Raw genomic sequence first — 112,848 nt, 5'->3', positions numbered from 1 at the left:
GCACTCCTGGCTCGGCTTGATGGTGTTCGACTACGTCACGATGACCGAGGCGCTCGGCGGCGACGCCGGCGCGCTGAGGGCCCTCGACATTCGCAACGTCGCTCCCGACGAGGCCGACTACCCGCAGTGAGCGGGCGCGGCAACTCGGCAGCGGCGCCGGCGGCGATGCCGCTGATCCGGCTCGACGCCGTGACGTGCTCCTACGGAGCGGCGCCGGTGCTCCGCGATGTCGACCTCGTCATCGGCGCCGATCAGTTCTCCGGGATCGTCGGACCGTCGGGCGCCGGCAAGACCACGTTGCTGCGCGTCGTGCTCGGCACGGTTCGGCCAAGCGCCGGCACCGTGCGCCGCCGTGACGGCCTACGGCTCGGCTACGTGCCCCAGGTGGACACGGTCGACTGGAGCTTCCCCGTCACCGTCGCCGAGTGTGTGCTCATGGCGCGGACCCGGGGCCGCCTGCTGCCATGGCCGAACCGACGGGAGCGGGCGGAGGTGGACGACGTGCTCGAGCGTCTGTCGATCGGCCATCTCGCCGATCGACACATCCGCAGCCTGTCGGGTGGCCAACAGCAGCGGGTGTTCATCGCCCGGGCGTTCCTCGGCCGCCCTCACCTCCTCGTGATGGACGAGCCGACGTCCGGTGTCGACGTCGCGACGCGGCACGAGGTGTTGCATCTGCTCGCCGACCTCCATCGCGACGGCCTCGCCGTGGTCCTCACGACGCACGATCTCAACGGGATCGCCGCCCACCTGCCGCACCTCATCTGTCTCAACGCCACGATCGTGGGCGTCGGAGCGCCGGGGGACGTCCTCGTCCCGGACGTGCTCGAGCGGACCTTCGGTGCGCGCATGGAGATCCTCGAGCACCTCGGCATGCGCGTCGTCGTCGACCGTCATCAGATCGGCTTCGGTCACGAGCCCGGCGACGCGCACCAGTCGGCGGCGACGGCACGACATGGGTGAGCTCCTCCGCCCGTACGAGTTCGAGTTCTTCCGCAACGGTGTGATCGTGGCCACGCTGGCCGGTTGGCTGTGTGGGCTCGTCGGCGTGTACGTGGTGCTCAAGGGGATGAGCTACATCGGTCACGGACTCTCGCACGCGATGTTCGGCGGCTACGCGGCGAGCGCCCTGCTCGGTGTGAACTTCGCGCTCGGCGCCGGCGTGTGGGGAGTCGTCTCGGCGTTGATGATCAACGGCGTGACGAGACGGCGGACGATCCGCGCCGACGCCGCGATCGGCGTGATCACGACCGCGTCGTTCGCGCTCGGCCTGGCGCTGTTCGCCATGTTCGGTCGGCGAGGTCAGAACTTCGAGTCGGCCCTGTTCGGCAGCATCCTCGGCGTCGGCACCGAGGACGTCTGGGCGATCGCCGCCGTGACCGTGGTGGTGTGCGCCGTGCTCCTCGTCGGGTACCGACCGCTGCTCTTCACCACGTTCGATCCCGAGGTCGCGGCGGCGTCGGGCGTGCCGACGGCGCGGGTGGAAGCCCTGTTGATGCTCGTGCTCGCGGCGACGATCCTCGCCACGATGCAGGTACTGGGCGTGACGCTCATCGCCGCGACGATCGTCATCCCGGCGACGACCGCCAGGATGCTCACCGACTCGTTCCGCCGCCTGCTCCCACTGTCCGGAGCGATCGGCGCGTCCACGGGGTTCATCGGGATGAACGTCAGCTACCACCTCGACATCCAGTCCGGGCCGGCGATCGTGCTCGTCGGGGCCATCGGGTTCGCCGTCGCGTTCGTCGCCCGAGGTGAGCGTCTCGCCCGTCGCCGCGCTCGTCCGTGAGGCATTGACCGACCGGTTCTCTGGGTACCGATGGAAGAATGGTCCGCTTCACTGCTGAGACGCTGCTGCCTGTGGACGCCGAGACCGCCTTCGATCTCTCGCTGTCGATCGACGTGCACGCGGCGTCCTTCCGGTCGTCCGGGGAGCAGGCGATCGGTGGTGTGCGAGCCGGCACGATCGGGCTCGGTGAGTTCGTCACCTGGCGGGCCCGGCACTTCGGCGTGATGTGGACGATGACGAACGCCATCACGTCGTGGGAACGCCCGACGCGGTTCGTCGACGAGCAGCGGCGAGGGCCGTTCAAGTCGTTCCGCCACGAACACCGCTTCGAACCGGCCGAACACGGCACGACGCTCATCGATCACGTCGAGTTCGAGGCGCCGTTCGGGCCGATCGGCCGGCTCGTCGAGCGGCTCGTCCTCGGTCGCTATCTCCGCCACCTGATCGAGGTCCGCAACGCCTTCCTCGTCACCGAAGCGACCCGCGTGGGCCGGGCGACCGAATCGACGCCGTGATGACCGACGCCGTCCCGGCCACGTCCTACCCGTTCGCCTTCGAGCCGACGCTCGATCGATGGGCCCGGCTCTTCGCGGTCGTTCCGACGCGATCGTTCGTGCACGTCGACGACGATGGATTCGAAGCCGTCTACGGCTCGTGGCGCGTCGGCACGGTGTGGTCGAACGTCGTGGAGGTCACCCGCACCGGACCGTACGAGAAGTGGAAGATCGCCGGACCGGCCCACCTCTCGGTCGCCGATCGCGGCATCACGATGGCGGCGACGACGGCGGGCGGCGTGTGTCTCCGTCTCCGTGAGCCGATCCCCGGGATCGAACCGTTGGGCCTGATCCGGCATCCGGGCGTGACGCTCGGCGTGGCCGATCCGGACTCGTTCGTACGCGACGTGAGCGATCGCCTGCGACGGTCGCGGGAATCGTCGGACGAGCCGAACACCGATCCGCGCCACCCGAAGGGCCGACCGCTCGCGACGTTGGCCGCGATGTGGCGGTGGAAAAAGCGATCGGTGACCCACCACGAGCAGGACGTGGAGCGGATCGCCCTCCCGGCGAACCATCGCTCCGGGTGTGACGACGACCAGCCGCCCGAACAGGGCACCGGTCCGACCATCCACCGCCGGTATCGCGTCGGCGTGCGCAACGCATCGTGCTCGGCCGACGAGGCGATGGCCAGGATCCAGGCGGAGCCCGACGTCCTCACCGACTCCAGCTTCGCACCGTTCACCAAGACGGTCGGCAGCACCGGGGCGATGAACACCGGCGACCGCTACGTCATCCAGGTGTTCGGCCCATGGAAGGGTGCCGTCGAGGTGATCGACGTGACGCCGCAGTCGTTCCGGTTGTCGACGTTGGAAGGTCACATGGAATCGGGAGTGATCGAGATGCGCGCCCAGGACGGCGACGGCGAGCTCTGGTTCACCATCGAGTCGTGGGCCCGCAGTCACGACCGCGTCCTCCGCGTGCTCTACGACCGGCTCAAGCTTGCGTACGCACTGCAGAGCGAGATGTGGGCCACAGCGCTGGATCGCTTCGTCGAGCTCACCGGCGGCGAGCCGGTGGGACCGTTCGAGATCGTCACCGAACGGGCGAGGACATCGCGAGGGGTCGGGCGTGCCGCCGCCGCAGTCGGTTCAGGCCGGGATCGCTGACATGTCGACGTGCACCACCTCGAAGTGGTGTCCATCAGGGTCGGCGAACCCGCGGTTGTAGAGCCAGCCGAGGTCGGTGGCTTCCTTCGTCGGCGAGCCGCCCGACAGCAGGGCCGTGTCGGCGATCCGATCGACCTCGTCGCGGGAGTCGACGCCGAGTGCGTTGATCACGCCACTGCTCCGTGGCAGCGGCCGGTCGGTGTAGGTCTGGAACTGCTCGAGCGTCGACAGCTGGAGGGCGGCGGTCTCGGACAGGACCACGTATGCCGACGACTCGTCCGAGAACTGCGGGTTGAGCGAGAACCCCAGCGCCTCGTAGAACGCCTTGCTGGCGGCGATGTCGGCGACGGGGAGGTTGACGAAGAGGTGGGTGACGGACATGTTCAGCTCCTGAGGGTGGTGTCGTCGTTCGGACACCGCCCAGTCAAGTGACGTCCCAGCGTGGTGTCTTGTACAGGAGCGACAACGGCACGTCGCTCGCCGCGCGCTGGATCTCCGTCGCCGTTCTTCCGATGTACCGGACGAGGGAGCGCGCCATATGGGGTTGGTCGTAGTACCCCGCCTGATGCACGACGTCGGTCGCCCTCGCTCCCGACGCGAGCAGCGTCGCCGCGTGGCGAGCTCGCTCGATCTGACGGATCGCACCGAGCGTGAGCCCGGTTGCGCCGACCACCCGGCGCTGCACCGATCGCGCCGACAGGCCGTGGTCGTCGGCCCCGGCCGCAGCTTCCGAGACGAGCTGGTCACGCCTCAGCAGTCCGGCGCGGGCGAGTTGGCGGACGAAGTCCTCCGCCGACTCGTAGCCCGGCAGCTCCCACGCGTCCCCGGCGAGCGAGACGCGTCCTGCCGCCGTGTCCGCGCCGACCGCCGAGTCGACCAGTCGCGGGACCGGCAGGTGCGGCATCTCCGTGCCGTGCGAGAACACGATGCCGAGCGCCCAGTCCACCTCGGGGATCGGCACGAGCGTGGTGCGCGTCTCGGGTCCACGGATCGCTACGTCGACCCGGCCGCGAACGCGCGAGATCACCAGCTCCCAGTTGGAGTTGGCGACCGACAGCATGTGACTCGGCTCGGCGCCGTCGGAACGCCACACGCGCTCGACGTAGACCGAGTCCGACGCCCGGTCGATCGCGTTGAGGCCGGCCATGGCCGACATTGTCCCTCACCGGACCGGGCGAGGTGCGCCGTCACGCGTTCACCCGATCAGGGTGGTGCCGTCGGCCTCGGCGACACTGTTGTGTATCGGTAGCGCACCGACGTCCACACGTGCGCCTGGGTAGGAGAGCCGCATGATTCGGATGCTGATCAACGTCGGATTGTCGATACTCGCCAACGCGGTCGGGTTGATCGTCGCCGCCGCCCTGCTCGACGACATGGCGCTCGGAGCGAGCGGCTTCATCATCGCCGTCCTCGTCTTCACCGGCGTCCTGATCCTCGTCCGCCCGATGATCACGAAACTGGCGATCAAGCACGCCAGCGCCCTCGGAGGCAGCTCGGCGCTGCTCGCCACCGTCGTGGGTCTGGTGGTGACGGTGATCGTCTCCGACAGCCTCTCGATCCGCGGCGCGCTCACGTGGGTGCTGGCCACCGTCATCGTCTGGGCGGCGTCACTGGTCGGCGGGCTGTTCCTTCCCTGGCTGCTCCTGCGCAAGACGAAGTACGCCAGGAAGCCACCACCTCCGAACGCCGCGTCGAACGTGCGGACCTGGGGCTGATCGCCGATGTTGTTGCTCGGGATCCTTCTCTTCGGCCTCGTCATCGGCGCCGGCGCCCAGATCATCCTCGCCCGCGGTTCGACGAACATCGATTGGGCCACGGCCCTGATCGCCGGCCTCGGCGGATCGCTCGTCGGCGGCCTCCTCATCAGCCTCATCGCCGGCGACGGCATCCGCTTCCGCCCGAGCGGGGTCATCGGGTCGATCGTCGGCGCCCTCATCGTGACGGCGGCGATGTCGGCGTTCCGCTCGCGCCAGCGCTGAGTCGAGGTGCCGGGACGCTTCCCTATCGGTCGTTCGTCTTCAGTGACGCAAGTTTTGCGAGCACAAATGCAGCGTAATCACCCAAAAGGGTGATCAAGACCTAACGACTGTTCGCTTGTCGATGCCTGTCGGTGATGGTACGGTGACCGTACGAGTGAATCGTCGGCGCGCCCACACCGACGATTCCTGGCACCGTGACGGCGGACACGGGACTCGACTGCATCGTGTCGGTTGTGGCATCGGCGGAGGCCGCAACCGACACGGGCGGTCCGACCGTCCCGATGGACGATCCGGGGGGTTCAGGCGAACGCTGCGGCGGCCACGTCGGCGTAGGTCTCGGCCAGGTGGAAGGTCATCTCGTCGCGCACCCGCTCGGGCACGTCGTCGAGGTCGGGACCGTTGCGCTTGGGCAGGACCACCTCGGTGAGCCCGGCCCGGTGCGCGGCGAGCACCTTCTGCTTCACCCCGCCGATGGGCAGCACCGCGCCCTGCAACGTGATCTCGCCGGTCATCCCCACGGTCGGCTTCACCGGCCGACCGCGAAGCAGACTGACGAGGGCCGTGGTCATCGTGACACCCGCGGACGGTCCGTCCTTGGGCACCGCACCGGCGGGCACGTGCACGTGGAAACGGCGCCGGATCGTGTCGGGATCGATACCGAGTTCGTCAGCGTGTGATCGCACGTAGTTGAGGGCGATCTGCGCCGACTCCTTCATCACGTCGCCGAGTTGGCCGGTGAGGGTGAGCCCGGGCTCGGCGTCGGCGCCGGTGGGGAACGCCGTGGTCTCGATGAACAGCACGTCGCCACCCGCTCCCGTGACGGCGAGACCGGTGGCCACGCCGGGCAACTCGGTGCGCTGGGGGACCTCGTCGTCCACCTTGGCCCGCCCGAGCCACGTCGACAGAGAGGGCGCACTGACATCGCCGACGGGATCGCCGGTGGCGATGCGGGCCGCAACCTTGCGGGCCAGCTTGCCGAGCTCACGCTCCAGCGACCGCACGCCGGCCTCCCGGGTGTAGTTGCGGATGACGGCCCGGATGGTGTCGTCGTCGACGGTCAGCTCCTCGGCCCGCACGCCGGCCCGGTCGAGCTGCCGCGGCAGCAGGTAGCGGCGGGCGATGAACACCTTCTCGTCGTCGGTGTACCCGTCCAGGCGCACGACGTCCATGCGGTCGAGCAACGGGGCGGGAACGGTGTCGAGGACGTTCGCCGTGGCGATGAACACGACGTCTGACAGGTCGAGATCGAGCTCGAGGTAGTGGTCGCGGAACGTGTGGTTCTGCGCCGGATCGAGCACCTCGAGGAGGGCCGCCGTCGGATCACCCGACCAGCCGCCCGCCGACAGCTTGTCGACCTCGTCGAGCAGGATCACCGGATTGGACGTGCCGGCCTCGGTCATCGCCTTGGCGATGCGGCCCGGCTGGGAGCCGACGTACGTACGCCGGTGCCCGCGGATCTCCGCCTCGTCGCGGACGCCGCCGAGGGCCACGCGGACGAACGACCGTCCCATCGCCCTGGCGATCGACTCGCCGAGGCTGGTCTTGCCCACCCCGGGCGGGCCGACGAGCGTGATGATCGCGCCTTGCTGATTGTTGCGGCTCTTCTGCTTGTTGCGGCTCCTCGCCGCAACGGTCGGCTGATCATCGCGGCTCTCTGGCGCGACGGTCGGCTGGCCATCGCGACTCTCTGGCGCGACGGTCGGCTGATCGTCACTGGTGTCGGTGTCGGCGTCGTCGCGCTCGGCGCGGAGCTTGCGCACCGCCATGTACTCGACGATCCGGTCCTTCACGTCGCCGAGTCCGTAGTGATCGGCGTCGAGGACCTCGCGCACGGCGGCGAGATCGAGGTTGTCCTCGCTGCGCTGGCCCCACGGCAGCTCGAAGACCCGGTCGAGCCAGGTGCGGATCCAGCCGTGCTCGGGCGACTGGGAGCTGGTGCGCTCGAGGCGGTCGATCTCCTTGGCGATGGCGTTGTACGCCGTTTCGGGCGCGCCGAGCTCGGCGAGTCGATCGCGGTACTCCGACACGACGTTGTCGTCGCCCTCACCGAGCTCCTTGCGAATCGCCTCCAGCTGCTGGCGTAGCAGGTACTCCCGCTGCTGCTTGTCGACGCCCTCGCTGACGTCGTTGCGGATCGACTGCGCCACCTGCAGCTCGGCCAGGTGGTTGCGGGCCCAGTCGAGGAGGATCTGCACGCGGTCGGCCACGTCGACGGCGGCGAGTACGGCGGCCCGGTCAGCCTCGCCGAACTCGGCCCAGGTGGCCACGGCGTCGGCGAGCGCGCCGGGGTCGGCGACCGTCCGCATCAGCTCGGGGAGGCGACGGGAACGCCGCAACTCGGCGACCACGTTCAACACGCCGCGCAGTTCCCGGCCGAGTGCCTCGACCCGGGGCGTCGGGCGGGGGTCGATGACCAGCTCGGCCTCGGCCCAGTCGCCGCCCCGCTCGCTCGGGTGGACCGCCACGATGCGGGCCCGGCCGTCGACGCTGACCACTGCGGCCGGATCGCCCGTGGGGAGCGATCCGACGTCGGGGACCTGGGCGATGACGGCCAGCTCGCCGGCGCCGGCCGACCCCTCGGTGGCGACGCGGAGCAGGATCCGCCGCTCGGATTCGGCCCGGGCGGCGGCGACGGAGGCGCGCAGCTCGTCGCTGCCGAGCATCAGCGTGACGACGGCGCCGGGCAGGACGGCGGCGGGGATGGTGGCGACAGGAAGGCGAACGGTGGAGACGGTCACGTCACTCATAGGTGGACATGGTACGGCGTTACTTGGAAAACTTGATCGACGACGACTCAAGCTTTCTTCCGCGACCGGGTGTCGGAACGCGTCCGCCGGCCCCTCTCTCATCGGGCACGGCCGCATTCGTCCGCACAGCGGTCCGCTGCGGACCGCAGCGCGGACGGAATCAGGTCCCAAGCAGGCGTGCCGGGACATGCCGCCCGCGTCAGGTGAGGTAGGACTCGATCAGCTCGTCGCCGAGCTCGTCGCTGCGCCCCGTCCGCACGACCTCGCCGTTGAGCAGGACATATGCCCGGTCCGCGACGTCCAGGGCGAGCCGGGCGTTCTGCTCGGCGAGCAAGAGCGATGTCCCCGACTCGACCACGCGGCGCAGGGCGTCGAGCACCGAGTCGACCACGACCGGAGCGAGCCCCATCGACGGTTCGTCGATCGCCAGGACGACCGGACGGGCCATCAGCGCCCTCGCGATGGCGACCATCTGTTGCTCGCCGCCCGACAGCAGGCCGGACTTCGTCGTGATGCGGCGACCGAGCGACGGGAACAGATCGACCATGCGCTCGATGTCCGCGGCGACCTCGGCCCGTGGCCGGCCCCGGCCACCGAGACGGAGGTTCTCACCCACGGTCAGGGGAGCGATCATCGAGCGCCCTTCGGGAGCGTGGACGAAGCCGGCGCGGGCGATGCGGTACGCCGGCCGGCCGGTGATGTCCCGGCCCGACAGCGTGATCGAGCCGGCGGCCGGTCGCAGCAGCCCCGAGATCGTTCGGAGCAGCGTGGTCTTGCCCGCGCCGTTCGGACCGAGCACGGCGACGGCTTCGCCGGCGGCGACCTCGAGGTGGACGTCGCGCACCGCGGTCACCGCGCCGTAGCGCACGGTCAGGTCGCGGACGTCGAGGCTGCCCGTCACGATCCGCCCTGCCGGGTGCCGAGGTAGGCGTCGCGCACCCGCTCGTCCGACCACACCGCATCGGGAGCGTCGATCGTCACGAGCCGCCCCCAGTCGAGCACGGCGACGCGGTCACACACCTCCGACACGAGCCGCACGTTGTGGTCGACGAGCAGCACCGTCATCCCGTCGTCGCGGAGCTCGCCGACCAGGCGCCCGATCTCGTCGGACTCGGTGCGGGTCATGCCGGCCGTCGGCTCGTCAAGCAGGAGCAACGACGGCTCGATGGCCAGCGCCCTGGCGATCTCGACCCGACGACGGACCCCGTAGGACAGCTCCGACACGCGCTCGCCGGCGAGATCGCCCAGGCCGAGCCGCTCGATCAACGCCGCGGCCGCCGCCCGCTCGCGCCGTTGCGCCCCGGGCCAGAGCACCGAGCGCCGCGGCTGCTTGCCGAACGCGAGATGGCGGCCGATCAGCACGTTGTCGAGCACCGTGGACTCGTCGAACAGGCGCAGGTTCTGATACGTGCGGGCGATGCCGCGTGCCGCCAACTGATGGGGCCGCAGCCCGTCGACGGATGCGCCGGCGAACGTGATCCGGCCCTCCGACGGCGAGAAGTAGGCGGAGATGAGATTGACCACCGTCGTCTTGCCGGCCCCGTTCGGTCCGATCAGTCCCAGCACCTCCTGCCGCTCGGCCGACAGCGTGACGCCGTCGACGGCACGCACGGCGCCGAACGCCTTGCCGACGCCCTCGAGCTGCAGCAACGCACCCCCGGCCCGCGCCGCTCCGGCGCCGAACGGCCCTTCGAGTTGGGCATTCACGGTGTCGCCGCCGTGCTCGGGGCGGCGGCATCCCGACGCGTGCGAAGCGGGCCGAGCCGGCGTTGCAGCGGGCGCCAGGTCGCCCGGCTCGCCAGTCCACCGGGGGCCAGGATCATCGTCACCACGAGGATCCCGCCGTAGATGAACGACTCCCAGTCCGAGCCGGCGAACTCGAGGTTCTCCTCGATCACCCGGAAGGCGACCGTGGCGACGACGGCGCCGATCCAGTGGCCGACCCCGCCGACGAGGGCGTAGGTGAAGACCATCACGAGGAGCGGGAAGTTGTACTGGTCGGGACTGATCACCGTGGTGCGATGGGCCTCGAGCGCCCCGGCGAGCCCGGCCAGGGCGCCGCTCGCGGCGAACACCCCGGTGCGGTAGGCGAAGATGTTCACGCCCAGCCCCGACGCCGTTCGCTCGTCGAGACGGATCGCCTGCATCGCCCGGCCCACGTGGGACCGGTGGACGATCTCGAGCACGATCAGCACCACCAGCACGATGGCGACGAGCCATTCCGTGCCGATGTCCTGGGGGATGTTGGAGATGCCGAACACGCCGTTGGTGAAGTCGACGTTGGCGATGCCGAGCACGATCACCTGAGCGAGGGCGAGGCTGCCGAGGGCGAGGTAGATGCCCCGCAGGCGCAGCACCGGCAGCCCGAACAGGGTGGCCAGCACGGCGCCCGACACGGCCGCGGCCGGGATCCCCAGCGCGGTCGGCCACCCCGCGTCGGTGACGAGGAGTGCCGACGTGTACGCCCCGATGGCGGCGAACCCCGCGGTCGCCATCGAGAACAGGCCGCACTGGAACAGGATCACCACCGACAACACGAGGAGGATGTCGATCAGCGTGACGTCGACCAGGAACTGGTGGTACGACGAGAGCCAGTCAAACACGGACGGCCTCCTTGGCCCCGAACAGCCCCGACGGCCGCACGAGGAGGACCACGAGGATCACGAGATAGGCACAGGCCTCGCTGAACTTCGACGACACGTGCACCGTGGCGTACGTCTCGATCACGCCGAGGGCGAGCCCGCCGACCACCGCCCCGGCCACCGAGCCCATGCCGCCGAGCACGATGACGGCGAAGGCGACGAGCAGCAGCCGGTCACCCGACGAGTACGACACCTGGGCCGTGTTGACCGAGACGAACACACCGGCGAGGGCAGCGAGCGCTCCCGAGACGAAGTAGGCGGTCGCCGACGCCAACCGGGCGTTGACCCCGAGCAGCTCGGCGGTCTCTCGGGAGTAGGCGACGGCCCGCAATCCTCGCCCGAAGCTCGTGTACCGGAGCCAGGCGGCGAGGAGCACCATGGCGACGAGCGACACGGCGAGCACGAGGATCTGAAGCTTCGGGATGTTCTGCCCGAACAGCTCGACGGGGCCCTTCGGGAAGCCGTCACGGGGGTAGGGCTCGAACCGCGACCCGGTGCGCTTCTTGAGCAACGCCTGCATCATCGCCGCCACGCCGATCGTGGCGACGACGAAGGCGTGCTCGGAGGCGCCGCGGCGACGCAGCGCCTCGAGCACGCCGGCGTCGATGGCTGCCGAGATCGCCCCCGCGGCGAGCATGCCGACGAGGATCGCCACGGGCACCGGCCAGTCGGCGTTGAGCGCGGCGAGGGTTGCGAACGCTCCCCACGTGAGCACCTGGGCGTGCGTGAACGTGAGCACGTGCAGCACACCCCAGATCAGCGTCACACCCAGGCCGAGCAGGGCGTAGATGCTGCCGACGGCGAGGCCGTTGATGGTCTGCTGCACGTGTCTCCGTGTGGATCGAGATGGAGGACGGTCGGCTCAGGCGGTCACGGCCGCCCGAGCCCCGAACGCGGTCGCGCTCGTCACTCGCACGTCGTCTCTGGTGTCCACAGGACCGCTTCGCCGTCCTGGATCTGCAGGTTCACACCGGGGATCGACGGGTTGCGGGTCTCGTCGAAGTCGTACACCCCGAAGGCTCCCTCGAAGTCCTCGAGGTCGTGCAGCGCGGCGATGATCGCCTCGGACTCGGCCGAGCCGGCGGCGGCGAGCGCCTCGGCGTACACCCACATGGCGTCGAATCCGGCCGCTGCGTAGAGGTCGGCGTCCTCGCCCATCGCCTCGATGAACTGCGGATTGCGGCCGGTGTCGTTCTGCGCCGCCCACACCGAGTTGAACGTCGTGCACTGCATCGCGCCCCCGGCCTGCCCGAGCACGTCGTCACGTGCCGAGCCGTCGCTGGAGATGATCGGCGTCTCGATGCCGAGCTCCTCGGCCTGCAGGAAGATCGGTGCGATCTGGCCGGGGAACGTCGTCAGCACGATGACGTCGGCGCCGGCATTGTCGGCTTCGGTCAGCTGGGCGCGGAAGTCCGTGTCGGTGGTCGTGAAGGCCTGGACCTCGAGCGTCTCCAGCCCGGCCTCCTCCAAGGCGCCGATCCGAGCCTCGTGGATGGCCACGGTCGTCTCGGAGTCGTTGACGTAGAGGTAGGCGGCCGACGTCGCACCGAGCGATTCGGCGATGACCGGGTCGCTGGCGGCGTACAGGCCGGTCACGTTGGGGATGATGCGGAAGACGTTCTCGCCGACATCGGTGACGCCGGGAGCGGCGAGCCCGAGAGCGATCACCGGGATACCGGCCTCGACGGCCTTGGGCACGGCCGCCATGAACGACGGCGTGAGGGTGAACCCGACGATGGCGTCCACCTGCTCGCTGTCCACCAGTTCGAGGACGGCGGCCACGGCCTCCTGCTTGTCGCCCTTGGTGTCGACGGGGAGCAGTTCGATCGTGACGTCGCCGAGAAATCCCTCCTCGTTGATCTGCTCGAGGGCCAGTTCCACACCGTTCAGCTCGCTCTCACCGATGTCGGCGATCGCCGCCGAGCCCGACATGTCGAGCGGGACACCGATGCGCACGGTGGTCGCCTCGGCGGACGTGGCGGCCACCGAGCCGATCGATGCCGTGCTCGCCGCGATGGCAGCAGCCGCCGCGGCCAAGGCGCCGAAGGCGCCCGTCGTTTGCTTGACTCGCATGATTGATTCCCCCTTGCAGAACTGACCTTCTGGGTCGGTGAGCGCATCGAACCACGAAAGTGGACAGGTGTCAATTTGAGATCACCCATGACGGGGAGAAGTTGACACATGTCAACTTCGATGGCTACCCTCGCCTCGATGGGGGACACGTCGACGACCACTCGCAGCTACGAACGCGTGCCGCTCCTGGTGGCGTTCCGGGACGACTCCGCCGTGCGGGACACCTACGGCGGAACGGGCGAGTACGTCACGCTGGAGGCCCACCTGCTGCGACCACCCGACCCATCCGACACGGTGCTCGTGTTCATGCACCCCATCGGCGGCGGCAGCTACCTCCCGATGACGATGGCCCTCGCCAAGGCCGGCCACCACGTCATCTACTGCAACAGCCGGTACCGCGGCACCGACGCCGCGCTGGTGATGGAGAAGGTGGTCCAGGACCTCGGCGCGTGCGTCGCCGACGCTCGCGGCCGGCTCGGCTACCGCAAGGTCGTGCTCGCGGGGTGGAGCGGCGGCGGCGCCCTGTCGATGTACTACCAACAGCAGGCCGAGCGGCCGACGGTGACGTCCACGCCGGCAGGCGACCCGCCCGACCTCACGGCGCTCGGGCTCGAGCCCGCCGACGCCGTTCTCCTGCTCGCCGCTCACATCAGCCGCCACGGGACGTTGAGCGAGTGGATGGACGCGTCGATCCTCGACGAGCGTGACCCGACGGTCCGCGACGTCGAGCTCGACCTCTACGACGCCCGCAACCCCAACCAGCCGCCCTACACGCCCGAGTTCCTCGAGCGTTACCGAGAGGCACAGGTCGCCCGCAACCGGCGCATCACGGCGTGGGTCAAGGCGCAGCTCGGCAAGCTCAAGGCGGCCGGCCGCGAGCACGACGAGCTGGCGTTCGTGGTCCACGGCACGATGGCCGACCCCCGCTGGCTCGATCCGACCGTCGACCCCAACGACCGCCGCCCGAACTGGTGCTACCAAGGCGACCCGCAGGTCGTGAACATGAGTCCCACCGGTCTCGCCCGCTTCACCACGTTGCGGAGCTGGCTGTCACAGTGGAGCTACGACGATGCCCGCGGCGACGCTCTCACCGCGGCACGGGACATCACCGTGCCGGTCCTCGTGATCGGCAACACGGCCGACGACGCGTGCACCCCGAGCCACACCCGGCGGCTCTTCGAAGCCGTCGGCCACGACGACAAGGAACTGCACGAGATCGCCGGCGCCACGCACTACTACGCCGGCCCCGACCAGGCCGACAAACTGGCCCAGGCGGTCGGGGTCGTCACCGACTGGCTGGCCCGGCACGGGTTCTCCGAACAGACCATCCGCCCCGGAGAGAGGAGCAGCACATGAGCACCACCGCTGAACGACCGGCGCCAGCGCCGACCGAGGCCGCCGACCCGGAGCCACGTCTCCAGCCGCGCGGCGTCCATCACCTCGCCATCAGCACGGGCGACATCAAGGCCCAGATCGAGTTCTTCAGTGACGTCCTCGGTCTCGAGCTCGTCGCCCTCTACTGGATGCACGGCGTCGAGGGGGCGTGGCACGGGTTCTTGAAGCTCGACGACCACTCGTACCTCGCCTTCGTGCAGATCGACGGGATCGCCGACATCCCCGCCGAGCTCGGCGTCACCCACGCCGGCAACGGCGGCGGCAAGTGCGCGGGCGGCACGATGCAGCACGTCGCGTTCGACGTGGCCACCAAGGACGAACTGCTCGCCATGCGGGACCGGCTCCGCGATCGCGGCGTCCACGTGATGGGCCCGCTCGAGCACGGCATGTGCACCTCGATCTACTTCGCCGGCCCCGAGCAACTGTCCTTGGAGATCTCCACCTCGGAGGTGGCGATCGACGGCAACCACTGGATCGACCCCGAGGTCGTCGCCCTCGCCGGCATCTCCGAGGAGGAGCTCGCCCGCTACCGCTCGCCGCGGACGTACGAGCGGCCGGCCGAGCCGGTGCCCCAACCGCCGCTGGACTCGCCGATGCCGCAGATGGCGTATCCCCCGAAGGTGTACGCCGCACTGATGACGATGCCCGACGCCGAGGTGACCGCCCGGCTCAGTGTGACCGACCCGCCGGTCCCGTGAGCCTCCCGTCCACATGACCACGACCGATTCACCCGCCCGAACCCACGATGACGCCGTCGCCGCGGCGACGGCGCTCGTGCCGACCCTGGCCGAGCACGCCCGATCCTCCGAGATCGCCCGGCAACCCGCCGACGAGGTGATCGACGCGGTCCGCAGGGCCGGGCTCTTCGACATACTCACGCCGACCCACTGGGGAGGGGCCGGACTCGACCTCGACTCGCTGTTCGAGGTCGGCGTCATCCTCGGCGAAGCCGACGCCTCGGCGGCGTGGATCACCACGTTCTACATCGAGCACAACTGGATGTTCTGCCAGTTCCCGGAGTCGTTCCAGCAGGAGTTGTACGGCGACCGCAGCTACGTGCTGGCGCCGGGGATGATCTCACCAGCCGGATCGGCGACCCCCGTGGATGGTGGGTATCGCCTCGACGGGCGTTGGCAGTGGGGCACCGGCATCGTGCACGCCGAGTGGGTGATCGCCGGTGCGATCGACCGGGCCAGCGGCAAGCCGCGTGCGGCGTTCTTCGCCCTGCCGATCGACGACGTCGAGGTGCTCGACACGTGGCACACCGACGGCATGGCGGGGACCGGCAGCCACGACGTGGTCATCCGTGACGCCTTCGTCCCCGAGGACCGCTTCGTCGACATCCCGGCGATGATGATGGCGACCACCCCGGGCTCGGCCATCCACCACGAGCCGCTGTACTCCACGCCGATGGCGCCGATCCTGTCGTTCACGGCGGGCGCCCCGGCGCTCGGCCAGGCCCGGTTCGCCGTGCGCGAATACGCCGCCCAGCTGCAGCGGCGCTACGACCAGATCACCCTCGAACGGCAGGCCGACAACTCGTCCCGGCAGGTGCGCCTCGCCCGCGCCGACATGATCGTGCGCAGCGCGGAGGCGCTGATGCGTTCCGTGCTCGCCGATGTGATGGAGCGCCGCAAGAACGCGGACGAGCATCGCCGCGTCGGCTGGACGGCATCGATCGCCCATGCCGTCGGCATGTGCCGTGACGCCGTCAGTGAGATCTGCGAGGCGGCCGGCGCCAGCTCGCACTTCCTCGACAACCCGCTCCAACGCGTGCGCCGCGACCTCAACACGATCTCGTGCCACACCGTGTTCGACCTCGACCAGCGCTATCGCTCGCTCGGCCGGTCCCTTGTCGGCCTGAGGAGCGAGAGCATCTGGCACTGACCGCGTTACGGATGGTGCCTGGCACCTTCCGTAACGCGGGATGGCGGTGGGCCTCTCACCGCGCGACGACGGTCAGCCGGTGCTGTCGCGGTCGGGCGTGCCCCAGGGCAGTACGGCGAGCCAGAGGTCGGCGTCACCGGTGATCGCCGCGCGCACCTGCCGCTCGCTCCGGCGACTCCCGAGCAGCCGCATCAGCTCCCAGGGCGTCGGTGCCGAGAGCGTCGCCGTCGCCTCGCCGGTGCCGACCTCCCAGCTGCGCTCGCCGGCGGTGATCCGCAGCACACCGGCGCCGGCGGCCGTGGCTTTGGCGTCCACTTGCGCCAGCGCCCGGTCGACGGCGTAGTCGATGGCCGCGCCATCACGGCCGCCGGGCAGGTCGAGGGCCTCACGCAGATCGTGCTCGTGGGCGATGGCGTCGTAGAGCAGTGACCCCCACGCCTCCTCGTTCTTGCCGAGCAACCGGTCGTAGCCGGGCCCGACCTCGTCCCACTCGGCGAGGTTGTCGGTGGCCGATCGGCCCCGACGGGCCGCGACGTGACCGGCGACCCAGCTCACGGCGTCGTCGCCGGGATAGCTCCGTTCCAGGAGGGCAGCCGGCGTTCCGGCGAGGTGGGCGGTCAACTCGGCGACCGTCCACGCCGGGCAGGCCGGAACGGCGACGCCGTCGGGGTCGCCGTCGAACGCTCCGATCACACCGGCGATCGTGTCCCGTTGCGCCCGGTACAGCTCGGCCGCATCGGGCCATGTCGAACGTTGGTACACCGGTGTCCCCCTCGGTGGAAGCTGCCGATCGGTTTGGATCGACGGTAATTCGGCAGGTGTCAACTTTATGGTACCGTGCCCCTCGATGGCGACGAAATCGGGGACGGCGGGCCGCTCCGCCGGGGGCGAGTCGGTGCCCCCTCGCCGGCGCGGCCGCCCCAAGGCCACCGACGCGCAACTGTCCGAGGAGGAGGTGCTCGACCTGGCCCTCGACGCCTTCGCCGCCAAGGGCTACGACGGCATGTCGGTCCGCGATCTCAACAAGGACCTCGGCGTCAGCCACAACCTCGTCCATCGCCGGTTCGGCAGCAAGCTCGATCTTTGGAAGGCCACGGTCGACCGGGCCTTCACCCAGTTCAGTGACCGGCTCAACGCCGTGCTCGACTCCATCGAGCCCGGACAGCCCCTCGATGCGTTCCGCGAGTTCATCGTGACGTTCATCGAGGTCAGCGCCGAGCGTCCGGAGCTCTGGCGGGTGATGATGATGGAAGGGGCGATCGAGGGGCCGCGCCTCGACTGGTTGTGGGAACGGCACGTGCGGCCGTTCGGTCGCAGGATGCGCTCCGTCGTCGGCGCGCTCGAGGGCGGTGAGCGCTACACGCGCACGCCGCAGTCGACGATGTTCTTCCTCCTCGCCCACGGGGCGACCGCCGGAGCCTCGCACCGGCCGACGGCGATGCGTCTCGACCACGAGGACCCCACCGATCCCGACGTGCTGCGCCGCCACGCCAACGTGGTCGCCGACCTCCTGCTCGGTGTCGACCCGCTGATCCGTCTCGGCCACGCGCCGCGCCCATCCCGCCGCCCGGCCCCTTCCACCAAGACGATGCGATGAGCCTGCACCGTTCCGAACACGACACCGATCCGACCACCGAGACGAGCACCGATCCGAGCATCGATCCCGTCACCGATCAGGACATCGACGCCTGCGGGGCGCCGCGATCGTTGTCCGACATCGCCCGGCGGCGCGCCGCCGCCCATCCCGATCGGGTGGCCTTCATCGCCGACGGCGAGACGCTCACCTTTGCGGAACTGGACCACGCCGCCGACCGGGTCGCTGCTGCGTTCGCCAGCGTCGGCGCGGCGGCCGGTCACCGGATCGGCTACCTCGGCCGCAACCACAACGGCTACCCCGTCGTCACGGTCGCCGCGTCACGGCTCCGGACGACGAGCCTCGGGCTCAACTGGCGCCTCCCGGCCGGCGAACTGTCCCTCGTGCTCCGCGATGCCGAACCCACGATCGTCGTCGCCGACCACGAGTTCGCGGCCACCGCCGCCGAGGCCATCGCCGCCATGGAGCGCGGCGGCTCGGCGGTCCCCACCCTCGTCGACGCCGGTACCGGAAGCGCCGGCCTCCTCGCCTGGGCGGACGGCGTGGACGGTGGGAACGGCACCGTCCCCGCCACAACGTCGTCGGTGTCCGACATCGCCTACCTCATCTACACGTCCGGCACCACCGGCAGCCCGAAGGGGGTGATGACGTCGAACCGGGCGCTGCTCGAGCACCTGCACACGCCGCCGCCGTGGACGCTCGGCGAACGCTCCACGGTGCTGATCGTGTCACCGGTGTTCCACGCCGTCGGCGTCGTGTGGACGGCGTTCGTGCTCGACAGCGGCGCGACCGGCGTACTCCTCGCCGACCCACAGCCCGCCACCGTGCTCGCCGAGGTCGAATCGCGTCGGGTCACCCACACCGTGTGGGTTCCTGCCCTCCTCCAGGCGCTGCTCGACCATCCCGATCGCGCCAAGCGCGACCTCTCCAGCCTCGAGGCGGTGATCTACGGCGCCTCGCCGATCTCCGAGCAACTGCTGGAACGCGCCTTCGCGCATCTTCCCGGCTGCGCCTTCGTGCAGGGCTACGGCATGACCGAGACGACGGGACCGGTCACCTACCTCCTGGCCGACGAGCACGTGCCCGGCTCGCCGAAGCTCCGCACGGCCGGGCGACCGGCGCCCAACGCCGACGTGCGCGTGGTGTCCATCGACACGGGCGAAGAGCTGCGCCCGGGCATGCCGGGAGAAGTCCAGACGCGGAGCACCCAGGTGGCGTCGGGCTACTGGCGCAACGAGGACGAGACGGCGCGGCTGTTCACCGACGACGGCTGGCTGCGTACCGGCGACGTCGGCATGCTCGACGAGGACGGCTACCTCATCCTCACGGACCGCGTGAAGGACGTGATCATCTCGGGTGGGGAGAACGTCTACTGCGGCGAGGTCGAGCGGGTGCTGCTCACCATTCCTGGTCTCGCCGAGGCGTGCGTCGTCGGACGACCCACCGAGCGATGGGGTGAGGCGGTCACGGCGATCGTCGTGCGGCGAGACGACGCCGACGGCGCAGCGCTCACGGCCGACGCCGTCATCGACCATTGCCGGAAGCACCTCGCCCACTACAAGGCCCCGAGCGAGGTGCACTTCGCCGGTCCGCTTCCGCGGAACCCGTCGGGCAAGGTCCTGCGCCGGCTCCTGCGCGAGCCGTTCTGGCCGGCGCCGTCCTGAGCCGCCGATGCCGGGCGAAGCCCGTCAGGCGTCGGGGACGTAGGTCCCGGTCATGACCACCGGGTCGACGTCGGTGGAATCACCCGCGTGCCGCCGCACCGTGAGCAACGGGAAATCGGCCACCGGCACCCCGGACCAGAGGACGACCGTGCCGTCGCCTCCTCGCATGTGGAAGGTGCCGACGCTGACCGCCACGTCGTCGTGGGAGCTCAGCCAGCCTTCGTAGTACCCACCGTCCGGCGCCGGCTCCAGTCCTGACGTCTGGAGGATGAGCGCGTATCCGGCGCCTCGATCGAACACGTCGACCGCCGCCGAGGCCGCTGGCGCGAGGTCGGTGCCGGCCAGCGCCAGCTGGGCGACCAGCACGTCCTCGCCTGCCGACGGCGGCGCCTCGTCGTCGCCGGCGATCCCGACGAGCACCCCGGCGCCGAAGACGGCCGCGGTGGCTGCGGCGACCGCGGCGATCGTGCGCGTCCAGGAGCGGCGGCGGATCGGGACGACCGGAGGGACCGGAGCAACTGGTGCGACTGGAGCGACGGGCGCGATCGGTGCGGGCGACGCTTCGGCGATGATGCGGTCGAGGAGGAACGCAGGCGGCTCAGCCCAGGTGGCCTCGTCGCGCAGAACGGCAGCGAACGAATCGACGGACGCCGCGCCGTCCGTGTCCCCGCCCCAGTTCGATTCGTCAACTGTCATGCGGCTCACCTCGAGCCGGGTGGACCTGCGGTGCCACCCCGTCTGCTTGCGTCGTCCACCCGTCGTCCTCTACGCCGGGCCCGTCCGGCCGGTTCTCGTCGCGGACATGGGAGAGGGCTGCCGCCAACCGCCGATGAGCGCGATGTGATCTCGATTTTACGGTGCCGACGGGCACTGCGAGCCGTTCGGCGATCTCGGGGTGGCTGAGGCCCTCGAACCAGGACAGGCGGACCACTTCCCTCTCGTCGGGCGGCAACGCATCGACGGCCATGCGCACCTGCCATGCCTCCCATGTGCTCACGAGCAGTCCCGGCTCGGCGTCCAGGTCGGCGACCGCGTCCAGGGTGCTGGGATCGGTGGGCTCCATCCGCCGTTCGCGCCGGTAGGCGTCGATCGCCGTGCGTCGGGCGATCGTGTAGAGCCACGGCGCGAGCGCGTGCGCCGGGTCGAACCGCGCCGACGCCCGCCAGGCGTTCACGAAGGCCGCCTGTGTGGCGTCCGCCGCCCGATCGGGGTCACGAAGGATCGAGAACGTCACCGTGTAGACGGCGCGCCCGTACCGCTCGTACACGTCGCGGAGAGCGCTCTCGTCGCCCGACGGGAAGCGACGAGCCAGCTCGCGGTCCTCCGTCGACACGTCGCCCATTCAGCCGATGTTGTCACACTGCCCGTGATCGTCGGCGTGTAGATCGCGAACCGCACCCGGGGCGGCGGACGTAGTGACAGGAGCAACCTGCACGAAAGGACCCACCTATGCACTCGCACCGCCAACGTCACGGAGGCCTGAGCCGCTGGCTGGCCACCGGAGCCGCCGTCTTCGCCGCCGTCTTCGCCGTCGCCATCCCCGTCGCCGCCTCGGCATCCGCATCCGCCCCTCCCACCGAGCCGGCCGGTTCGGAAGCCGCAGGTACGACAACCGAGGGCACCGACTGCTCCACGGTCTTCCCGCTCGACGCGCCCGCGACCAGCGACGCCGCCGCACCGGCCGGCGACACTGCGACCGCCGAAACGATGGCGGCACCCGACACCGCCGCCGCCGAGACCGCTGCTGCTGTCGAGACCGCTGCTGCAGCGGAGACGGCCGCTGCGGGCTCAGCCGCCGACTCGGCCGCGCCGGCCGATGCCTTCATCCCCGGACCGATCCAGACGGCCGAGACCTCGCTCGGCACGATCCTCGTCGACGGCAACTGCCGCGCTCTGTACCTCTTCACGGCTGACGTCGACGGCGAGAGCACCTGCTTCGACGGCTGCGCCACCGCCTGGCCGCCGGCGCTCGTGGAGAACGGTGAGGTTCCCGAGCTCGCCGCCGATCTCGACCCGGCGCTGTTCTCGGTGGTCGACCACCCGCTCGGCCCGATGCTGAAGGTCGGCGACTTCCCGCTGTACTACTTCGCGTCGGATACGGCCCCCGGCGACCTCAACGGCCAGGCCGTCAACGAGGTCTGGTGGGTCGTCGCACCCGACGGCACGGGTGTCGGCATGGACGCCGGCATGGACGCCGGCACCGCCGAGTCCATGCCGGCCGGCACCGAGGGCGCCGCTGCTGCCCCTGCCGACAGCGAGCCCAAGGCCACGGACTCCGGGTACTGAGCCCACCAGACCCCTGTCCGAGGCGTCCGGGGTGCCGGCGCGACGCGTCGCGCTCGCGTCGGCCCCCGGGCTGTTTCGGCCTCCCCTGCCCCCTGCGAACGGGAGGGTATTTACCCACCTCCGGAACCGGAGGGTATTTGCCGGACGCTTCGGTCAGGTACATACCCTCCGGTCCCACGCGCGCGGTGGGTGAATACCCTCCGGACGCCGCGGTGGGTAAATACCCTCCCGTTCCGGGCCCGGCCTCCGGCACGAGAGTCCGGGGTCCGGGGTCGGTCGATCCCGCGATCCGGGCGGATCGACGCTGACCACGTACCGTCGCGACGATGAAGTTCGGCATCGCCTTCGCCAACACCGGTCCCTTCGCCGACGCCAAGGGCGCGACCGCTTTCGTCCAGGCCGCTGAGGCCGCCGGCTTCGAGTCGGTGTGGACCGTCGAGCACGTGATCGTGCCGTCGGGCTACCAGTCGGCCTACCCGTACAGCCCGACGGGCAAGATGCCCGGACCCGAGGACTCGCCGATCCCCGACCCGCTGGTGTGGCTGTCGTTCGTGGCCGCGGCCACCGAGCGCATCCGCCTGGCGACCGGCATCCTCATCCTCCCGCAGCGCAACCCGGTCGTGCTGGCCAAGGAGCTGGCCACGCTCGACGCGATGTCCGGTGGCCGCCTCGACCTCGGCATCGGCGTCGGGTGGCTGGAAGAGGAGTTCGACGCCATCGGCGTGCCGTTCTCCGAGCGTGGCGCCCGCACCGACGACCACGTCGCCGCCCTGCGGGCGCTGTGGACGCAGGACAAGGCGACGCATCAGAGCCCGTTCACGAACTTCGCCGACTGCATCCTGCGGCCCCGCCCGGCCCAGGGATCCATCCCCATCCACGTCGGCGGCCACAGCGTCGCCGCGGCTCGACGCGCCGGCCGCCTCGGCGACGGGTTCTTTCCTGGCCGCGGGGACCACGACGAGCTGCGCAGCCTGTTCGACGTCGTCCGGGCCAGCGCCACCGACGCCGGCCGCGATCCCGACGCCATCGAGCTCACCGCGGCCGGACGCGGCGCCGTCGGCGAGCGGGCGCTCGACGAGGTGGCCGCGCTCGCCGACCTCGGCGTCGACAGGGTGATCGTGCCGGCCTTCCTCTTCTGGAAGGACCCGGCCGCCGACCTGGCCCGCTACGGCGACGACGTCATCGCCCAGGTCGGCTGACCCGGCTGGCGACGACCGCCACCGCCCGCCACGCTCAGCCGGAGAGGTCGTCGACGATGGTCTGGAGCTCGGCGATCGGGTCGACGCCGCTCGTCGGCCCGTCGTCGCCGGTCGCGTGCATCACCATCACCATCGACCGATCGGACTGGGCGAAGAGCATCGTCAGATCCATGTCGATCTGGACGATGAACGTCATCGAGAACGACATGTCGATGCGCGCGCTGCGGTCGCCGACACCGATGTCGGCGGAGTTCGACATCTCGATCTCCGGCGGCGGGATGTCCATGTCGAGCTCGTCGTCCCCCTCCGTCTCGAGCATGTCGCCGACGAGCGATTCTTCGAAGCAGGCGGCCGCATCCTTCGAGCCCATCCAGTCGACCAGCTGCGACATCAGCTCCACACCGGTCTCGTCGACCGTCGTCACCCTCGCCACGATCGACTCGGGGATGGTCGGCGAGAAGTCGAACATCTCGGTCGGCTCCGGCTCCCCGCCGGGCGTGAAATCCAGTTCGGGGGACTCGGCCTCGGCGGTGGTCCCGGGCATCGGGGCATCGGGGTCGTCGGGGACGACGATGCCGGAACCGGCGAGACAGTCCTCGAACGGGTCCGACGCGTCGTCGCCGTCCGGGTCGTCGATGTCCGTATCGTCGATGTCCGCATCGTCATCGTCATCGTCATCGTCATCGTCATCGGGCGTGGCGACGAAGCCGAGATCGGTCATGCGTTGCGTGAAGGCATCGATCGCCGCGTCGGCGCTCGACTGATCGGCCGCCGCGGCGGGCGCCACCGCACTCCCGGCCATCACGGCCATCCCGATCACCATGCCGGCCAGCTGGATCATCACGCCTCCCCGGGCTCACACCGCCCGCGCCGGACACGCCGGACGGTCTCCCCACGGTCTAGCACGGGCGTCACGACCCCGCGACCGCACCCGCGACCGCACCCGCGTCAGCCGCCGCGGCCCGGCCGACCGGCCGAGTTGTTCACAAGCGAACGAGGATGATTGACACCAGCTATTGATCTGATCAGATCAATTGATGTTCGCTATCGTCCCTGCGTCCGTACGATGTTTGCATGTCCTTGATCAACACCGACGTCAAGCCCTTCACCGCAACCGCCTACCACAACGGCGAGTTCGTCACCGTGAGCGAAGTCGACCTCCACGGCAAGTGGTCGGTCTTCTTCTTCTACCCGGCGGACTTCACGTTCGTCTGCCCCACGGAGCTCGGTGACCTCGCCGACAACTACGCCGAGTTCCAGAAGCTCGGGGTGGAGATCTACGGCGTGTCGACCGACACCCACTTCACGCACAAGGCGTGGCACGACTCGTCGGAGACCATCGGCAAGGTTCAGTACCCGCTCGTCGGTGACCCGACCGGCACGATCACCCGCAACTTCGAGGTGATGATCGAGGCCGACGGCCTCGCCGACCGTGGCACGTTCGTCATCGACCCCGACGGCAAGATCCAGATCGTCGAGATCAACGCCGGCGGCATCGGCCGCAACGCCACCGAGCTGCTCCGCAAGGTCAAGGCCGCCCAGTACGTGCGCAGCCACCCGAACGAGGTCTGCCCGGCGAAGTGGGAAGAGGGCGCCGAGACGCTCGCACCGAGCCTGGACCTCGTCGGCAAGATCTGACGCCTGGCGTCGATCCAGCCCACGGTCTGCCGGCTGGCCGCCCCCCGACTCGCCGGCTCCCCAACGACTCACCAAGACCCCCTCAACCCCCCGTTCCTCGTACCGGTCTCGCCCCGTCTGGCGAGCGAGACCGGTGCAGGAATCCGTGACTCCCGGAGATCGTCGTGCTCGATGCCACGCTTGCCGCGCAACTGAAGACCTACCTCGACAACATCACCAAGCCGATCGAGCTCATCGCATCGCTCGATGATGCCGTCGCCCCGACCGGCAAGTCGGCGGAGCTGATCGAGCTCCTCGACGAGATCGCCGCGATGTCCCCGAACATCACGGTTCGCCGCGATGGCGACGACGGACGCCGGCCGTCGTTCGCCATCATGCGCGCCGACGCTCCCTCCGACGTCTCCCCCTCCGACGTCTCCCCCTCCGACGTCTCGGTGCGCTTCGCCGGCATCCCGCTCGGTCACGAGTTCACGTCGCTGGTCCTCGCCCTGCTGCAGGTGGGCGGCCACCCCTCGAAGGCGGCCGCCGAGACCATCGAGCAGGTCCAAGCGCTCGAGGGCGACCTGCACTTCGAGACGTACTTCTCGCTGTCGTGCCAGAACTGCCCCGACGTCGTGCAGGCGCTCAACCTGATGAGCGTGCTCAATCCCAACGTGCACCACGTCGCCATCGACGGCGCCCTGTTCCCCGACGAGGTCGAGGCTCGCCAGGTACTGGCGGTACCGACCGTGTTCCTCAACGGCGAGCCGTTCGACTCGGGGCGGATGAGCCTCGAGCAGATCGTCGCCAAGCTCGACACCGGCGCGGCGGCCAAGGAAGCCGCCCGCCTCGACGCCAAGGAATCGTTCGACGTGCTGGTCGTCGGCGGCGGCCCAGCGGGTGCTGCAGCCGCGGTGTACGCGGCCCGCAAGGGCATTCGCACCGGCGTCGCGGCCGAGCGTCTCGGCGGGCAGGTGCTCGACACGATGAGCATCGAGAACCTCATTTCCGTGCCCCACACCGACGGCCCCAAGCTCGCCGCCGCGCTCGAGCAGCACGTGCGTGAGTACGACGTCGACGTGATGAACCTGCAGCGAGCGACCCGCCTCGTGCCGGCCGCCGAGCCCGGTGGGCTCATCTCGGTCGAGCTGGAGAACGGCGCCACGCTCCACTCGCGCACCGTCATCCTGTCCACCGGCGCCCGGTGGCGTCAGATGAACGTGCCCGGCGAAGCTGAGTACCGCAACAAGGGCGTCACCTACTGCCCGCACTGTGACGGCCCGCTCTTCAAGGGCAAGCGGGTCGCCGTGATCGGTGGTGGCAACTCCGGTGTCGAGGCGGCGATCGACCTCGCCGGCGTCGTCAGCCACGTCACGCTCATCGAGTTCGACGCTCGTCTGCGCGCCGACGACGTCCTGCTGCGCAAGCTCCACAGCCTCCCGAACGTCGACGTGATCGTCAGCGCGCTGACCACCGAGGTGATCGGCGATGGCTCGGTGGTCACCGGACTCCGCTACGACGACCGCACGACCGGCGCAGCCCAGCAGCTCGACGTGGACGGCATCTTCGTGCAGATCGGCCTGCTGCCCAACACCGAGTGGCTGAGCGGCACCGTCGATCTCTCACCCCGCGGTGAGATCGTCATCGACGACCGCGGCCAGACCTCCGTTCCCGGCGTCTTCGCCGCCGGCGACTGCACGACCGTGCCGTACAAGCAGATCGTCATCGCCCTCGGCGCCGGCTCCACCGCCGCGCTGAGCGCCTTCGACCACCTCATCCGCACCCCGCTCCCTGTCGACGACCCGCAGGCGGAACCGGCGCTCGCGTAGCGCCCGAGCGTGACCGTTGGTGCGTGGCGCCGACCGTCACGCTCACCTGTTCGCGCTCGTTCGGACGGCCGCCGGCCCTGTCTCCTCGGGCGGCCGGACGTCGCGGAACTGGCGCAGCAACAGCAGGTCGTACGTGGCCTTGACGGCCCCGCCGATCACGAGCGGCCAGCCGAACGTCGAGTGGCTCAGCATCCAGCCGGCGAGGATGGGAGGAAGGGCGGCGGCCAGGCTGCGCGGCACGTTCGTCACGCTGGCTGCCGCCGGTCGCTCGGCGGGCGACACCACCGCCATCACGTAGGACGTGCGCGCGGGCACGTCCATCTGCGACAGCGCCGAGCGGGCGAGCAAGGCGGCGATGGCGAGCGGTGCCGACGGCATGAACGCGGCGAGGATCAACAGGGCGTTGGCGGGTAGGTGGGTGAACACCATCGTCCGCACGAGCCCGATGCGGCGGGCGAGGCGCACGGCGACGAGCGACGAGAACGCCGACAGCACACCGGCCCAGAAGAACACGAGACCGCCGACGGCGACGGAGAGGTCGAAGCGCCGCTGCAGCCACAACACGACGAGGGCCGTGATGACGAACCCGCCGCCCAGGGCGTCGAGGCTGAACAGCGCGGCGAGCCGGTAGACCACTCCGCGCGAGGCACCGAGGGGTGTTGTCGGGGCCTCGCCCTGTGGCTCGACGGCGGGCGACAGCTGCCGGTACTGCACGAGCACGACCACACCCAGCGCGGCGTAGCCGACGAACGTCCAGCGTAGTGCGGTCTCGGGGGCGACACCGGCGCGCTCGCCGATCCACTCGGGCACACCGGCGCACAGCGCCCCGGCCGCTGCGACGAGCGCGCCGATGAGCGCGTACCGGGCGAACAACGCCGTGCGTTGATCGTCGGGAACGGTCGACGGCAGGACCGCCTGCTCGGTGGGAAGGAAGACGCTGACGTCGCCGCTCGTCGGGTTGAGCGTGCCCACGAAGGCCACCACGAGCAGTGGCCAGAACGACGTGACCGCGGCGAAGCCGACGCCCGTGGCGATCATGAGCGCGGAGACGAGCTGCAGCAGGCGGCGCCGGTCGAACGAGTGCGCCCGCAACCCGACCGACAGCGTCAGAGCCGCCGATCCGAGCATCGTCGCCGTGAGCACGATGCCGATGCGTACGTCGGACAGTCCGATGGCGGCGAGGTAGGCGGACAGGACCACACTGACCAGTCCGTCGGCCAGCGCTCGCACGCCTCGTGTGCGCAACAGCACGGCGGCATCGGGGCCGGCGCCGGGCGGGAGGATCTGCACGGCGGCCATCCTCCCAGCCGGTGGGCGGGCCGGGAAGCTATGTTCGGCCCTGATCGCTCGATCGCCGATCGTCTGCTGGAGCGGCGGCCGGCGGGCCCGTCCGCGTCAGTGGGGACCGCAGGAGCCGCCGAGGCGCAGCGTCACCGGCAGGACGAGCGAGTCGGGCTGGTCGCTGGCGAGCAGGCCGACCGCCCGCCGACCGACCTCCACCACGGGCTGCACCACGGTGGTGAGCACGGGGTCGAGGACAGCACCGCGGGGCAGCCCGTCGAAGCCGACCACGGCGATGTCGTCGGGGATGCGCAAGCCTCGCTCGGCGATGGCGCGATACGCGCCCTCGGCCATCGTGTCGGTCGCCGCGAAGATCGCCTCGGGCTCGTGGTCGAGCAACGACGCGGCGGCGCGGTATCCACCCTCCACCGACGGATCGTCGAACTGCACCAGCCCGTCGTCGGACAGCCCGGTGGCGGTGAGCGCGTCGAGGTAGCCGGCGTGACGATCGACGCCGAAGGGGTACTCGGCCGGCGGGCCGACGTAGGCGATCCGGCGCTTGCCGTGACCGGCCAGGTGCTCGACCGCCTGGGCGCTGCCGGGACGGTTCTCGACGTCGATGCGGGTCACCCTGGCGTCGTCGGCCGGATGGCCGATGACGACCATCCGCTTGCCGCGGGCGATGAGCGCTTCGATCATCGGACCGCTCTGCGGGACCGCCGTGATGATCACGCCATCGACGAACCGCTGGCCGATCTGCGGCGTGAGCGCCTCGGACTGCGAGCCGGGGCCCGGAGCCGCCGGGAAGATCGCCGAGATCAGGTCGTGCTCCGAGCACCCCTGCTGGATGCCGTTGACGAGAGCCGAGTAGTACGGATCGCCGAACAGCTCGTCGACCTCGGTGAGCATCACCAGACCGATCAGGCCGCTGCGTCTCGAGACCAGCGCACGCGCCGCCGGGTTGGGGTGGTAGCCGGTCTCGGCGATGACCGCCTCGACCCGGGCACGCACCTCGGGCCGGACGTCGCGCTGGCCGTTGAGGACGCGTGACACCGTCGACCTCGACACGCCGGCGCGCTGGCCGATCTGCTCGAGCGTCAGGTGGGCGCCGTCGCCCGGCCCGCTCATGCCCCTGCCTCCGCCCCCGCCCGCGGAACCGGATCGGTGAGCGAGGTGACCCGCACCCAATCGACGAGCATGCGCACCTCGCCGGCGCGGACGGCCTCGACCGTGGCCTCGTCGACGCCGTAGTACGGGGTGCGGATGCCGTTGATCTTGAACGGATAGGTGCCGCCGACGGCGACGTTGAGCAGCAGGTGCATCTCGTTGTCGAACGCCCACGGCCCGTGGAACTCGACCATCGGCCGGGTGACCCGGTACGACACCGCGCCGTCGACCCGGAACACGATCTCGTCGGGTCCCCAGTCGGCCGAGAAGACGTGCCAATCCGTCGGCGCCGACCCGGCAGGGTGATGCAGCTGGTTGACGAGCCCCGACTCGCCCGAGTAGCCGGGCCCGTGCACGGCCGATCCCGTCCAGTCGGCCTCACCGACGTACTCCATGACGTCGATCTCGCCGGTGTCGGGCCACGGGCCGGGCCCGAGTGCCCAGAACGCCGGCCACACCCCCCGACCTCCGGGAACCTGGATGCGCGCCGCCAGCGAGCCGTACCGGACGGTGAAGCGATCGCGCGTGTCCACGCGTCCGGACACGAAGTCGAACGTCGCCCCCTCCGCCGTGGTGGTGCCGGGACGGAAGCGCGGTTGGAGTACGAGGCAGCCTCGGCCGGTGGCGCCGTCGAGCCCGGCGGTGGCGGTCACGAACACGGTGTCGGGCGAGTCGATGTACGCCTGCTGCTCGTCGTTGTGGGCCGGGCCGGACACGATCACGTTCCACAGTGACCGATCGAGGTCGCCCGCGCCGAAATCGTCGTACAACAGCACGTCGCCGGTCACGTCGGCTCCTGAAAGACCCGCACGTAGTCGACCTCGTACCGAAGCGGGAACTCGAGGTCGAGGGCGATGTTGCCGCCGAACGTCCCGCCGAGGGCGAGGTTGAGGATGAGGAAGAACGGATGGTCGAACACCCAATCTCGCCCACCCAGGTCATCGGGACCGATCTCGTAGAACGATTCCCCGTCGTAGAACCACTCGATCCCGTCGGCGTCCCACTCGACGGCGAACGTGTGGAAGTCGTCGGCGATGTCGTGATCCCGCCGGTTCCAGCGCGAGAGTCCACCGGCACCCGAGTAGCCGGGGCCGTGGATCGTGCCGAACGTGAGGTCGGGCTCGCGTCCGACGTGTTCCATGATGTCGATCTCCCCGACGTGTGGCCACTGGCGGGCGGGGTCGGAACTGGTCGGGTCGAAGTCGGCGCCGAGTGCCCAGAACGCCGGCCAGGTGCCGGCACCGCGAGGCACCAACACCCGGGCCTCGATCCGGCCGTACTGGAACTCGCGCAGTCCGAGCGTCTTGAGCCGGGCCGACGTGTAGTACGACCCCTCGAACTGCTCCTGACGCAGTTCGATGACGAGCGCCCCGTTCTCGATCCGGGCGTTCTCCGGGCGGTCTGTGTAGTACTGCGCCTCGCCGTTGCCCCAGCCGCCGGCGCCGATGTCGAACGTCCAGTTGGTCGGGTCGATCGTGTCGCCGTCGAACTCGTCGCTCCACACCAGTCCCATGCCGTCGGGGGCGACGATCTGCGGAGGCGCCGACTCACCGGTCGCGGTCGACGCTCCCGTCGCCGTGGCCGCCGCGGCAGCCAGCGCCGCTGACGCTGCGATGAGAGCCGGTCGTGACGACTTCATCCCTTCACCGCCCCTGCCGTGAGTCCGGAGATGATGTAGCGCTGGAGGAACATGAAGAGCACGAGCATCGGCAGCATCAGCATCAGCACGGCGGCCGCCAGGCCCGGCCAGTCGCTCCCGTAGACGCCTTCGAACACGATCAGCCCGCGCGTGATCGGGTAGAGGTCGTCGTTGGTGAGGTAGATCGTGGCGAGGATCAGCTCGTTCCAGATGCCGATCGCGTGGAGCACGGTCACCGTGGCGACCGCCGGGCGGATCAGCGGGAACAGCACCGTGAACACGTAGCGGAAGTACCCGCACCCGTCGACCGCCGCCTGCTGGTCGAGCTCGACGGGGACCGACTTGATGTAGTTGACGAGGATGATCAGGCCGATCGGGTTGACGAGGAACAGCAGGATGTAGCCCGGCCGTGTGTTGTACAGACCGAGCGACAAGATGAGCTGGAACTGCGGGATCAGCGCCGGGGGCAGGAACAGGGCCACGACGTAGAGCGTGAGCAGGGCGCCACTGCCCCGCACGTAGCCGCGGGCGATCGGGAACGCCACGAGCACGCCCATCACGACGAACAGCGTGGTGGCGACCACCGTGTAGATCACCGAGTTGAGGGCGTAGCCGGGGAAGTTGGCGAGGTCCCACGCGCTCTTGAAGTTGTCGAGCGTCGGGTCGGGCGGCCGGCCGGTGGGGTCCTTGAAGAACTCCGGGAGCCGCTTCAGCGCCGTGCTCACGAGCATGAGGATCGGCCCCACGTAGAAGGCGGCGAAGGCGGCCAGCACGGCGTACGAGATGGCCTTGGCGCCGCCCCGGCCGATCCGTCGCGTCCCGACGCTCACGAGAGGTACTTCCGTTCGCGACGCGCCACGGCGAAGTTGGCGGTGAGGCCGAGCACGAGGACGAGGAGGAACAGCACGATCGAGGCGGCCGCCGCATAGCCCTGGCGGAACGCCGAGGTGACCGAGCCGGACGTGCGACCGAAGCCCTCGGCGTACACCAGGTAGCCGAGCACCTGGGTGCCGGGCCGGTATCCGATGAGCACGAGGAAGAGCTGCCAGGCCTGCAGCGAACCGATGACGTTGAGCAGGAAGTTGGTGTTGACCGCCGGCGTGAGCTGCGGCCAGGTGACGTTGCGGAACTGCTGCCATGCACTGGCGCCGTCCACCTGGGCGGCGTCGTAGAGCTCCTGGGGGATCGCCTGCATCCCGGCGAGGAAGATCACCATCGTGATGCCGACGTTGGCCCAGATCTGCACGACCATCACCCAGGTGAAGGCCTGCGGGCCGCCGAGGAACTCGGACTCCTGACCGAACCATCCGAAGATCGTCGCCATCGGCCCGTTGCGGGGCAGGAGGAACAGCTTCCACATCAGGCCTTGCACGACCACGCCGAGGATCACCGGCATGAAGAACAGCGTGCGGAAGATCGTCCGGCCCGGCAGCCGCTGGTTGAGCAGCACGGCGAGCAACAGACCGAGGAGGAACTGCACGGTCGTCACGACGACGCAGAACGTGAGCGTCCGGCGCAGCGCGGCGAGGTTGTCGCGCGACACGGTGCCGGCGAACAGGAAGTCGTGGAAGTTGTCGAAGCCGACCCAGTGGATCGGTACGCCACGGATTCCCGTCGCGTCCGTGAAGGCGTAGATCGCCGTGGCGAGCGACGGGCCGACGGCGATGACGAGATACAGGATCAGGCCGGGGAGCAGCAGCAGGGCCGGCAGGGGCCGGCTGCTGGTGCGGCCGAAGGGATGCCTAGTGGGGGCGGCGAGCATGCGCGCAGGGTCCAGGTGAGGTCAGCACTCGAGTGACGGTGGGGAGTGAGCCGCCGCGCACGGCGCTCGGCGGCTCACTCCCGTTCGGTCATCCGCCGAGGGCGGCGGCCAGATCGGACTGGGCCTGGGCGGCCAGCTCGGCAGGATCGCTCCACTCGTTGAACGGCTCGAACCACGACGCCGCCTGCGACGCGTTGGCCCACTGGCCGGCGCCGGTCGGCTGCACCCAGTACTGCTCGAAGCCCACCCGGTAGTTCTCGAGATACGGGGCGACGGCCTCGCCGAGCTGCGAGTCGAGCGTGGCGGTCGGCTGGGTCGGGATGAAGCCGACGGCATTGACGAACGCCTGGTAGTTGTCGGGCTCGGAGAACGCTGTGAGGTAGGCGATGGCCGCTTCCTGGTTCGGCGAGTTGGCGGCGATGGCCCATCCTTGGTCGTACTTGCCGAACAGGTACTGGTTGTCCTCGGGCACGTCGCTGCCCGGGAACGGCACGTACGTCCACTCGAAGCCCGGCTCGGCCTCCTCGAGCGCCGGCGCCTGCCAGACACCAGTGGGCATGAACGCCACGTCGCCGGCGGCGTACCGGGCCGGTGCGGCGTCATGGCCGAGGCCGGTGACGCCTTCCTCGAGCATCTCGGTGGCGTAGATCTGCATCTTCGTGAGCAGTTCGATGTTCTCCGGGCTGTCCCACGTGGCCTCTCCGGTCCAGAGCGCCTCGACGAGGGCCGCCTGGTCGGGATAGGCCGCGCCGAGCAGGCCGTAGGAGCCGACGAAGATCGGCCAGCCGTCGGCCCCACCGGCGGTCATGCACTCGTTGCCGGCCTCCTTCACCGCCTCGCAGGCGGCGACCAGCTCGCTCCACGTGGTGGGCGTCTCGATGCCGACCTCGGCGAGCAGGTCGAGGTTGACGAACATGCCGCTGTACGAGACGCGGCCGAGGTTGATCGAGTACACCGCGTCGTTCCACGTGCCGGCGTCGGCGATCGACACCGGGTCGTAGTTGGCGACGAACGGCTGATCGGTGATGTCGAGCAGCAGGCCGGCCTCGATGAGCGTCTGCCAGTTGGGCGGTACGACATCCTCGCCCATGTAGGGCTGGACGGCGTTGGAGAAGCCGAAGATGTCGATGACGTCCACGTCGTTGGCCGTCAACCGGGTCTGCGTGACGGTCGACAGCTCGTCAGCGTTGACCACGGCGAGGTCGATCGAGATGTTCGGGTTGGCTTCCTCGAAGGCGTCGTTGAACTCCTCGAGGAAGGCCATCATCGGCGGGTTCTGGTGCACCAGCACCCGCAGCGTGACCTCCTCGCGCCCGATGCGGGTGCCCGACCGGCGCCGGCTGCGCCCGCGACGACCGACACGGCGGCGCCGGTGGCGGCGAGTGCCGCCAGCAGCGTCTTGTGCGTAGACCTCATGAGTGTGTTTCCCCTTGTCGAGAGGCGCGGTGCGCCGAGATGCGAAGTGGAGCGTGACGACGAATCGCCATCACTGATCGAGACGAGCGATCGCAACGATGGTTCCCCTGGGAGCGCTCCCGGGAGCGCTCCCAGTCACCATACGACGGGACCTGCCGACCGTCAAGGGCCTGGCGACCGGGCAGACTCGACTCGTGAACCTGCGCGAGCTCGACTACCTCGTGGCCGTCGCCGACCACCAGCACTTCGGCCGCGCCGCCGACGCCTGTCACGTCAGCCAACCGACGCTGTCGACCCAGCTGAAGAAGCTCGAGCGCGAGCTCGGCGTGCAGTTGGTGGAGCGCAACGCCCGCGGTGTCATGCTCACCGACGCCGGCGTCCAGGTCGTCGAGCGCGCCCGCATCGTGCAGCGCGAGACCGACAACATCCGCGACATCGCCCGGCGGACCAAGGACCCGGCATCGGGGCGCATCCGCCTCGGCCTGTTCCCAACGCTGGGCCCGTATCTCCTCCCCCACGTCGTGCCCGAACTGCGGCGCCGCTACCCGCGGCTCGAGCTGCTCCTCGTCGAGGAGAAGACCGAGGTGGTGCTGCATCAGCTGCGCGACGGCGCCCTCGACGTCGCCGTCCTCGCCCGACCGGTCGACGACGACCACCTCCACGAGGAGGTGCTCTTCGAGGAGGACTTCATCCTCGCCGTCCCCACCGGCCATCACCTCGCCCGCGTCCCTCCGCCCGCCCCGCTCGACGTGCTCTCGGGCGAGACGGTGCTCCTTCTCGAGGACGGCCACTGCCTGCGCGCCCAGGCCCTCTCGGTGTGTGAGCTCGCCGGGGCCGACGAGCGCCGCGGCTTCCGCGCCACGAGCCTCGAGACGCTGCGCCAGATGGTCGCGGCCGGCGTGGGCGTCACGTTGCTGCCCAACATGGCCGTCCAGCCGCCGGTCGCCTCGTCCGACGACATCACGCTGATCCCCTTCGCCGAGCCCGTGCCGAGACGTCAGATCGCCATGTACTGGCGGCGGACCAGCGCCCTCGGCGACTTCCTGCCGTCGTTCGCCGAGGTCTTCCGCGAGCTCCCGCCCAACCTCGTCCGGACGCTGAACAGCGCCGCCTGACGGCACCCGGCCCGCCCGGGCACCGGTACGTTGGCGGCGTGCCACGCATCTCGCTCGTCCGGGCGATCGACGAGGTCGCCGGGCGCGACCCGGTGCTCGCCAACCTCGTCCGGTTGGCCGGGCCGATCGGCCACCGCCCCGGCGATCCGCACGGACACTTCGGCGCGCTGGTCCGAGCGATCGTCTTCCAGCAACTGGCCGGCGCGGCGGCCAACGCGATCCACACACGCGTGCTCGCCACCATCGACGGCGAACTGTCGGCGGAGACCCTCGCAGCCGTGCCCGACGACGTCCTCCGCGGCGCCGGCCTCTCGGCCGGCAAGCTGGCGTCGCTGCGTGACCTGTCGGCCAAGGTGCTCGATGGCACCGTCGTCTTCGACGGCGCCGGCCGCCTCAGCGACGGCGAGATCGTCGATCGCCTCGTCGCCGTGCGCGGTGTGGGCAGGTGGACGGCGGAGATGTACTTGATGTTCGAGCTGCGCCGGCTCGACGTGTGGCCGGTCGGCGACCTCGGCGTGCGGCAGGGCTACGGGTTGGCATGGGACCTCGCGGCGCCACCGACCGCCAAGGAACTCGATCCGTTGGGGGAACGGTTCCGTCCGTACCGCTCGATCGTCGCTCGCTACTGCTGGGAAGCCGTGCACCTCTTCCGCGGCGGCACCGACCCGGCCCTCCGCTAGTGGTCTGTCGGGGTTGCCGGGGCACCCTGCTCGGGGGTGGGTGTGTCGAGCAGGGTGCCCTCCGGCGGCGTGTGTGGGCGGAACACACACGATGTGTCGCCTGGCACCAGGCCGCTGCTCCCGGTGCCAGGCGAAGATGGGCGGCTAGGGGGAATCGAGCCGACCGGCGAGTTGCGTGAGGGCGCGCAGTTGCGCAGCCTTGACGGCACCGGGGCTGCGGCGGACGATGCGGGCGACGTCGTCGATGGACAGGTCGCCCACGAAGCGCAGGATGACGACGTCGCGCTGTAGCGGCGTGAGCTGCGCCAAGGCGTCGACGAGGTCGACGTCGAGCACCCGGTGGGCGTCGACGACGGCTTGTTCGGGAGGCTCGCCCGACGACGTGTGCTGGCGGACGCGGTGCCAGCGATGGTGGTCGATCATGCGACGGCGGGCGATGGCGAACACCCAGCGGCGCAGATCGAGTTGGTCGCCGCGGAAGCGTCGCAGGCCGCGGGCGACGCTCACGAAGACGTCGCTGACAAGGTCCTCGGCATGATCGACCCGGTGCGATCGGTAGTACCCGAGCACGGCCGGCGCGAGTGTGCGGTAGGCGTCCTCGAGGGACGGCTCCCACTCAAGCGTTGCGTTCACCGGCTCGCGGAGACGTCGCCCGAACCGTCGCGGCACGTCGATGGCGTCCGCGGCGACGGCGGTCACCGTGATCCACCCCGCCCGGACGGCGGCCCGCCGCCCTGTCCTCCGTTGCCTCCGTTGCCTCCGTTGCCACCGTTGCTCGCCGGCCCCGGCCGGTCGTCGCCGCCTGGGCCGTCACCGCTGGGCGGGCCGTTCCCTTCGGCGCCGTTCCCCGACCCGGAGCCGGCTCCGTTGCCGGCTCCGCCGCCATTGGCATTGGCATTGGCGTTCGCATTCGCATTGGCACCGGGGACTCCCGGAGCTGCGTCGTCGTCGCTGGCATCGCCGTCGTCACCATCGTCGGTCTCACCATCACCGGTGTCGCCGTCGTGGCAGGCCTGACGCTCGGCGGCGTGCTCGTGAGCCTCCTCGGCACGGGGCGACGGCACGATGCCAGCGTCGGGATCGGCCGGCTCGGCCGGGACACCGGCGAACGGCGGCGGTCCGGTGCACGCATCGTCGTCGACCAACGTGGTCGTCGGCGCGGCGGTCGTCGGTGCGGCGGTGGTCGTCGACGTCGTGGAGGTCGTCGTCGAGCTCGTCGTCGAGGTGGTGGTCGTCGTCGAGCTCGTCGTGGACGTGGTGGTCGACGTCGAGGTGGTCGAGGTGGATGTGTCGGGCGGGCAGTTCTCAGCCCGCCACTCGGCGAACTCCCGCGCCTCGTCGCCGCGCCCGGGTGACGCGTCCGCAGCCTCGGCGACGCTGGACTCGGCGACGCTGGACTCGGCAGGCAGCGACGTCTCGGGCAGCGTGTCGGACGCCGCCGTCTCGGCGACCCAGGGCGGAGGGCCGGTGCACTCGAACTCGGCAGCAGGACGGATGGCTCCCACGGCATCGGCCGAGCCCGTCCCGCCCCCGTTGGCGCCCACCGCCAAGACGGTGCCGACCGTGGCCAGGGCCACGACGAGTCCGGTGCCGGCAACGATCGACACCCGACGACGCACCGTGGCGGCGCTCGCGGTGGCGGCCGCCACGCTGGCAGCACCGGCCGCATCGACCGGCTGGTCGCCCAGGGCCCGCAACCGGGCGATCACGTCGGAGTGTTCCATGCTTGAGTACATCGTCCGAGCCCGCATCGGGGATACGGCCGATTCGAGAAAGGTTCGTTCGTCAGGAGCCCGAGCCGTACGGACGGGTGATGATCTCCAGGTAGTGGCCATCGTTGCTCAGGAAGTACACGCCGCGACCCCCGTCGTTGTGATTGATCTCACCGGGATGACGCTGCCCCGGGTCGGCCCAGTGCTCGAGGCCTCGGTCGACGATGGCGCCGTACATCCGGTCGAAGTCGTCCTCGCCCACCAGGAAGGCGTAGTGCTGCGGAACGACCTCGGCGTCGGCGCGCACGGTGGCGAAGTCGAGACCGACACCGTTGGCCGTGACGACCTGCCAGAACGGCGCCCAGTGCTCGGGCTCGGCGCCGCCGAACAGGTCGGCGAACCACCGGGCGGACGCCTCGGCGTCGCGCGCGGCGACGATCGTGTGGTTCAGCTCGAAGGGCATGAGGTCCAGTGTGCCCCGCCCCGGACCGACGCACGGGTCGGGACGGTGTCTGGGTCCGTAGGCTCGGCCGGATGCTGCCGGTTCCCATCGTGCGCCTCGATCGCGATCTCCCGTTGCCCGCGTACGCCCATCCCGGTGATGCCGGGCTCGATCTGCTCGCTCGGGAGGATGCCCTCATCCCGGCGGCGGGCGGACGGGCCCTGATGCCGACGGGAATCTCAATCGCCATCCCGCGCGGATACGCCGGGTTCATCGCGCCCCGCAGCGGGCTCGCCCTCAAGCACGGCATCGGTGGCATCAACACGCCAGGCGTCATCGACGCCGCGTACCGGGGCGAGCTCAAGGTCGTGATGCTCAACACCGACCCGACGAACGACTACCAGGTGCATCGCGGGGACCGCATCGCCCAGCTGCTCATCCAGAAGGTGGAAGAGGTGCAGTGGGTCGAGGTCGACGCCTTGGACGGCGACGACCGCGGCGGCGGGTTCGGCCACAGCGGCCGCTGAGATCTGGCGTCGGGAGGGCGGCGACCCGCCGCTACTTCCAGGCGAAGACGGGCTGTTCGAACTCGTCGACCGGCGAACCGTCGCCCTCGAGCCCGAGCCACCGGAACTGGAGGAGCACGGCACCGGTCGGCGCGTGGATGAGATCGTTGCCGAGTGGCAACTGCACCACCGGACGGTCGCTCTCTGGGATGGACACGAAGCGCGGCGAGTCCCGCCGGCAGAGCTGGTGGAGACCGATCCGGTACACCGCGGCGACCTCGTCCGGCGACGGATGAAGCTCGAGGCCGGCTGCCCCCCAGAGCACCACGGGGGTGATCACGTAGCCCGAGCGGGTCGGGTAGTCGTCGAGGAGTCCGAGGACCGCCGACTCCGGCAGCTCGACACCCAGCTCCTCGTGGAGCTCTCGCCGGGCGGCCTGCTCGACGGTCTCGCCGGCGTCGACACGCCCACCAGGCAACGCCCACTGCGACGCGTGGGCGTTCAACCGGGAGGCACGGCGGCAGAGCAGGAACGCCGCACCGCCCGCCACGCCGACCATCCGGCCGTCGAGACCGGCCTCGGCGAGGCCCGACCACTCGATCTCGTCGAGCGAGGGCGCCAGCGGGTCGACACGATCCTCGCCGACCACCGAGTCGACGACGACCACCGCCACCGCGGCGCGACGCCTGGTGTCGTCCTCCACGACGCGGCGCGCGTGTCCGGCCAGGTTGGCGGCGATGCGCGCACGCAACCGGTCGCCGAACTCCACGAGCGGGGGGACGGTCATGCGGCCCTCATCAGGGCTCCGCCGTCACGTCGAGCGCGGCGATCACCTTGGTGGGCCGGAGGCGGATCGCCCACTCCCCGGGGACGCCGTTGCGCTCGCCGAACTCCTCGGCCCGCTCGGCACCCATGTAGCGGCCCCCAGCGAGGGTGGCGACCCGGCGCACCTCGGGCAGATCGTCGATGATCTCGGCCACGCCCTGCACCTGCACGAACCCGTACGGCGGTCGCTCGAGGTCGACCGTGAGCACGAGGCGGGGGTCGCGGGCGATCGCCCGGCCCTTGGCCGTTCCGGCACCGGTGTTGAACAGCAGGTCGTCACCCTCGACGACGAACCAGATCGGCGCCACGAGCGGGCGGCCGTCGGGCGCGACCCAGCCGAGCTTGCCCGTGCGGGTGCCCTCGCTGAGGAACGTGCGGACGGCGTCGGTCAGGTCGGCCATGGTGACCATCATGACGTGCCGCCGGACCCCGATCGGTGCCGGCCGGGCATCCGTCAGTCGATCCAGGCGTCGCGGACGAAGTCGGTGGGGTCCACGTCGAGGTCCCACATCAACTGCTCGAAGGCCTGCCACCCCTCGTCCTCGACGAACTCGGCCTCGATGTCGTAGATCGGGATCAGCCACAGGAAGTGCACCCGTTCGAAGCCGTTGTCGAACGGCGAGAACTCGGGCTTCTGGAACAGCGGTCGGCCGACGTAGAGGGTGTCCATGGGCGACACCTCCCGCAGCCCGCCGACGGCGCTGAACGTGTCGCCGAGCTGCGGCACGTCGTCGGCGTCGAGCGGCATCACCCCGGCGTGATGGAGGATCGGCGGCACGGTGCCGGCGGTCAACCGCAACGGAGCGATCATCAGCATCTCGATCCGCACGCCGTGCTCGCCGAGCGGGTAGTCACTGAGGCCGAGCGTCGTGAAGATCTCCGTGCCGACCGGACCCTTGCCCGGCTCGTAGTGGACGATCTGGAACGGCAGCTCGTTGCCGTCGGGGTCGGTGTCCCACGTGCCGGCGATCGGCCCGAGATGCCGCTCGACGTGTTCACCCAACCCCTCGACCATCGGCCGGAAAATACCCCACGGTGTGACGGCGACACGGCGTCTCCAGCGGCCGACCCACTCGGATGTACTCCGATGGTGCCTCGAGCGACGATGATCGGGCCCGTGGTGCTCGGACGCGCTCTGGACGACTCGTTCGCTGCCACCGTGCGGCACAACGTCACGGCCCTGACCGTCACCCGGATCGGCGCCAACGCCCTGTATCGCTTCGCCCCGCCGTTCCTCGCCGTGATCGCACGCGGCCTCGATGTGTCCATCGGCGAGCTGGGTGTGGCGCTCACCGTCGCCGAGCTGTGCGGCCTCATGTCGCCGCTGATCGGCCGCTTCGTCGATCGAGTCCCCCGACGGCTGGCGATGACCGTCGGGCTGGCGGGTCTCGCCGCCGGCGCGCTCATCGTGGCCGCCAGTCGCCACGTCGTCGCCTTCGCCGCCGGACTGTTCGTGCTGAGCCTCGCCAAGATCGTCTACGACGTCGGGCAAGGAGCGTGGATCGCCGACCACGTCCCGTTCGAGCGGCGTGGGCGGGTCGTCGGGCTGACCGAGACATCGTGGGCGCTCGGCTTGCTGCTCGGCGTCAGCTCGATGGGCCTGATCGCCGCGTGGACGTCATGGCCGTGGGCGTACGTCGCGGGGGCCCTGTTCGTCACGGGCATGGCCGCGATCCTCTGGCCTCGCATCGGCCCTGATCCGCCCGGCCGCCGCGCCGTCGCGGCGGGCGCCACGGGCGCCGTCGGCCTGGGGCGCGGCGGCTGGATGGCCGTCGGCGCGATGGCGGCGATGGCGGCCGCAAGCCAGTCGATGTTCGTCACGTTCGGAACCTGGCTCGAAGATTCCCACGGGTTCACCACCACCGCCCTGGCCGCGGTGACGTTCTCGATCGGCGGTCTCGAGCTCGTCGCATCGAGCACGTCGACGGCGCGGACCGACCAGTGGGGAAAGGAGCGCAGCGTGATCTCCGGCGCCATCGTCATGGTCACGGCGGCGGTCGGGTTCATCGCCTTGGTCGACGTCCTTCCCGTGGCGCTGGTGCTGCTCGGTGTGTTCATCGCCAGTTTCGAGTTCGCCATCGTGAGCATGATCCCGATCGGCGGGGAGCTGGTCCGCTCGCGGCCGGCCGCAGGCATCAGCCGGTTCCTCGCCGCCTCCGCCGTCGGTCGCTCGATCGCGACGGTCCCCGCCACGACCCTGTACGACCGCATCGGCATGCGCGCGTCGGCGGCCCTGGGCGGCGTCCTCGCGGTCACCTTCGGCGTGTTGATGTCATTGCGCGAGCGAACGCCGTCCGGTACCGGGGCCGTGGGGGCCGATCGGTAGGTTCCGACGCATGCGTCATGTCGTCGTCTCCGAGTGGACCGCGGTCGAGGACCTCCCGAACATGCCGGTGCTCGACGCACCGGATCCCGAACCGAACGAGGGCCAGGTCGTCGTGGCGGTCGAGGCGGCGAGCGTGAGCTACGTCAACGCCCTCGCCTGCACGGGGAACTACCAGTTCAAGCCGACGCTGCCGTTCACGCCGGGCGGGTCCTGCGCCGGCGTCGTGTCCGCGGTCGGCGCCGGCGTCGACGCCTCGCTCGTGGGCCGCCGCGTGCTCACGGGTGGCGGCGGTTGCGCCACCCATGTCACCGCTCCGGCGGCGGGGGTCATCGAACTGCCCGATGACGTCGACGCGGCGACAGCGGCGTCGATCCCCGAGTCGTACGGGACGATGCACTTCACGTACTGGCAGCGGGCTCCCCTGGAGCCAGGCCAGCAGGTGGTGGTGCTGGGAGCGGGCGGGGCCATCGGGCTCGCCGCCATCGACCTCGCCAAGGCCGCCGGTGCCCGCGTCATCGCCTGTGCGTCGAGCGCCGAGAAGCTGGCCGCCGCGACCGCGGTCGGCGCCGACGCGACCATCGACTACGGCGAGCCGGGCGTCGACCTCAAGACGGCGATCCGCGAGGCGACGGGGGGCGGTGCCGACGTCGTGGTCGACCCGATCGGCGGCGACCTCGCCGAGCCGGCGATGCGGGCGCTCGGCTTCGATGGCCGCTACCTCGTGCTCGGGTTCGCCGCCGGATCGATCCCCCGCTTCCCCCTCAACCTCGCCCTGCTGAACAACCGGGCCATCATCGGCGTGGAGTTCGGCGGCTGGGCGATGCGGCAGCCGTCGCGGTTCAACGAGGTCACACGGGCGGTCATCGAGATGGCGGGCGACGGCAGGATCCATCCGCTCGAGCCGACGCCCTTCTCGCTCGAGGACACCGGTCGCCTCTGCCATGCCCTCATGACCCGCGGCATCGCCGGCCGAGCCGTCGTCACGCCGTAGACCCGGTTGGGACCAAACGGTTGGTGCCTGGCACCAACCGTCAGACCGGCCCCGACCGCACCCCGATTCGACGGGGCCGGCATTCCACCCATCCGCCCGCGTCGGCCTACGGTTCATCCGTGCTCTCCCCGTCGTTGGCCACGTGGCGGCTGGCGATCCACGTGCTCGCCGCGGCGATCTGGGTCGGCGGCCAGTTCGTCCTCGCCGGGCTCGTGCCGGCGCTCCGCAAGGTCTCTCCCGACGCCACCCGCGCGGCGGCCCGGGCGTTCGCCCGCATCGGATGGCCGGCGTTCGCCGTCGCCGTGGCGACCGGCATCTGGAACCTCTCCGAGGTCAACTTCTCGCAGCGCTCGCCGAGCTACCAGGTCACGCTGTTCATCAAGGTCGCCGTCGTCGCCGTGAGCGGCAGCGGGGCGGCCGTGCACCAGCTCGTCCGCACGAAGGTGGCTCTCGCCGCAGGCGGCGCGCTCGCCCTCGTCGGTGCCGTGACCGCCTTGTTCCTCGGCCTGCTCCTGCTCACCGGCACGGGCTGACGGCCGGGGCGAGCACCCGACGGGTCAGCTGTAGCCGTTGGTGATGGGGAGCCGCCGGTCGCGGCCGAAGCCCTTGGTGGTCACCTTGACGCCGGGTGGGCACTGCCGGCGCTTGTACTCCGCGACGTCGACGAGGCGCGTGATGCGCCGCACCACCGACTCGTCGTAGCCCAGCTCGACGATCTCGGCGGCCGTCCGATCCTCCTCCACGTAGAGGCGCAGGATCGGGTCGAGCTCCTCGTACGGCGGCAGGCTCTGGTCGTCGCGCTGGTCGGGACGCAGCTCGGCCGACGGCGGCTTGGTGATGACCGACTCGGGGATCAACTCCCGGCCCGCCCGTTCGTTGACGTAACGGCAGAGGTCGTAGACCCGCGTCTTCAGCACGTCCTGGATCACCGCATAGCCGCCGACCGAGTCCCCGTAGATCGTGAAGTAACCGACGGCCATCTCACTCTTGTTCCCGGTGGTGACGACCATCCATCCGAACTCGTTGGACAGCGCCATCAACACCTGGCCGCGGCAGCGGCTCTGGACGTTCTCCTGGGTCAGGCCGGGCGGACGGGGCGTGCCGTCGGGCTCGACGAAGCTCTGCGCGAGCATGTCGAGGTAGGCGGAGAAGGCCGGCTCGATGGGGATCGTGCGATAGTCGATGCCGAGGTTGGCGGCCAGCTTCTCGGCGTCGGTCTGGCTGTGGTCCGACGAGTACCGCGACGGCATCGACACGCCGTGCACGTGGTCGGCTCCGAGGGCGTCGGCGGCGAGCACGGCGGCGATCGTCGAGTCGATCCCGCCCGACAGCCCGATGACGACGTCGCTGAATCCGTTCTTCTGGCAGTAGTCCCGCAGCCCGAGGGCCAGCGCCTGGTAGAGCTCGGCGATGTCGGGCAGGGGCTCGGCGATCGGATTGGCGGCGGGGTGCGACGGGACATCGCCGTTGTCGTCGATGCGCTCCACGGGCTCGGACGACACCAGCACGGTCGGCAGGGCGACCTGCGACACGCGACCACGCGGATCGAGCAATCGCTGGCGGTAGCTGGCGGCGATGGGGACGTCGACGATCATCAGCTCCTCGTGGAACTGCCGGCCGCGGGCGATCAGCTCGCCGTTCGCATCGAAGGCCAGCGAGCAACCGTCGAAGACGAGCTCGTCCTGACCGCCCACCTGGTTGACGTAGACGAGGGCCGAATGGGAATCGGCGGCCCTCGTGGCCAGCATCCGCTCGCGGTAGGCGGCCTTGCCGAAGTGGTACGGCGACGCGTTGATGTTGACGGCCAACTCGGCCCCGCCGTCGGCCTGCAGGGCAAGGGGTCCGTCGGGGCTCCACACGTCCTCGCAGATGCTCACGCCGACCTTCACACCGCCGATGACGTACAGCTCGAGCGGATCGGTCTCGTTGCCGGGTGTGAAATAGCGGGCCTCGTCGAACACGCCGTAGTTGGGGAGAAGGCGTTTGCGGTAGGTGCCGAGCACCCGGCCGTCGGCGCACACGGCCGCGGCGTTGAAGAGGTCGTGGTCGACATCGACGAACCCGACCACCGCGGCGCACCGACCGGTGTGGGCGGCCACCCGGGCGAGGGCCGCTTCGTTGTCGGCCACGAAGGCCGGCTTCAGCACGAGGTCCTCGGGCGGGTAGCCGGTGATGGACAGCTCGGGAAAGGCGACGATGTCGCAGCCGGCCTGCTCGGCGTCGTCGTAGGCCAGCAGGATCTTGGCCACGTTGCCGTCGAGGTCGCCGACGGTCGGATTGAGCTGGGCCAGCGCGATGCGCAGCACGGTCATGTCCGCGACGCTACCCATCACCCGCATTCCGAGACGTCCACGATCGCGATCGACGCGAGTCGCGGGGACGATCCCGCCCGGGCGGACGTCAGGGAGCGTAGGGATCGGTGCCGTAGGCGCCGATCACCACGAGGCCGCTGCCGGCCGGGACGAGCAGGTTGACGAAGGCGATGTCGGCCACGTACTCGGCGGTCATGACGTCGACGAAGATCGGCGTGCCGTCGGGTGCCCTGAAGTCGACGCCTGCCCAGCCGACGTCGTAGTCGTAGGTGCCGAGATCGGCGAAGCCGGCGGCGACGAGCGCCGACTTGTAGGCGGCGAACACCGCCTCGGGGTCACCGGTCAACACACGGACGTCGGCGTAGGCCTGCCACGGCCCGTAGGCATCGGGCAGGGCGTAGTCCACCGCCGCGTCGACCGGGTCACCCACCCCGGCGACGATCGGCATGGTGTCCCAGAATGCCGGCCGGGCGACGGGCGGATCGGCGTCACAGACGGTGCCCGCCGGCGGCAGCACGCCGTCGCGGAGCACGCCGGAGATGTGGCCGGTGACGCACGACGATGATCCGAGAAAGGCGTGGCCCTCGCCGGTGTACGTGAGCAGCGCCGTGTTGGGACCGAGCCGCGCCGACATCTCGGCGGCGTACCGGAACGGTGTCGCCGGGTCGTTCTGGCCGCCGATGACCACGATGGGCCCGGCGCCGGCGTAGACGGGCACGATCGGGACGACGTCGGCGCCGATGATCGCGTCGCAGACGTCCGGCTCGGAGAACATCGACAACCCCTCGCCGCGAGACATGCGCGGGGCGGCAGCCTGGACGGCGGCGAGCGTCGCCGCCGGATCGTCGGGACGGGGCAGGTCGATCCCGCTCGCGCAGCGGATCGCCATCATCGCCGCACCCTCCGGATCGTCGGTCGCGCGATGGACGAGCGAGTCGGTGGCGTCGCCCTCGCCGAGGATCTCCTCCAACACGTCGCCGTCGCCGAACGCCGCGTCGGCGAGGCCGCGGGCGAGGATCGGCCACATCCAGTTGGCGTACATCGCGTTGTACGACGCCGTCTGGACGGCCGAGCCGTCGATGATCGTTCCGGCGGCGGTGCGGATCGGCTGCTCGTCGAGCAGATCGTAGATGGCGTCCCACTGGGCGCCGACGTCGGGCCCGTGGAGGTCGCACGTCGTGTCGGCCTGACACCAGGCGATCCAACGGTTCAAGGCGTGCTCGAAGCCGCCGAACTCGGTGGTCCAGGCCTCGATCGCGGTGTCCTCGACCGGGTCCCACGCGGCGTCGAGGGCCATCGCCCGAACCCGCTCGGGGAAGAGTGCGGCGTACACCGCTCCGAGGTACGTGCCGTACGACGCCCCGTAGAACGTGATCTGTCCGTCGCCCATCGCGGCCCGCAGGAGATCCATGTCGCGGGCGGTGTTCTCCGTGGAGTACAGCCGGTACGTGTCGCCGTACTCGGCCGCGCACGACGACTCGGTGTCGCAGGTGATCTGGGCCGACCGCCCCACCCCGCGAGGGTCGAACCCGACGATGTCGAACGTGCCGTTCAGTTCGAGCAATGAGTCGATCCCGTCGGCCGAGTCGATGGCCATGTCCACACCCGATGCTCCGGGACCTCCGGGGTTGACGAGCAGAGCACCCTGGCGCGTGGAGGTGGCGGGGAGCCGGATCACGCCCATGGGGATGGTGGGTCCCGTCGGGTTGGCGTGGTCCAGCGGCACGTTCAGCGTCGCGCACTGGAACGCCGGGTCGATCCCGGCTTCCGCCGTGCACGGACCCCACGACAGCGGGGTTGGCGACGCGGCCGCAGGGGCTGTCGGTGAAGGAGCGGTCGGAGGAGCGGTCGGTGGGGCTGTCGGTGGAGCAGCGGTCGGCGGGACGGTCGGCGGCGCGGCCGCGCCGACCCCGCCGAAGGTGAGGGCGGCCGCGATGGCGGCGCCGGCCGTGACGGCGACGAGCCGCCTGTGTTCCGTCCGCATTCGGCGGCGAGTGTACGCACGCGTCCCCGCCCGCGGGCCGCGGTTCGGGGCACGGCCGGCCCGGTATCGGAGGCCGTGGACCCAGCCCGTACCGTGTTGGCGTGACGAACGCCACCGACGCCCCGCCCACGGCCACGATCCGGCTCACCGAGTGGACGTCGTGCGGCGGCTGCGCGGCGAAGTGGGGCGCGTCACTGCTGCGCGAACTGGTCGACGAGCTGCCGTCCACGGCGGCGCCGGGCCTACTCGTCGGCCTCGCCCCGTTCGACGACGCCGCCATCTACCAGGTGTCCGACGACCTGGCCCTCGTGTCGACCACCGACTTCTTTCCTCCCCTCGTCGACGACCCGGCGGACTTCGGGGCGATCGCCGCTGCCAACGCGTGCAGCGACGTGTACGCCATGGGCGGTCGGGTCGCCGTGGCGCTGAACATCGCCGCCTTCCCCGAGGAGATGCCGCGCCAGGTGATCACCACGATCTTCGCCGCCGCGTCCGAGGTCGTGCGCGACGCCGGCGGCTCCATCGGTGGCGGCCACACGATCCGCAACCCCGAACCGATCTTCGGTCTCGCCGTCCAAGGCCTCGTCGACCCCCGCCGAGTGTTCCGCAAGGGCGGCGCCCTCGCCGGCGACGTGCTCGTGCTGTCCAAGCCGATCGGCACGGCGCTGGCCTTGGCGGGGGGATCGGAAGCAGCCAAAGCGGCGGCGATCGGCGGCATGCGCACGCTGAACCGCGACGCCGCCGAGCAGCTCGTCGCGGCCGGCCCGGCCGTCCACGCCGTCACCGATGTGACGGGATACGGACTCGCCGGTCACGCATGGGAGATGGCCGAGCGATCGGGCGTCCGGGTGCGCATCGACGCCGCCGGCCTGATCGCCTACGCGGGAGCGCGCGAGGCAGCCGAGGACGGCGTCCGGACCGGCGGCGATCCCCGCAACCGGGCCTACGTCGACGGGCGGTTCACGTCGTCGGGCGGCGAGGCCGACGACGCCCTCTGCTTCGATCCGCAGACGTCCGGTGGGCTGCTGGCCGCAGTGGCTCCCGAGGTGGCTGACGATCTCGTCGGCCGTCCCGTCGGCGGTTCCGGACTCACGTGGTGGCGGGTCGGCGACGTCGCGTCGGCCAGTGACCCCGGCGTCGACGTGACGAAATGACCACGAGCGAACCCGTCGCCGACCGCCCTCCGTCGGTCGATGCGCTGGCGCGCCGTCTGCAGGGCCTTCCCCACCCCCTGCTGGTCGATGCCGCCCGGCAGGCGATCGCCGACGGTCGGCCCGACTCCGCGCAGGCGGTCGCCGACTCGCGACGTCGCCGCCTGCTCAGCCCGGTCATCAACGCCACCGGTGTGCTGCTCCACACCAACCTCGGCCGAGCGCCCGTCGCCCACCGGCAGCCGGCGGCTGCCCAGACCGTCGAGTTCGACCTCGAGTCGGGCGAGCGGGGCTCCCGACAAGCGGCCGTCGGTGGATTGTTCGCCCGACTGTGCGCCACCGAGTCGGCGATGGTCGTGAACAACAACGCCGGCGCCGTCCTCCTCGTGCTCGCCGCCCTCGCCAACGGCCGGTCGGTCGCCGTCTCCCGCGGGGAGAGCGTCGAGATCGGCGGGGGCTTCCGGGTCCCCGACGTCCTCGAACAGTCCGGCGCCCGCCTCGTCGACGTCGGCACGACCAATCGGACCCGGTTGGGCGACTACCAGCACGCCGCCGAACGCCACCCCGACCTCGCCCTGCTCCTCAAGGTGCACCCGAGCAACTTCCGTGTCGAGGGCTTCACCGAGACGGTCGGCGTGGCCGAGCTGGCGACGATCGGACCGCCGGTCGTGGTCGACCTCGGGGGCGGGCTGCTCGACAGCCGCTGTCCGTGGCTCCCCGACGGTCCGCCGCGCTGGCTGGCCGACGAACCGGCCGCCGTGCAGACCGTGGCCGCCGGCGCCGACATCGTCACGTTCAGCGGCGACAAGCTGCTTGGTGGCCCACAGGCCGGGATCATCGCCGGGCGGGCCGACCTCGTCGAACGCTGCGCCCGCCACCCCCTGGCTCGCGCCCTCCGGCCGGGCGGTCTGGTGTTGGGCGCCCTGCAGGACCTGGCGCTGACCTACCTGCGCCGTGACGGCCGGGCGATCCCGTTCTGGCGCATGGCGACGACGCCGGTCGCCGACCTCGAGGCGAGGGCGGCCGCCCTGGCGACGGCGGACCACCTCGTGCCGACAGCAACCGACGCGGTCCCCGGCGCCGGCGCCGCGCCCGGCGCGACGATTCCCTCGTTCGGCCTGGCGATCGACGGCGATCACCTCGTATCGCTACGGGCCGCCGACCGCCCGGTCATCGCCCGGATCCACGAGGGGCGGACGGTCCTCGACCTCCGCGCCGTCGACCCCCACCACGATCCTGCGGTGACCGCCGCCCTCACCTCCATCGCGCGGTGAGCCGTTCGGGCGAGGTCAGCGCGTGAGCGTCATCGCCACCGCCGGACACGTCGATCACGGCAAGTCGGCCTTGATCGAGGCCCTCACCGGTACCGACCCCGACCGCTTTGCCGAGGAGAAGCGACGCGGTCTGACGATCGACCTCGGCTTCGCCCACACCGCGCTGCCGTCGGGCCGGCCCGTGAGCTTCGTCGACGTACCGGGTCACAGCCGCTTCCTCGGCAACATGCTCGCCGGCGTCGGCGGGGCCGACGTGTGCCTGTTCGTCGTCGACGCCAGCGAGGGGTGGCGGGCCCAGTCCGAGGAGCACCTGCGCATCGTCGAGCTGCTCGGCATCGACCGGGGCGTCGTCGCGGTGACCAAGTGCGACCTCGTCGACGACGAGGACCTCGGGCTGGTCCTCGACGAGCTCGGCGAGCGGCTTGCCGGCAGCCCGCTCGAGACGGTGCCGAGGGTCGCCGTGTCGGCGCGCACGGGCGTCGGGCTCGACGTCCTCCTCACAGAGCTCGACCGTCTCGTCGACCCACCGCCGCCCCCCGGGCCGGGACGCTCACGCCTGTGGGTGGACCGCGCCTTCACGGTGGCCGGCAGCGGCACGATCGTCACCGGCGTGACCGAGGGCGCCGGATTCACGATCGACCAGGCCGTCGCCGTCATGCCGCACGATGTCGCCTCGTCGCTGCGCGGTATTCACGTCCGCGGCGAAGCGGTGGGGGCGGTCGGGGCACGCGAGCGGGCGGCGCTCAACCTGCGCGGCGTCTCCGCCGACACGGTCCGGCGCGGCGATGTCGTCGTCACGCCCGCGGACTGGTGGACGACGTCGCAATTCGATGCCCAGCTCACCGTGCTGGCGGGGATCGCCCACGACGTCGGGCGGCGCGGCTCCTATTCCGTGCACATCGGATCGGGCGAGTACCGCTCCGAGCTGCAGGTGATCGGCGCCCGCTCGGTGGCGCCGGGGGCGACGGGCGCCGTCCGTCTGCGTCTCGGTGTCGGGCTGCCGCTGCTGCCGGGGGATCGCTTCATCCTGCGCGAGTCGGGCCGGGACGAGACCGTCGGCGGCGGCGAGGTGCTCGACATCGACCCGCGGCTCCCGCTGTCCAAGGCGGCACCCGATCGCCGATGGCAACGGGTCGTTGCCGAGCGCGGGTGGGTGACCAGCGCCGATCTCGCCCGGCTCACGGGGGTGATGGTCGAGCCGACGATCGGGACATGGGTCGCCGACCCCGTCGCCCTCGCCGCTCTCACCGAGTCGCTCCGGGCACGCGTCACCGCCAGCCCGGCGCCCGGTCTCGCCGCGAGCCTTCTCGACGATCGTGAGCGAGCCCTCGTCGATCATCTCGACGACCTCACGCTGAGCGGCGAGTGGGTGACCCTCGGGACCACCGGTCAGGGGGAGCACCCGGTCGTCGAGCAGCTCCGCCTCGGGGGCCTCCAACCCCCCGAACCCGACGCGCCTCGCGACGTGCTCCGCGACCTCCGGACCCGACGGGTCCTCGTCGAGCGGGATGGCGTGTGGTTCCATCCGGACGCGATCGACGAGGCGGCTGCTGTGGCCGCCTCGCTGCTCGCCACATCGCCCGATGGGTTCACCGTCGCCCAGTTCCGCGACGCCGCGGCGACCACCCGCAAGTACGCCCTCGCCCTGCTCGGCGAGCTGGCCGCCCGCGGCGTGACGCGACGACGCGACCCGCTCCACATCGGCGGCCCGCTCCTCCCGGCGCTCTGACCCGCCCCGACCCACCCGAGTGTCGAGCGCCCAGGGGCCGGACATCCGGCACTCGGGCGCGCTTGAACACTCGGATGGGTTGGGCGTGTGTGGCGGAGGTGGACGGGAATCGAACCCGCCGGACGAGGTGCTCTCGTCCCGACCGCTTTGAAGGCGGCGGAGTCCACCAGGCACTCGGACACCTCCGCCGGCGAGCGTACCCAACGGCTTGCTGACGGGAGGTGCCAGGCCCATCCCGTCAGGCGAGGTCGCGCTCGGCACGGCGGGGACGACATCGCCGCAGTACGGTTGACGATCGGGGACATCAGGATGACCACGACAGCGACGACCGCCGTGACGGACTCGACCGCTGCGCCGACGCTGCCCGACGGGCTCGTCGTCGTGGTGAAGCAGGAGTGCGCCACCTGCCGGCTCGTCGCTCCGCTGCTCCCCCGCCTCGCCGACGCCGGACCGCTCACGGTGTACTCGCAGGACGACCCGGCCTTCCCCAGCGAGGTCGCCGGCGTCGACGACACCGAGCTCGCCGTCAGCTGGCACCACGACATCGAGACCGTGCCGACGCTCATCCGCGTCGTCGACGGGAGGGAGCAGGAACGCACCGTCGGGTGGTCCCGCGAGGACTGGCAGCGGATCACCGGCATCGCCGATCTCGGCGACGACCTGCCCGTGATGCGTCCCGGCTGCGGCTCGCTGAGCGTCGACCCCGACCTCGTCGACCGGCTGCGGGTGCGCTTCGAGGGCGGCATCCTGCACTCGCGCCGCGTCGAGTTGGCCCGCCAGGAGGACGACATCGAGGCGATGTTCACGCGCGGCTGGACCGACGGGCTTCCCGTCGTCCCGCCCACCGAGGAGCGGGTGATGCGCATGCTCGCCGGCACCACCCGGTCGCCGCGAGACGTCGTCGCCGTCGTCCCGCCCGACCTCGTCGAGGTCTCGGTCGAGAAGGTCGCCATCGCCGCCGTCATGGCCGGCTGCCTGCCCGAGTACCTCCCCTGGGTCCTCACCGTCATCGAGGCGATCTGCAACGACGAGTTCAACATCCACGGCGTCCTCGCCACCACGATGCCCGTCGGACCGGTCATCGTCGCCAGCGGTCCGGGCACCCAGGCGATCGGCATGAACAGCGGCGTGAACGTCTTCGGCCAGGGCAACCGGGCCAACATGACGATCGGCCGGGCGGTTCAGCTGGTGGTCCGCAACGTCGGCGGCGGCCGTCCCGGTGGCGTCGATCGAGCCACCCACGGCAACCCCGGCAAGCTGTCGTTCTGCTTCCCGGAGCTCGCCGATTCGCCGCTCGGCACACTGGCCGCCCAGCGCGGCATCCCGCCCGGCACCGACGCCGTCACCGTGTTCGCCGGCGAGGGGCCGCGCTGCGTCGTCGACCAGATCTCGCGCACACCAGACAGCCTCGCCAACACGCTGGCGTCGTGCCTGCGCACCCTTCATCACCCCAAGCTCGTCATCGCCTTCGACGCCATCTTGGTGCTCGGCCCCGAGCACATCCGCGTGTTCGCCGAGGCCGGCTGGGATCGCGACCGCGTCCTCGCCGAGTTGCACAGCCGCTTGACCATCCCGATGGACGAGCTCGTGCGCGGCGCCGGCGGCATCGAGGAGGGCGTGAAGCCCGGCATCCCCGCCGAGACCCTGCCCAAGTTCCGGCCCGATGGCATCCTGCTGGCCTCGGCGGGAGGCGGCGCCGGCCTCTTCTCGGCGATCATCGGCGGCTGGGCCAACGGCACCACCGGCAGCCAGCCCGTCACGAGGGCGGTCAGCCCGTGAACATGTTCTACGCTGGTTCACGATGAGCGACACGACCGCGGCGCGCTACGTCCTCGACCCGACGGGCGAGCGCGAGGTCGCCGAACGCCGGCGTCTCGCCCGCCCGGCGTCGATCGCCGGCCAGCACGTCGCCCTGCTCGACATCTCCAAGCCCCGCGGCGACGTGTTCCTCGACCGGCTCGAGTCCCGGCTCACCGACGCCGGAGCAACCGTCCACCGCTACGCCAAGCCGACGTTCACCAAACCGGCGCCCGTCGATCTGCGCCACGAGATCTCGGTGCAGTGCACCCTGGTCATCGAGGCGCTCGCCGATTGAGGCAGTTGCACGTCGTGCAGTGTGCACGACATCAGTGACCTCGAGCTCCGAGGGGTTCCGGGTGTGTTCGTCGCGTCTGCCGAGTTCGTCGACGCGGCCGCGACCCAAGCGGCCGCGCTCGGGTTCTCCGAGATCGCCAGGGTGTTCACACCGCACCCGATCCAAGACCGCACCGACGACGAGATGCGGGCCTACGCCGACGCCGCCTTCGACGAGATCGTCGCCGCCGTCACCAGCGGCGGCGGCTGAACCGATTTACACAGCGTTCACAATTGCGCAACGGTTCGGCAACGGATCGACTCCAGGATGAGCGAGCCGCGTTGGGCCAAATCCCTCCGACCCCGCGACGAATCGACCATCCACAAACGAGCGACGAACGAGGAGCCCCGTGGTCTACAAGGCTGAATACATCTGGATCGACGGCACCGAACCGACCGGCAAGCTGCGGTCGAAGACGAAGATCCTCGCGGACGGCGCCGAGCTGCCCGAGTGGGGCTTCGACGGCTCCAGCACGAACCAGGCCACCGGCGACCGCAGCGACTGCGTCCTGGTCCCCGTCTTCTCCTGCCCCGACCCGATCCGCGGCGGCGACGACGTGCTCGTCATGACCGAGGTGTACACCGCCGACGGCAAGCCGCACCCCACCAACACCCGCGCCGCCCTCGTCAAGACGGCCAAGAAGTACGCCAAGCACGAGTCGCTCTTCGGCATCGAGCAGGAGTACACGTTCTTCAAGGACGGGCGCCCCTACGGCTTCCCGGTCGGTGGCTTCCCCGCACCGCAGGGTGGCTACTACTGCGGCGTCGGCTCCGACGAGATCTTCGGCCGCGAGATCGTCGAGGAGCACCTCGAGAACTGTCTCGAGGCCGGCCTCTCCATCAGCGGCGTCAACGCCGAAGTGATGATCGGCCAGTGGGAGTTCCAGGTCGGCCCGCTCGGCCCACTCGAGGTCGCCGACCAGCTGTGGGTCGCCCGCTGGTTGCTGTACCGCACCGCCGAGGACTTCGACGTGTCGGCCACGCTCGACCCCAAGCCCATGAAGGGCGACTGGAACGGCGCCGGCGCCCACACCAACTTCTCCACCAAGGAGATGCGTGAGGACGGCGGCTACAAGTACATCGAGGAGGCGTGCAAGGCCCTCGGCAAGAAGGTCGAGCTCCACGTCAACAACTACGGCCACGGCATCCAGGACCGCCTCACCGGTCACCACGAGACGGCCCCGTGGAACAAGTTCAGCTACGGCGTCTCCGACCGCGGTGCGTCCATCCGCATCCCGCTGCAGGTGTCGCGTGACGGCAAGGGCTACCTCGAGGACCGGCGCCCCAATGCCAACATGGACCCGTACGTGGTCGCCCGCCTGATGGTGGACACGGTCTGCTCGGCAATGTGACGATGCGTCACGATCGGCAATGTGACGATGCGTCACGAGCAGCTGCGGTGATCGCCGGCTGAGCGAGTCTTAGCGAGGCCGCCACGGCCTCGACGTTCGGTACGGGAAGGAGCGGGTCGGCGGACCGCTCCTTCCCGTTTCCGCTCTGGGATGCGAGGATCAGGGAATGCTGGAACAACAGCACGAGTACATCATGAGAGGCGTCGAGGAACGCGGCGTCCGCCTCGTTCGGATGTGGTTCACCGACATCCTCGGGAATCTCAAGAGCTTCGCCATCTCACCGGCCGAGCTGGAGAACGCGCTCGACGGGGGCATGACGTTCGACGGCTCGTCGATCGACGGCTTCTCACGCATCCAGGAGGCCGACGTGCTGGCCATCCCCGATGCCAACACGTTCGAGCTGCTCCCGTGGGGAGACCCCAAGACGCCCGAGGCCCGCATCTTCTGCGACATCCATGACCTCGACGGCTCGCCGTTCATCGGCGACTCCCGCCAGGTGCTCAAGCGTCTCGTCCAGGACGCCCACGGGCGGGGCCTCACGTTCTACGTCGCCCCCGACATCGAGTTCTTCTACTTCGCCGCTCCCGGCCCCGGCGAGCGTCCCGTGCCGCTCGATCAGGCGAGCTTCTTCGACCTCGCCGCCAACGACGTCACGGAGTCACTCCGCAAGCAGACGATCCGCACGCTCGAGTCGATGGGGATCCCGGTCGAGTACAGCTTCCACGAGGACGCGCCGAGCCAGCAGGAGATCGACCTGCGGCACACCGACGCCGTGTCGATGGCCGACAGCGTGATGACGTTCCGGCTCATCGTCCGCGAGCTGGCGGTGTCCCAGGGACTCCACGCGACGTTCATGCCCAAGCCGCTGCAGGGGGTGCAGGGATCGGGGATGCACACGCACATGTCGCTGTTCCGCGGCGACGAGAACGCCTTCTTCGACAGCGACGACGACTACAACCTGTCGCCAACCGCCAAGGCCTTCGTCGCCGGCCTGCTGCACCATGCGGCCGAGATCACGGCGATCACCAACCAGACGGTGAACAGCTACAAGCGCCTCGTGCCCGGGTTCGAGGCGCCCGTCCACGTCTCGTGGGCCCGCAACAACCGCAGCGGCCTGATCCGCATCCCGATCGCCAAGCGCGGCAACCCGCTGGCGACCCGCCTCGAGTACCGCTCGCCCGATCCGGCCTGCAACCCGTACCTCGCCTTCGCCGTCATCCTCGCCGCCGGCATGAAGGGGGTTGACGAGGGCTACGAGCTGCCCGCCGAGGCGGACGCCAACCTGTTCGAGATCGACGACGACGTCCTCGACAAGATGAACATCAGCCGGTTGCCGCAGTCGCTCGCTGAGGCGCTGAACGCCATGGAGGGCTCCGATCTCGTGCGCGAGACGCTCGGTGAGCACATCTTCGAATGGTTCCTGCGCAACAAATGGCGAGAGTGGCAGGACTACAAGACCCACGTGTCGGACTTCGAGATCGACCGCTACCTGCGAGCGTTGTGACCATGTCCGCCGCCAGCAGCCCCGACCTCCTGGCCGTCTACGCGACGACGGTGGCGCCGGAGCTGGCGCGGACACTCGACCTCGGCGGATACCGATGGAAATCCGTCGCCACGGCCGCCGAGGCGGCCGAGCACGAACCGCCCGAAGGGTGGGCGGGGATGGTGGTCGACGCCACCGCCGACTCGGTGACGGCGTGGGCGTTCATCCGCTCGTTCCGCAAGAGCAGCTCGGCGTCGGCATCGACGCGCCTGCTCGTGCTGATCAGCGGGGCGCAGATCTCCGACCTGGAGCTGCGCGACGAGTTGTTCGACGACTTCTGCCTCCTGCCGGTGCACCCGGCCGAGTTGGAGGCCAGAGTGCGCCATCTCCTGTGGCGGACCGGGGCCGAACCGCAGGCCGACCTCGTCGAGTACCGCGAGCTGATGCTCAACGTGGCGACGTACCAGGCCTCGATCGCCGGTCGCCCCCTGGACCTGACGTACATGGAGTACGAGCTGCTCAAGTTCCTGTCGCAGAACCCCGGCAAGGTGTTCACCCGTGAGGTGCTGCTGAACCGGGTGTGGGGTTACGAGTACTACGGCGGCGCCCGCACCGTTGACGTTCACGTGCGCCGTCTGCGGGCCAAGCTCGGCGAGGAGTACGCCTCGATGATCGAGACCGTGCGGTCGGTGGGCTACCGCTTCGGCCAGACCCGCTGGTCGTAGCGCCGACCAGATCATCACGTCGTAGCGCCGACCAGATCATCACGTCGTAGCGCCGACGACGGCGCGATCGTCATTCGGTCCGCGCCATGGTCCGCTCCGGACCGCTGCGCTGACGAAATCACCGCTGCCCGCATCCGGAGGGTGAGCCGGGTCAGCCGCTGGCCATCCAGGTCTGGATGCGCGAGGTGACGACGGTGACGAACTGCGCGCTCCCCTCGTCCGACGGATGCACCCCGTCGCCACTGAGCATGCCGTCGTCGGGGGCGACCGACGACCACGACCCGATGGTGGCGTTGCCGCGCTCGGTCAGGATCTCGGTGAGGACCTGATCGAACATCTCGGAGGCCTCCTCGCGCACCGACAGGTAGACGTCGATCCACACGAGGGGCGCGTCGGCAGGGATGAGGGAGAGGAGGGCGCGGATCTGCTCGGCGTACTCCTCGGGCGTCGAGTACTGACCGACGTCGTTCGTGCCCAGGGCCACGACCCACAGGTCGGGGGTGCCGTACTGATCGAGCATCTCGGTGATGGCGTCGACGCCTGAGTCAGGATCGGACCCGGACGTGAGGCGGCGACCGATCTCGGCGTCGATCCTGAGATCGATGTCGAGCGTCTGGGCGGCCGCCTCGAGGCTCTGTGTCGCCCCGACGGTGAGGGAGTCGCCCACCATGGCGACGAACCGGCCGGATCGGGGCACGGCGCCGTCGGGCCCGCCGAGCACGATGCCGGGACCGTCGGGCGGGATCGTGTCCGACGACAGCTCGATGACGCCACCGGCGTCTCCGGCGCCGTCGTCTCCCCCGCATGCGCCGAGACCGACGGCGGAGCCGGCGATCAGCAGGGCAGCGAGCAGGGCGGAACGCCGGCGTACGGCAGGGAACGGCACCGCCGTAGTTTGCCCGCCCGCGGCGCCCGCCGCCCGTCAATCCGTCACGAAACCGTCACATCACGTCGTCAGGACCGCACCGACGCGTACTCGATGACCCTCGTCATCACGACGTCGTCAGCCTTGTCCTGCGAGCCGCAGTCGAAGGGTGGCTGCGGGTCGTACTCGATGAACAGCTGCGCCGCCTTGGCTGCGGTCTCGTCCACGAGGAGCTCGACGAGCCGGAGGGCCATGTCGATGCCCGACGACACGCCGGCCGATGTGATGAGGCGCCGGTCGAGGTGCTCGACCACCCGTCGTGAGGTCGGCACGGCGCCGAGCTTGTCGAGATCGGCGTAGGCCGACCAGTGCGTGGTAGCCTCCAGGCCGTCGAGCAGTCCGGCCGCGGCCAGCACCAACGACCCGGTGCACACCGACGTGGTCATCGTCGTCGTCTCATGGGCCGTCCGGACCCAGTCGAGCACGCGCTCGTCACGAACCAGGGGGCGGGTGCCGATGCCGCCGGGGAAGACGAGCACGTCGGGCCGCGGGACCTCTTCGAACGTGGCGTCGGCGATGATGCCGAGCATGCCATTCTCGCTGCGGACCTCGCCTCGCTCGTGGCCGACGAAGATCACGTCGAACTCGGGGATCCGCTGCAGTACCTCGTAGGGGCCGACGCCGTCCAGCGCCGTGAACTTGGGAAACGTGGCGATGGCGATCTGTGTCATGACTGGGGTGACCTTTCTGGGATGCCCGGCGTGCCGGGCTGGGAAGGATGGGCGCCGAAGCGCTTGCGGTAGTCGTCGGGCGCGACGCCGAGATGGCGATGGAACGCCCGGCGCAGGGTCTCGCCGGTGCCGAACCCACAGCGCCGGGCGACCGCCTCGGTCGTCGCCGGTTCGGCCTCGAGCAGGCGCCGGGCGGCGTCGATGCGGACCCGCTCGACGTAGCGAGCGGGCGACATGCCGACCTGACGAGCGAACACGCGGGTGAAATGCCGCTCGCTCATCCCGACCCGGGCGGCGAGGACGGGCACCCGGTGGTCGTCGCCGGGGGCCGCGTCGATCAGGTGCTGGGCCTCGCGTACCGGCTCGGAGGCGGCCCGCTCGATCCACGTCGGCGCGGCGAACTGACTCTGTCCCCCGGGCCGGCGGAGGAACATCACGAGCGAGCGGGCGATGTTCTGGGCCACCTCGACCCCGCAGTCGTCCTCGACGAGGGCGAGGGCCAGGTCGATGCCCGCCGTGACGCCGGCCGACGTCCACACGTCGCCGTCGCGGACGAAGATCGGGTCGGAGTCGACGGTCAGCTCGGGGTGCTCTCGCTGCAGCCGGTCGGCGTAGAGCCAATGCGTGGCGACCCGCCGGCCGTCGAGGAGACCGGCGCGGGCGGCGATGAAGGCTCCGGTGCACACGGTGGCGAGGCGGCGGGTGCGACCGGCGGCCGCCGACAGCCAGGCGACCTCGGGAGCTTCCGCCGGCAGCCGTCTCGTCGCCGAGCCGCCCGGCACGATCACCGTGTCGAACGAGGACCGCTGGTCGGGCCACTCCGTCGCCACGATGGCGAGCGAACTGTCGCTCACCACGGGGCCGGCGTTGCGGGCGACGACCCTGACGTCGTAGGCGTCGGCGCCCATCACCGCGTTGGCCGTGGAGAACACCTCGTGGGGACCGACGATGTCGAGGGCCTGAACGCCGTCGAAGGCGAGTACGGCGATAGTCCGGGCGGTCATGGTGCCATCGTGCGCCGCGGCACCAACGGCGTCAACGACATGGTCCCCACGATTTCCGCCACCCGACGCGTGGCTCCTCTCGGCACGACGGGAGCGGGCGAGTACGCTGGGGTGCCGTGATTGCGGCAGTCGGCGAACGCTGAGCACGACACCCTGCGAGATGGCCAGAGTCACGTTGCAGACGATCGCCGACCGTGTCGGCGTGAGCCGGATGACGGTCTCCAACGCCTTCTCGCAGCCCGATCAGCTCTCCGGACAGCTCCGTGAACGGATCCTCGCCACCGCCGACGAACTCGGCTACGCCGGGCCCGACCCGGCCGGCCGTGCCCTCGCCCGGGGGACCACCGGCGCCGTGGGCGTCCTGCTCACGGATTCGCTCCACGAAGCGTTCTCCGACGAGGTCGCCGCTCGCTTCCTCGGTGCCATCGCCGACGAGCTGGCCCCGACCGGCTTCGCGATCACGCTGCTCACGTCGAGCGAGCGCGCCGATGTCGTGCCGGCTCGCGACGTCGCCATCGATGGCGCCCTGATCTACTCCTGCGTCACCCGCTCGACGGCCAAGGACTGGCTCGTGCGACGCCGTCTACCGATCGTCGTCGTCGACGGCGACTCGAGCGACGGGATGGGCGCCGTCAACATCGACGACCGCGGCGGGGCTCGCGCCGCCGCCCAGCATCTCGTCGAGCTCGGACACCGCCGCATCGGCATCGCCACGCGATCGCTCGACGGGACGGTCGGTGTCATCGACGCGGCGACCTACACCGCCGAGATCTCCGGCCACCCCCAGCGAGAGCGCATGCTGGGCTGGACCGATGCCCTGCACGCGGCGGGCATCACGCCGGCCGTCACGGTCGCTCCGGACAACACCGACGCCACCGCCCGCATCGCCGCCCGTCAGCTGCTCACCGGCCCCGAGCGGCCCACGGCCGTGCTCTGTTACTCCGACCTGATGGCGCTCAACGTCGTCGGTGTGGCCAACGAGCTCGGCATCTCGGTCCCGGCCGAACTGTCGGTGGTCGGCTTCGACGACGCCGCCGCCGCCGACCGGGCCTCTCCCGGCCTGACCACCGTGCGGCAGGACGTCATCGCCAAGGGCCGGGCCGCGGCCGCCGCCCTCGTCGGCGCCATCAGCGCGCGCCGCGCCGGCAGCATCGAACCGGCCGCCAAGTTCGTGCTACCGACCGAGCTGGTCGTGCGGGCGAGCACCGCGCCCGTCTAGTGGTCTGTCGCCGGATTGTTAAGGGTGTCTCGCTTGCTGGATCTCGCCGCTGGCTGCGTTGCTCGTCCTCGAAAGACTGGGCGTATGCCTTCGTCCTCGCGCCTTGCCAGCGACGAGCCCAGCGGCGCGATCCACCTCACCAACTCGACGACAGACCACTAGAACGACGGCCGAGCCGGGACGGGAGCCGTTCAGTCGACGCGCTGGATCGCCGCGGCGACGCGACGGTGGGCGCGGAGGCGGTCGTCGACGTCCGGGTGGACGAGTCGTCCGTCACGCACGACCGGGCGCCCGTGCACCACCGTGTGGCGGGCGAAGACCGGCCCGCTGCGCAGCCATGCCTCCACCGGGTCGGCGATGGCGCCCGCGAACACCGGTCCCGTCAGGGGCCAGACGGCGACGTCGCCGACCGCACCGGCGGTGAGCTCGCCCAGCTCACCCGTGCGGCCGAGGCAGGCGGCCCCGCCGCGCGTCGCCATCTCCAATGCCATCCGGGCGGTCGCCGCGTCGGCGCCGTTGCGCAGCTTGGCGAGCAGCATCGCCTGACGGGCCTCGAGCCACAGGCTCGCCGAGTCCGCCGACGACGAGCCGTCCACGCCGAGGCCGACGTGCACCCCGGCGGCCCGAAGGGCGACGACGGGCGAGATCCCCGAGGCGAGGATGAGGTTGCTCGACGGGCAGTGGGCGACGCCGACTCCGGCGGCACCGAGACGGCCGACCTCCTCCGGGTTGGGCATCACGCAGTGGGCGAGCCACGCCCGGTCGGTGAGCCATCCGGTGCGGTCGAGGTAGTCGGTCGGCCGGCACCCGAACGTGGCGATCGAGAACTCGTCGTCCTCGGCGTTCTCGGCGAAGTGGGTGTGCAGCCGGACGTCCAGCCGTTCGGCCAACTCGGCCGAGCGCACCATCAACGACTCGGTCACGCTGAACGGTGAACACGGCGCCAAGGCGATGCGGACCATCGCCCCGTGCGCGCGGTCGTGATGCCGCGACACCGCCTCCTCGCTGGCGGCGAGGATCGAGTCGTCGTCGGACACCACGTCGTCGGGCGGAAGACCACCGTCCTTCTCGGACAACGACATCGAGCCGCGCGTCGGGTGGAACCGCATGCCGAGGTCGCGGGCGGCGTCGATCTCGGCGGTGAGCAGGTCACCAGCGCGCTGCGGGTGCAGGTAGAGGTGATCGGTCGACGTGGTGCAGCCCGACAGGGCGAGCTCGGCGAGGCCCACCCACGCCGACAGGTAGGCGGCCTCCGTGTCCAGTGCGCTCCACAGCGGGTACAGCGACTGCAACCATCCGAACAGCGGCTTGTCCGTCATCGGCGGGTAGGCCCGCGTGAGGTTCTGGTACAGGTGGTGGTGGGTGTTGATCAGCCCGGGCGTGACGAGGCAGTCCGTGGCATCGAGCGTGGTGGCGGCGACGGGCGCCGGGCCGGTACCGACCGCGGCCACCAGACCGTTTGTGACCGCCACCCAGCCGCCTTCCAACTCGGTCCCGGCGTCGTCCATCGTGGCGACGCAGCGGGCGTTGGCGATGACCAGGTCGAAGGTCTCGTCGGGCATGCCCCGATCCTGCCAGGCCCGCAGCGCTCACGCCCGCCGACCTGACGGGATGTGCCTGGCACATGCCTCAGAGGTTTGTGCTGATCGTTGCGGTTCTCGCAATCGTCGACGCACGCCTCGACGTCCAGGCGGTGAGATAGTGCCAGGCACTATCCGGGACGGGGCCCGGAGGTTTGCAGGATGAACTTCGGGCCGCCTGACGCGGCCGGAAACTCACGATCGATTCGGCAATCGCTTCTGACGGGGTGTGATTGGCACATCCCGTCAGACGACCACTAGCGGAGGGAGTCGATGATGGCGGCGAGGTCGTCGGGTGTGGTCTCCGGGTTGACGATGCACCAGCGCAGGACGGTCTCGTCGCCCCACGCCGACGGGGTCACGAAGGACTCGCCGTCGCGCAGCTGGGCATCGCTCCAGCGCTGGTAGTCGGCCGCCGTCCAGCCGAGGCGGCGGAACATCACGATCGTCAGCTCGGGCTCGACCACCAGTTCCAGGTGCTCGGCAGCCCGGACGAGCTCGGCGCCGGCGTGGGTGGTGCGCAGCGTCGCCTCGACCGCCTCGCCGTAGGCCTCGGTGCCGTAGGTGGCCAGGCTGAACCAGAACGGCAGGCCGCGGGCGCGCCGTGACAGATGGTGGGCGTAGTCCGACGGGTTCCAGTCGAAGGCATTCTGACTGGCGTGCTCGTGCTCGGTGTGCAGCACATCGAGGTACTCGGCGTGCTGCGTGTGGGCCCGCCGGGCCACGGCGGGGTCCCGGTAGACGAGGGCGCACGAGTCGTACGGCGCGAACAGCCACTTGTGCGGATCGACGATGAAGCTGTCGGCCCGCTCGATCCCGTCGTACAGATGGCGAATGCTCGACGCGGTCAGCCCCGCCCCGCCGTACGCCCCGTCCACGTGGAGCCACACGCCGAGGTCGGCGGCAGCGTCGGCCGCCGCCGCCAGATCGTCCACCACCCCGGCGTTCGTGGTGCCCGACGTGGCGATGACGGCGAACAGTCGCTCGCGCTCGTCGTCGTCGAGACGCGCGACCGTGGCATCGAGCGCTGATCGCGTGAGCTTGCCGCGGGGGTCGGCCGGGACGCTGACGACGTCGGCGTCCATCGCCCGCGCTGCTTGGGCCACCGAGGAGTGGGCGCCGCCCGACGTGAGCATCAGGCCTCGTGTGCGATCGTGCCGGCCGCCTGCCCGTTCCCGCCAGCGCCATCTCGCGGCGAGCAAGGCGCTGAGGTTGCCGGCCGTGCCGCCGCTGACGAACACGCCACCGGCCGCCGGCGGGAACCCGGCGAGATCGGCCAACCAGCGCAGGGCCTCGTTCTCGGCGTAGACGGCTCCGGACGCCTCGAGCCACGATCCGCCGTAGATGCTGGACGCTCCGACGACGAGATCGAACAGGATCGAGGCCTCCGTCGGCGCCGCCGGCACGAACGACAGGTACCGCGGGTGGTCGACCGAGAGACAAGCGGGCGCGAGGACGTCGCCGAAGACACGCAACGCCTCGAGGCCCCCCAGCCCTTCCGGCGTGATGGTGCGCCCGGCGCGTTCGCGCAGCTCGTCGGGGCTCAGCGGGTGATCGAGGGGCGGAGGCATCATGCGGACGCGGTCGACCGCGTAGCGGACGACGGCGTCGGTGAGCGCTTCACTCGCCGCGTCGGGACGATGCATGGTCACCCGGGCGATCGTACGCATCCCCGGCGCCGGCGCCGGCCGCGCCTCCGTGCCGTCAGCCGGGAGCGATGCAGAACTCGTTGCCGTCGGGATCGGTGAGGGTGACCCAGCGGAAGTCGCCGGCAGTGCGCGAACCGAGGCTGGTCGCCCCGGCCTCGACCCAACGGCCGACCTCCTCGTCGAGATCACCGTCGGTGTGGACGTCCAGGTGGAGCTTGTTCTTGCCCGGTGTCGGATCGTCGACCTTCTGGAAGGCCAGCTGCGCGGGCAGGGAGCCGCCGGCGACGAGCACGAAGAACCCCTCGTTCTCGGCGATGATCTCGGCGCCGAAGCGCTCCGCCCACCAGCGAGCCAGCGGCACGGGGTCGACGGAGTCGAACGTGATCGAAGCGATGTGGACGGCCATCGCCGGACGCTAGCCCAGCAGCCTGCGTGCGACGCGAGTCGCTCTACGATCGGGCCTGCGAGGGTAACTCCGTCCGGATCCGCCCATGACCCGACTCAGCCGGCACCACGACAAGCTTCTCCGCGAGCTCGCCACGATCAAGCGCGAGCGGGCCGAGCTCCAGCGGTCAGGCGGTTCGGAGAAGCGTCTCGATCGGCTCAGAGTGCGCGAGCGAGCGGTCACCGGCGCCATCCGCCGCGTCCGGTGGCACCTCGGGCTGCCGCTCGATCTCGAGAGCCAGGGAGCGGATCGCGACCCGGACGATCGCAATGACCGGATCGCGCGACCCAGGCCGACCAAGAGATGGGGCCGTGCTGAGGAGGCCCAACAGGTTGCCGAGCGTCAGCGGGTCAGGCCGGTGCCCGTGACCACCGCGGACCCCGCCGATGGCGAGTCCGACGGCGCCCTGTCGGATCTGATCGGCTTCGCCGCCCGGTATTGCGGTCGTCATGCTGCTGAGGAGGCTCTGGCGTCGCGGCCGCAGCCCACCGATGAGGCGAGAGTGATCGGCCGCCTCGCGGCACGCGGGTATTCATCGGCCGACTCGTTCGACGTGGCGCGTGCCACCGTGCGCTGTTTCGTCGAGGAGTACCGAGATCACACGCTGGAGGCCGACGAGTCCGGTGAGGCCGACGCTGACCAGTTGGAGCGCGACGCCTGCGCGGCGATCGCCGCGGCCATCCGCACGGTCGTGTCCACACGCGGCTTGACGATCGACGAGGTCGCGGCCCTCGGCGGGCTGCACCTCGCTCGCCCCCGGCCTCGACCTGCACAACCGGTCGTCGACGACCCGCCGCCGGTTGACGCGCCGCCCTCGGTCTGATCCAGCGATCCCGTGGACACGCTCGAGACGTGAGCATCATCTGCGCACATCCGCTCGGCAAGCCGGATCGCCGGAGAGGTCGGGGGCTGGCGGCGACGGACGTCGCGTGACCCTAGTCCTCGAGCTCGAGGAGCTCGGATCCCTCGTTGCGTCGATCGGCGTCCCGACCGAGGAAGAACCCGATGATGCCCGAGGCCACGCCGCCGCTCATCAACACGACGACGGGGAGGAGGGCGAGCACAACGAGGATGGCGATCACACCCGGCACGCCGACGACGTTAGCGCCCCACCCGCCCGGGTATAGAACCGCATCCCATCCCCGCCGAGGACTCGTCCGGCACAGCACCCCCACCGGACGCGCGATCAATAGGGGTGGAGCTCGGTACCGTCGGGCCGGCGGATGTGGAGGTTGCCGTCAGCACCGCGCCGCACGGTGTAGCCGTGCTTCGACTTCCACAAGTTGTGATGAACGCACGGCAGGGTTGAGTTGGCGACATTAATGCGCCGGCGTCGACCGAGGCCCATTCCGTCGCGTGGTCGACGTGTCGTGGAGTGGCCCGGCAACCCGGGATCGGACTGCGGTGCCCGTCGGCGTGATGCACGCCGCGTTCCTCGACAGCGTTCAACGCCACTGCGGACGCTACTTCCACCGTCCGGCGGACCCGCTCGAGTGCTGCGAAGAGTTTTTCGAAACCTCGCTCATTCGCATGTTTGACGAGCTCCTCGGCGTGTTCGACGAACCCGTCGGCGAATCGCTCGGCGTCCTCGAACAGTTCGCTGCCCGTCACGCATCCGAACGGAACCACCTCGATCGCCTGAGCCATCCGCGCCGGCGCGCGCAGACCCTCCTGGATCGCTTCGAGGACGGTGGCTCCCAGAGCTGCACGCTACATGACTGATGTAACAACACCAACATATGTTCGAGTTTTTTCGACATTCGCCACGTGCACGCCGAGCGGAGGGACGGCGATCGAGCGAGCGGCCGACGAACCGGCAGACCCACGGAGGGTTCAGGCCAGGCGGGCGACCTCGTCGTAGCGGAAGCACGACACGACGTGGTCGTTGACCATGCCGCACGCCTGCATCAGGGCGTAGCAGATCGTCGGGCCCACGAACCGGAAGCCACGCTTCTTGAGGTCCTTGCTCATCGCCGTGGAGCGCGCCTCGCTGGCCGGGATCTGGCCCATTGCGGTGAAGCGGTTCTGGATCGGCGTGCCGTCGACGAACGACCACAGGTGAGCAACCGGGTCGTCGAGCTCGAGCCACGCCCTCGCGTTGCCGATCGTGGAGAGGATCTTGGCCCGGTTGCGCACGATGCCGGAATCGGCCATGCACCGCTCGACGTCGTCGTCACCGAAGCCGGCGACGACCTCGGGATCGAACCCGGCGAAGGCGGCGCGGTACCCGTCACGCTTGGCGAGGATCGTGCTCCACGACAGTCCCGCCTGGGCGCCCTCGAGCGTGAGGAACTCGAAGAGCGTGGTCGGGTCGTACTGGGGGACGCCCCAGACCGTGTCGTGGTACTCGATGTACTGCGGTGTCGAGCCGCCCCATTCGCAACGCGGCAGTTCGCGCCGTGAGTCGGCGCTCACGGCTTGTGGATGATGAGCTCGATCTCGACGTTCGCTCCCGCCGGGAGAGCGGCGACCGCCACGGTGGAGCGGGCCGGCCGATGGTCGCCGAAGCCAGCGATGTAGGCCTCGTTGAACTCGGCGAAGTCGCCCATGTCGGTGAGGAAGCACGTGGTCTTCACCACGTCGGTCAGCTCGGCGCCGACTTCGGCGATGCGCTCGCCGATGTTGGCGAACACCTGCTGGGTCTGCGCAGTGACGCCACCGTCGACGACGACACCGTCTCGTGCGCCGACCTGCCCGGAGACGAACACGAAGTCGCCCGCACGGTACGTCGGCGAATAGGGACCCAGCGGCTTGCTCATGCCGGGATCCTACGGCAGCACCGCGGCGGACGGGTTGGCTGAATCCGCCGCCGAGGGCACCGTCCGTTACATCCGGACCCGGCGCACGATGACGAGGCTGGCGGCGCCGGCGGCGACGAGGAGGAGGGCGGCCAACGTGATCACGCGGGATGCGTCGGAACCGGTCTCGGGCAGGTCGCCGGCAGCCGCAGCTGCGACCGTCGTGGACGGCCCTGCGGGCGGCGGCACCGACGTCGACCCACCGGCAACGATCGTCGTGGGGACGGTCGTCGTGGGGGCGGCCGTCGTGGTCGCCGCCGTGTCGACGGTGGTGGTCGGCTCGATGACGGTCGTGGACGTCGGAGGAACGGGCACGAGCAACGGCGAAACACCGACCTTGATCGGCTCGATCGGCGGGAGGATCCGCTCACCCCCCTGGGCCGTCTCGGTCGCCTCGGCGTGAGCGAACGAGTTCCAGGCGATGACGACGTCGGCGTCCTGGGCGATCTCGCTGGGAACGTTCATCACGAAGTGGATCTCGATGCCAGCGCCCGGTTCGAGGGGGTCGTCGGTGAAGTCGGCGAGCAGGCGCAGCGCCGTGGTCGACGCACCGGCGCCGTCGTCCCATCCGCTGGCACAGCCGGAGCCGGAGAGGTCGAGGTCAGCCGTGCACCAGGCGCCCTGGGCCGCCGAGGAGTAGCCGATCGTCGCCGTTCCCGGCCCGCTGTAGGTGGCCGGACCGGCCAGTGTCGGCCGGTTGTTCCATTCGGTCAACCGGGCCTCACCGCGCGTCAGGCCGCTGTCGCCCTGCTGGGGGAAGTTGTCGATCAGCGCCATGCGCGTTGCCGATTCGGTGCCGGCGTTGACGACGCGCAGCACGTAGTCGAACTGGCCGCCCCGCTCGACGAGAGCGACGCACGGCGTCGCCGTGTAGAGGCGACCGCCGATGTCGGCCGACGGGCAGTTGCCGTCGCCGGTCGCCACGAAGCCGAGGGTGGGATGCCACCAGCCGAGTGCGGCGTCACCGGCGACCCACTTGCGGGCCTGGAACCCGGCGCCGGCGATGACGTTGGTGTCGGCGGTGTCGGTGCAGTAGACGCCGTCGCCGAAGCGCTCGTCACCGTCGACGGCCGTGTCGGGCGGCGTGCAGGCGAGCGGTCGGTCCGGGTCGCCGGTGGTCCCGGTCGCCCCCATCGTGTTGGTGATCGTCTGGCCGGTCATGACTCCCGGCTCCAAGCCCACCTGGAACGTGATGGTGATCGTGGCGTTGGGCGGCAGCGTCCACCCGCCGAACGTCCAGCGCACCGACTCCACGCGCTCGCCGTCGCGGACGAGCTCGAACGTCGGTGCCGGTGCCGGGTCGGAACCGTCGGGCAGGTCACCGACGACCACGGTGTACGGGCCGCCATCGCCCTCGAGCGTCTCGTCGAACGCCAGCCCGGCAGGCAGGGCGTCGACGATCGACACGTCGGCGAGCGGCGTCGTGCCGTTGTTGGTCACGGTCAGCGTCTGCGTGGCGAACGATCCTGGCCCGAGCACCGTGCCGGCGGGACCCTTGTCGACGTCGAGTTGGGGGTCGCCGGGCACCAACTCGAGCGTGTCGGTGTCGGGATCGATCGGCTGCGCGGTGCCGGCGTCGACGTTGGTCTCGAACTCGCCGCGGATCGTGTTGGACAGCATCGCCGGGGGCGCCGACGTGGGATCGCTCACCAGCGTCGGTCGCGGGCTGACGACGAGTCCGACCGTTCCGGCGCAGCCGGCGGTGACCGCAGCGCAGGGCGCGAGGACGAAACCGTCGTTGGTCGTCGCGTCGGTGCTGGTGAACGTGAACCGCAGCCCTCGGACATCCTCGGGCGCGACCCCTGCGGGCAGCGTCGGCGATCCCACCGTGGTCGGGGTCCCGGCGATCCACGTCCCGCCGGCGAAGGCGTCGACCTGCACGCGATTGGCGCCGGCGGGAGCGGTGATCGTGCCGAAGCCGGCGAAGTCGACGGCATCGAAGAAGTCGGCGTCGTCCTCGATGATGCGCAGATAGCGAGCGCTCAGGTTGCCGGTGTTGGCCACCCGCAACGTGATGCCGGTCTGTTGGCGTTCGAGACCCGGCGTCCACTGCGGCAACGAGGTAGCGACGATGTCCTTGTCGAGGGTCGCCGCGCTGTCGCCCTCGGCCGCGGTGATCGTGGCGCAGGCGGCGCTGCCGAGGTCGAGCGCCGAGCCCCCGTCGACCGTCGCCCCGAAACAGTTGTCGATCTCGGCCGCGTCCACGCCGGGGCGGCGCTCGACGGTGATGTTGAGCTGCACCCAGCCCGACGGCGGGACGTCACCGTCGACGCGGACCCGGACGCCATCGACGGCTGCTGGAACCGGCGTGGAGTAGGCGCTCCACGTGAGACCCCCGTCGGTGGTCACCTCGATGAGGCGCGAGAGGCTTGCCGGGCTGCTCGTCGACGTCGCCGACACGAGCACGACCGAGTCGAACGGGTTGGGCGATGCGGCGGGATCAGCGGGATCGGTGAGGACGGGGTCGGTCCACGACAGGTTGCCGTTGTTGGTGAGCCTCATCGTGAACGTGACGGGCTGGTCGGCAGGAATCGTGGTCTGCGACGCACCCTTGATGCCCGCGCCGCTGACACGAGGCGCTTCGACCGGCAGGTCGTCGCACGCGCTGTCGGTGGCCGGCGTCGTGCCGGCTGGGCCGTTGGCTGTGACGTCGGCGCAGTTGTCGAGCGTGGTCGGTTCGTCGACGGCAGCCGTGAGGTGGCCGTGGAGCGCCAGGCCGGCCGTGGCGCCGGCGCCGATCACCGGCTCCAGGGCCGTCCCGCCGGAGTACGTGACGACGATGCCGGTGACCTGGCTGGCTGAGACGTCGAGGGAGATCGTCTGCGCCGTGCCGTAGGTCTCGTCGCTCGTCGTGCCGTCGGCGTAGGACACCTGCACGCGAGCGTCGGTCGCGCCGCTCGGGAACTCGAGCGCGACCTCGTCGACGTCGAACGTCTCGAAGTCGCTGTTCGGGCCGGGCTCGGCGATGACGAGTTGATGCACCGGGAACGCCGAGGCGTTGGTGGCGGTGATCTCCGCGCTCACGGCCGACTCGGCGCCGGCGACAGCGAACGTGTCGGCAGTCCACGACTTGGCGGCGGTCACCCGAACCGTGGAGGACAGGATTTGCTTTCCAGCGCAGCTGGGGCTGCTGTCCACCGGGGCACCACCGTCGCTCGCCGTTGCCGTCGCGCAGTTGTCGACCGTGATCGGCGAGTCCGGGGCGATGGGCTCGCCGGACGAGCGGAGCGTGTCACGAAGCTGCAGGCCGAGTTGCACGCTGCCGCCGGCCTGCGGGGCGCGCGGGAGCGGCTCGCCGCCGGCGGTGAACTCGACGCGCACCCCGGTGACCGTGGCCGGGTCGATGCCGCCGAGGCCGAGCGGTCCGGGCGCCGATGCAGTTCCCGCGGCCAGCCAGTCGCCGTCGGCACACGCCGAGGCCGGCTGGGTGCACAGGAACAGCTGGGCCTGTGTCGCACCCTCGGGAAGGCTGCCGAGAGCCACGGTGGTGAGGTCGAAGTGCTCCCATGTGGCGGTCGACAGGTCGGTCACCGCGAGCGACGTGACCTCTGAGGACGCGGACGAGCCGTTGGCCACCGCGATGGTGGCGGTCGTCGCCGCGTCGCTGCCGGCGACCACTCCGCCGCCTGGCCATTGCTTCGACGCGATCGGGGTGATGGTCACGGGAACCTCGACGTCGACCACGGCGTTGTCGGTGACGTCGACGGCGCCGTCGATCGTCACGACCGCCACGTTGTCGATCGTGTCGCCGGTAGCCAGCGGCGTGTCGTCCGGCAGGGCGACGACGAGGTCGAACGCCTCGTTGCCCCCGGAGTCGAGTCCGACCTCCCCTGCGGGGTTGTCCAGCGTCTCGTGGTACGTCATCGTCAACGTGCGAGTGGTGGGGTCGTAGCTCACCGTGCGGCGGGAGTTCGACACTGGTAGCTGCACGATGTCGAGGCCCTCGGGAATCACATCGGTGAACACGAAGTCGACGCAGCCGACGTTGATGGTGGTGCATGCGACGTAGATCTGGTAGGCGAACTGCATCCCGGGCTGCACCGCGCCGCCGCCCGGCACGGCCGCCGTCTTCACGAGCTCCGACCGCGGACCAACGGCCAGCGGACCGATCACCGGATCGTCGGCACGGTCGGGATCGCTGGCGGGCGGAACGGTCGGCGCCTCGGACGACACGGCCGAGTCGTCGGGATCGGATCCCTCCGGGACCGAGCCGGATTCGGGGACCGAGCCGGTCTCAGGGGCGGAGTCGAAGGGCTGCGACTCGACCGGCTCCGGTTCCGTGACGGTCGCGACCGGATCGCTCGCGGCGGGCGGTTCAGTGTCGGCCGCCGGCTCGCTCGCCACGGCGGGCGGCTCGGTCGGCGGCGGATCGGCGGCGGCGTTCGCCAGCGTCGCCGAGCCGAGCGGGAGCACGAGGGTGAGCAACGCACCCAGCAGGCGTCCGGCGCGGGGCAAGCAGGTGCGAGTCGCAATCGTGTCCATGGAGTGGTGAACCTCTTGTGTTGGCTTCGTGCGGTCACGGCGCGTGTCCCCCGGGTGGGGCCCGCAACGCAGCGCCGGATCGTGACGACGTCCTCGAGAGCGCGAGGTCGCCGGGGCAGGCATCACAGAAATCGGTGAAACCGTGCGTCGTCACGCGATCCGGCGGCTTTCACCTCCGATTTCGCCCTCCGCATCCGGCCTCGTCGCCAGCGTCCACTTTCCGATGGGGTGGTGCGCCGGGCAGGGTGAAACGCGGGGTGATCCTCGGCTGCCACGCCGCGTGCGCTGCCGGCGCAGCGAGAGTACGGTCCGACTGTTGGCCGGATCGCGTGAGCGATCCGACGATCGAGCGGGCGGAGCGTGATCGCACAGATGACACCTGAGGGCCTGGTGCAGCGCCGGCGCCTGTTCGACCTCCTGTCCGGCGGGCCGCGGCTGAGGGTCGTCGCTGCGCCGAGTGGCTTCGGCAAGACCACCCTGCTGCGCAGCTGGGCCGATGCCCGCCCGCCCGCGTCGCGGCGTGTCGTGTGGGTGGCCCTCGGCGGCGAGGTCGGAACACGGCGGGAGTTCTGGCAACTGGTGGCGACGAGCACCGTCCGCAGCGACGTCGGGCACCCCGGGGTGGCGACGACGTCGGCCACGATCGATGTCGGCGACGACCCGCTCACGGTGATCGCCGACGTGCTCGGCGCCAAGGGTCCGACCACGCTGGTGATCGACGCCTACGAGAACCTGCGAGGACTCACCGGCGAGATCGACGATGATCTCCTCCGGCTCCTCGCCGCTGTGCCGGGACTCGACATCGTCGTGACGACCAGGGCGAGCACGAAGCTAACCGACGACGTTCTCGCGATCCGCGGCGTCGTTCGGATGATCGGCGAATCCGACCTGCGATTCACGTCCGACGAGGTCGAGCAGCTGCTCGCCATGCACGCCCCGCACGCGCTCGGCGCGGCGGAGCGCATCGTCCGCGACACCCACGGCTACCCGCTCGCCGTTCGCGCCGCGGCGTTTGCCCTCGAGCGGTCGGGGAGCGTGCCGTCGTTCGCCAGCACCGCATGGCGACGGCTCGTCGGTGAGGATCTGCAGTCACAGATCGTCGATCCGAAGCTCATCGACTTCGTGCTCGACACCAGCGTCCCGCCGTACTTCGACCGTGAGCTGGCGGAACAGCTCGCCGGCGTCGAAGACGCCGATGCCGCGCTCGCCGAGCTCGCATGGAACGGGTTCGGGCGCTGGATCCCCTACGCCCGCGACCGACCGGCCTTCCAGTACGTCGAGTCGGTCCGCGACGTGTTCCGTGGCCGGCTCCGAGCCGATCACCCCGACCGCTACGAGCGAGACGCAGGGCTCGCCGCATCCTGGTTGTATCGACACGACGAGCACGACCTCGCCCTCGACCTGGCCATCGACGGACGGCGGTTCGGGCTGGCCTCGCGGATCTGCGATCGCATGTCCGGCACCAACCCCGACATCTTCACCACCGACCTGTTCGAGCGCCACCTGCGCCGGGTTCCCCGGGCGTCGCTGCAGCGCTATCCCATGCTGGCGTTCGCCCGCGCGTTCGCCTACACGACGAACCCGGCAACCCGGGACTCGGCCGCCGAGTACTTCCGCCTCGCCGCCGCCCACGCGCTCGACGGCGTCGACGAGATGTCGCCAGGCGAGGAGTTCACGCGACGAGTCGGGCTGGTCGTCGCCCTGCGTCACCTCGGCCGCGCCAAGGAGTCGGCCGCCGCGGCGACCGACGCCCTGGAGTGCTTCGAGTCGCTGCCGCCCGGCGACCGCGACGGACTGACCGAACGCCTGCCGATGGCGCTCAGCACGTTGGCGTATTCGCTGTTTCAGTACGGCGATCTCGACCGGGCGAGCACGCTGGTCGATCGAGCGGCGACGGCCGCCGTCGTCCCGTGGTGGAAGAACTACGCCCTCGGGTTCGCCGTCGGCATCCATGCCCTCGACGGGCGGCGACCCGAGGCACGAGACGCCCTGGCGATGATCGATCCCGATGCCTGGTCGTCGGGCTACCGGCGCCGTGTCCCCCACGTCCTGGGCGTGACCGGCGACGCCGCCCTGCGGCTGGACGAGTTCGACTTCACCGGCGCCCTCCACGCCTTCGAGGGAGCCGAGTGGCTGCTCGACGTGGCCGAGAGCTGGCCGTTCATCACGTGGGTGACGATGCACGCACAGCTCGGTCTCGGCCGGTCGGGAAGCGAGGCACACCGCGTGGCCGCGGCGCTGGCGACGAAGCCGCCGCGCCCTGGATTGGGGCCGAACCTCGCCACAGCGGCCTTGTCCAACGCCCTGGCGATCCTCTGGCTCGCCAGCGGCCAGGCCTCGAAGGGTCGACCATTGCTGCGGATGGCCACGCCGTGCCCCGGGCAGCTGGCGCCCGCCCGCTTGCTGTACCAGCTCGTCTCCGGCGACCCGGCGCTGGCCGTTCGTGAGCTCGCCGAACTGCAGGTCGCGGCGGGCCACACCGTGCGGTCGGCGGCCGCCGTGGAGACGCTGGGTGCCGCCGCGGCATTGCGCGCTGGCAATGACCTCACGGCACGGGAGCTGCTCGAGCGAGCTGCCGCCCGGTACCAGGTGTTCGGCGTGCGGGTGCAGCTGATGTACCTCCCCGGCAGCGACCTGCGCGCCTTGCGCGACCTGGCGTCGGGGTTCGACCTCGCCGCCTGCGAGGACTATCTCTCCGAACCGGTGGCGACGCCGATCACCGACGCGGGCCATGCACCAGTGCAGCTGACGCGGCGGGAACTCGACGTCTTGCGCGCCTGGGCGCGGCATCGCACGCGTGTCGAGGTCGCCAACGCCTTGTTCGTGTCGCCGAACACCGTGAAGACACAGCTCAGCAGCGCCTACCGGAAGCTGGGTGTCACCACGAAGGACGCGGCGATCCAGCGGGCGATCGAGCTCGATCTGCTGCGTCCCCCCGACGCGCCGTGAGGGCGCCGGCGACGCAGCTTGGGGTCAGCTGAAGCTCTGGCCGCAGCCGCAGGTGCGCGTGGCGTTGGGGTTGGTGATGGCGAACCCGCTCTGGTCGAGGCCGTCCTTGTAGTCGAGCGTGGCGCCGGCGAGGAGCTGGGCCGACTGGGCGTCGACGATGACGCGGACGGCGTCGTCGGGACCGAAGCGGGCCTGCTCGTCGTCGGCGGCGACGTCACCGTCGAAGAACATCTCGTAGGAGAACCCGCTGCAGCCACCGGGCCGGACGGCCACGCGCAGGGCGAGGTCCTCGGCGCCCTCGGCCGCGAGGAGCTCTTTCACCTTGGACGCCGCATTGTCGGTGAGTGTGATCAACGGATCCCCTCCTGTGCTTTCGGGGGTCACGCAAGGGCGGAGCCCCCGCGTGATGGGTTCTACAGAGAAATCTAGCTGGGCAGACATCGTCCTGCGACGCCGACCGCGAGAGTGCAACGCCCACGAAGGCCGGCACATTCCCCGACTCAGGACAATGTGACCTGGCACGGGGTGCGATGGGCGATGTCGCAGAACTCGACGACTGCGCTGTCGCCCATGGCGTCGACGAAGCCCGTGACGAGCCCGCGATGGAGGCTGCAGACCAGGTCAGGGTGGGTGGCGGCGTATTCGGCGAACGGGCAGTGGGCGAAGGCCACGACCGCCGAGTCCCCGTCGTCCCCGGCGGCGACGACCGGGTCGAATCCCAGACGGTCGAGGTCGGACACGATCGCTTCGAGGGCCGAGGGCGCATCGGCGTAGCGGCGGGCCCGCTCGCTGCCCTCGGACTCGCCCACCGCGAGGGCGTCGGCCGGACCGGCGCCGACCCGCCGTGCCATCGCCAGCACCATGCGGGCCAGCACGGGGATCGTCGGCGGCTCGAGCCCGAGCGACGGGGCGTCGGGCGCGAGCGCGTAGCGGTGCTGCGGGCGACCGACCTCACCGCGGGCGTCCGTCGTCACCTCGACGATGCCGACATCCCGCATACGATCGAGGTGTGGCCGCACCGTGTTCGGATGGAGGCCGAGCGTCTCGGCGATCTCGGCCGTCACGAGGGGCCGGGCCGCGCGGGCGAGCTCGAGGTAGATCGCGTAGCGGGTGTTGTCGCCCAGCACCTGCAGCACCTGGCGCGACGGCAGAGCGTCGGGCCGAGCACGCCGGGTCTCGGGCGACACGCCTTCGGACGGCGACGTCATCGACCGTCGAGATTACACGGGATTCGCCGGTAAAATCTGGGCAGTGGACATGACTGCGCAGCCGCCCACTCGGGAGGACGTGCTCACCGTGCTGCGCTCGGTGATCGATCCCGAGCTCGGCGCCGACATCGTCACGCTCGGGATGGTGCCGGGCGTGGTGGTCGACGAGTTCGGCGCGGTCGACGTCGAGGTCAAGCTGACGATCGGCGGCTGCCCGATGCGCGCCGACATCAAGCGGGAGATCGAGTCACGCGTCGGCGTCCATCCCGGTGTCAGCCGCGTGCACATCACGTGGGGCGAGATGACCCCCGACGAGCGCAGCGAGGTGATGAGCAAGGCCCGGTGGAACGCCCGCCAGAACGCCGGCGACACCCAGGTCCCGCCGTCCACCCGCGTGATCGCCGTCGCCAGTGGCAAGGGCGGGGTCGGCAAGAGCTCGGTCACCGTCAACCTCGCCGTCGCCCTGGCCAGCACGGGCCGGACCGTCGGCGTGCTCGACGCCGACATCTGGGGCTTCTCGGTCCCGCGGCTGCTCGGCATCACCGACCGCATGGAGGCGATCAAGCAGGACGACTCGACGCGGCCACTCATCCAGCCCAACGAGTTGGCCGTCGGCGAGGGTCTGCTGAAGGTCGTGTCCACCGGCTTCCTCGTCGGCGAGGACACCGCGCTGATGTGGCGTGGCCTGATGCTCACCAAGGCGGTCGAGCAGTTCTTGCGCGACGTCGCCTGGGGCGACCTCGACGACCTCCTCATCGATCTCCCACCCGGCACCGGCGACGTGCAGATGGGTCTGGCGCGCCTCCTCCCCCGCGCCGACCTGCTCGTCGTCACGACGCCGGCCCTGGCGGCCCAGAAGGTGGCCCAGCGGGCGGCCGACATGGCGCGTCGCAGCTTCATGCGCGTGGTCGGGGTCGTCGAGAACATGAGCGCGTTCACCGATCACCACGGCGACACACACGCCCTGTTCGGCACCGGTGGGGGCCGGGCGCTGGCCGATGCCATCGGCGTCCCCTTGCTCGGTCAGGTCCCGATCGAGCCGGCGGTCGCTGCCGGCGGTGACACCGGCCGCCCGGTCGCCCTCGAGGGTGACGGTCCGGCGGCCCTGGCGTTCCGATCGATTGCCGAGCGACTCGACGAGGTCGTCCCGCGGGCGGCGCCGGGCGCGGTCGACATGGCGGGCTGCTCGGCGCGCATGCTCGCCGCCGTCGAGGCGGCGTTCGACGCGCCGGGCGACGGCGGCGACGCGCAGCCGGTGGCCCTCACCCGGCGGCGCTGACTCAGCGGTTGGGCCGGAGACCGACGGAGAACTCGCCGGCGGGCCCGGCCGAGACGCCGACCACGTTGCCCGCCTCGTCGTACTGCAGCGTGGGCAGGATCCTCGGTGGTGGTCCGGCGGCGGCGGCCTGGGCGAACGCTTCCTTCACCGTCGAGCAGCCGGCGAGGAACCGCAGCGTCGAGATCGTCGGCGGGAGCAGCATGAGGTCGCCCGCCTCGGCCTCGTCGAGCGCCTCGGCCGGCCGGACCCAGCGACTGTCCACCGTCTCGCCGTCGTCGTGGCGACCGTCCTGGTCCGCCGGTGCGGCGGCGAGGAAGAACCGCGTGTCGAAGCGGCGCGGCCGCTCCTCGACCGGAGTGACCCAATGGGCGACATACCGGATCGCCGCCGTGTCCAGCACGAGATCGTCGCGCCGGCACAGATCGACGAGAGCCAGCTCACCGGAGTGCACCTTCTCCCGATCGGCGTGACGGGGTGCTGGTGGCGAGCCGTCGCGCCCGCGCGCCAGCAGCACGCCGGCCTCCTCGAAGCACTCCCGGATGGCCGCGACCCAGTAGGCGAGGCCACCTCGCTCGATGCCGAGCGCCGCCGACGCTGCCTCGTCGTCGAGACCGGCGCTGAGGGGTTCGATCGCCTCTCCGCCGTCGGCGGGGTCGACCTTGCCGCCGGGGAAGACGTAGAAGCCACCGGCGAAGGCGGCGGCGGCCGCGCGCCGGAGGACGAAGACCTCCAGCCCTGGCCCACGCGCATCACCAGCCCCGGCGTCGGCGTCGCGGATCAGCATCACGGTCGCGGCCGGCCTGGCCGGCGGCACGTCCGTGTCAGTCGAGGTGGCGATCATCGCCGGCCGACGCTACCCCGGCGAGCGAACGGGGTTCGGACCCGGCGGGCGGCTCCGGCGAGTCGGTCCGCCGGCCGCCCCGGTTGCCCGGAGATCTGCGGACGGCGTACACGATGGCGAGCGCCACCACGGCGACGAGCACGGCGGCGATCACCTGCCAGTTGTCGTTGAGGCGGACGCGGACCCGCTCCTCCCAACGACGCATCGCCCCGGTGATCGACTCCGACGAGTCCTCCTGCACGTCGACGACGAAGAAGTACCAGACGAGGTACAGGCCCGACAGCACCATGAACGCCGCGGCGAGGAGGTCGACGTACTGCATCACGCGCCGCATGGCGCGCAGCATCAGCTGGTTGGCGAGCGCCAGGCTCACCGTGAGGGCGACGACGACGAGACCCATGCCGGCCGAGAACATGACGACGTTGGCGACGTTGCGGGCGAAGCCGCCCCGCGGCGACGCGATCACGGGGAGGAACACGACGATCGTGCATCCGAGCGAGGCGATCGCGTAGGCGGCTCCGTACGAGAACATCGTGCGGATGTCGCGCCGTGACAGGTCGACCGACAGGTGCGGGGTGGCGAACCGCGGGCGATACCCGGCGAGAATGACCGTGCCGAGCACCACGAACCCGCCGCCGAGCACGAGGGTGACGTACTTCGAATTGTCGACCACCCATTCGTGGACGGTGCCGGTGACGAGGCCCACGACGATGAACACGGCCATGAACCCGGCCGACACGGCCGTCCCGACCAACAGAGCCCGCCGCACCGAGGCCCGCTGCCCGCCGGTCGCGCCCGCGGCCCCCGCCATCGCCTCGTTGCCGAGGAAGTACACGAGGTAGGTGGGCAGCAGGACGAAGCCACACGGGTTGACGGTGGCGAACATGCCACGCAGGAAGCTGAGGCCGTAGTCGGCCTGGAGCGCCAGCATCACGTGACCGCGATGGCGGCGACCTGTTCGCGCAGCTCGGACTCGGACACCTCGCCCGTCTGGGCGACGATGCGACCGTCGGCGGACACGAACAGCGTCATCGGGAAGTAGACGAGCCCGGTCGCGTCGAGGAGCTCGTAGCCCTCGTCGAGGTACAGCTCGTAGCCGACGCCGCGATTGGCGGCGAACTCGAGCATCTTCTCGGCGTCGTCGTGGGGGTTGACGCCCACGAACCGCACGTCGCCGGCGTATTCGGCATCGACGTCGCTGAACGCCTGCAGCTCGCGGGCACATGGGCCGCACCCGCTCCACCAGAGGTTCACCACCATCGGCCGGCCGTCGGACTCGAGGGAGATCATGTCCCCGTCGGCGGACGCCACCTGCACGACCGGGAACGCCTCGCCATCGTTCGGCGGGTTGGAGGAGTCGGGGTCGACGACCGCGTCGGGGTCGAACAACCGCACGTCGTCCTCCTCGGCCACCGGATCCTCGTCGGCGGCGATCGTCCGGCTCCACACGACGGCACCCACCCCGGCGACGAGCGCGGCGACGATCAGGATGACGATCTGTGCGCGCAGCGGTGGACGTGCGGTTCCGGCCACGTGGAGAGCCTACCGACGGGTCGATCGACGATCTCAGGCGCCGGCGCGAGACTGTCGTCATGCGTACCAGCGGGGTTCACCACGTGTCGATCAACGTGCACGACGTCGCGGCGGCGTTGCAGTTCTACGTCGATGTGCTCGGCCTCACGGTACGGCCCGACCGTCCGGCCTTCTCGTTCGACGGTGCCTGGCTGGATGCCGGAGATCAGCAGGTGCACCTGATCGCGGCGACCGTACCGAGCCAGCATGGTCAGCACTTCGCGTTGCGAACCGACGACATCGATGCCGACGTCGCCGAGCTGCGGGCTCGCGACATCGAGGTGACCGATCCGGTTGCGGTCGGGTCCGGTCGGCAGTGTTTCCTGCGCGACCCGTCGGGCAACCGTGTCGAATTGAACCAGCCCGGAGCCTGACCACCGGAGGAGGGGGTCAGCCCGATCGACCTCGCGGTCGATCGGGCTGACGTCGCGAGTGCCGCGCGGCCAAGGTGAGGGAGGAGCTTGCTCCGACCGAGCCGTCCACGCGGCCTGCGTGGCCGGGGAACGCAGCCGAGCAGGTCACGCGACGCTCTCGGAGGGGACGATGCCCATCTCGTCGATGACCATCGGCGGGCGGGGACGCTTGGGCGGGCGACCGCACGCCCGCTTGGACGTGACGATGCGGCCGTTCAGGAGCAGCTCGCCGCCCCAGACGCCCCACGGCTCCTCGCGGTCCATGGCGTCGCTGAGGCAGTTGGCCTGCAGCGGGCACTTGGCGCAGATCGCCTTGGCCCGGCCGATGTCGACCAGGTCGTCGCTGAAGAACAGCGGCGTCAGGGTGCCGTTGCCGTCGGCGCAGCGGGGGCCGGCCGTGCGGATCACGGCCTCGTCGAGTTCGTCGTCGACGTCCGGGAGCAAGGCGATGGCCGCCAGGCTCGGTCTGGGGATCATGGTGATCATGGGGGTGGCTTCCTGTGGTTCGAGTCGTTCGCTTGTCGGTGTCGTGCTGGTCGTTGGGGTGAGAGTCGGTGTCATGTCGTTTCCGGCCGGTTGTGGTGGGGTGGGTGATGTCTGCGTCGAATGCGGGGCGGTCAGGAGGCGGAAAACCAGAAAGGCCGCCGGGGGAACCCGGCGGCCTCAGAAGCGAGTCTCGAACTCTGTCAGGTTCGAGGACTTCGGAGGTGCCGGGAGGAACGGAGGGTGATGCCGACCTGGCGGTCACGGGTCCACTCGTGGCAAACGTTCGGCTTCACGCCGTCGACGGCGTACGTTGCCGGGGACGACGCGATGCCGGAGCCGTTGGCCATGCCCGAAAACCCACCGGTGGCGTGCGCGAACACGCCGGTGAGCCGGGTGGAGCCGATCGGGCCGGGCAGACCGGTGGCCATCTCGACCGGCGGGAGGGCTGCCAGCGCAGCACCCACCGGCGCGGCCATCGGCGGCATCGCCGGGCGCTCCATGGTGAAGGTGCTGATCATTGCCGGGCTCTCCTCAATCGGTCGGGGCGGTCCGCACTCCCAGTGCGGACGGCGCGAGTTGCACAGAACGTTGCCCAGGAAATCAGGTTCGGTGGCGCCCCGTCAAGGAGGTTTCCGAAACGAGCAATTTTTCTTGCATCAAACCGGGCGCTGGCGACTCAACAAGAGACATGGACGCGGTGAACCTCATCAAGCGCTACGCCCGCTGCACCGACCAGCGAGGGACGTACAGCGCACTCTTCTTCTCCGAGGACCCCTACGACATGGCCCGCGCCAAGGCCATCTGCCTGCAATGCGTCGCCCGCCCGCATTGCCTCTCGGGTGCGATCGAGCGCCAGGAGCCGTGTGGCGTGTGGGGTGGCGAGATCTTCGTCGACGGGGTTCCCGTCGTCGAGAAGCGCGGCCGCGGTCGTCCACCACGGGTGCCTCGCCCGGCGATCGTCGTGCCCGAGATCCCGGACTACCCCGAGCTCCCGGGTTTCCCCGACGTCGCGTAGCTCACGCGAGTCGGACCATCGACTCGGCCCGGCCGGCCACCACCCATACCCACCACCGCGCGTCCGGCCGGGCCGTGTCGACTTCCAGCGGCGCCCTCAGGCGGGCTCGTACAGGTAGCCCTCGTCGGTGTCCGTGCGGCGGTATGCGCCGAGCAACCGGAGGTGTTCGAGGTGGGCGAACGTCTCGCTGTCGGCCATCGGACCCTGGGCGCGGGGCGAGAACAGGTGCGTCGACATCTCGCTCACGGTCAACGGCCGGCCGGCCTCCTCCGACGCCGCCCGCGCGATGTCGAGGCGACCGAGGTGATGCTCCTGGATGCTCTTGGCTCGTCCCGCCAGGTCGGCGAACGGCTGGCCGTGGGCCGGGAGGGCCACGGTGACCTGCGAGCCGTAGGCCGCCACCTTGTCGAGCGAGTTGAAGAACGAGGCGAGCGGGTCGACGTTGCGGACGTACCCACCGATGTGCGGCGTGATCGTCGGCAGCACGTGATCGCCGGAGAGCATCACGCCGTCGGCCGGATCGAACAGGCAGAGGTGATCGTCGGTGTGGCCGGGCGTGTACAACGCCACCCACTCGCGGCCGCCGAGTGTGATGCGATCGGCGTCGTCGAGACGGACGGTCGGCCGCGGCGTCCGGGCCAGTGACGGGAAGCGGCGAGCCCCGCGCATCAGCAGGCGGCGCTTGAGCGGAGGTCGCATCGAGGGGCCGCCCCACGGCGGTGGGTCCCACGGCGACCGGCGCCGGCGCAGCGGCTCCTCCTCACCACCCGATCCCAGAGCAGCCAGGTCCTCGACGTCGAGGTCGGGTGGCTCGTTGCGGTCCCAGAACACGTGGAACAGCTTGTGCGTGACGATGTCGGCGCCCGATTCGCGTCGCACCCAGCCGGCGCCACCGAAGTGATCGGGATGGGAGTGCGTGACGACGACGGTGTGCACCCGTTTGAGCGGGATGCCGGCACTCGCCAGCCGCTTGCGGAGCACGCCGAGCGTCCGCGGGCCGGGAAGCCCGGGATCGACGATGGTCGCGCCACGCTCGTCCTCGAGGACGTAGCAGTTGACGTGGCCGAGACCGGGCATCGAGATGGGCAGCTGGCAGCGGAGCACACCCGGCGCGACCTCGGTCACTTCCTCCGACGCCGGCTCCTGCTCCTGCTTGCGAGGCTTGGGCGACGCCGGCGGTTCAGCGTGTGTGTGCTGGTCGGTCGATCCCACCTGCCCACCCTACGAGGGCATCCCGTCACCAGACGCACCGAGCCGCGGCCGTACGGGGCCGACCGCCTTCACACGTCGATCAGCAGTTTGCCGACGTTGGCGTCGGCTTCCATGACGCGGTGGGCCTCGGCGATGTCGTCGAGCCGGAACCGCCGATCGATGACGGGACGCAGCACGCCGGCGGAGAACAACGGCACGACCTCGTCGGCGAAACGCCGGCTGATCGCCACCTTCTGCTCGGGTGGACGGGCGCGCAGCACCGTGCCGGTCCACTGCAGGCGCTTGGCCAGCAGCAGGCCCATGTTCACCGTCGCCTTGGCCCCGCCCATCAAGCCCACCTGGACGATGTGGCCTTGCGGCCGGATCACCGTGAGGTTGCGATCGACCTCGTCACCGCCGATCACGTCGAGGATGACGTCGACACCGGCGCCCGGGGTCTGGTCGACGGCAGCGATGGCCGGACCGAGGGCGCCGGCCCAGTCGGCCGGCGAACGCTCGAGCACGACGTCGGCGCCGAGTTCACGGCACGCATCCGCCTTCCCGGCCGAGCACGTGACGGCGATGCGAGCACCGATGGCCTTGGCGATCTGGATCGCTGCCGTGCCGACGCCCGACGCCCCGGCGTGGACCAGGGCCCAGCGACCGCTCGTGAGGCCACCCTGGACGACGAGTGCGTCCCAGGCGGTGAGGAAGACCTCGGGAACGGCGGCGGCGTCGGCGAGCGACAGGCCTGCCGGCACGCGGATCGCCTGACGGGCGTCGGTGGCGATCTGCTCGGCGTACCCGCCGCCGGACTCGATGCCCATCACCTCGTCCCCGACTGCCCACCCGGTGACGCGTTCGCCGAGGGCGGCGACGACGCCGGCGTACTCGAGTCCCGGGATCGCCAGCGCGCCGGGCCGGGGATCGGCGTAGCGGCCTTGACGCTGCAACACGTCGGCGCGGTTGACGGCCGTGTGCCGCACGTCGACGAGGATCTCGTCGGGACCGGGGACCGGGGACGGGACGTCGCTGATCCGCAGGACTTCCGGTCCGCCGTACTCGGTGAGGAGGACGGCGCGCATCAGTCGTCGGCGGCCGGGGCGACCACGGCGACGGGAGCTGGTGTGCCGACGGCGGGCTGGGGGGCGACGAACACCTCGCCGCGGTAGAACCGCAGCTCCTCGATCGAGGCCCGGATGTCGTCGAGTGCTCGGTGCGAGCCGGACTTGCGGGGCGACGCCTGGATCACGTCGGGGTACCACCGGCGGACGAGCTCCTTGACGCTCGAGACGTCGACGGAGCGGTAGTGCAGGTGCTTCTCGATCTCCGGCAGCCAGCGAGCCAGGAAGCGCCGGTCGGTGCCGATCGAGTTGCCGCACAGCGGCACCGTGCCCGGTTCGGGCACGTGGGTGCGGATGAAGTCCAGCGTCGCGGCGCCGGCCGCTTCGAGCGTGACCTTCGACGCGCGGATGGCCTCGAGCAGGCCGGACCGCGTGTGCATGTCGACGACGACGGGATCCATCGTGGCGAGGATCTCGTCGGGTGCGTGGATGACCAGATCGGGTCCCTCGGCCACGACGCGCAGCTCATCGTCGGTGACGATCGTGGCGATCTCGACGATCACGTCGCGCGTGTGATCGAGTCCCGTCATCTCCAGGTCCATCCAGACGAGCACGTTCCGCTGTTCCTCCAACCACATTCCACCCGAGCCAATCCACCCGAGAGCCGTCCGCCGACTCTTGGAAGCGTACTCCACCGGGCCCCTGTGGCCTGCCGCCGGGCGGTCGACGCGGTCAGCGCCGGCGGTCGGCGACGAGCCAGGACGCTGCTGCGCTGGTGGCGGCAGCGGTGAGGACGGCCGGCCAGGCACCGATCTTCTTCGCCAACGGGTGAGACCCACCGAACCCTCCGAGGTACACGGCGGTGAGCGCAGCCGTCCCGACCGGCCCGACCCGGCGGTGCCACAGCCGCCCGGCGAGCAGGCCTCCGACCGCCAAGACGAGCCCGCCGAGCGGGCGCTTCTTGGTCTCGCGGGCCACGACGTAGCCGCCGACGAGGGATGCGGCGGCGATGGGTGCGGTCGGGATGTGCGCCATCTGGCCGACGGTATCGGCGCAAACCGGTGTCGGCGAGGGCGATTGGCCGACGATCAGCGCGGGCGTCGACGGCCCACCGGGACCGCTCAGGGTGCGAGGCGTTCGACGAGCCACGCCCCCGCGCCGCCGCGACGGTACCGGAGACGATCGTGGAGGCGGCTCGGACGTCCCTGCCAGAACTCGGCGGTCTCCACGACGAGGCGCCAGCCACCCCAGAACGGCGGGCGCGGGACCTCGTCGGTGCCGGTGAAGCGCTGCTCGACGTCCGCGGTGCGACGTTCCAGCTCGGCCCGGTCGGCGAGCACCTCGCTCTGCGGGGACGCCCAGGCACCGATCTGGCTGCCGCGGGGTCGTCCGGCGAAGTAGGCGTCGCTCTCGGCCGCCGGCACGCGCTCGATGGCACCGCGGATGCGGACCTGACGGTGGAGGTCGAGCCAGGCGAAGACGGCGGCTGCGTGCGGCGCGGCAGCGAGTTGCCGGCTCTTGGCGCTGTCGTAGTTGGTGTAGAAGACGAGCGACCGCTCGTCGACGCCGCGCGCGAGCACCACGCGAGCGTCGGGCAGGCCGTCGGCGTCGACCGTCGCCACGGTCATCGCGTTGGGCTCGGTCACTCCGGCCGCGCTGGCGTCGTCGTACCACCGCTGCCATTGGGTGAGCGGGTCGCCGGCGAGATCGACCGCGTCGAGACCCGCCGTCTCGTACTGCACCCGGCGAGTGGCGAGCTCGTCGTTCATTTCGGGAGGATCACGTCGGCGCCGCGCATGTACGGGCGGAGCACCTCGGGGATCACGACCGAGCCGTCGGGCTGGCGATGGTTCTCGAGGATGGCCGCCCAGACCCGAGGCACGGCGAGGGCGGATCCGTTGAGGGTGTGGACGATCTCGGTGCCCTTCTGGCCGGTCCGACGGAAGCGGATGTTGGCCCGGCGGGCCTGATAGTCGCTGAACCAGCTGACCGACGACACCTCGAGCCACGCCTGCGTGCCGGGCGACCAGACCTCGATGTCGAACGAGCGATGGTGGGTCTGGCCGAGGTCGCCGGTGCAGATGTCGATGATGCGGTAGGGCAGTTCGAGGGCGGCGATCGTGGCTTCGGCGCGGCCGAGCAGCTCGTCGAGGAGGTCCGGGCTCTGTTCGGGGGTGGCGAGGGCGAGGATCTCGACCTTGTCGAACTCGTGGGCACGCAGCATGCCGCGTGTGTCCTTACCGGCCGAGCCCGCCTCGCGTCGGTAGCACGGCGTGTAGGCCATCATCCGCACCGGCAAGTCGGTGTCGGCGAGGACCTCGTCGCGATAGATCGATGTCAGTGGCACCTCGGCGGTGGGGATCGCCCAGAGGTCGTCGCGCTCGATGGCGAAGGCGTCGTCGGCGAACTTCGGCAGCTGACCCGACGCCGTGAGCGTGGCCGACGTGACGAGTGACGGCGGCCGGATCTCTTCGAAGGCGTCGGCGTTGCGGTCGAGGGCGAGCTGGCAGAGGGCTCGGCCGAGCGTCGCCCCGAGCCCGCGCGTCATCGTGAACATCGCCCCGCTGAGCTTCACGGCGCGCTCGTTGTCGAGGATGCCCAGCGCCGCGCCGGTCTCCCAGTGCGGCACCAGCTGGTGGTCGGGGTACTCGTCGGGCAACCCGATCGGTCCCTTCACCACCACGTTGTCGTCCTCGCCGGCGCCGTCGGGGGCGAGCTCGGACGGGAGGTTGGGGAGCCCGAGCATGATGTCGCGCAGCTGGGCCGAGATCGCGCCGTGATCCTCGGCGAGCTGTCGTTCCTGCTCGCCGAACGCCCGGCTCTCAGTGGCGAGTCGTTCCGCCTCGTCGCCGGCGTCGGGCTGCCGTCGCAGGCGTCCGATCTCCTTGGAGAGCTCGTTCACGCGAGCGCGCACGGTGTCTCGCTCGGACGTGATCTCACGCAGACGGGAGTCGAGGGCGGCCGCCGTTTGGAGCTGATCGATCAGCTCGGGCTTGCCTCGTCGGGCGAGCGCGGCGATCGTGGCCGGCAGGTCGGTTCGTAGGAGCCGGGCGTCGAGCACGCTCCGACGCTACCTGTGGATGGGGCGCCGACCAGCGCCGATTGGGCGCCTCGTCAGGGCTCGCGCACCGCCGGTGTGGCGGCGAACTCGCGCTCGACGTCCTCGTAGGTGAGCGTGCCGGCGTCCGCCTCCGGAACGGTGACGGGGGTCCGCCGGTAGTTGTGCTCCTGCGCGTACGACTTGGCGAAGCGCTTGAACCAGAGGCGGATGATGATCGTCCAGAGGAAGATCGAGCCGCCCGTCTTCATGATCGCCCCGGCCAGCTGCTGGTCGGCGACGGCCGAGACGCCCCAGAGGCGGAGCGGCTGGTTGCCGTAGCTGTGGTACACGGGGTCGTCGGCGAACGTCAGCCAGCCGGCCGGCACGGTGGGCACCACCGACTGCAGGAACAGGTAGATCATCTTGGGCGCCGTGCCGATGCGGAACTCGGGGATCGGTCCGCAGACCGGCATCCACATCAAGAGCGACGTGGTCACGACCATCACGTGGAGGGCGTAGTGGGTGAGGCCGCTCTCGGTCGACGCCGTCACCACTCCGGGGATGTGGATCACCATCACGGCGACGTTGAACGTGACGCCGGCGACCACCGGATGGGTGAGCCAACGGACCACGTGGTAGAAGCGCCCGTGGCCGATGATGGTGCGCATCAGCCACTCCGGCGTCGCCAGCCAGATCAGCGGCGGCATGAAGTACGACAGCATCATGTGCTGGAGCATGTGGGCCGAGTAGAGGTACTGCTCACCGATGTCGTGGAGGGGCCACCAGCTGGCGGCGAAGAGCATGCTCATGGCGCCGACGAAGGCGTAGACGTTCTTGCGGGTGATCGGCGACTCGCCCACCTTCACGGCGGCCGGTCCGATGACTCGCACGAGGTACGTGTAGGCGACCGTCAGCGCGGTGACGAGGACGATGACCTCGAGATGGAGCTCAAACCGCCATGGATTCGGCACGCCCCCCAGTCTGCCCCCGCCACCCCCCAACCAGCCAGCCCACCCCCCGTGACTTCCGCCGCGGAGAGAGTGGAACGATCAGCGGCCGATCGGAAACCGGCCTCGAGCCGAGCAACGCGCCGATGGAGACCGGTAGCGAGGCGATCAACACGCGGCCGCCGTTGGAGACCGGTCGCGAGGCGATCAACGCGCGGGCGCCGAAGGGGGGTGCTCGAGGGGGGATTCCCCCCTCGATGCGGCGATCAGCGCAGCTTGCTGCGCCGCCGCCTCTTTCAACTCTTCAGTGCGAGCGCAGCGAGCACCTCACAAACTCGCCGCAGGCGGCGAGGGAGCGAAGCGACCGACGCCGCCGAGGACGAAGCGTCAGCTGCTGAAGAAGTGGAACGTCGCCAGCGCAGCGACGTACACGAAGATCGCGAGGAAGAGCCCCATGTAGAAGAGCCGGCCGAAGATCTTCGCGTCGTACTTGATGTGCATGAACACGAGCACGACGGTGAAGAACTTGAGCACCATCACGACGAGCAGGATCGGCACGAAGATGCTCGCGCTGAGGCCCGAGTAGCTGAGCCACACCTCGATGGCGGTCAGCACTGCGAGGACCCCGGCCGTCTTGATGAACGTGAGATCGCTCGGCCCGTGGTGGGCGTCGGCGCCGTCACTGGCGGCGGGGGCGTGGTCGGTCACGACGTCAGTCATATCAGGCCGGGATCAGGTAGACGAGGGTGAAGATGATGATCCAGATGATGTCGACGAAGTGCCAGTACAGGCCGACCAGCTCGACCACCTCGGCCTGGTCGCCGGTGACCCGCTTGCGCTTGTGGATCAGCGTGAGGGCGAGCAGCATCAGGATGCCGATCGTGACGTGGGCACCGTGGAAGCCGGTGAGCGTGTAGAAGCTCGACGAGAACAGGCTCGTGGTGAAGCCCAGGCCCTCGTTGTAGAACGTCGTGAACTCGTACACCTGACCGCCGACGAACGTGGCGCCGAGCAGGGCGGTGATCACCAGCCACACCCGGGTGTTGCGGTCGTCGTGGCGCTTGGCGGCCGATACGGCGAGCACCATGGTGAGCGAGGACATCAGCAGGACGAAGCTCGACACCGACGTGAACGGGATGTCGTAGATCTGGTCGGGGCCGAGGTTCCCGGAGTGCCGGCCCCGGTACAGCATGTAGGTGGAGATCAGGCCGCCGAACAGCAGGCACTCGGAACCCAGGAACAGCCACATGCCCATCTTGTTGTTGGAGAGGCCGGTGGTGCCGTGCTCGTCGGGCGAGCCGTGGTGCTCGCCGTGGCCGGCGGGGTCGACCACCGGCACCGGCGTAGCGGCCTGGGCGGTGGCGTCGTCGATGTCGGTGGACACGTCGGTCTCGTTCTCGGTCGTGCTCGTGTCGGTCACGTCGCGCCTCCCACGACGGCCAGGTCGGTTCCGGGCCCGGCGTCGGGCTCTTCGGGGTCGTAGTCGCTCTCGTCGGCGACCGACGGCTCGAGCGCCCATCCGAACATCGACACCACGATGAGGGCGGCGGCGACGATGGCGATGAGGCGGTTGTAGATGATGCCGAAGCCGACGAACGGCAGCATGAAGGCGAGGACGAGCGGCCAGTAGGACGGCGACGGCAGGTGGATGTGGTGGTCGGCGTTGGCCTCTTGCTCGGCGAGGATGTCCTCGGCCGTCGCCACCTTCTGCAGGTCGTGATGATTGCCTTCGCCCACGTCGGCGTACTTGCGATGGAAGAACTCGTCGAGTGCGTGCACCTCGGGCAGCGAGTCGAAGTTGTGCTCCTTGGGCGGCGACGTGGTCATCCACTCCAGGGTGCGGGCGTCCCACGGGTCGAGCGGCGCCGGGGCTCCCTTGCGGGTGGTCTGCACGACGTTGATGAGGAACATCAGCACGCCGAGGGCGAGGATGAACGCTCCGACCGACGAGACCTGGTTCCAGAAGCCGAGGTTGAAGAAGCCTTCGCCGGCCCGGTAGTCGGTCCAGACGTACATGCGGCGGGGCTGGCCCTGGAGGCCGATGATGTGCATCGGGCCAAACGTCAGGTTCATGCCGATGATCATCAGCCAGAAGTTCCACTTGCCGAGCTTCTCGCCGAGGCACTTGCCGAAGATCTTCGGCCACCAGTAGTAGAAGCCGGCGAAGAACCCGAGCACGGCGCCGCCGAACAGCACGTAGTGGAAGTGGGCGACGATGTAGTAGGTGTCGGTCTGCTGCGTGTCCGATGGGGCCACGGAGTGCGTGACGCCGGAAAGACCGCCGATGGTGAACTCGACGATCATGCCGACGGCGAAGAGCATCGCCGTCGTGAACTTCAACTTGCCGCCCCACATGGTGAGCGTCCAGTTGACGATCTTGACGCCGGTGGGGATGGCGATCGCCATCGTGGCCACCGAGAACACGGCGACGCTGACGGGACCGAGGCCGGAGGCGAACATGTGGTGGGCCCACACACCCCAGCCGACGAAGCCGATGGCCGCGCCCGAGAAGACCACGAACGGGTAGCCGAACAGCGGCTTCTTGGCGAAGACGGGCAGGACCTCGGAGATGATGCCGAACGACGGCAACACGAGGATGTACACCTCGGGGTGGCCAAAGATCCAGAAGAGGTGCTGCCAGAGCAGCGGGTCAGCACCGGCCTCGACGGTGAAGAACGTGGCGTCGAAGCTGCGCTGGAACATCAGCAGGAACAGGGCGACGGTGATGACCGGCATGGCGAACAGGAGGAGGAACTGGATCACCAGCACCATCCACGTGAACACCGGCATCCGCATCAGCGACATGCCCTTGGTGCGCATGTTGAGCACGGTGACGATCAGGTTGACGGCGCCGGTGAGCGAGGCGATGCCGGTGATCTGCAGGCCGAGCGTCCAGAAGTCGATGCCGTTGCTCGGGGAGAACGCCACGCTCGAGTTCGGCGCGTACATGAACCAGCCACCGTCGGCGGCGCCGCCGAGGAACCAGGACAGGTTGACGAAGATGGCGCCGAAGAGGAAGCACCAGAAGCCGAAGGCGTTGATGCGCGGGAAGGCGACGTCACGGGCGCCGATCTGCAGCGGCAGCATGTAGTTGGCGAACGCCGACGCCATCGGCATGGCGAAGAGGAACACCATGGACGTGGCGTGCATGGTGAACATCTGGTTGTACAGGTCGGCCGACAGGACCGTGCCGTCGGGGCCGGCCAGCTGGGCCCTGATCAGCAGCGCCTCGATGCCGCCGACCACGAAGAAGACGATGGCGGCGGCGCCGTACATGATGCCGAGCTTCTTGTGGTCGACCGTGAACACCCACGAGCGCCAGCCGGTGGCGGCAACGGGACGCTTGAAGGCTCCGAAGGTACGCGACGGAGTGACCGGAGGCGCCACCACGGGCGCACCCACGGTTGCGGGGACGGGTCGTTCGATGATCGCCATGTCAGTTCAGCTCCAGCAGGTACGCGATCAGGGCGTCGATCTGTTCCTCGGAAAGGTTGAGGTTGGGCATGCCACGGGGCAGGCCGTTGGTCTCGGCCAGTTCGTCCTGCTCGGTGAACATCGGCTTCTTCTCGGGGGCGTTGCGCAGCCACTCGCGCAGGTCGACCTCGTTGAGACATTCTGCCGTGACGCCCTCGAGGTACGCCGCTCCGAAGTCCTCGGGCTCGGCCTCCCAGACGGCCTCGCGGCACTCGGGGGTGAGGAGGTCCCACGTCGCTCCGGCGAAGGTGTTGCGAGACATCAGATGCGTGAGGTTCGGCGCAGCTCCCGAGTACACGTTGTCCTCGGGGGCGGCGATGACGGGCTGGCCGTCGGCGCCGACCTGGCCGTTGACCTGGTGGCAGCGCGAGCAGTTGGAGATGAACAGGGCCTCGCCTTCCTCGGCGAGCTCACCGCCTTCGATCTCGCCGACCGGCTCGAGCTGGTTGGCCACCCACGTGGCGAAGTCGGCTTGTGAGAGCGAGACGATCTCCATGCGCATGTTGGCGTGGGAGAGACCGCAGAACTCGGCGCACTGACCGGCGTAGATGCCGGGGTGATCGGCGTGCAGGCGGAGGGTGTGGATGCGGCCAGGGACCATGTCGCGCTTGCCGTTGATCTTCGGGACCCAGAAGCTGTGGATGACATCACGACTCGTGCCGCGCAGCAGCACGTTGGTGTCTTCGGGGATGACGAGCTGGCCGCTGGTGACGATGGCCTGGTCGATCGCCACGCCGCCGCAGTCGCCCGCGGGGTAGTCGATCTCCCACCACCACTGCTGGCCCGTGACGTTGACGACGCACGCGGTGTCGTCGGTCTTGTTGAGCGCCATCAAGGTTCCGACCGTGGGGACGGCGACACCGATCAGGATGAGGGCGGGCAGGATCGTGAGACCGATCTCGAGGGCCGGCTTGCCGTGCGTCTGCTCGGGAATGGCCTGGCCGCGGTCGCGGTAGCGGAACACGCACCACATCACGGCCAGGGCGACGATGACCAGCACCAGCCCGGCGATGGCGAACACCGGCCACTGCAGGTTGTGGATCTTCTGGGCGTTGTCGCCTTCGGGTTGCCAGGTGTCCTGCGGCGCATCCTTGGCACAGGAGGCCAGCAGGATGACCAGACCGAGCGCGGCGAACGGCAGTGCCCGCCGGCCTGTCGACAGGCGCGCCTTCGATTCGGCGGGACGAGCCGGGCGTTGGCTCCACAGACTCACGGAACGATCACCTCAACAGACTGATTGTCGACCCCGGGCACGACGAACTCGAAGTGGTTCGTCTCGGACGACGCCGCACCGATCTCGAACGTCAGCAGCTGGCTGCCGTCGGCCTCGGCGAGCGCGGTGCAGAGCTGCTCGCGTGCGGCGTGTTCGGCATCGGTCGATTCCCCTGCGTCAGCGCCGCTGTCGGCACCCTCGGCCGCGGTGGCCTCGCCGAGCAGGAGCACGAGGCGGCGGTCGTCGTCGCTCTCGTTGCGGAAGATGATGTTGGTCGGGTTGCTCCGCGTGATGGTGATCGCGGAGTGGTCACCCGGGATGCCGATGGTGCGAGCGACGAGCGTGCCGTCGCTGCGCAGGATGATCTCGCCGTGGACGTTGGCCTTGGCCCCGATGGTCTGTGAGGCGTTGTTGTCGGCATGGGTCTCGTCGGGGGTCTCGCATTCGCCGTGCGTGGCGAGCGCCCCGGTGGTCTCGTGGGTTTCGATGTCGCGGGGTCCGGCCAGTGCGGCCGCCACGCCGCCGGCGACGAGGCCGAGTACGGCGACGGCCGCCACGGCCTGCACGGTGGCGTTGCGCAGCTGCGGGCGATAGGCGACCGCAGCGCCGACGGCGAGGACCAGTGCGGCGAGCACACCGAACACGATGGGGCCACCGGTCTTGGACAGGAACAGCATGATGCGGCTGAACGAGTAGACGATGACACCCGTGGCGAGCAGGGCGAGCACCGGCATCTCGGCGGGGTGGGCGATGCGCTCGCGTACGCCGGCGTTGTACCCGACGTCGCCCGAGGCGCGCTCGCTCCAGGCCTCGATCATCCACTCGATCGTGGCGGCGAGCAGGGCGATGACCCCGAAGATGAAGACGACCGGGTAGGTGATCAGGCCGAGGACGAGCAGCACGCCGCCGCCACCCGCGACGATGGGCCAGATGCTGGGTCGGGGCGCATGGTGCGCCGCCGCCGATTCGGTGGCGGCGGTGGGATCCTTCACCGAGACGTCGGCGTCGCGGGTGAACAGGTTGATCGCCGTGATCACTCCGAAGGCGACGGACAGGCTGATGAGGCCGGTCGTGCCGAGGGAGCCGCTGACGGTGGTGCCGTAGATGATGGCCGCGACGATGGAGAGGAGCGTGGCGCCGATGAGGAGGCGCGACCCGGTGGGAATCATTTGGTGACGAACACGATCAGCCACACCGCCGAGACGACCCCGGCGATGACGTACCAGTAGAGGGCATGGGCCGACACGAGCTCCGTGTCGGACTGGCGTCCGCCGAGCAGGCGGAACGCCGTGACGCCGGTGAACACGACGCCGATGATGAGCAGGGCGACCATCGCCCCGGTGATGGCATAGAACATCGGGGCATAGCCGGAGTCGGCCACCGGCATGTCCATCCTGTTGTAGATGTACGCCTGGGCGTTGATGGCAGCGAGGCCGATGACGCCGACGAGGCCGAGGGCGAGGCCGACGTGGATGCGGTCGTGGCGCCGGGCGGCGTAGACGGCCCACTGTGCGAACAGGGGAATGGCGAGCACGCCGATGAGCATCACGTTGGCGGGCACGCCGGGGATCTCGACGCCCTGGGGAAGCCACGCTTCTCCGGCGTCCATCACCTCTTCACGCTTGCGGATGAAGACGGCGAGCATGCCGCCCATGAGCATGATGGCGCCCAGCGACGCGATGGCGGTGCCCACGAACACCTGCCGGCGGGGCGGCGGGGCCGGGGCGGCGGGGAGTGCGTACGTCACTGCTTCTCCTTCGACTGCGTTCCCCGGCCACGCAGGCCGCGTGAACGGCGTGCTCCGCTAGCGCTCCGCACACCTTGACCGCGCGAACCTCGGGACGCTCGCTGCGCTCGCTGAACTCCGGACATCACGGTGCGACCTCTGTCGTCGTGATCTTGAGGTCGGTCAGGGGCTCGGGCGAACGAACGGCGGGCGTGGTGGCGAAGTTGCCGGCGGGCGCCGGCGATGTGGTGGCCCACTCGAGCGTCTGGGCATCCCAGGGATCGTCACCGGCGGTGGCGGCGCTGCCGGCGGGCTTCAGGAGGAGCCCGAGTACGGCGAGGACGGTGACGGCGAAGGCGGCGTGGCCGACGGTGACGGCGACGTTCCAGAGGGCGCTCGGGCCCTCGTAGTCGAACACGACCGCGCGGGCCGGCTGGTCGGCGAAGCCGGCGATCAGATAGGGCACGGAGGCGAGGACCGCACCGAGCGCTCCGAGCAGGGCCAGGCCGTACGCCGGAGCGTCGGGCACCTTGGCGCCGGTCCACTTCGGGAACCAGTAGACGATCCCTCCGAGGCCGGCGAGCACGGCCCCGTACACGAGCGCCACGGTGGCGCCCTCCTCGAACACGGTGCCGTCGAGCCCGAGATCCTCGATGCCGCTGGCGGCCGCGCCGAGGATGCCGATGGCGACGAGACCGACGCCCAGCAGGGCGAAGACGAAGGGGGCGATCGGCTTCGGGGTGACCGCGGCGCCGGCGCGGCGCTCGGCCTTGCTCGGCGGCTTGGCGAGCAGGGCTCCGACGGCGAGGACGACGACGATGCCGAGCAGCGGCAGCAGCGACAGCATCGCCCAGTTGAGCAGGTAACCGAGGCGGGTCAGCCAGTTGCGACCGGTGACCGGACCGCCCGTGCCCGGCAGCCGGAACTTCTGCTGCTGGGTGACGCCGGCGAGGATGCCCACGCCGACGAGGGAGATGCCGGCGAGCAGAACGCCGCGCATCGGCAGGCGCTTGCGGAAGACGACCGGGAGGAACTCGGCGAGCAGACCGACGGCGGGCACGGCGAAGAGGGCCAGCGACGGCCCGGTGAGCAGCCACGCCCCCCAGTCGTTGGTGCCGGCGCCACCGCCGAACAGCGACGTCTCGGCCGTGGCGTAGCGATCGTCCATGTAGAGGTAGGCGAGGACGCCGACGAGGATCGGCAGGACGAGCACGACGCCGAGCGCATGGATCAGCGACGCCCAGGCGAACGGCGGGACGCGGTGCAGCTTCATGCCGGGGGCCCGCGTGGTGAGGACCGACGTGGCAACCGGCACGGCGACGGCGATCAGGCCGAGAGTGACGAGGACCAGCGCGCCGATGTAGAGGCGGACCATGTCGGCGTCGCCGCCTTCTGGGCCGCCGTTGTTGAACAGCGAGATGATGAGCAGCACGACGCCGCCGAGCCACGTCCAGAAGCCGGCGGCCGCGAGTCGAGGGAAGGCGAGGCTACGAGCACCGAGTTGGAGCGGCACGGCGAAGACGGCGAGACCGAGCAGGAGCGGGACGACACCGCCGAGCACCAGACCGACGCGGTACCCGGCGAACAGCTCGGGAACGATGCGATCGGGCAGGAGATCGCCGTCTCCGCTGATTCGCTCGGCCCCGAGCAGCGCCCCGAGGACACCGGTCACGAGCGTGGCGAGGAGCGAGGCGGTCACGAGGAGGCGACCGATCACCTTGTGATCGCTCGATGTGAGCGCGGCGACGATCGACGAGGTGACCGCTCCGGAGGTGGAGCCGGTGTCGTCGGCGACGTGATGAAGGGTGGGGTCGAGAGTGCTCATTCGTGTCGGGCTCTGTACGCGGTGCCGGCACTGCGGCCCACCGCGGGGCGGGGAGAGGCAGCATGGCCGAGTTCGGCCGTGACTCTACTTGTAGGCCGCCTGGCGGCATGAAATCTGTGCGAGGTCACGGCGGCGACAGGGGTCATGCCAGGATCAGCACGTCGGCGGTGATGGCGGCGAACAGAAGCGTCACGTAGGTGATGCTGTAGGCGAACACCCGCATGCTCCCGGCCGGGCTCGGCCGCTTGGCGAGGGCATACGTGCCGCCCAGGAAGCCGACCCCAAGGACGATCGCCGTCGCGGTGTAGATCCAGCCGAGATCGGCCACGGGAGCGAGCACCAGCGTGCTCGCCACGAGGGCGACGGTGTAGCCGATCATCTTCCGTGCGGCCTCTTCGAGGGGCACGACGGCCGGCAGCATCGGGACGTCGGCGGCCCGGTAGTCGTCGGCATAGCGGATGGCCAGCGCCCAGAAGTGGGGCGGCGTCCAGAGGAACATCGCAATGAAAAGTACGACCGGCGCCCAACCGAGCGAGTCGGTGACCGCCGCCCATCCGACGAGGACCGGCACGGCGCCGGCGGCGCCGCCGATGACGATGTTGTGGCGGCTCGAGCGCTTGAGCCAGATGGTGTACACACCGACGTAGAAGAGCATCGCCGACAGGGCGAGCACGGCCGACAGGAGGTTGGCCCCGGCCCAGAGCACGGCGAAGGCGACGACTTCCAGGGCGGCGGCGAACACGAGCGCCTGGCGAGGCTGGATGACGCCGGTGACCAGGGGGCGGTCCTGGGTGCGCTTCATCATCGCGTCGATGTCGCGATCGATGTACATGTTGAAGGCATTGGCGCCGCCGGCGGCGAGCGTGCCGCCGACGAGCGTCACGAGCATCAGCCACAGCGACGGCCATTCGCCGGCAGCCAGCACCATGGTGGGGATCGTGGTGATGAGAAGGAGCTCGATGATCCGCGGCTTGGTGAGTGCGATGTACGCACCGACGACCGACTTCGGCTGCTGGCGCGCGCCGTGAGCGCGCTGCGAGAGTCCACCTGGAGCGAGGCGCGAGGGGACGAGTGGGCGGCTGCCGACGGCCATAGCGGCTCCATCGTAAGGCACCCTCGCCCCGCCCGGCCAAAGTCGACGTGCGTCACCGTCCGGAGTCCGGCGGGCGATGGGTCAGCCTGCGTGGCCTGCGGGAACGCATCCGGTTGAATGTTCGGGTGAGTGACGCACCGGACGTGGCAGTCCTGGACGCCCCCACCACCGACGAGATCGTCACCGAAGATCGTCCGTGGATCGTGTTGGTGTGGAACGACCCGATCAACCTGATGAGCTACGTCACGTTCGTGCTCCAGAAGCTGTTCGGCTACTCCCTCGAGAAGGCCACCGAGCTGATGCTCGACGTCCACGAGAAGGGCAAGGCGGTCGTCGCCAGCGACACGCGCGAGCGGGCGGAGATGCACGTGTTCCGCCTGCACGAGCACGGGTTGTGGGCCACCATGGAGCATGACGAGTAGGGATGCACGTTGAGCGGCGATGAGTAGCACGGGGGCCTTCTCGCGCGACGGCGAACGCTTCGTCCTGCGCCTCGCGGCGGATGAACGGGTGCTGCTCGGTCGGCTCCTCGACGAGCTGCGAGCACTGCTGAGCGCTCCCGACGGAGCCACGACCGCACCGGCCACCGTCCGGTTGTTCCCGGTCGCCCACCCCGACGACGCCGAGATGGAGGCCGAGTATCAGCGCCTGATGCGCGACGAACTGGTCGCCAGCCGGCTCGCCGGCGTCGCCACCGTGGAAGAGGTCCTCGCGGCGGCGACGCCCGGCGGTCGACGCGGGCGCCGCTCCGACGTGGTCACCTTCACCGAGGATCAGCTGCTGGCGTTCATGCAGGCCGTCAACAGCATCCGGCTCGTGCTTGGGACCCTGCTGAACGTCGACGAAGATGACGAGCCGGCCGATCACACCGACGACTCCAGCCACGTCTCCGGGGTGGTCGACACTCCCGAGTACCACCTCTACGCCTATCTCTCCTGGATCCTCGACTCGGCCGTGGCGGTGCTGTCGCCGGGCTCGGTGGGATGACCGCACGACCCAGCGCTGAGGAACGGCCATTCGTCCGGTGGAACCTCGCCGACGCGCTGCTAGTGTTCCGTTGCTCTCAACCGGAGACGTTCTAGCCCCCATCGTCTAGTGGCCTAGGACACCACCCTTTCAAGGTGGCGGCACGGGTTCGAATCCCGTTGGGGGTGCGCACATATCTACTGCCGCAAACCAGTTGCGTTATGTCACTGGGTCCCGTGGTGAAGTCTGGAGTTCACGCCGGCCTGTCAAGCCGGAGGTCGCGGGTTCAAGTCCCGTCGGGACCGCTGCACGAGCAATCGTGCTCTCGGTCGAGTAGCTCAGTCGGCAGAGCGTCCGCCTGAAAAGCGGAAGGTCACCGGATCGACGCCGGTCTCGACCACCCGAGTCCCGCCGCAGCGGCTGCTGGCGCCCAGACCCGTGATCGGACGTTGTCCGCCTGTGACCTTCAACGCCGGGCGTTAGCGATCAGGTGGTCTCGCGGATCTGGGCATAGGCACTGCGGATGGCGGCGATGTCGTCATCGAGTTGCTCGTGACGGGTAGACGCTTCGAGGACGAGATGGGCTTGGCGTCGGAGTTCGGTGGTCCGGTCGTGGTAGCCGTCAGCGGTCACTGACTCGATCAGTGATGCGAGGGTGTCGAGGAGATAGCAGCACACGGCGGGATCGGCGCTGCCGGCGCGCCGGATCTCGTCAAAGGCGAGCCCGATCAGTGCGTCGTGGGAGGGTCTGCGTTCCATGACGACCGTGCGGTCGCCGTTGGTGGTGACCGCAGGTGGTGGTTCTCGGCGGAGGAGTTCGGAGAGGATCGCCGCGGTGTGGAAGATGGCGTCCTGGGCGGTGGTCGGGTCGTTGATTCCGGGTGAGAGCGCTCTGAGGGCGATGTCGACGGTCTGGCGAAGTCCGTAGGTGACGTCTTGTTGCATCGTGCGGGTGTGACCGATCACGACCGCCGACCGGAGTTTGCCGATGAGCTCGTCGTCGCTGGGCGGCGTGATCGACATCAGCGGGCTGTGGGCGATCGCGTACTGGCCGGCTTCGGTGTGGACGCGGACCGTCGCGCCGTCGGGAACGAGGTCGATGATCGTGTCGGTATCGATGAGTTGGATCCAGCCCGATCCGTCCGATCGCACGACGGTCGTCGGCTGGCTCGATTTCGGCGGGAGCGGCCCGGTGAGGTGCCCTGGTTCGGCGGGTTCCCACGAGGCGTGGATCTGGGTGACGGTCTCGCGGCGGATCCGTTCCAGGATCTCGCTGACGTCCATCGTGTGGGCGTTGTGATCGATGAAGGCGACGATGGCCAAGATCGCGACGATGCCGAGCACGACGGCGACGGCCACAGAGACGTTGGGGATCACCGGTTCGCCGTCGGCTTCGAGCGCCGATCGGACGGAACGCAACACGACGATGCAGTAGGTGAAGGTGCCGACGACGAGCGCCATCACCCGCTTGTTGAACGGATCACGGAACAAGGCGTGCACGACCCGCGGCGAGTATTGGCTGGACGCCAACTGCAGAATCAGCAGCGACACGGAGAAGGCGATCCCAGCAAACGAGATCGTGGCGGCGGCAATCGCTCCGAGCAGGGTGCGGGCGCTCTCGACCGTCGAGGTGAACCCGAACGGAAGCTCGGCGAGCGTGATGTCGACGCGGCGATCGACGGCGAGCAGGCCGAGACCGAGCACAGCCGCTGCCACCACCGCTGACATCGGAACGAAGAACAGGCTCGATCGGAGGCGCTCGACGATCGAGCTGAGTCGTACCTTCATGCGCCGTCCCCAGGCTGAGCTGTTTCGCCGTTCTCGAGGATGTCCTGGGTGATCTCGTCGGTCGGCTCGACCGACGAGGTCACCATCGCATCGTTGCCGCCACCGGCGCGTCCATGATCGCCAGCTTCGGCACCACGATCACCTCGGCGTCGGTGGCGAGCGCGGCGACGATCGCCCGGTCGACCAGACGCGCCCCGTCCAGCCACCTGCTGTCGACGTCGTCGTCCGTCGAGAGGTCATCGTGGACGAGCAGCGTCTCCACACGACCTTGACGGAGAGCGTCGACGATCGTGTCGGCGTCCGTGGCGGCGAGATCCGAGTCGAGGCCGGCGCGAACGCTGTCCGCCGCGGCGGTGACTCGTTCGGCGACGAGGTTCGACAGTTGCCGTACGACCTCGTCGGCGATGCCGCCGGGTGACCCGGCTTCGACCTTGACGGCGATGTCGGCCACGTCGGTGGGGAGGTGCTCGAGCAAGAACGTCTGGGCGCGGACGTCGCCGGCGACAGCGACCAGTTGGGCGTCGACGCGCTGGGTCACTTCGGCGACAGCGTCGGCCACCTCCCGGGCGTTGTCCTCCCACGTGTTCTCTGCGCGTTGCTGGAACCGCCGTTGTGACCAGCCGCCCGGATGCCCCCGATGGATGTGTTCGGTGTCGCCGACCACGGTGTCGGTGCAGAGCACCGTGCCGCCGTCGAACGCCGTGATGTCGGCGCCGGCTCGGTCGGTCTCCACGATGACGTGGGCGATCGTTCGTTGCCGGCCCTCGATCACCGTTGCCCATCGCGGCACCGGCCCTTCGTGCACGGTGGCGACGACCGGTTCGTCGAGGTGCTCGACCAGCGTCGGCCCGTTCCGGGCTTGGACGATCACCAGTCCGGCGCTGTCACGGTGATGGAGATCGCCGACGACCCGATCCAGCTGGTCGAGTTCGTCGGCCTGCCACGTATCGGTGAGCTGTGCGCGCGCGTCTCTCCACTCGAGGTCGAACCTGGCTCGTGCGTCGTCGAGGTCGCTGGGCGTCGGCAGCGTGATCGTGGCGAACCAGTCGGATTCCTCGTTGAACGCCCTCAGGTCTGCATGAGGCACCACTCGTCGTCTCCCTTCGTGTCGGTGGCTACGGGCGAGCCCCCTGTCTGAGATCTTCTCGCCGTGTCGCTCGGTAGAGCTGTGCCGCTACTGCACCGCTCGAATGGGATGACGCTGAGACTGCCATCGGTCTCGAGCACGACCGCAGCGATCCGTTCGCGGTCTCCATACCCGCTTGCCCGGATCGCCTGGTCGACCTCGGCTCGAAGCAGGCGAGCCCGGGCCATCGCCTCGTCGTCGAAGTCGCCGCGATGGAACACGGCCGTCGCGTCGGCCCGCACGACGCGAGCCGCCCATCGAGTGCGTGTGGAAAGCCACGACACCGCCCACTGTGCGGTGACGAGCAATGTGATCGCGACACTGCCCTCGATGAACGACACATCACGCGACAACGCGATCGTTGCCAGGACCGATCCGAGTGCAACGGTCACGACGAGATCGAACGCACTCATCTTTGCCAACGTGCGCTTGCCGGAAACCCGCAACTCGATCACCATCACCAGATACGCCGCCGCACCCACGGCGATCACCCGCCACACGTTCGACCACCCGTCGAACCACATCGACGGTGTCACGACGGTCCCGACGTCGAGCGGTCCACAATCAGCGCGAGCGAGCGGAATCTCGTCGACTCGATTCTGCCGTGATCGGTCACCCGGGCTGCTGGTCGAGCCCGCATCCCTTTCAACGTGAACGGCCACCACAAAACGTCCATCCTGCAAATCACCTCCAGTGGACCCGACGTTCCGATCGAGGTCCTCCCGTCACTGCGCGTCATGGTCGACGCAACGCTCGATTCGCTGCGTCTCCTCTCGGCCCGACAGATCGGGAACCCACCCTCGGGTCGAGTCGAGAACAACGTGATGCTTCTAGGTTCCCGTCCGAGCGAGGGCGGAAACCACAACCACGTTGCAGTCCTGTCACAATCCCGCGCGCCGGGTCACCGGACGCCCGCGATTCGCTGATGCCACCCGCATATCCGCTCGGGCCTGCGGATACCCAATCGGTATCCGACCACAGCCCCAAGGAGTTGCCATGTCCGTTGCCTCTCAGATGCTCCGCACGTCACCAAGCCAGCTCGGCTTCGACCCGGACCCGCTCGTGGCGTGCATCGACGCCTGTCTCGACTGCACCCAGGCCTGCACCGCCTGCGCCGACGCGTGTCTCGGTGAAGAGATGGTGGCCGACCTGCGCCGGTGCATCACCAGCGATCTCAACTGTGCCGACATCTGCGACACCACCGCCCGGGTGCTGTCCCGCCAAGCCGGCTACGACGCCGTGCTCACTCGCGCGGTGCTCACCGCGTGCCGGGATGCCTGCCGACGCTGCGCCGAAGAGTGCGACCGTCACGCCGACATGCACGAACACTGTCGCGTGTGTGCCGACGCCTGCCGGCGCTGCGAGCACGCCTGCGACCAGCTCCTCAGCGCATAGTGACATGGCGACCGACACCGCCAACGGCGGCGATCTCCACGAGACTGGACGAGACGACGCCAAGAGGACGGAACGACGGCACTACGTGCGCTTCGGGGCCATGACCGCCACCTCGACGGTGATGATGTTCGCTCTCATGTTCAGCAGCGACAACGTCCGCGAGGACTGTTGACGCACGGCGAGCGTCGCACGGACCGCACGGACCTCCGACGCTATGCACCAGCGTGAGCGACGCCTTCGACCTCGGTTCCGGCTCGTTGACGAGGTCGCCACCGGCAGTTCGGACGCGTTCGACGACGGCGTCGACGTCGTGGGTGGGTACCTGCAGGGCGGCGACGCCGGGACGCTTGGCCAGGGTCGCGGCTCGCGGTTCACGACGAACCGCTGCCGTCGGGATCGTCGCGGCGGTCAGTAACGGAGGAGGGCGGCAAGCGGGCCGGCGGTCCGGTCGAGCGACTCTGTCGTGTTCCAGAGCCGACCGTTGGTGCGCAACGTGGCGAGGATCGCCTGGTCGACGCGACGGTCGTCGTGGGCGTCGGGTGCCACGAAGAGCGTCTCGACTCGTCCTTCGGTGGCACGGTCGACGATCTCGTCCAGGTCAGCCGACGTCAGGCCGGTCCCAGCCGCCACGCGATAGCGGGCGACCAGGCGGTCGCGCTCACCGGTGAACGTGGACTCGACCAGTTGCCACGCGTCGCGATGCAGGTCCTCGACGGGTCGTCCATCTGGGCTGCCCTCCACCAAGTCGTCGACGATCCCCCGGTAGCTGCTGGCGGCCTTGAAGATCGGCAGGTAGTACGCGACGGAGGCCAGCACGAGCGGCCGGTCCCCAGACCCACGCAGGCGTTCGTCGATGCCGGTGGCCACCGCCCGGATGTAGCGCTCGAGCCTGGCCTTGTCCACCTCGTCGCCAGCACCGTGGCCGTGGAACTGCACCGCGCCCTGCCCCGCCGACCGGAACTGGAGCTGGCGTTCGGGGTCCTCATGGGCGAGCGCCTCGTCCATCGACCTCGGAACGCCAGTCAGTTCGACCTCGCCGATCCGCTGTCGCGTCGCCTCGAAGAGTCGGACCTCGTTCTGGCTCAGAGCGAGGATGAAGAACGCTCCGTCCCCCGACACGAGCGGCACGAGCGGAGCGACTCGAAACGAGTCCCCGATGTCGACGTGCTCGTCGACGTCGAGGGGCAGGCGATGGGTGGCGTCGAGGTCGGGAGCGCGGAACAACGCCAGCCCCGCGCCCTGGTACTGCCAGAACTCGTCCTGGCTCACGAGCCCGTTGAGCGGCTCGAGGAAGTCGTCGATGTCGGGGCGGCGCCAACCCGAGCCTTCGAGGCCGCGGCGGACCTCAGCCAGCTGGTTGCGCAGGACCACGGGTCCCTGCCGGACGTCAGGGCCGTACCGGTGCGTCGGCAAATACAGCGACACGCACGGCCCCGCGACCCCGTCCAGGGACAGCAGGTCGTCAGTGGTGACCACGTCGATGTGGTGCCACGGACCTCGTTGCACGGGTCCAATCTAGTGCCACGGCCGATTGGCGGTCGCGGGACGAGGCGAGCTCCTTCGACCAGTTGTGGGACGCGGGGGCGTCGGCGGCGACCGGGCGGTGGCCAGCAGCATGGCCGTGGCGGCGCTCGGAACTGCCCCGGCCGGGTGTGTGTGAGCCAAGCTGTCGGAATGGCGGCGTTCCCGATTCGTGGCTTCGAGGAACGGGACTCGTCGGCCCGGCGCATCGACGAGCAGTCGACACGATGAGCGCGCGATGGTTGGGCGGCGGGCGGATCGCCCTCCGCCATCCCGCCCAGTACATCGTCGTGACGTTCTTTGTCACGAGCATGTTGGGTACCGCGCTGCTGTCATTGCCGATCTCGACGCAGAGCTCAGGACGAGCGCCCCTGACCACGGCGATGTTCACCGCGATGTCGGCGACGTGCGTGACGGGGCTGTCGGTCATCGACACCGAGGGCCACTGGAGCGGCTTCGGACAAGCCGTGATCCTCGGTCTGATCCAAGTCGGCGGACTCGGCATCATGACGCTGTCGTCGCTGCTCGTCATCGTGTTGAGTCGCCGCCTGGGGATTCGTCAGCGCGTCGTCGCCGCCGCGCAGACCGGAACGCTGCGGCTCGGCGACGTCACCTCGTTGGTGAAGGCCGTCGTCACGATGACGGCGTGTGTCGAACTGGGCGTGGCCGCCGTCCTCCTTCAGCGGTTCTGGATCGGTCACGACGAGTCATTGGGGCGCGCCGCCTATCTCGCCGTGTTCCACTCGGTGTCGGCCTTCAACAACGCGGGATTTGCGCTGTTCCCCGACAACATGATGCGGTTCCAGGACGACCCGATCCTCCTGCTCGCGCTCGCCGCGGCGATCGTGATCGGCGGATTGGGGTTTCCCGTCTGGCACCAGATCGCGTCCGGTCGTCGCCGCATCCGCCAGTGGGATCTCCACGCGAAGTTGACGGTATCGACGACCGTTGTCCTCGTCGTGTCGGGATGGTTGCTCTTCGCCGCGTTCGAATGGACCAACGCTTCCACGCTCGGACCGCTGTCGACACGTGATTCCCTGGTCAACGGCCTGTTCCACAGCGTGACGACACGCACCGCCGGCTTCAACTCCGTGGATGCCGCGTCGCTCAACGACACGTCACATCTGCTGACGATGATCTTGATGTTCATCGGAGGTGGCAGCGGGTCCACAGCGGGCGGCGTCAAGGTGACGACGTTCGCCCTCCTCGGCTGGGTCATCTGGGCCGAGGTCCGCGGTGAGCGGGATGTCGAGGTGTTCCGTCGACGGGTTCCGACCGATGTGCAACGGCAGGCGTTGACCGTTGCACTGATGGCGGTCGGAGGTGTCGTGGTGTCGTCGATGATCCTGCTGGCGCTCACGCCGCACGAGCTGTCCGACGTCGTCTTCGAGTCCGTGTCGGCGCTCGGCACGGTCGGACTGTCGACGGGTATCACGCCCCTGCTGTCGACCCCGGGCCAGCTCCTCGTGACGGGGCTCATGTTCATCGGACGGGTCGGGCCACCTACCCTGTTCGCCGCGCTCGTTCTGCGAGCGCGTGAACGTCTGTATCGGCACCCGGAGGAGCGGATCATCATTGGGTGACAAGTCGCGGCGCCAGTGGACCCTCGGCCAGCACGGCGGCCCTGCGCGCGCAGAACCGGGCGAGTCGATCGCCGTGCTCGGTCTGGGCCGATTCGGTGGTGCGCTCGCCTCCGAGCTCGTGCGCTTGGGATACCAGGTGCTCGGGGTCGACGTCAGCGAGTCGACGGTCCAGTACTACTCCCCCACCATCACGCACGTCGTCCAGGCCGATGTCACGAACACCGCGGCACTCGTCCAGTTGGGGATCGACGAGATGCCCCATGCCATCGTCGCCGTGGGTTCGGACCTCGAGGCGAGCATCCTCGCCACCGCAGCCCTCGACGAAGTCGGCGTGCGGTCGGTGTGGGCGAAGGCGGTGAGCCGCCAGCACGGTCGGATCCTCGAGCGCGTCGGCGCCCACCACGTGGTCTACCCCGAGCACGACATGGGCCACCAGGTCGCCCACATGATCGGTGGGCGGATCCTCGACTGGTTCCAGCTCGACGAGCGGTTCGCCCTGGTGGAGACGGCGGTACCGGAAGAGCTCGTGGGGCGCACACTGGCCGACTCAGCGGTCCGCGAACGGTTCGGGGTGACCGTGGTGTGCGTGAAACCTGCGGGTGGGTCGTTCACCTACGCAACGGTCGACACGGTTCTGGCCCGGGGTGACCTGCTCGTGGTGGCCGGCGAGACGGCGGCCGCGGAGGCGTTCGCGAGGCGCGCGTAGCTCGACGGCGCCGTCAGACGGCGACCTTGTAGAGCTTCGCCGCGTTGCCGCCCATCACCTTCTTGATGTCTTCGACATCGTGCTCCTTCAGTCGCTCGAGCGCGTAGTCGACGGGGTTCGGGTAGAGGCACGTCGGGTGTGGGAAGTCGGTCTCGAACATCACGTTGTCGAATCCGACGTCGGCGATCGAGTGGCGCGGCGCGGAGTCTTCGAACCAGAAGGTGGCGTAGACACTCTGGCGGAACAGCTCCTGCGCGCTGGGCCGTTGCAGCGCCGGGTCGTCGGGCAGTGCCTCCTGGAGCTGGTAGTCGGTGCGCTCGAGGACGTAGGGGATCCAGCCGATGCCGCTCTCCACCGACACGAACTTGAGCTTCGGGTAGCGGACGAGGATGTCGCTCGTGACGAGGTTCGAGAGGAAGTTCGAGTTGGTGAGCTCGAGCTGCACGCACATGAGGACGTAGGCCCGGTGGGCGTCCTGCGACGCCCACGTGCGGGCGCCGTACATCGAGCGGAACTGGTCGGAGCCGCCGCTGTCACCCGAGCCGATGTGGATGTTGATCGGGAAGTCGAGCTCGCTGCACAGCTCGTACATCGGGTCCCAATGGCGATTTCCGAGGTCGGGCAGGCCGCCGTTGAAGGGTTCGCCGCTCATCGCCATGCCGCGCAGTCCCATGTCGTGGCAGCGCTGGATCTCGGCCAGCGTGTGGTCCATGTCCCAGAACGGCACGAGCATCTGTGGCAGCAGGCGGTCGTTGCTCTCGGCCTGCCACTCGGCGACCGCGTCGTTGTAGATCTGCACGATCGCGTAGGCGAGGTCGCGATCCTCCAGCCTCAGCAGCCGGCCGGCGCCGAAGCCGGCGACGTTCGGGTAGACGATGTGAGCCCACACACCCTGCTCGTCCATCACCTCGAGGCGGGCGGACACGTCCCAGGAACCGGCGTGCGCCTCGTCGACGGTGATGTGGTTCATCATGTCGATGTTCCAGAACTTCGTCTTGACGCCGTCCTTGTCGATGATGCTGCCGGCGCCGGCGTTCATCAGCTCGAGGCCGTCGACGTACCACTTGTTGAGGCCGTCGGCGTTGGGCCGCACCAGCGGGACGCGGTCCTTGTACTTGGCTGGTGCCCGCTTCGTCCACAGATCGGCCGGCTCCGTGAAGTGGGTGTCGGAGTCGATGATCTTGAAGTCAGGACCCAGCAGTTCGTGCGCGATGCTCATGGTTCGCCTGTCTCTCCGTGCTCGTGATGCCAGGGCCCCGGTGGTCCTTCGCGGATCACATCATATACGATGCATTCTGAGCCTGCTGGGTCGTGTCAGGTGGCGATGTCGAGCCAGATCGCCCCGACGCTGATCGCGGCGACAGCGAGCAGCGAGGCGGCGATCCATCGTCTGTCCCGTCGCAACACTCCTTCGAAGGCGAGATAGAAGAGCCCCCCGACGCCGGCCAACACCGCAGGTGGAAGGATCCAGAGCGCAGCGAGCCCGCCCACCAACCCGGCCCGCCACTGGCGACCCCAGAGCACCGCGGCGGCGATCCAGCCGAGCGCCCAATAGACGTACATGGCCCAGAGCGGCACGGGGTGGCCCCACTCCAGCACCGACGAGCCGAGCGACCACACGAAGCTGACGATCCCGGAACAGGCGAGGATCAGCCAGAGGATGACACCGGCCTTCTTGGCCAGGCCCGCGGCGGAGACGCCGCGCTTCCAGCGCGTGCGGAGGGAAACGGCGGCCCACATGATCGATCGCTTGAGCCACGGGACGCCCGCCGAACGCATCATCTCCCAGAACATGAAGTCCGCCAACGCGTCGCTCTGCAGCGCCCCGCTGTCACGCGTCGGCTGGATCAGCCCATCGTGGATGATCGCAGCCGGCGTGTGCAGCCCGTAGGAGTTCTCGAACCAGCGGACGAATGGAGGGATCGACGCGAGATCGGTTTCGACGAGCTCGGTCTCGCCGTCTCGTGGACTCTTGAACAGCGAGGCAGACTCGACCATCGCTCGTGCGGCCTGGTCGTCGAGCTTGTGGAGCTTGGCGACCCGCGCCGCGAGGCGCTCCTTACCCTCGTCGTGGCTGTACCGGAAGTCGGACATCACGGCGAACTCCTTGCGGTTCACCTGGACGAGTCCGAGCCATTCCGACCTGACCTCGAAGCCTGGCGCGACGGGCCACGGGTTCCAAGGACCTTCCTGTGCCCAGTCGTCCGGCGGCGGCTCGTCCACCTGCTCTGACATCGTCATCCCCCTCTGCTCCGCTCCGACCGGCGATTCTTACCGGTCGACCGGTAGAACTCTGCCGCATGAAGATTCCTTTGGCGATCGCTGCGGGAGCGCTGGCGGCATCGACGATGGCCACGGCCGCCGGAGCCCGGGATTTCGTCACCACCACCGTCGGCGACACCACCCCGTTCGCACGGATGCTGCAGCTCATGCCGGAGGACGCCGCCGTGCTCGGCGGCTCGATGACGATCCAGTACACCGACATCGAGGCGCTCTGGCGCCGGGCCGGCGTCGACGGCGATGCGGACGACCGCCTCGCGGCGTTCCATGACATCGCGTGGATCGACACGTTCCCACAACCGCCGATCATGTTCGGCAACCGCCTGCCGGAGCAGGACCCGTTGTCCGAGGTGGGCTTCGCGTTCCAACACTTGCTGCAGGAGATCGCGGTCGTCGATCCGCCCAGCAACATCGTGGTCGTCGCAACCAGTGCCTCCCCTTCCGACGTGGTCGGCGCCCTGGAGAGCGATCCCGTCTGGTCCGCCGATCTCACCACCATCGGTACCGAGTCGTCGCCGTACTTCGCGTGGGGCGAAGACGGGGCGAGCGTCGACGCGGCGCGCATCTCGACGTTCCGTCCGCTCGGCCAGCCCGGGTTCCTCGCCGTGCTCGGCGATCAGTCCGCCACGGTGGTGCACACCAACCAGACCGAGCCGATGGAGCGTGCGCTGGCGACGGCGAACGGCGCGGCGCCGTCGCTCATGGAGAGCTGGCTGTTCGAACCTGTCGTGGCCGCCGTCGCCGGTCGTGAGGTGCTCTACGCCATGGCGTTCCCCGCACCGACCCTGCCCGACCCGGCCGCAGTCATCGCCGCCGACGGAAGCCTGGCGCCCCAGCTCCTCGACGCAGCCACTCTCCTCCTGCCGTACCTCGGCATCGTCATCGTCGGCTCGACTGACGGCGGCGGCGAGGTGCAGGTCGACATCTTCGCCGTCCACGCCGACGACCACGCAGCGGACAACGTCGCCAGCGCCGAGGCGTGGCTCGAGAGCGAGTCACAACGAACGGGGACGCCGTTCTCGGAGCTGCTCCCTGGCGCGCAGGTCTCGGCCGACGGTTCCCTCCTCCGGATCACCGCCTCAGGGCAGGACACGTATCGACGCGCCGTCGCCATGGCCTACACGCGCGAACTGCTCCCGACCGGCGGCACCGGCGCCACCTCCTGACCTCCTCACTGGGCGATCAGGACGATGCGGTTTCGGATGAACAGGGCGAACCGCGCCTGACCGGTGGCCGTCAGGTGATGGCCGTCGCTGGTGAACCAGCGGTTGCGATCCTGCGCGGTGCCGGCGGCCGCGGTGCGCCAGTCGAGAATCCTCAGCTGCGGCCACCGTGCCGGCGCGGCCGCGAGGGCGCGGTTCACCGCCACGAAGTCAGCCCGGCCAGCCCGCTCGGCCAGGTTGATCCAGATCACCCGGCGCACCCCGCGAGCGACCAGCGCTCTCATCATGGCGTCGATCCTCGCCGCGAAGTTGTCGTTGGGCCTGGCGTAGCCGAGATGGACGATCACGGTGCCCGTTCCCATCGGCACCGACGCAGCAGCTGCGGTGCCCGCGGCCGCACATCCTGACGTGCACCGGCCGCCGGCCGTGTCGTAAGTGGCTGTCGCGTAGACGCCGTCGAGCAGCGCAGGGAGTTCGGAGTTTCCCGTCTCGCTAATGCTGAGCCCGATGCCGTCACCGATGAACCGCATCGAGGAGGCGACCGCTCGCGTCCGCGTGATCGCCGTAACCGTGAACCCGTGCGACGGCAAGCCGAACGCCGACCGGATCGTCAGCGCGGGGACGACGACCGTGCCGTTGGTCCCGGTCAGCCGCAGCCGGTTGTCCCACGTCCCGACGTACGGCGCGTTGGGGTCGGGCTCGGTCACCGCGTTCGTCATCCGGCCGAGCGCGTACGCCACTTCAAGCTGATCGGCGTCGATGATGCGGGCCCAGCGGTGGTGGGGATTGGCCGGCACGTCGTCGTACGGGTCAGCAACCGACGGGAACGTGCCGCCGGCGGTTCGCGGCCCGTTGGAGGCCGAGAACTCGGTGACGGCGATGCTGCCGTTCGCCTGTCGTCGCACGACGTTCGCCGTCTCGGCGATCGCCCGGTTCGCGTTGGCGCACTCGAACGTCGGGTTGCCCGCCTCGCAGGCCACCCCGGCCACCAGCGCGGTGGTCGGCGAGACCCGCCGGGCGGCCCCGCCGTAGGCCTGGCACACCGTGGTATCGCACGTGGTGGCATAGCCACCCGCCGACACGTAGCGGTTGGAGGCGAGGGCGAAGGAGCGGGCGGCCACCGCCTGGGCGCGGAGCGCGTGCATGCCGGCTCCACCTCCCGAGTTCCCCCAACTCGTCGACACCTCGCGGGACACCACACCGCGCAGGTAGGCCTCGGCCAACACGTCGTTGACGACACGAGGCGCGCCCGTGTTGTCCCTCGTCAGCTCGATCACCCCGCGGTAGTGCACGACGTAGCCCGGCGTGCAGACGCCGAGCACATCGCCGGCCGCCCCGGTCGACTCGTTGACGGTCGTGCCGAAGCGGATCGGGGCTCGGACCCCGACGGCGATGCGCGTCCAACCGCTCGTGCTCGCGCCGGGACAGGTGGGCGCGGCGATGGCGAAGATGTCGTACGTGCCGGGTGCGATCTGGCGCGCCTGGAGGGCCCCATAGGCGACGCCGTTCCACATCGCTCGGCGGACCACCGACACCACGCCGAGCGTCGTCACGCCGTCGAGCCCGACGAGGCGGACGCGCACGCGGCTGGTCGCCGCCACCGTGCTCTGCACCGTGCCGCCGTAGTACGTGCCGAGGATCGTCTGCCAGGACTGTCCGCCGTTGACGGCGCGCCCGTAGGCGCCCCATTGGCTCATGCCACGGCCGTGGCCGTTGCCGACGCCCTCGACGAGGAGCGCGACGACCTCGTTGGTCGGTGCGGTCTGCGCGGTCGCGGGGACGGGTGCGATCACCGTGGCGACGATCAGGGCAGAGGCAAAGATCGACGCCAGCCGGAAGCGCATCGTCGGGACTCTAGGTGTACTAGGTCGCGGTCGACGTCCGGCTCGTGGCGTCGCGGTGGCTAACCCGGCGCGGCCGCGGGCCCGACCACCGCCCGGTAGGCGGCGATGGCGTCGCCGTGATCGACGATCGGCGCCGGATAGCCGCACCGCTGCCTCACGTCCTCGGCGGGCCAGTGGATGCCCGGGGCGCTGACGCCGGCGAGCTCGGGCACGTACCGGCGGATGTAGGCGCCCGATGGGTCGAAGCGCTCGCTCTGGCGGATCGGGTTGAGGATCCGGTGAGGATTGGTGTCGGTCCCCGTGCCGGCGGTCCATTGCCAGTTGAGCTGGTTGTTGGCGACATCGCCATCGACCAGATGCTCCATGAAGTGCGCGGCGCCGAGCCGCCAGTCGATGTACAGGTCCTTGGTCAGGAACGAGGCCACGACCATGCGGGCGCGATTGTGGATGAACCCCTCCCGCCGCAGCTGGTTCATCGCCGCATCGACGAGGGGGTAACCGGTCTGGCCGGTCCGCCACGCGTCGAATCCGTCGGGGTCGTCGTTCCACCGATCGTCGCGGGACCGGTAATCGGTCGTCGAGAGTTCGGGCCGGGACCAGAGAAGCTGGTGGAAGAAGTCCCGCCAGCAGAGTTGCCGCACGAACTCGGCCCCGCCGGGCCGTTCGCGGAGCCGGCTGGCGACCTGACCTGGCGACAGGCATCCGAAGTGCAGGTGGGCGGAGATCCGCGACGTGGCATCGGCGGCGAGATCGTCGTGGGCGGACGGGTAACCGGCGAGGCCGCGCCGGGTCCATGCCTTCAACCGCCGTAGTCCCTCGGTTTCCCCGCCGGCCACGACCTCGGTCGACGCGGCGTGCGCAGGGTGGTCGCCGGGCCCGGTCAGCCGCCGGACGTCCTCGGGCATGACGATGCTGTCGGGCGGCGGGAGTGGGCGTCGCCACGGTGCCTCGAGCCAGCGCCGGTGGTACGGCGTGAACACCTTGAACGCGTCGCCACCCGCCGGCGTGACGCTTCCCGGAGCGACCACGGTGACGCCAGGGTGGGTGACCACCTCGTACCGGGCCCCGGCCGCTCGACGAAGGTCTCGTTCCCGCTGCTGCGCGTACCCCGAGACGTCCGCAGCGAGGTGGATGTCCGACACGCCGAACTCCGTGGCTGCCTGGAGCACCGTGTCGACCCAACGTCCGCTCCGGCGGACGAGACCGGCCCCCCGCTCACGCAGGCTGCCGTCGAGATCGGTGAGCGACTCGTCGAGGAAGCGAGCGCGGTTGGCCGACCGGGCGATCGGCAGGCGGTCATCGTCCACGAAGAGCGGGACGACGGTGTCGGAGCGGTCGCACGCCTCGACGAGCGCCGGGTTGTCACGCACGCGCAGGTCGCGCGTGAAGACGACGAGCGAGGTCGACACGGGGCCGGTCACCCTCGCCCGAGGAGGCGCCCGTGCTCGGCCAGCCAGTCGCTCAGCCGCGCCGTTCCCGTCGACGGCCCGTCGCTGTCGGCCAGCCCGTCGATCGTGGAGTACAACTCCTCGCCGGTCAGGAGCTGCTGGCGGGTGACCCGGCCGACGATCCCGGCGCCGACCGCCACCACGCGCGCCGGCACACGGACGAGGCGGGCGCGGGATCCGACGACCTCCCGAACGGCACGGACGAGCTCGATGTAGGTGGGGCGTTCCGGGCCGACCGCGTCGATCGGCGGCGAGTCGAGCGCGGCGTCGGACTCCACGCACAGCCGGGCGACGTCGTCGACGTGCACAGGACGGACGCGGTAGCGGCCGTCGCCGGGGATGGGCATCACGGGTGCCTTCCGCAGGACGCGCGCCAGCTGGTTCAACAACGCCGATGTCCCGCCGAACACCACCGCCGGACGGACGATCACGTTCGGCACCCCGGTCGCCCGCACGACGTGCTCCACCTGTGTCTTGGCACGGAAGTAGGGATACCGATCGCCGTCGTCGGCGTGCAGCACGCTCAGGTGGGCGATCCGGCGCACGCCGG

The 112,848-nt window shown here is 70.0% G+C and carries 112 protein-coding genes and 4 tRNA genes (2 of these 116 running past the window's edge); 47 read left to right on the top strand and 69 right to left on the bottom strand.

Annotation, left to right across the window (positions count from 1 at the left end; translation table 11 throughout):
- The 5 genes in view from DN771_RS00820 to DN771_RS00800 are tightly spaced (at most 38 nt apart) and all read left to right on the top strand, a layout consistent with a single transcriptional unit that may run on beyond the window.
- Positions 1–130, top strand: partial view of a metal ABC transporter substrate-binding protein gene (locus DN771_RS00820; protein WP_116995425.1) — the 3' end only. Its footprint begins 872 nt before the window's first position; the window shows 130 of its 1,002 coding nt (coding positions 873–1,002); its start codon lies beyond the left edge, outside the window; its stop codon occupies positions 128–130.
- Positions 127–963, top strand: a complete 837-nt coding sequence (locus DN771_RS00815; protein ID WP_227462236.1) for a metal ABC transporter ATP-binding protein — start codon at positions 127–129, stop codon at positions 961–963. Before DN771_RS00820 ends, DN771_RS00815 begins: the two co-directional genes overlap by 4 nt.
- Entirely contained in the window at positions 956–1,789 is an 834-nt protein-coding gene (locus tag DN771_RS00810) for a metal ABC transporter permease (RefSeq protein ID WP_116995424.1), read from the top strand. Before DN771_RS00815 ends, DN771_RS00810 begins: the two co-directional genes overlap by 8 nt.
- Before the next feature lie 38 nt (positions 1,790–1,827).
- Positions 1,828–2,304, top strand: a complete 477-nt coding sequence (locus DN771_RS00805) for an SRPBCC family protein (RefSeq protein WP_116995423.1) — start codon at positions 1,828–1,830, stop codon at positions 2,302–2,304.
- Entirely contained in the window at positions 2,304–3,452 is a 1,149-nt protein-coding gene (locus DN771_RS00800; RefSeq protein WP_116995422.1) for a hypothetical protein, read from the top strand. Before DN771_RS00805 ends, DN771_RS00800 begins: the two co-directional genes overlap by 1 nt.
- Here the strand turns inward: DN771_RS00800 and DN771_RS00795 are convergent.
- Together DN771_RS00795 and DN771_RS00790 are read right to left on the bottom strand one after the other, a co-directional pair.
- Positions 3,435–3,833: a VOC family protein gene (locus tag DN771_RS00795; RefSeq protein ID WP_116995421.1), complete on the bottom strand. Its 399-nt coding sequence runs from the start codon at positions 3,831–3,833 to the stop codon at positions 3,435–3,437. The genes DN771_RS00800 and DN771_RS00795 overlap by 18 nt on opposite strands.
- 43 nt (positions 3,834–3,876) lie before the next feature.
- Positions 3,877–4,599 (bottom strand): AraC family transcriptional regulator, encoded by a 723-nt coding sequence (locus tag DN771_RS00790; protein ID WP_116995420.1) that lies wholly within the window; start codon positions 4,597–4,599, stop codon positions 3,877–3,879.
- Between the two features lie 142 nt (positions 4,600–4,741).
- Here DN771_RS00790 and DN771_RS00785 point away from each other — a divergent pair, with 142 nt between their 5' ends.
- Positions 4,742–5,167 carry a hypothetical protein gene (locus DN771_RS00785; RefSeq protein ID WP_116995419.1) on the top strand — a complete coding sequence of 142 codons (426 nt, stop codon included), beginning with the start codon at positions 4,742–4,744 and terminating at the stop codon, positions 5,165–5,167.
- A 6-nt stretch (positions 5,168–5,173) separates the two neighbouring features.
- Positions 5,174–5,431: a GlsB/YeaQ/YmgE family stress response membrane protein gene (locus DN771_RS00780; RefSeq protein ID WP_116995418.1), complete on the top strand. Its 258-nt coding sequence runs from the start codon at positions 5,174–5,176 to the stop codon at positions 5,429–5,431.
- A gap of 299 nt (positions 5,432–5,730) precedes the next feature.
- Here DN771_RS00780 and lon read toward each other — a convergent pair whose 3' ends face one another.
- The 6 genes from lon to DN771_RS00750 form a co-directional block, all read right to left on the bottom strand.
- Positions 5,731–8,178 carry an endopeptidase La gene (lon, locus tag DN771_RS00775; RefSeq protein ID WP_162941392.1) on the bottom strand — a complete coding sequence of 816 codons (2,448 nt, stop codon included), beginning with the start codon at positions 8,176–8,178 and terminating at the stop codon, positions 5,731–5,733.
- Between the two features lie 199 nt (positions 8,179–8,377).
- Entirely contained in the window at positions 8,378–9,079 is a 702-nt protein-coding gene (locus DN771_RS00770) for an ABC transporter ATP-binding protein (protein ID WP_162941391.1), read from the bottom strand.
- Positions 9,076–9,885, bottom strand: a complete 810-nt coding sequence (locus DN771_RS00765) for an ABC transporter ATP-binding protein (RefSeq protein ID WP_205528350.1) — start codon at positions 9,883–9,885, stop codon at positions 9,076–9,078. Before DN771_RS00765 ends, DN771_RS00770 begins: the two co-directional genes overlap by 4 nt.
- Positions 9,882–10,781: a branched-chain amino acid ABC transporter permease gene (locus tag DN771_RS00760; RefSeq protein ID WP_116995416.1), complete on the bottom strand. Its 900-nt coding sequence runs from the start codon at positions 10,779–10,781 to the stop codon at positions 9,882–9,884. Before DN771_RS00760 ends, DN771_RS00765 begins: the two co-directional genes overlap by 4 nt.
- A complete protein-coding gene (locus DN771_RS00755) occupies positions 10,774–11,646 on the bottom strand; it encodes a branched-chain amino acid ABC transporter permease (RefSeq protein WP_116995415.1) in 873 nt (290 codons plus the stop codon). Before DN771_RS00755 ends, DN771_RS00760 begins: the two co-directional genes overlap by 8 nt.
- A gap of 80 nt (positions 11,647–11,726) precedes the next feature.
- On the bottom strand, positions 11,727–12,893 hold the full coding sequence (locus DN771_RS00750) for an ABC transporter substrate-binding protein (RefSeq protein WP_116995414.1): 1,167 nt from the start codon (positions 12,891–12,893) through the stop codon (positions 11,727–11,729).
- A 138-nt stretch (positions 12,894–13,031) separates the two neighbouring features.
- On the opposite strand from DN771_RS00750, the gene DN771_RS00745 reads away from it, so the two are divergent.
- The 3 genes from DN771_RS00745 to DN771_RS00735 are packed head-to-tail and all read left to right on the top strand — an operon-like array spanning position 13,032 to position 16,175.
- A complete protein-coding gene (locus DN771_RS00745; protein ID WP_116995413.1) occupies positions 13,032–14,249 on the top strand; it encodes an alpha/beta hydrolase family protein in 1,218 nt (405 codons plus the stop codon).
- Positions 14,246–14,986, top strand: a complete 741-nt coding sequence (locus DN771_RS00740; protein ID WP_116995412.1) for a VOC family protein — start codon at positions 14,246–14,248, stop codon at positions 14,984–14,986. The genes DN771_RS00745 and DN771_RS00740 overlap by 4 nt, the downstream gene beginning before the upstream one ends.
- Positions 14,987–14,999: 13 nt before the next feature.
- A complete protein-coding gene (locus tag DN771_RS00735) occupies positions 15,000–16,175 on the top strand; it encodes an acyl-CoA dehydrogenase family protein (RefSeq protein WP_116995411.1) in 1,176 nt (391 codons plus the stop codon).
- Positions 16,176–16,247: 72 nt separating this feature from the next.
- Here the strand turns inward: DN771_RS00735 and DN771_RS00730 are convergent, their stop codons facing one another.
- Positions 16,248–16,937: a maleylpyruvate isomerase mycothiol-dependent enzyme family protein gene (locus DN771_RS00730; protein ID WP_116995410.1), complete on the bottom strand. Its 690-nt coding sequence runs from the start codon at positions 16,935–16,937 to the stop codon at positions 16,248–16,250.
- Positions 16,938–17,022: 85 nt separating this feature from the next.
- Between DN771_RS00730 and DN771_RS00725 the strand changes: the two genes are divergently transcribed.
- Both DN771_RS00725 and DN771_RS00720 read left to right on the top strand, forming a co-directional pair.
- A complete protein-coding gene (locus tag DN771_RS00725; protein WP_162941390.1) occupies positions 17,023–17,772 on the top strand; it encodes a TetR/AcrR family transcriptional regulator in 750 nt (249 codons plus the stop codon).
- Positions 17,769–19,433, top strand: a complete 1,665-nt coding sequence (locus DN771_RS00720) for a class I adenylate-forming enzyme family protein (protein ID WP_116995408.1) — start codon at positions 17,769–17,771, stop codon at positions 19,431–19,433. The genes DN771_RS00725 and DN771_RS00720 overlap by 4 nt, the downstream gene beginning before the upstream one ends.
- A 24-nt stretch (positions 19,434–19,457) precedes the next feature.
- Here DN771_RS00720 and DN771_RS00715 read toward each other — a convergent pair whose 3' ends face one another.
- Positions 19,458–20,129, bottom strand: coding sequence for an anti-sigma factor (locus DN771_RS00715; protein WP_116995407.1), 672 nt, complete (start codon positions 20,127–20,129; stop codon positions 19,458–19,460).
- Positions 20,119–20,775 (bottom strand): RNA polymerase sigma factor, encoded by a 657-nt coding sequence (locus DN771_RS00710; protein WP_116995406.1) that lies wholly within the window; start codon positions 20,773–20,775, stop codon positions 20,119–20,121. Before DN771_RS00710 ends, DN771_RS00715 begins: the two co-directional genes overlap by 11 nt.
- A gap of 107 nt (positions 20,776–20,882) precedes the next feature.
- On the opposite strand from DN771_RS00710, the gene DN771_RS00705 reads away from it, so the two are divergent.
- Together DN771_RS00705 and DN771_RS00700 are read left to right on the top strand one after the other, a co-directional pair.
- Positions 20,883–21,719, top strand: a complete 837-nt coding sequence (locus tag DN771_RS00705) for a COG4315 family predicted lipoprotein (protein ID WP_116995405.1) — start codon at positions 20,883–20,885, stop codon at positions 21,717–21,719.
- Positions 21,720–22,045: 326 nt separating this feature from the next.
- Positions 22,046–22,918: an LLM class F420-dependent oxidoreductase gene (locus DN771_RS00700; RefSeq protein WP_116995404.1), complete on the top strand. Its 873-nt coding sequence runs from the start codon at positions 22,046–22,048 to the stop codon at positions 22,916–22,918.
- A gap of 34 nt (positions 22,919–22,952) precedes the next feature.
- On the opposite strand, the gene DN771_RS00695 is transcribed toward DN771_RS00700, so the two are convergent.
- Entirely contained in the window at positions 22,953–23,759 is an 807-nt protein-coding gene (locus DN771_RS00695) for a hypothetical protein (RefSeq protein ID WP_116995403.1), read from the bottom strand.
- Between the two features lie 233 nt (positions 23,760–23,992).
- Between DN771_RS00695 and ahpC the strand changes: the two genes are divergently transcribed.
- Together ahpC and ahpF are read left to right on the top strand one after the other, a co-directional pair.
- On the top strand, positions 23,993–24,556 hold the full coding sequence (gene ahpC, locus DN771_RS00690) for an alkyl hydroperoxide reductase subunit C (RefSeq protein WP_116995402.1): 564 nt from the start codon (positions 23,993–23,995) through the stop codon (positions 24,554–24,556).
- A 164-nt stretch (positions 24,557–24,720) separates the two neighbouring features.
- Positions 24,721–26,364, top strand: coding sequence for an alkyl hydroperoxide reductase subunit F (gene ahpF, locus DN771_RS00685; RefSeq protein ID WP_116995401.1), 1,644 nt, complete (start codon positions 24,721–24,723; stop codon positions 26,362–26,364).
- Between the two features lie 42 nt (positions 26,365–26,406).
- Here ahpF and DN771_RS00680 read toward each other — a convergent pair whose 3' ends face one another.
- The 7 genes from DN771_RS00680 to DN771_RS00650 form a co-directional block, all read right to left on the bottom strand.
- Positions 26,407–27,663, bottom strand: a complete 1,257-nt coding sequence (locus DN771_RS00680; RefSeq protein WP_116995400.1) for an MFS transporter — start codon at positions 27,661–27,663, stop codon at positions 26,407–26,409.
- Positions 27,664–27,759: 96 nt separating this feature from the next.
- Positions 27,760–28,773 (bottom strand): LacI family DNA-binding transcriptional regulator, encoded by a 1,014-nt coding sequence (locus DN771_RS00675; protein WP_116995399.1) that lies wholly within the window; start codon positions 28,771–28,773, stop codon positions 27,760–27,762.
- Positions 28,770–29,600: a glycoside hydrolase family 16 protein gene (locus DN771_RS00670; protein ID WP_205528348.1), complete on the bottom strand. Its 831-nt coding sequence runs from the start codon at positions 29,598–29,600 to the stop codon at positions 28,770–28,772. The genes DN771_RS00675 and DN771_RS00670 overlap by 4 nt, the downstream gene beginning before the upstream one ends.
- Positions 29,597–30,451 (bottom strand): glycoside hydrolase family 16 protein, encoded by an 855-nt coding sequence (locus tag DN771_RS00665; protein ID WP_116995398.1) that lies wholly within the window; start codon positions 30,449–30,451, stop codon positions 29,597–29,599. The genes DN771_RS00670 and DN771_RS00665 overlap by 4 nt, the downstream gene beginning before the upstream one ends.
- Positions 30,448–31,281: a carbohydrate ABC transporter permease gene (locus tag DN771_RS00660; protein WP_116995397.1), complete on the bottom strand. Its 834-nt coding sequence runs from the start codon at positions 31,279–31,281 to the stop codon at positions 30,448–30,450. Before DN771_RS00660 ends, DN771_RS00665 begins: the two co-directional genes overlap by 4 nt.
- Positions 31,278–32,213 (bottom strand): carbohydrate ABC transporter permease, encoded by a 936-nt coding sequence (locus DN771_RS00655; protein WP_116995396.1) that lies wholly within the window; start codon positions 32,211–32,213, stop codon positions 31,278–31,280. Before DN771_RS00655 ends, DN771_RS00660 begins: the two co-directional genes overlap by 4 nt.
- 88 nt (positions 32,214–32,301) lie before the next feature.
- Positions 32,302–33,504 (bottom strand): ABC transporter substrate-binding protein, encoded by a 1,203-nt coding sequence (locus DN771_RS00650; RefSeq protein ID WP_116995395.1) that lies wholly within the window; start codon positions 33,502–33,504, stop codon positions 32,302–32,304.
- A 319-nt stretch (positions 33,505–33,823) separates the two neighbouring features.
- Here DN771_RS00650 and DN771_RS00645 point away from each other — a divergent pair, with 319 nt between their 5' ends.
- Together DN771_RS00645 and DN771_RS00640 are read left to right on the top strand one after the other, a co-directional pair.
- Positions 33,824–34,744: a LysR substrate-binding domain-containing protein gene (locus tag DN771_RS00645; RefSeq protein ID WP_116995394.1), complete on the top strand. Its 921-nt coding sequence runs from the start codon at positions 33,824–33,826 to the stop codon at positions 34,742–34,744.
- A 38-nt stretch (positions 34,745–34,782) separates the two neighbouring features.
- A complete protein-coding gene (locus tag DN771_RS00640) occupies positions 34,783–35,424 on the top strand; it encodes a DNA-3-methyladenine glycosylase family protein (protein ID WP_162941389.1) in 642 nt (213 codons plus the stop codon).
- A 144-nt stretch (positions 35,425–35,568) separates the two neighbouring features.
- Here the strand turns inward: DN771_RS00640 and DN771_RS00635 are convergent, their stop codons facing one another.
- From DN771_RS00635 to DN771_RS00625, 3 genes are all read right to left on the bottom strand, one after another.
- On the bottom strand, positions 35,569–36,123 hold the full coding sequence (locus DN771_RS00635; RefSeq protein WP_162941388.1) for an RNA polymerase sigma factor: 555 nt from the start codon (positions 36,121–36,123) through the stop codon (positions 35,569–35,571).
- Positions 36,120–37,148, bottom strand: a complete 1,029-nt coding sequence (locus tag DN771_RS29090; protein WP_162941387.1) for a hypothetical protein — start codon at positions 37,146–37,148, stop codon at positions 36,120–36,122. The genes DN771_RS00635 and DN771_RS29090 overlap by 4 nt, the downstream gene beginning before the upstream one ends.
- A gap of 61 nt (positions 37,149–37,209) precedes the next feature.
- Positions 37,210–37,599: a VOC family protein gene (locus DN771_RS00625; RefSeq protein WP_116995391.1), complete on the bottom strand. Its 390-nt coding sequence runs from the start codon at positions 37,597–37,599 to the stop codon at positions 37,210–37,212.
- 71 nt (positions 37,600–37,670) lie between these two features.
- Between DN771_RS00625 and dut the strand changes: the two genes are divergently transcribed.
- Positions 37,671–38,105 (top strand): dUTP diphosphatase, encoded by a 435-nt coding sequence (dut, locus tag DN771_RS00620; RefSeq protein WP_116995390.1) that lies wholly within the window; start codon positions 37,671–37,673, stop codon positions 38,103–38,105.
- 31 nt (positions 38,106–38,136) lie between these two features.
- Here dut and DN771_RS00615 read toward each other — a convergent pair whose 3' ends face one another.
- The 3 genes from DN771_RS00615 to DN771_RS00605 are packed head-to-tail and all read right to left on the bottom strand — an operon-like array spanning position 38,137 to position 39,924.
- Positions 38,137–38,871, bottom strand: coding sequence for an NUDIX hydrolase (locus DN771_RS00615; protein ID WP_116995389.1), 735 nt, complete (start codon positions 38,869–38,871; stop codon positions 38,137–38,139).
- 10 nt (positions 38,872–38,881) lie between these two features.
- On the bottom strand, positions 38,882–39,310 hold the full coding sequence (locus DN771_RS00610; RefSeq protein ID WP_193615331.1) for a PPOX class F420-dependent oxidoreductase: 429 nt from the start codon (positions 39,308–39,310) through the stop codon (positions 38,882–38,884).
- A 53-nt stretch (positions 39,311–39,363) separates the two neighbouring features.
- On the bottom strand, positions 39,364–39,924 hold the full coding sequence (locus DN771_RS00605; protein ID WP_116995388.1) for a suppressor of fused domain protein: 561 nt from the start codon (positions 39,922–39,924) through the stop codon (positions 39,364–39,366).
- A 90-nt stretch (positions 39,925–40,014) separates the two neighbouring features.
- Here DN771_RS00605 and DN771_RS00600 point away from each other — a divergent pair, with 90 nt between their 5' ends.
- The 3 genes from DN771_RS00600 (at position 40,015) to DN771_RS00590 (ending at position 42,759) form a co-directional block, all read left to right on the top strand.
- Complete coding sequence (locus DN771_RS00600; RefSeq protein WP_162941386.1) at positions 40,015–41,235, top strand: MFS transporter; 1,221 nt, start codon at positions 40,015–40,017, stop codon at positions 41,233–41,235.
- 10 nt (positions 41,236–41,245) lie between these two features.
- Positions 41,246–42,226, top strand: a complete 981-nt coding sequence (locus tag DN771_RS00595) for an NADPH:quinone oxidoreductase family protein (RefSeq protein ID WP_116995386.1) — start codon at positions 41,246–41,248, stop codon at positions 42,224–42,226.
- A 119-nt stretch (positions 42,227–42,345) separates the two neighbouring features.
- Positions 42,346–42,759, top strand: coding sequence for a hypothetical protein (locus tag DN771_RS00590; RefSeq protein ID WP_116995746.1), 414 nt, complete (start codon positions 42,346–42,348; stop codon positions 42,757–42,759).
- A gap of 24 nt (positions 42,760–42,783) precedes the next feature.
- On the opposite strand, the gene DN771_RS00585 is transcribed toward DN771_RS00590, so the two are convergent.
- Together DN771_RS00585 and DN771_RS00580 are read right to left on the bottom strand one after the other, a co-directional pair.
- A complete protein-coding gene (locus DN771_RS00585) occupies positions 42,784–44,538 on the bottom strand; it encodes an NAD+ synthase (RefSeq protein WP_116995745.1) in 1,755 nt (584 codons plus the stop codon).
- An 88-nt stretch (positions 44,539–44,626) separates the two neighbouring features.
- A complete protein-coding gene (locus DN771_RS00580) occupies positions 44,627–46,522 on the bottom strand; it encodes an alpha/beta fold hydrolase (RefSeq protein ID WP_116995385.1) in 1,896 nt (631 codons plus the stop codon).
- A 101-nt stretch (positions 46,523–46,623) separates the two neighbouring features.
- On the opposite strand from DN771_RS00580, the gene selD reads away from it, so the two are divergent.
- The 3 genes from selD to selB are packed head-to-tail and all read left to right on the top strand — an operon-like array spanning position 46,624 to position 50,676.
- A complete protein-coding gene (gene selD, locus DN771_RS00575; RefSeq protein ID WP_205528347.1) occupies positions 46,624–47,676 on the top strand; it encodes a selenide, water dikinase SelD in 1,053 nt (350 codons plus the stop codon).
- Positions 47,673–48,947, top strand: a complete 1,275-nt coding sequence (selA, locus tag DN771_RS00570; RefSeq protein ID WP_116995384.1) for an L-seryl-tRNA(Sec) selenium transferase — start codon at positions 47,673–47,675, stop codon at positions 48,945–48,947. Before selD ends, selA begins: the two co-directional genes overlap by 4 nt.
- A 22-nt stretch (positions 48,948–48,969) precedes the next feature.
- Entirely contained in the window at positions 48,970–50,676 is a 1,707-nt protein-coding gene (selB, locus tag DN771_RS00565; RefSeq protein ID WP_116995383.1) for a selenocysteine-specific translation elongation factor, read from the top strand.
- Between the two features lie 90 nt (positions 50,677–50,766).
- On the opposite strand, the gene DN771_RS00560 is transcribed toward selB, so the two are convergent.
- Positions 50,767–50,862 (bottom strand) — tRNA-Sec (locus DN771_RS00560).
- 123 nt (positions 50,863–50,985) lie between these two features.
- On the opposite strand from DN771_RS00560, the gene DN771_RS00555 reads away from it, so the two are divergent.
- The 5 genes from DN771_RS00555 to DN771_RS30610 all read left to right on the top strand — a co-directional run bounded on the left by DN771_RS00555 (position 50,986) and on the right by DN771_RS30610 (position 56,369).
- Positions 50,986–52,455 (top strand): thioredoxin family protein, encoded by a 1,470-nt coding sequence (locus tag DN771_RS00555; RefSeq protein ID WP_162941385.1) that lies wholly within the window; start codon positions 50,986–50,988, stop codon positions 52,453–52,455.
- 22 nt (positions 52,456–52,477) lie between these two features.
- The gene (locus tag DN771_RS30615) at positions 52,478–53,020 is read left to right on the top strand and encodes a UGSC family (seleno)protein (protein WP_276113392.1); all 543 of its coding nucleotides are present in this window, start codon (positions 52,478–52,480) and stop codon (positions 53,018–53,020) included.
- Positions 53,021–53,159: 139 nt separating this feature from the next.
- Positions 53,160–54,161: a glutamine synthetase GlnII gene (gene glnII, locus DN771_RS00540; protein WP_116995380.1), complete on the top strand. Its 1,002-nt coding sequence runs from the start codon at positions 53,160–53,162 to the stop codon at positions 54,159–54,161.
- 166 nt (positions 54,162–54,327) lie between these two features.
- Positions 54,328–55,665, top strand: a complete 1,338-nt coding sequence (locus DN771_RS00535) for a glutamine synthetase family protein (protein WP_193615330.1) — start codon at positions 54,328–54,330, stop codon at positions 55,663–55,665.
- Positions 55,666–55,667: 2 nt separating this feature from the next.
- On the top strand, positions 55,668–56,369 hold the full coding sequence (locus DN771_RS30610; RefSeq protein ID WP_276113388.1) for a response regulator transcription factor: 702 nt from the start codon (positions 55,668–55,670) through the stop codon (positions 56,367–56,369).
- Positions 56,370–56,520: 151 nt separating this feature from the next.
- On the opposite strand, the gene DN771_RS00525 is transcribed toward DN771_RS30610, so the two are convergent.
- The 3 genes from DN771_RS00525 to DN771_RS00515 all read right to left on the bottom strand — a co-directional run bounded on the left by DN771_RS00525 (position 56,521) and on the right by DN771_RS00515 (position 58,969).
- On the bottom strand, positions 56,521–57,255 hold the full coding sequence (locus DN771_RS00525; protein ID WP_116995379.1) for a GDSL-type esterase/lipase family protein: 735 nt from the start codon (positions 57,253–57,255) through the stop codon (positions 56,521–56,523).
- Between the two features lie 68 nt (positions 57,256–57,323).
- Positions 57,324–57,965 (bottom strand): DJ-1/PfpI family protein, encoded by a 642-nt coding sequence (locus tag DN771_RS00520; protein ID WP_116995378.1) that lies wholly within the window; start codon positions 57,963–57,965, stop codon positions 57,324–57,326.
- The gene (locus tag DN771_RS00515) at positions 57,962–58,969 is read right to left on the bottom strand and encodes a GlxA family transcriptional regulator (RefSeq protein WP_116995377.1); all 1,008 of its coding nucleotides are present in this window, start codon (positions 58,967–58,969) and stop codon (positions 57,962–57,964) included. Before DN771_RS00515 ends, DN771_RS00520 begins: the two co-directional genes overlap by 4 nt.
- Positions 58,970–59,129: 160 nt before the next feature.
- On the opposite strand from DN771_RS00515, the gene DN771_RS00510 reads away from it, so the two are divergent.
- The gene (locus DN771_RS00510) at positions 59,130–60,188 is read left to right on the top strand and encodes a LacI family DNA-binding transcriptional regulator (RefSeq protein ID WP_116995376.1); all 1,059 of its coding nucleotides are present in this window, start codon (positions 59,130–59,132) and stop codon (positions 60,186–60,188) included.
- A 191-nt stretch (positions 60,189–60,379) separates the two neighbouring features.
- Here the strand turns inward: DN771_RS00510 and DN771_RS00505 are convergent, their stop codons facing one another.
- The 3 genes from DN771_RS00505 to DN771_RS00495 form a co-directional block, all read right to left on the bottom strand.
- Positions 60,380–61,750 (bottom strand): 8-oxoguanine deaminase, encoded by a 1,371-nt coding sequence (locus DN771_RS00505; protein WP_116995375.1) that lies wholly within the window; start codon positions 61,748–61,750, stop codon positions 60,380–60,382.
- 275 nt (positions 61,751–62,025) lie between these two features.
- Positions 62,026–63,414, bottom strand: coding sequence for a pyridoxal phosphate-dependent decarboxylase family protein (locus DN771_RS00500; protein WP_116995740.1), 1,389 nt, complete (start codon positions 63,412–63,414; stop codon positions 62,026–62,028).
- Between the two features lie 58 nt (positions 63,415–63,472).
- Positions 63,473–63,823, bottom strand: coding sequence for a VOC family protein (locus DN771_RS00495; protein ID WP_116995374.1), 351 nt, complete (start codon positions 63,821–63,823; stop codon positions 63,473–63,475).
- Positions 63,824–63,908: 85 nt separating this feature from the next.
- Here DN771_RS00495 and DN771_RS00490 point away from each other — a divergent pair, with 85 nt between their 5' ends.
- Positions 63,909–64,685, top strand: coding sequence for a hypothetical protein (locus DN771_RS00490; protein WP_116995373.1), 777 nt, complete (start codon positions 63,909–63,911; stop codon positions 64,683–64,685).
- A gap of 112 nt (positions 64,686–64,797) precedes the next feature.
- On the opposite strand, the gene DN771_RS29085 is transcribed toward DN771_RS00490, so the two are convergent.
- Entirely contained in the window at positions 64,798–64,953 is a 156-nt protein-coding gene (locus tag DN771_RS29085; protein WP_162941384.1) for a hypothetical protein, read from the bottom strand.
- Positions 64,954–65,218: 265 nt separating this feature from the next.
- Here DN771_RS29085 and DN771_RS00485 point away from each other — a divergent pair, with 265 nt between their 5' ends.
- A complete protein-coding gene (locus DN771_RS00485; protein ID WP_116995372.1) occupies positions 65,219–65,584 on the top strand; it encodes a hypothetical protein in 366 nt (121 codons plus the stop codon).
- A 111-nt stretch (positions 65,585–65,695) separates the two neighbouring features.
- On the opposite strand, the gene DN771_RS00480 is transcribed toward DN771_RS00485, so the two are convergent.
- The 3 genes from DN771_RS00480 to DN771_RS00470 form a co-directional block, all read right to left on the bottom strand.
- Entirely contained in the window at positions 65,696–66,277 is a 582-nt protein-coding gene (locus DN771_RS00480) for a DNA-3-methyladenine glycosylase I (RefSeq protein WP_116995371.1), read from the bottom strand.
- Positions 66,274–66,621 (bottom strand): RidA family protein, encoded by a 348-nt coding sequence (locus DN771_RS00475; protein ID WP_116995370.1) that lies wholly within the window; start codon positions 66,619–66,621, stop codon positions 66,274–66,276. Before DN771_RS00475 ends, DN771_RS00480 begins: the two co-directional genes overlap by 4 nt.
- A 66-nt stretch (positions 66,622–66,687) precedes the next feature.
- Positions 66,688–71,142: a DUF11 domain-containing protein gene (locus DN771_RS00470; RefSeq protein WP_116995369.1), complete on the bottom strand. Its 4,455-nt coding sequence runs from the start codon at positions 71,140–71,142 to the stop codon at positions 66,688–66,690.
- Positions 71,143–71,502: 360 nt separating this feature from the next.
- On the opposite strand from DN771_RS00470, the gene DN771_RS00465 reads away from it, so the two are divergent.
- Positions 71,503–74,091: a LuxR C-terminal-related transcriptional regulator gene (locus tag DN771_RS00465; RefSeq protein WP_116995368.1), complete on the top strand. Its 2,589-nt coding sequence runs from the start codon at positions 71,503–71,505 to the stop codon at positions 74,089–74,091.
- 24 nt (positions 74,092–74,115) lie between these two features.
- Here DN771_RS00465 and erpA read toward each other — a convergent pair whose 3' ends face one another.
- Both erpA and DN771_RS00455 read right to left on the bottom strand, forming a co-directional pair.
- Entirely contained in the window at positions 74,116–74,532 is a 417-nt protein-coding gene (gene erpA / locus DN771_RS00460; RefSeq protein WP_116995367.1) for an iron-sulfur cluster insertion protein ErpA, read from the bottom strand.
- Between the two features lie 59 nt (positions 74,533–74,591).
- Positions 74,592–75,299 carry a helix-turn-helix transcriptional regulator gene (locus DN771_RS00455; RefSeq protein ID WP_116995366.1) on the bottom strand — a complete coding sequence of 236 codons (708 nt, stop codon included), beginning with the start codon at positions 75,297–75,299 and terminating at the stop codon, positions 74,592–74,594.
- Positions 75,300–75,348: 49 nt separating this feature from the next.
- Here DN771_RS00455 and DN771_RS00450 point away from each other — a divergent pair, with 49 nt between their 5' ends.
- Positions 75,349–76,578 carry a P-loop NTPase gene (locus DN771_RS00450; protein WP_116995739.1) on the top strand — a complete coding sequence of 410 codons (1,230 nt, stop codon included), beginning with the start codon at positions 75,349–75,351 and terminating at the stop codon, positions 76,576–76,578.
- A 1-nt stretch (position 76,579) separates the two neighbouring features.
- Here DN771_RS00450 and DN771_RS00445 read toward each other — a convergent pair whose 3' ends face one another.
- From DN771_RS00445 to DN771_RS00435, 3 genes are read right to left on the bottom strand one after another with little or no spacing between them, the layout of a single operon-like run.
- Complete coding sequence (locus DN771_RS00445) at positions 76,580–77,419, bottom strand: NUDIX hydrolase (protein ID WP_116995365.1); 840 nt, start codon at positions 77,417–77,419, stop codon at positions 76,580–76,582.
- Positions 77,400–78,350: a cytochrome c biogenesis CcdA family protein gene (locus DN771_RS00440; RefSeq protein WP_116995364.1), complete on the bottom strand. Its 951-nt coding sequence runs from the start codon at positions 78,348–78,350 to the stop codon at positions 77,400–77,402. Before DN771_RS00440 ends, DN771_RS00445 begins: the two co-directional genes overlap by 20 nt.
- Positions 78,350–78,952, bottom strand: coding sequence for a TlpA family protein disulfide reductase (locus DN771_RS00435; RefSeq protein ID WP_116995363.1), 603 nt, complete (start codon positions 78,950–78,952; stop codon positions 78,350–78,352). The genes DN771_RS00440 and DN771_RS00435 overlap by 1 nt, the downstream gene beginning before the upstream one ends.
- A gap of 59 nt (positions 78,953–79,011) precedes the next feature.
- Between DN771_RS00435 and DN771_RS00430 the strand changes: the two genes are divergently transcribed.
- Entirely contained in the window at positions 79,012–79,365 is a 354-nt protein-coding gene (locus DN771_RS00430) for a VOC family protein (protein ID WP_116995362.1), read from the top strand.
- A gap of 144 nt (positions 79,366–79,509) precedes the next feature.
- Here the strand turns inward: DN771_RS00430 and DN771_RS00425 are convergent, their stop codons facing one another.
- Positions 79,510–79,890, bottom strand: coding sequence for a WhiB family transcriptional regulator (locus DN771_RS00425; RefSeq protein WP_205528346.1), 381 nt, complete (start codon positions 79,888–79,890; stop codon positions 79,510–79,512).
- 200 nt (positions 79,891–80,090) lie between these two features.
- Entirely contained in the window at positions 80,091–80,408 is a 318-nt protein-coding gene (locus DN771_RS00420; protein ID WP_116995361.1) for a hypothetical protein, read from the bottom strand.
- 170 nt (positions 80,409–80,578) lie between these two features.
- On the opposite strand from DN771_RS00420, the gene DN771_RS00415 reads away from it, so the two are divergent.
- Positions 80,579–80,905 carry a WhiB family transcriptional regulator gene (locus DN771_RS00415; RefSeq protein ID WP_116995360.1) on the top strand — a complete coding sequence of 109 codons (327 nt, stop codon included), beginning with the start codon at positions 80,579–80,581 and terminating at the stop codon, positions 80,903–80,905.
- A gap of 96 nt (positions 80,906–81,001) precedes the next feature.
- Here DN771_RS00415 and DN771_RS00410 read toward each other — a convergent pair whose 3' ends face one another.
- The 15 genes from DN771_RS00410 to DN771_RS00340 form a co-directional block, all read right to left on the bottom strand.
- Positions 81,002–82,117, bottom strand: coding sequence for an MBL fold metallo-hydrolase (locus DN771_RS00410; protein WP_116995359.1), 1,116 nt, complete (start codon positions 82,115–82,117; stop codon positions 81,002–81,004).
- 68 nt (positions 82,118–82,185) lie between these two features.
- Entirely contained in the window at positions 82,186–83,181 is a 996-nt protein-coding gene (locus tag DN771_RS00405; RefSeq protein WP_116995358.1) for an NAD(P)H-quinone oxidoreductase, read from the bottom strand.
- Positions 83,181–83,798 carry an oligoribonuclease gene (gene orn / locus DN771_RS00400; RefSeq protein WP_116995357.1) on the bottom strand — a complete coding sequence of 206 codons (618 nt, stop codon included), beginning with the start codon at positions 83,796–83,798 and terminating at the stop codon, positions 83,181–83,183. Before orn ends, DN771_RS00405 begins: the two co-directional genes overlap by 1 nt.
- A gap of 94 nt (positions 83,799–83,892) precedes the next feature.
- Positions 83,893–84,195: a hypothetical protein gene (locus DN771_RS00395; RefSeq protein WP_116995356.1), complete on the bottom strand. Its 303-nt coding sequence runs from the start codon at positions 84,193–84,195 to the stop codon at positions 83,893–83,895.
- 86 nt (positions 84,196–84,281) lie between these two features.
- Positions 84,282–84,929, bottom strand: a complete 648-nt coding sequence (gene pdxH, locus DN771_RS00390; protein ID WP_116995355.1) for a pyridoxamine 5'-phosphate oxidase — start codon at positions 84,927–84,929, stop codon at positions 84,282–84,284.
- Entirely contained in the window at positions 84,926–86,221 is a 1,296-nt protein-coding gene (serS, locus tag DN771_RS00385; protein ID WP_116995354.1) for a serine--tRNA ligase, read from the bottom strand. The genes pdxH and serS overlap by 4 nt, the downstream gene beginning before the upstream one ends.
- A gap of 53 nt (positions 86,222–86,274) precedes the next feature.
- Positions 86,275–87,171 (bottom strand): cytochrome c oxidase assembly protein, encoded by an 897-nt coding sequence (locus DN771_RS00380; RefSeq protein WP_162941383.1) that lies wholly within the window; start codon positions 87,169–87,171, stop codon positions 86,275–86,277.
- A gap of 363 nt (positions 87,172–87,534) precedes the next feature.
- Positions 87,535–87,855: a cytochrome C oxidase subunit IV family protein gene (locus DN771_RS00375; RefSeq protein WP_162941382.1), complete on the bottom strand. Its 321-nt coding sequence runs from the start codon at positions 87,853–87,855 to the stop codon at positions 87,535–87,537.
- Between the two features lie 13 nt (positions 87,856–87,868).
- Positions 87,869–88,567 carry a cytochrome c oxidase subunit 3 gene (locus DN771_RS00370; RefSeq protein WP_227462234.1) on the bottom strand — a complete coding sequence of 233 codons (699 nt, stop codon included), beginning with the start codon at positions 88,565–88,567 and terminating at the stop codon, positions 87,869–87,871.
- The gene (ctaD, locus tag DN771_RS00365) at positions 88,564–90,582 is read right to left on the bottom strand and encodes a cytochrome c oxidase subunit I (RefSeq protein ID WP_116995350.1); all 2,019 of its coding nucleotides are present in this window, start codon (positions 90,580–90,582) and stop codon (positions 88,564–88,566) included. The genes DN771_RS00370 and ctaD overlap by 4 nt, the downstream gene beginning before the upstream one ends.
- A 1-nt stretch (position 90,583) precedes the next feature.
- On the bottom strand, positions 90,584–91,834 hold the full coding sequence (gene coxB / locus DN771_RS00360; protein ID WP_116995349.1) for a cytochrome c oxidase subunit II: 1,251 nt from the start codon (positions 91,832–91,834) through the stop codon (positions 90,584–90,586).
- A complete protein-coding gene (locus tag DN771_RS00355; protein WP_116995348.1) occupies positions 91,831–93,003 on the bottom strand; it encodes a hypothetical protein in 1,173 nt (390 codons plus the stop codon). The genes coxB and DN771_RS00355 overlap by 4 nt, the downstream gene beginning before the upstream one ends.
- Positions 93,000–93,581 carry a cytochrome c oxidase subunit 3 gene (locus DN771_RS00350; protein WP_116995347.1) on the bottom strand — a complete coding sequence of 194 codons (582 nt, stop codon included), beginning with the start codon at positions 93,579–93,581 and terminating at the stop codon, positions 93,000–93,002. Before DN771_RS00350 ends, DN771_RS00355 begins: the two co-directional genes overlap by 4 nt.
- 124 nt (positions 93,582–93,705) lie before the next feature.
- A complete protein-coding gene (locus DN771_RS00345; RefSeq protein WP_116995346.1) occupies positions 93,706–95,385 on the bottom strand; it encodes a cbb3-type cytochrome c oxidase subunit I in 1,680 nt (559 codons plus the stop codon).
- Between the two features lie 142 nt (positions 95,386–95,527).
- Positions 95,528–96,478, bottom strand: a complete 951-nt coding sequence (locus DN771_RS00340) for a heme o synthase (protein WP_116995345.1) — start codon at positions 96,476–96,478, stop codon at positions 95,528–95,530.
- A 125-nt stretch (positions 96,479–96,603) separates the two neighbouring features.
- Here DN771_RS00340 and clpS point away from each other — a divergent pair, with 125 nt between their 5' ends.
- The 5 genes from clpS (at position 96,604) to DN771_RS00315 (ending at position 97,844) form a co-directional block, all read left to right on the top strand.
- Positions 96,604–96,900, top strand: a complete 297-nt coding sequence (gene clpS / locus DN771_RS00335; protein WP_116995344.1) for an ATP-dependent Clp protease adapter ClpS — start codon at positions 96,604–96,606, stop codon at positions 96,898–96,900.
- Positions 96,901–96,919: 19 nt separating this feature from the next.
- Entirely contained in the window at positions 96,920–97,465 is a 546-nt protein-coding gene (locus DN771_RS00330; protein ID WP_116995343.1) for a DUF2017 family protein, read from the top strand.
- A 94-nt stretch (positions 97,466–97,559) separates the two neighbouring features.
- A tRNA-Glu gene (locus tag DN771_RS00325) sits at positions 97,560–97,632 on the top strand.
- 42 nt (positions 97,633–97,674) lie between these two features.
- A tRNA-Asp gene (locus tag DN771_RS00320) sits at positions 97,675–97,749 on the top strand.
- A gap of 22 nt (positions 97,750–97,771) precedes the next feature.
- Positions 97,772–97,844 (top strand) — tRNA-Phe (locus tag DN771_RS00315).
- Positions 97,845–97,930: 86 nt separating this feature from the next.
- On the opposite strand, the gene DN771_RS00310 is transcribed toward DN771_RS00315, so the two are convergent.
- The 3 genes from DN771_RS00310 to DN771_RS00300 form a co-directional block, all read right to left on the bottom strand.
- Entirely contained in the window at positions 97,931–99,232 is a 1,302-nt protein-coding gene (locus DN771_RS00310) for a DUF2254 domain-containing protein (RefSeq protein WP_116995342.1), read from the bottom strand.
- Between the two features lie 79 nt (positions 99,233–99,311).
- Positions 99,312–100,319 (bottom strand): baeRF2 domain-containing protein, encoded by a 1,008-nt coding sequence (locus DN771_RS00305; protein WP_162941381.1) that lies wholly within the window; start codon positions 100,317–100,319, stop codon positions 99,312–99,314.
- Positions 100,301–100,894 (bottom strand): DUF421 domain-containing protein, encoded by a 594-nt coding sequence (locus DN771_RS00300; protein WP_205528344.1) that lies wholly within the window; start codon positions 100,892–100,894, stop codon positions 100,301–100,303. Before DN771_RS00300 ends, DN771_RS00305 begins: the two co-directional genes overlap by 19 nt.
- Before the next feature lie 460 nt (positions 100,895–101,354).
- Between DN771_RS00300 and DN771_RS00295 the strand changes: the two genes are divergently transcribed.
- Together DN771_RS00295 and DN771_RS29080 are read left to right on the top strand one after the other, a co-directional pair.
- Entirely contained in the window at positions 101,355–101,753 is a 399-nt protein-coding gene (locus DN771_RS00295; RefSeq protein ID WP_116995340.1) for a four-helix bundle copper-binding protein, read from the top strand.
- Positions 101,754–101,757: 4 nt separating this feature from the next.
- Complete coding sequence (locus DN771_RS29080; RefSeq protein WP_162941380.1) at positions 101,758–101,925, top strand: hypothetical protein; 168 nt, start codon at positions 101,758–101,760, stop codon at positions 101,923–101,925.
- 236 nt (positions 101,926–102,161) lie between these two features.
- Here DN771_RS29080 and DN771_RS00285 read toward each other — a convergent pair whose 3' ends face one another.
- Positions 102,162–103,259, bottom strand: coding sequence for a baeRF3 domain-containing protein (locus tag DN771_RS00285; protein WP_116995338.1), 1,098 nt, complete (start codon positions 103,257–103,259; stop codon positions 102,162–102,164).
- Positions 103,260–103,501: 242 nt separating this feature from the next.
- Between DN771_RS00285 and DN771_RS00280 the strand changes: the two genes are divergently transcribed.
- Entirely contained in the window at positions 103,502–104,857 is a 1,356-nt protein-coding gene (locus DN771_RS00280) for a TrkH family potassium uptake protein (RefSeq protein ID WP_116995337.1), read from the top strand.
- On the top strand, positions 104,850–105,563 hold the full coding sequence (locus DN771_RS00275) for a potassium channel family protein (protein ID WP_205528343.1): 714 nt from the start codon (positions 104,850–104,852) through the stop codon (positions 105,561–105,563). The genes DN771_RS00280 and DN771_RS00275 overlap by 8 nt, the downstream gene beginning before the upstream one ends.
- 13 nt (positions 105,564–105,576) lie before the next feature.
- On the opposite strand, the gene DN771_RS00270 is transcribed toward DN771_RS00275, so the two are convergent.
- Complete coding sequence (locus DN771_RS00270; protein WP_116995336.1) at positions 105,577–106,782, bottom strand: amidohydrolase family protein; 1,206 nt, start codon at positions 106,780–106,782, stop codon at positions 105,577–105,579.
- A gap of 95 nt (positions 106,783–106,877) precedes the next feature.
- Positions 106,878–107,804: a DUF1353 domain-containing protein gene (locus tag DN771_RS00265; RefSeq protein WP_116995335.1), complete on the bottom strand. Its 927-nt coding sequence runs from the start codon at positions 107,802–107,804 to the stop codon at positions 106,878–106,880.
- 59 nt (positions 107,805–107,863) lie between these two features.
- Between DN771_RS00265 and DN771_RS00260 the strand changes: the two genes are divergently transcribed.
- Positions 107,864–109,009, top strand: a complete 1,146-nt coding sequence (locus DN771_RS00260) for a hypothetical protein (protein ID WP_162941379.1) — start codon at positions 107,864–107,866, stop codon at positions 109,007–109,009.
- Between the two features lie 5 nt (positions 109,010–109,014).
- On the opposite strand, the gene DN771_RS00255 is transcribed toward DN771_RS00260, so the two are convergent.
- The 3 genes in view from DN771_RS00255 to DN771_RS00245 are tightly spaced (at most 59 nt apart) and all read right to left on the bottom strand, a layout consistent with a single transcriptional unit that may run on beyond the window.
- Complete coding sequence (locus tag DN771_RS00255; protein ID WP_116995333.1) at positions 109,015–110,850, bottom strand: SpoIID/LytB domain-containing protein; 1,836 nt, start codon at positions 110,848–110,850, stop codon at positions 109,015–109,017.
- Between the two features lie 59 nt (positions 110,851–110,909).
- On the bottom strand, positions 110,910–112,259 hold the full coding sequence (locus DN771_RS00250) for a cryptochrome/photolyase family protein (protein WP_116995735.1): 1,350 nt from the start codon (positions 112,257–112,259) through the stop codon (positions 110,910–110,912).
- Between the two features lie 8 nt (positions 112,260–112,267).
- Positions 112,268–112,848, bottom strand: the 3' portion of a protein-coding gene (locus tag DN771_RS00245) for an SDR family oxidoreductase (protein ID WP_162941378.1). The gene runs 286 nt beyond the window's last position; the window shows 581 of its 867 coding nt (coding positions 287–867); its start codon lies off the right edge, out of view — the gene reads right to left on this strand; it ends in the stop codon at positions 112,268–112,270.

The organism is Desertimonas flava (assembly GCF_003426815.1).
Classification (GTDB): Bacteria; Actinomycetota; Acidimicrobiia; order Acidimicrobiales; family Ilumatobacteraceae; genus Desertimonas; species Desertimonas flava.
Note: the sequence above shows the minus strand (reverse complement) of the source record. Positions and strands in the feature narration are given on the sequence as shown.

Excerpts from the sequence above, each read along its gene's own strand:
- DN771_RS00495 (WP_116995374.1), bottom strand. The coding sequence starts at position 63,823 with ATGGCCGTCCACATCGCTTCGATCACGTTCGACTCCGTCGACCCCGTG.
- DN771_RS00500 (WP_116995740.1), bottom strand. The coding sequence starts at position 63,414 with ATGCATCGTCCCGACGCGGCGAGTGAAGCGCTCACCGACGCCGTCGTC.
- DN771_RS00265 (WP_116995335.1), bottom strand. The coding sequence starts at position 107,804 with ATGACGATGTCAGAGCAGGTGGACGAGCCGCCGCCGGACGACTGGGCA.
- DN771_RS00585 (WP_116995745.1), bottom strand. The coding sequence starts at position 44,538 with ATGACCGTGCTGCGCATCGCGCTGGCCCAGCTCAATCCGACCGTCGGC.
- DN771_RS00715 (WP_116995407.1), bottom strand. The coding sequence starts at position 20,129 with ATGACAGTTGACGAATCGAACTGGGGCGGGGACACGGACGGCGCGGCG.
- DN771_RS00725 (WP_162941390.1), top strand. The coding sequence starts at position 17,023 with ATGGCGACGAAATCGGGGACGGCGGGCCGCTCCGCCGGGGGCGAGTCG.
- DN771_RS00665 (WP_116995398.1), bottom strand. The coding sequence starts at position 30,451 with ATGAAGTCGTCACGACCGGCTCTCATCGCAGCGTCAGCGGCGCTGGCT.
- DN771_RS00695 (WP_116995403.1), bottom strand. The coding sequence starts at position 23,759 with ATGATCCAGCTGGCCGGCATGGTGATCGGGATGGCCGTGATGGCCGGG.
- DN771_RS00475 (WP_116995370.1), bottom strand. The coding sequence starts at position 66,621 with ATGAGCAAGCCGCTGGGTCCCTATTCGCCGACGTACCGTGCGGGCGAC.
- DN771_RS29080 (WP_162941380.1), top strand. The coding sequence starts at position 101,758 with ATGGCGACCGACACCGCCAACGGCGGCGATCTCCACGAGACTGGACGA.
- orn (WP_116995357.1), bottom strand. The coding sequence starts at position 83,798 with ATGTGGTTGGAGGAACAGCGGAACGTGCTCGTCTGGATGGACCTGGAG.
- DN771_RS00785 (WP_116995419.1), top strand. The coding sequence starts at position 4,742 with ATGATTCGGATGCTGATCAACGTCGGATTGTCGATACTCGCCAACGCG.
- DN771_RS00415 (WP_116995360.1), top strand. The coding sequence starts at position 80,579 with ATGGACGCGGTGAACCTCATCAAGCGCTACGCCCGCTGCACCGACCAG.
- DN771_RS00795 (WP_116995421.1), bottom strand. The coding sequence starts at position 3,833 with ATGTCCGTCACCCACCTCTTCGTCAACCTCCCCGTCGCCGACATCGCC.
- DN771_RS00505 (WP_116995375.1), bottom strand. The coding sequence starts at position 61,750 with ATGCCCGACGAGACCTTCGACCTGGTCATCGCCAACGCCCGCTGCGTC.
- DN771_RS00735 (WP_116995411.1), top strand. The coding sequence starts at position 15,000 with ATGACCACGACCGATTCACCCGCCCGAACCCACGATGACGCCGTCGCC.
- erpA (WP_116995367.1), bottom strand. The coding sequence starts at position 74,532 with ATGTCTGCCCAGCTAGATTTCTCTGTAGAACCCATCACGCGGGGGCTC.
- DN771_RS00420 (WP_116995361.1), bottom strand. The coding sequence starts at position 80,408 with ATGATCAGCACCTTCACCATGGAGCGCCCGGCGATGCCGCCGATGGCC.
- DN771_RS00330 (WP_116995343.1), top strand. The coding sequence starts at position 96,920 with ATGAGTAGCACGGGGGCCTTCTCGCGCGACGGCGAACGCTTCGTCCTG.
- dut (WP_116995390.1), top strand. The coding sequence starts at position 37,671 with ATGCTGCCGGTTCCCATCGTGCGCCTCGATCGCGATCTCCCGTTGCCC.
- DN771_RS00710 (WP_116995406.1), bottom strand. The coding sequence starts at position 20,775 with ATGGGCGACGTGTCGACGGAGGACCGCGAGCTGGCTCGTCGCTTCCCG.
- DN771_RS00805 (WP_116995423.1), top strand. The coding sequence starts at position 1,828 with ATGGTCCGCTTCACTGCTGAGACGCTGCTGCCTGTGGACGCCGAGACC.
- DN771_RS00430 (WP_116995362.1), top strand. The coding sequence starts at position 79,012 with ATGCGTACCAGCGGGGTTCACCACGTGTCGATCAACGTGCACGACGTC.
- pdxH (WP_116995355.1), bottom strand. The coding sequence starts at position 84,929 with ATGAACGACGAGCTCGCCACTCGCCGGGTGCAGTACGAGACGGCGGGT.
- DN771_RS00395 (WP_116995356.1), bottom strand. The coding sequence starts at position 84,195 with ATGGCGCACATCCCGACCGCACCCATCGCCGCCGCATCCCTCGTCGGC.
- DN771_RS00555 (WP_162941385.1), top strand. The coding sequence starts at position 50,986 with ATGACCACGACAGCGACGACCGCCGTGACGGACTCGACCGCTGCGCCG.
- DN771_RS00705 (WP_116995405.1), top strand. The coding sequence starts at position 20,883 with ATGCACTCGCACCGCCAACGTCACGGAGGCCTGAGCCGCTGGCTGGCC.
- DN771_RS00580 (WP_116995385.1), bottom strand. The coding sequence starts at position 46,522 with ATGCGGACGGAACACAGGCGGCTCGTCGCCGTCACGGCCGGCGCCGCC.
- DN771_RS00610 (WP_193615331.1), bottom strand. The coding sequence starts at position 39,310 with ATGGCCGACCTGACCGACGCCGTCCGCACGTTCCTCAGCGAGGGCACC.
- DN771_RS00595 (WP_116995386.1), top strand. The coding sequence starts at position 41,246 with ATGCGTCATGTCGTCGTCTCCGAGTGGACCGCGGTCGAGGACCTCCCG.
- DN771_RS30610 (WP_276113388.1), top strand. The coding sequence starts at position 55,668 with ATGTCCGCCGCCAGCAGCCCCGACCTCCTGGCCGTCTACGCGACGACG.
- DN771_RS00355 (WP_116995348.1), bottom strand. The coding sequence starts at position 93,003 with ATGATTCCCACCGGGTCGCGCCTCCTCATCGGCGCCACGCTCCTCTCC.
- DN771_RS00310 (WP_116995342.1), bottom strand. The coding sequence starts at position 99,232 with ATGAAGGTACGACTCAGCTCGATCGTCGAGCGCCTCCGATCGAGCCTG.
- DN771_RS00455 (WP_116995366.1), bottom strand. The coding sequence starts at position 75,299 with ATGACGTCGCCGTCCGAAGGCGTGTCGCCCGAGACCCGGCGTGCTCGG.
- DN771_RS00440 (WP_116995364.1), bottom strand. The coding sequence starts at position 78,350 with ATGCTGGCGCTCCAGGCCGACTACGGCCTCAGCTTCCTGCGTGGCATG.
- DN771_RS00780 (WP_116995418.1), top strand. The coding sequence starts at position 5,174 with ATGTTGTTGCTCGGGATCCTTCTCTTCGGCCTCGTCATCGGCGCCGGC.
- DN771_RS00345 (WP_116995346.1), bottom strand. The coding sequence starts at position 95,385 with ATGAGCACTCTCGACCCCACCCTTCATCACGTCGCCGACGACACCGGC.
- DN771_RS00295 (WP_116995340.1), top strand. The coding sequence starts at position 101,355 with ATGTCCGTTGCCTCTCAGATGCTCCGCACGTCACCAAGCCAGCTCGGC.
- DN771_RS00340 (WP_116995345.1), bottom strand. The coding sequence starts at position 96,478 with ATGGCCGTCGGCAGCCGCCCACTCGTCCCCTCGCGCCTCGCTCCAGGT.
- DN771_RS00470 (WP_116995369.1), bottom strand. The coding sequence starts at position 71,142 with ATGGACACGATTGCGACTCGCACCTGCTTGCCCCGCGCCGGACGCCTG.
- DN771_RS00790 (WP_116995420.1), bottom strand. The coding sequence starts at position 4,599 with ATGGCCGGCCTCAACGCGATCGACCGGGCGTCGGACTCGGTCTACGTC.
- DN771_RS00750 (WP_116995414.1), bottom strand. The coding sequence starts at position 12,893 with ATGCGAGTCAAGCAAACGACGGGCGCCTTCGGCGCCTTGGCCGCGGCG.
- DN771_RS00520 (WP_116995378.1), bottom strand. The coding sequence starts at position 57,965 with ATGACACAGATCGCCATCGCCACGTTTCCCAAGTTCACGGCGCTGGAC.
- lon (WP_162941392.1), bottom strand. The coding sequence starts at position 8,178 with ATGAGTGACGTGACCGTCTCCACCGTTCGCCTTCCTGTCGCCACCATC.
- DN771_RS00700 (WP_116995404.1), top strand. The coding sequence starts at position 22,046 with ATGAAGTTCGGCATCGCCTTCGCCAACACCGGTCCCTTCGCCGACGCC.
- DN771_RS00405 (WP_116995358.1), bottom strand. The coding sequence starts at position 83,181 with ATGCGCGCCGTCCTCCTCACCGAGTACGGCGGACCGGAAGTCCTGCGG.
- ahpC (WP_116995402.1), top strand. The coding sequence starts at position 23,993 with ATGTCCTTGATCAACACCGACGTCAAGCCCTTCACCGCAACCGCCTAC.
- DN771_RS00535 (WP_193615330.1), top strand. The coding sequence starts at position 54,328 with ATGCTGGAACAACAGCACGAGTACATCATGAGAGGCGTCGAGGAACGC.
- DN771_RS00270 (WP_116995336.1), bottom strand. The coding sequence starts at position 106,782 with ATGAGCATCGCGCACGAACTGCTGGGTCCTGACTTCAAGATCATCGAC.
- DN771_RS00745 (WP_116995413.1), top strand. The coding sequence starts at position 13,032 with ATGGGGGACACGTCGACGACCACTCGCAGCTACGAACGCGTGCCGCTC.
- DN771_RS00255 (WP_116995333.1), bottom strand. The coding sequence starts at position 110,850 with ATGCGCTTCCGGCTGGCGTCGATCTTTGCCTCTGCCCTGATCGTCGCC.
- selA (WP_116995384.1), top strand. The coding sequence starts at position 47,673 with ATGACCACGAGCGAACCCGTCGCCGACCGCCCTCCGTCGGTCGATGCG.
- DN771_RS00515 (WP_116995377.1), bottom strand. The coding sequence starts at position 58,969 with ATGACCGCCCGGACTATCGCCGTACTCGCCTTCGACGGCGTTCAGGCC.
- DN771_RS00450 (WP_116995739.1), top strand. The coding sequence starts at position 75,349 with ATGACTGCGCAGCCGCCCACTCGGGAGGACGTGCTCACCGTGCTGCGC.
- DN771_RS29090 (WP_162941387.1), bottom strand. The coding sequence starts at position 37,148 with ATGGAACACTCCGACGTGATCGCCCGGTTGCGGGCCCTGGGCGACCAG.
- DN771_RS00425 (WP_205528346.1), bottom strand. The coding sequence starts at position 79,890 with ATGATCACCATGATCCCCAGACCGAGCCTGGCGGCCATCGCCTTGCTC.
- DN771_RS00800 (WP_116995422.1), top strand. The coding sequence starts at position 2,304 with ATGACCGACGCCGTCCCGGCCACGTCCTACCCGTTCGCCTTCGAGCCG.
- DN771_RS00615 (WP_116995389.1), bottom strand. The coding sequence starts at position 38,871 with ATGACCGTCCCCCCGCTCGTGGAGTTCGGCGACCGGTTGCGTGCGCGC.
- DN771_RS00260 (WP_162941379.1), top strand. The coding sequence starts at position 107,864 with ATGAAGATTCCTTTGGCGATCGCTGCGGGAGCGCTGGCGGCATCGACG.
- ctaD (WP_116995350.1), bottom strand. The coding sequence starts at position 90,582 with ATGGCGATCATCGAACGACCCGTCCCCGCAACCGTGGGTGCGCCCGTG.
- DN771_RS00675 (WP_116995399.1), bottom strand. The coding sequence starts at position 28,773 with ATGAGCGGGCCGGGCGACGGCGCCCACCTGACGCTCGAGCAGATCGGC.
- DN771_RS00810 (WP_116995424.1), top strand. The coding sequence starts at position 956 with ATGGGTGAGCTCCTCCGCCCGTACGAGTTCGAGTTCTTCCGCAACGGT.
- DN771_RS00605 (WP_116995388.1), bottom strand. The coding sequence starts at position 39,924 with ATGGTCGAGGGGTTGGGTGAACACGTCGAGCGGCATCTCGGGCCGATC.
- DN771_RS00280 (WP_116995337.1), top strand. The coding sequence starts at position 103,502 with ATGAGCGCGCGATGGTTGGGCGGCGGGCGGATCGCCCTCCGCCATCCC.
- DN771_RS00720 (WP_116995408.1), top strand. The coding sequence starts at position 17,769 with ATGAGCCTGCACCGTTCCGAACACGACACCGATCCGACCACCGAGACG.
- DN771_RS00680 (WP_116995400.1), bottom strand. The coding sequence starts at position 27,663 with ATGGCCGCCGTGCAGATCCTCCCGCCCGGCGCCGGCCCCGATGCCGCC.
- DN771_RS00490 (WP_116995373.1), top strand. The coding sequence starts at position 63,909 with ATGACCCGACTCAGCCGGCACCACGACAAGCTTCTCCGCGAGCTCGCC.
- DN771_RS00625 (WP_116995391.1), bottom strand. The coding sequence starts at position 37,599 with ATGCCCTTCGAGCTGAACCACACGATCGTCGCCGCGCGCGACGCCGAG.
- DN771_RS00510 (WP_116995376.1), top strand. The coding sequence starts at position 59,130 with ATGGCCAGAGTCACGTTGCAGACGATCGCCGACCGTGTCGGCGTGAGC.
- DN771_RS00655 (WP_116995396.1), bottom strand. The coding sequence starts at position 32,213 with ATGCTCGCCGCCCCCACTAGGCATCCCTTCGGCCGCACCAGCAGCCGG.
- DN771_RS00740 (WP_116995412.1), top strand. The coding sequence starts at position 14,246 with ATGAGCACCACCGCTGAACGACCGGCGCCAGCGCCGACCGAGGCCGCC.
- DN771_RS00600 (WP_162941386.1), top strand. The coding sequence starts at position 40,015 with ATGATCGGGCCCGTGGTGCTCGGACGCGCTCTGGACGACTCGTTCGCT.
- DN771_RS00445 (WP_116995365.1), bottom strand. The coding sequence starts at position 77,419 with ATGATCGCCACCTCGACTGACACGGACGTGCCGCCGGCCAGGCCGGCC.